This is a genomic window from Ruegeria sp. CH2 (assembly GCF_056537065.1).
Map to the genome: position 1 here is coordinate 57,672 of NZ_JBQFQV010000007.1, position 115,343 is coordinate 173,014.

Here is a 115,343-nt window from a genome sequence, read left to right on the forward strand (position 1 = left end):
TTGGCGCTCCGATGGATTTGTACCGCGATCCCGACAACCGGTTTGTCGCAGGTTTTATCGGTTCGCCTGCAATGAACTTTCTGGAATGTGAGTATGAGGACGGCCTAGTCTCCCATCCCGCACTTAGCAAGCCCTTGCCCGTTTCTGTGGCTATACCCTCTGGTCGGACCAAGGTGACATTGGGCATGCGGCCCGAGCATATTCAGATTGACCGTTCGGCCGATGCCTGCACCGTGGACCTGACCGAAGCCTTAGGCGGCGTGTCCTATTCCTATTTACGGACGCCAAATGGTGATAAGCTGATCATTGAGGAACGGGACGATCAACGAAGCAGAACCGGGGATCGGATCGGCATCGCCATACAGCCAGATCGTGTGATGTTTTTTGATCCAGAGACCGGGCAACGGTATCGTTAGTCACGACCTTCCAGCCCACGGGCAGTCTTACCCGTCCCAAGAGTTACACGACACTTTATCTGACCCGTGGCAAAACGCGCGGGCAGATGCGATTGATTCCAAGTCAAACGTGATTTAAGGGAAGCCCTGTCAAAACAGAGTCACCCAGGGGCTGTATCGTGGTTTAGCCCCTCTCACGCCACGCAATTGTGGTTGCAACTCTTGGATCGCACGCCCCGAAAGGCTTAAAAAAGGTAAAAGAATATGGCAGATAAATCGAACTTCGACATATTGTATACCATTGTAGACGAAGCGCCAGAGCTGGCCAGCGCTTCGTTCCTGCCCATCATCCGCAAGTTCGCATCTGCTGCGGGCGTCCGCGTTGGCACCAAAGATATTTCTCTGGCGGGACGTATTCTGGCAGCATTCCCCGAGAACCTTACCGACGATCAGCGTGTAAGCGACGATCTGGCGGATTTGGGCGATCTGGTGAAGACACCTGATGCCAATGTCATCAAGCTGCCAAATATCTCTGCCTCGGTTCCACAGTTGGTTGCGGCCGTCGAAGAACTGCAATCGCAGGGTTACGACATTCCGACCTACCCTGCAGAACCTGCAACGGATGAGGAAAAGGCGATCCGCGCCCGTTATGACGCGATCAAAGGTTCTGCTGTTAACCCGGTTCTGCGCGAAGGGAACAGCGACCGCCGTGCGGCGCGTGCGGTGAAAAACTATGCTCAGAACAACCCGCATTCGATGGGCGAATGGGCGTCGGACAGCAAGACCAAAGTTTCGTCCATGCCGGCTAATGATTTCTATGCAAACGAGATTTCGGCCACCATCACCGCAGCACAAGCAGGCGATGCAAAAATCGAGTTTGTAGGTAAAGATGGTGACGTCACCGTTCTGAAAGACGGCTGGTCGCTGGAAGAAGGAACCATAGCCGACGCGACTTTCATGTCGGTCAATGCACTGTCTGCGTTCCTTTCAGATGCCATTGAGGACACCAAAAAAGACGGGACCATGTTCTCGCTGCATATGAAAGCCACGATGATGAAGGTTTCAGACCCGATCATCTTTGGATATGCGGTCAAAGCCTGGCTGGCCCCCGTGTTCGAAAAGTTCGGCGCGGAACTGGATGCGTTGGGTGTGAACCCAAATTCAGGTCTGGGCGCTCTGTTGGAGCGCGTACAGGGTCATGCTGACATCATGGCGGCTATCGACACGCTCAAGGCGGACCGTCCATCCATGTATATGGTGGATTCGGACCGCGGAATCACGAACCTGCATGTCCCATCGGATGTAATCATTGATGCCTCAATGCCTGCTGTGATCCGTGCCGGAGGCAAGGGCTGGGACCAGACGGGTGCCAAAGGTGACACCAACTGTGTGATCCCTGATCGCTGCTACGCGACCGTCTATGATGAGGCCATCAAGTTCTTCAAGGCCAACGGCGCGTTGAACCCGTCCACGGCCGGAGCCGTGGCGAATGTGGGCCTGATGGCTCAGAAAGCCGAGGAATACGGTTCGCACCCGACAACTTTCGAGGCACCGGCCGATGGTACAATCCGCATCGTTCTGGCCAATGGCGAAACGTTGCACAGCCACAGTGTCGAGGCCGGCGATATCTGGCGCGCCTGCACTGTCAAAAAAGCGCCGATCGAGAACTGGATTCAGCTGGCCATGGACCGTCAGCGTCTGACCGGCTCCGAGGCGATTTTCTGGTTGGACGCAAACCGGGCCCATGACGCGGAGCTTATCAAATATGTCAAACCGGCGCTTGAGGCTGCTGGCGTGGCCGACAAGTTTCTGATCATGGCCCCGCGTGAAGCGACCCGTCAGTCGTTGGAGACGATCACCGCTGGTAACGACTCGATTGCCATCACAGGCAACGTGCTGCGGGACTATCTGACTGACCTGTTCCCGATCCTGGAACTTGGTACTTCGGCCAAGATGCTCTCCATCGTCAAACTGATGAACGGTGGCGGATTGTTCGAAACCGGTGCCGGTGGTTCGGCGCCCAAACACGTGCAGCAGTTGGTCGAGGAAAACCATCTGCGCTGGGACTCGATGGGTGAGTTCTGTGCGTTGGGTGAATCGCTGAACTTCCTTGCTGATACCAAAGGCAACGAAAAAGCGGGCATTCTGGGTACAGCGGCCGAAGCAGCGACGCAGGGTATTCTGGACAACAACCGCTCACCCAGCCGAAAAGTTGGTCAGCCTGACAACCGCGACAGCCACTATTGGTTTGCACGCTATTGGGCAGAGGCTTTAGCCACCCAATCCAAAGATGCGGAACTGGCTGCCGAGTTTGCGTCACTGGCCAAGGAGCTGGCCGCCAACGAAGTGCAGATCCTGTCAGAGTTGGCCGCAGCTCAAGGTCAAGCTGCGGATTTGGGCGGCTACTATCACACGGACCCAGCCAAAACGGCGGCGGTTATGCGGCCCAGCACAACGTTGAACACAATCATCGGCTAATCGCTAACGGCAAAACAGGTGATCCTTTGCCTGTTCAAAAAGCAGAAAGGGACCGGCACAATTGTGCGGTCCCTTTTTTGTATCGCGGGCAATGTAAAAGAAAGTAGGGTAGAGAAAAGTATTAAGCATTTACAATGCTTTACAATGAATTTGTTTGCACTTACGGGATTCCCCTAATAGCACGGCAGCGCTGACTGCTTTAAACCTTGGATAACAGAGAATTTCACTGGTGATGCCTCAGGGCCTTATCACTCACTCAGAGAATGACCAGCATTTGGGGTGCTGGTCATTTGCATTTTGGTTCTCAGGATTTTCTGGACGGCCAAACAGTTCAACCCTGGTTGAACACGAACACAATCTTGTGTTTACGCAAAGAGGAAGCCTGGAGACTGGGTTTTAGCCAACGCGCCGGGGTTCTGGGTTGGCAATCGGCGCCTTTGTTCTGTTCGTTCCGTACATCGCAACACCTTTGTGTCGCAGATAAGACAGGCGACGCGCCTCTCGCCGGGCAAGCGCCAGAGACTCAAGGATCAGCGCGCACACGATTGACAGCATGGTTCCGACAAAACCGGATACTGCGACAACCAAAGACGGAATTCGGTCAACCAACCCTGTTTCCAAAAACTCGCGGAAAACCGATGCGAATACGAGAAGCGAAGGTAAGAATATCAACAATGCCAAAGACAAGAAGAACGCGATTGGCTTTTCGTCTTTGATCAAAAGGCCAATCATCTTGAGAATTCGCCACCCATCTGAATAGGTGGCCAGTTTTGAGTTCGAATCCGGAAGCCGTGAGACGTATTTTGTCTCAACTTCTCCAATCGGCATGCGCATCTGCATCGCGTGCACTGTAAGTTCAGTTTCAATCTCGAACCCGTTGGAAACCGCCGGAAAGCTTTTGACAAAGCGTCTGCTGAAAACACGATAACCGGACAGCAGGTCGTTGATTTTGCTGTTAAAGAAGAATTTCACCAGCCCGCTGAACAAGGCGTTTCCAAACTTATGACCCCGTCGATAGGCTTGAATGTCGTTGTTCACCCGTGCGCCATTGACCATATCAAGGTTTTGCGAGACCAGCAGATTGATCATTTCAGGTGCTGCCATACTGTCGTAGGTCGCATCCCCGTCTGCCATGACGTAGACATCCGCAACCACGTCAGCAAACATCCTGCGGACAACGTTACCTTTGCCCTGATATGTTTCAGAGTAGACCAGCGCGCCAGCTTCTTGCGCCACTCTCGCCGAGCCGTCCGTGGAATTGTTGTCGAATACGTAAATTACCGCCTCCGGCAGGGCGGCGCGGAACTGCTTGACTGTTTCACCAATGGCAACGGCTTCATTGTAACAGGGCAAGATAACAGCAATTTCCAAACCCGGCCACGACGCCCGTGTCAGAGATCCACTTCGGATATTCAAGGCACCCTGTATCATATGTCACTCTTGCTCGCTCGGACGTGTCACTTGAAGGATGATTGCACTTTGTTCTCAAGATGCTGCGCGTATGAGGTATTTCTGAAGCAGATAAATGGCCGAATTTTGGCATCCGATTGAATCGCGCCGATAATTCAGCAAAAGGGGGCCGGTTCAAGAACCGGCCCCAAAGTTTCAGCTGAACCGAGGGATCAGTTCGAAGCTGCGTTCAACTTTGCGTTTTGCTCACGCAGCGTATCCGAGATGATCGCGTACCATTCACCGGATTGACGCATTTCGATCAGACCCTTGTTCATCATAGCGATGTATTCGCGCGCGAACGGGTTGGTGCGATGCGCAAGGAAGCTCATCGACGACAGTGTGGACACATAGGGGTTCTCAACGATGTCAGCCGAAGTCAAACCCATGTCTTTCATTGTCGATGCGAACAGATCAACTTCGAATGCCGCAACATCTGCGGTTCCGGTCAATACAGCGTCAAGGCAATCACGGGCCGAGCTGGGCTGAACCACAGTCGTGTTCTCGCGGTTCAGTCCCTGCTCTTCCAGAACAACCATGCTCCAGCCTGCCATACGGCAAATGGTCGAGCCTTCCAGGTCCTTGAAGCTGGTCGCGCTTGCGTATTCGCTTTCCGGCAGTGTGAAGAAGCCGCCGACGATATCGTAAACCGGGACCGAAGCTACAAATTGAGTGCAGCGAGCTTCGGTTTCAGGGGACCATTCGTATGTACGGTTGGTACAATCAGGAACGGTCCATGCAATTGAAATATCAAAGGCACCAAGCGGCAACAGTGTATCCAGATGCGAACTCCAGTCGTCGACAAAGCTGACTGAATACTCACGGCTGTTTCCTGCCCGCTGAAGGCTGGTCGTTGCCAGACGAGTCATGATGCCCCCGCCATTCAGTGTTTCGGTTGTGAACGGTTCCCAGCCGTTACCAGCCACCATTTTGATCGGCGGCGCATAGACATTCGACCGCTTTACGCTGGCCGCGCGCTGTTCTTCAGCAGCGATGATTTCCTGCGCGCTTTGGCCGTTCGGCAGGCTACCGTCTTCACAGGGCAGGGCCAGCACCAGCCCAGGATTAAGAGCCCCCGGGTTTGTGATCGCGTTCCTGTTCGCGTTGAAGATCGGCTGGTAGTTCGAAGTGCCATAGGCGGCGATGGCGATGGTTGCCAATGTGTCACCATCTTGCACTGTATAGTTCGTGCACGCTTCCTGTGCAGCGGCGGCTCCCGCGCTCAGAGCTGTGATGGCAGTTGCCGACAGCGCCAGTTCCTTAATTTTCTCGTTAAACATTTCCACTTCCTCCAGACTTTTGTTTGTCAGGCCAGACGGGGCCTTATCCATTTTCCATTTGGTGACGCAGGGCGGTCGACACGATATCGCGCCATTCGCCTGACTGCTGCATGATTGCCAGACCCTGATTCAGCGTCTCTAAGATCGCTTCCCCATCAGGATTATCTTTATGGGTCATGACATTAAGCGACTTGATCGCCGCCAGGTTGGGGTTTTCGATAATCCGGTGTTTATAGCCAAGCCGAGCGATGGCTTCCTCTGCCAGATGCGCTTCGATTGCCACGATATCGGCAGTTCCGTCCATCACAGCATGAAAGCAATCATCAGGCGATGTTGGCCGCATCAGCTTGATGACGGGTTCGTAAAGACTTACCGCGTCCATATGTGAAAGCGACCAGCCTTCCGGGCGGCAAATTGTTGTCCCGGCAAAGTCGGCATAGGTCAGCGTCTGCTCGTACCCCGATCCATCGCGCGCAAAGAATGTATCCACGACTTCATAGAACGGGTTTGAGAAATTGTAGGTCTCACAACGATTGCGGTCACTTTCCGACAACGCTGCTGCATCTTCGCAATTTGGGCGTGACCAGGGGAAGGTGCCGTCAAATGCAAGTGTTGGCATCAAGAGATCCAGATGCGACGACCAATCGTTCACAAACTGAATTTTATACGCTTGTTCCGGAGCGGCACGCAGCATCGCTGTCTCAACCAGATGCGTGTAAAGCCCCCGGTTGGGCAACGCTTCGTCCGTAAACGGAGCGTAGTTCCCACCGGTAATCAACAGCAACTGACGATCACGAATTTCCGGGCGCGTTTCAGCGTTAGCATTTCTGATCAGTGCGGCGGCTTCCGAGCGGGCTGCCTCAATCTCTTCTTTGGCAGCGGCCCGTGCAGCGACGACTGCATCTTCACTTGCCTTCTTTGCCTCAGCTTCCGCTGCCGCGACACGGGCTTCCGCTTCGGCCACGGCTTTCTCCGCGCGTTCTTCTGCCGCTTTTACCAGTTCTGAGGCCATTTCAGCCGCGAGGCGTCCTGCTTCGGTGTCGGGCAACTCGGGCGCGCGCCCGACATCTTCCAGGCAAGGCAATTTCAAAACATCGCCGACACGAATGATATTGGGATTTGTGCCGATAACATCCCTGTTCGCATCGTAGATTGGCCGATAATCTTCGGTTGCGTAAACTCGGATTGCCAATTCCCGCAGACTATCGCCACGCTGAATCTCGTAGTTTGAACATGCCTCTTGCGCTGACGCCGCGCCTGTGGCGGCGGCTAGGGCAAGGCTTGATATGAATAGGTGTTTTCTCATGGGTCCTGTTGCTTTGCCTGGTTATTTTCTCGTAAGTTTTGCGACTGCGATCGACAGATTGTCCTGATCGGGATCGCCCTTGGCCTGCACTGCCAATTGCAAGGCTTCGGCGATTTCCTGTGCTAGCTCCTGCTGATGCAGGCGCAGAACATCCTGAATCTCAGCGTCGCTAAGATATTGAAGCCCGTCGCTGCCAAGGATCAGAATATCAGCCGGAGACACGATCAGCGGGTCTTCAGGGCAATCCACTTTTGGAATAGCACCCCCCATGATCACCGACGTCAGTTGGTTCCTGTCCAATCCCCGTGCTTCAGCTTCCGAAAGCTCACCAGCGGCCAGTTTTGCGTCGATCACGGGGGCCATCGAGTGGTCTTCGTTCACCTGTGTCAACTTGCCTTCGCGGAACAGGTAAAGGGGGCTGTCTCCGATCGAAATCCTGAACACACGCTGACCCAGAAAGAGGACACCCAACAAAGTGGAGCCCATGTTGAAACCCTGGCCTTGTGCCTCGTTATGGTCTGATATTGCTGCATTGGCTTGCATGGCAGCCAATGGCAGCGCGTCAATTGCGGCGCCTTCATTCAAGGTATCGGCTTCTAGCTCGGTATCCAGCGCGTTCCGCCAAGCGGCAATCACCATTTCCGAAGCCACTTCGCCCGCCTCGTGGCCACCCATACCGTCAGCGATCGCAATATAGCCCGCGTCCGATGCGTCGAACATGCGCGCAGCAATCGCGTCTTCCTGCGTTTCCCGCTGACCCTGGTTCAGGATCAGCGCAACATCATATGCCGGAGTAGCCAGCATCTATCAGGAATCCCGCCAATCAAAACCTTCATCGCAGAAGGCCATAAATCGGATTGATGTTTCACTGATGCGGATCAGATCACCGCTGGAGAGTGCGATCGTGCTCAGAACGGGTTTACCATTCAGGCGAACAAGGTTGGCCTTTCCGCCATGCCCTAGATAGCATTTCCGATCTTCCGGGTCATAAGCAATAACAGCGTGGTTCGAACGTGAAATGCCTGTGTCGCCGAAATCCAGTTGGATCGCCTGGTCATCGTTTCGACCGATTTGCATCAGGCCTTCGGTCAGGGTGATGCTGGCGCCCCGCCCGGGACCTGCCGTCACCACCAGCCAGCCAACCGGGAATGTTTCCTGAGCAGCTTCGGTTTTTGAGACGGGTTCTGATGTTTCGATCAATTCCTGAACATGCGTGTCCGCACGCTCAAACCCAAGGAACGTTGTTTTGACCCGCGAGCGACGGTCCTCGGCTGGGGCGGCAGGCGTGGGTTGAGCCTGTACGGCACCCTCTTCCACCACTGCCGGTTCTTGCACGGACGGGGCTGCAACCTCAGCTTCCACCGTTTCCGGCGCGCTCATTTCAGCTACATCCAGAGGCGGCGCAACTTCATCCGGTGTTTCGGCAAGCTCGTCTGCTACATGCAAAGTGATGATTTGATCGTCCGAGATATCCTCGTCATCGTCGGGGTCGGCCATCAAGTTCTTGGTATCTTGGTCGTCCTCGTCAGTTGCATCTTCAACGAAGATGGACACTTCAACCGGCTCTTCCGTGTTCTCCGCCGCAACTTCGTCGAATTCCGGCATTTTCTCTTCAGGGATAAGCTCGTCTGTTTCCTCATAGGATTCAGACGTCATGTTTCCACCGGCCAGTGCGGCACGCAGCGCGTTGAAGTCTGCGATAGGCTCCTGCTTTTCGGTTTCAGGTGCCGCGCTGTCAGCTGCATGAGCGTTTTCAGCAACATCATCTTCTTTGGATTTGCCGGCACCTTCGAGAAGCCGGCTCAGAGGGCTTTTGTATTTGAACATGGTGTCGACACCTTCGAATTGTTGGCACGGACCTTTTGTGCCATGGGGCTGCTACCTAACCCTGCGTGGAACAACGCAGAGACACTCAATTGAAAACATGGAAACTGGTACTCTCTGCGGCGGGCCGGTTCCCGCCGGGCGGCAAACTTAAAGCCACCCTCAGTAAACACACACTGGCAGATCAAAATTGAACCGGTCAGATCACTCCTGCGCTAACTGCATGGTCGCAGCTACCTCAGCACCGTTGCGCAATACGGTCAGCTTTGCCTCTGGCTGACTGTCGGAAACCAGCGCAGCCAGCATGCCATCAAGGCTTTCGGACGTATTCAATGTCATGTTGGTCTGGCTTTCGCTCAACAGAACATCGCCTTTTTGCAAGCTGCCTGTCGCCTCGGCTGGAACCGAGCTTACTTTTGTTTGCCACCCTTCACCTCCCGAGCTGCTGACTGTGAACGAGTAACCGTTCTCCAATCCGACCGAGCGCAGCACAGGCAGTGCCAGCAGGCCATTCTGCGCGCGGGTCTTTCCAAGCGGCCGGTAGCGGGCTGCAACCCGTGTAAAGCCGTCTGGGTCGACGCTTAGCTTGTCCAGGACTTGCGCCGCGAAAGAGACGTCCTGACGAACCGGGTTGCCGTTCAGAGTAAAGATCACAACTCCGGGTTCCACCCATTCGCCGATAACGCTCATGTCCTGATTGGCGTCCACACCGGTTACCGCAATTGTTGCACCTGTTGCGGTCCGGCGGCGGGACGTCTGGAAGGGGATTTCAACATCCCAATGGTGGAAAGATACCTGTTGTTCGACCGGAGTGCCGGAAGCGGCATCGGTTTTGGGTTCGTCCACAACAGCCGCAACCTCTTGTTCTGCAGGTTGTTCCTGGGCACCGGCAGTCTCGGTAGCTTCGGACGCTGTTTCTGTAGCGGTTGGTTCCGCAGGTTCAACTTGCGCCTGCTCGACAGGCTCTTCTGGTTCAGGTTGTTGCTCTGAAGCGACCGTGACGTCGGGTTCAGGTGTTTCGGCCACGGGTTCTTCCACCGCGGGCGGGTCTGCTTCGGCAGTTTGTGTGGTTGCTTCAGGCAGCGTCGTCGTAACCTCAGCTTGTTCTTCACCTTTGTCGCCGGACATCACGAAGAAACCGCCTGCAGCCAACGCTGCCACAAGCACTGCTGCACCAGCGATCATCTTGCCGCTGCCACCGGATCCGCTCTGAACCACGGTATCAACTGCGACCGGTGTTTCCGCTTTTGCAGAAATCTTTGCCATCTCGGGTTCATTCTTTTTTTCGGTTTCGCGAACAATGTCCGAGTTCCCGGCGAGCAGAGCCGTCACAACCGCTTCGGCATTTTCACTTTCGGCCTTGATCCGCGCCTTTTCTTCTTCCTTGTCCTTGCGATCCATGCCGACAATCACGGAAACCGGGCGATAGGCGAAGGTATCAAACATCACGCCAGGGCCGCGGAACATGCGCAGCCAATCCAGGGCTGTCTGCAACCGGTCCGTTGCGTGTACTTCCATTGCCTTGTCGATTGCTTCGAGGAATCCATCGGGGTATCCGTCAAAGCGGCCTGCCAATGGGGTATAAGGGTCGTCCTGCCCGTTGTTGAAGGCATTCAGGCGGCTCTGGCCGTCTACCGGGCGTTCGCCACTGATTGCGTGATACAGAGTCGCGGCCAAGACATAGAGGTCACTGCTGGGCCCTTGTTCGGCACCACGGACGTAAAACTCGTGCGGCGAATATCCGTCTTTTATAACGCGCAGGGTCAACAATGCGGCCGACTTGTTTGCGGCTTGCTCACGCGCGGCACCGAAGTCGATCAGGACCGGGTTTCCGTTTTCGTCAATCAGGATGTTATCGGGTGAAATGTCACGGTGCAGCATCCCGCTTTGGTGGATGAACGACACCGCGGACAGCATCTTTTCCGTGACTTGCACGATAAAGTCAGGACCACCGTCGTTTTCCGGATTCTCAACATAGTCCAGCAGGTCGCAACCTCGGATCAGATCCATAGCGATATAGGCGGTATCGTTGTCTTCGAACACCTGATGAACGTCGACGATGTTCGGATGCACCAGACGCGCATGATTGCGGGCTTCCTGAATAAACAGGTCGATAATGGCGCGCAAATCATCCTTGTAGGACGGGTCGTTCGGCTCAACCAAGTCCCCGTTGCGACGGCACAACGCACCGGGGAAACATTCCTTGATCACGACATCACGCTCCAGGCTGTCGCGTGCTAAATAGGTGATCCCAAATCCGCCGTTGCTGAGATATCGGAGGATCTCATACTGCCCGCGCAACAGCTTTGCGCCCGGTTGCAGTCCTTCAATTTTTGGTTCGTCGTGCGTTGCACCGACAGCCTGGTTGTGGCTCATTTTAATCCGCCCGTTCTACTCATTTTGCGGCTTAATTAAACAGGGCCGGCAGCCCACGAACTCACAACCAAAAACAACCGCAGGACACTTGAGAACGGTTAGACGTTTCAAATTTGACTTTAATGGGGCCGCCTGATGGCTTCACTAAGGATCGTTTTTTCGAATATGGCATATACGGTGCTAGTGCGAAGCAATAGCACAATATATTGATTAACGGGGTGGAATAAATGAAAACTGACGACCCCAAATCGGTCTCTTGGTCTACGAATTCGAAACAATAAAGGGCCGATTCTTCGGCCCTTCGAATCGCTGAACAGCGCTTCAATCCTGATGGAAAGTGCTAGGTACCGGTTTTGGATTGTGCCGCGGCGACGGTACTGCCAGCCCATGCAAGGTTGTCACCAAGCTGTACAAGTATGCTGATTGCGTCTTTCAAAGGCGCATCTCCGCTTTCAAACTGAAGCAACAACAACAAGTCAGTCGCTTTTTCGAATTCGGCCGGAATCCAGTCAGCATCCGGATCGATCTCGCCACCTTGGTCCAGCCGTTCCGCGAAATCTTCGACGATTTCCTGGCAGCTTTGCAAAAAAGCTGCGGGTTCAATGGCAGTGGTGTCACGCAGATCTTCATAAATGCTGGCAATGGCAGCCAACCAGTCTTCAAGAATGGGGTTGTTCAGTGGCGGAAGGGCAGACCCGAGCGTTGACTGCATTGACGCAGCATCGTTGACGGAAGGTTCCGGCTCTGGCCCATTCAATGTTTCCAGGAATGGCAGAAACTCGTGCTTCAGATCCTTCCGGGCAGCGTCAAGGTCACTGCGCCGCCGGTCAGACGCCGCATCAAGGACCTTTTCCGCGAGTTCTTGGCCGCCACAGTTTTCCCAAAGATCAAAATCTGGTTCCGGCTCTTGTGCCATGGCGCGCACCGCGACGGGCGTGCCAATTGGGACCACAGCGCGAAACAGTCCTTCTTTTTCTTTGTTCAATCGAGCCAGTACCCGATCCAGAGCTGCCTGCACCGGGGGCAAATCAGCATGTGTAACTGCCAGCAGGCTGTTGGCTCTTAGCTCGGGCGGCACCTGCGCCCACAAATGCCGTTCTGTTTCACGCCATGCGCTTGTGCCGTTGGTACACCAGATGGCACAGTCGACGAATTTCAGCAGGTCCAGTGTCTGTTTGTATGTATCATCCAATGCGCCAGAGCCGGGAAGATCGAACAGTGATATCTCTTTGAGAGCAGGTGTGTTCAATCCAACCGAAATAAAGTCAGGCTCATCCGCAGCGGCCTTTTCCAGTGCTATGCCAGAATATGTCTTTGGCTCCTTGTTCCACCAGCCGACTGTCGTCTCTGGCGTATCCGCGTAGGCAACGATGACAAGTGGCAGCTTCAGGTGCTGCGGACCGGTTGGAAGGATATCCGCCCCTGCCAGCATGTTCGCAAGGCATGACTTGCCCGCCCCGAACTCTCCGGCGAAACCGATGTTGACCGCGTTGGACAGGCGCTCGGCGTGGGCCAGGGCCCGTGCGCGCATATCTTCCAATTTCGGGTCCGACGACAGTTTTTCTGTCGTTGTCAGAAAACGCTCCAGCTGGCGCACTTCCTGTTCGGTTCCGGGAAACTCAATCATTCCGCAGCCTCTGCTTGTCGTTCGTCCACGTTGCTTGTTCCAAAGACACCATCCAACTCGTCAGCAATACGGCGCGCCCGTTCGAACGCAGCTTGTGCTTCCGCCTGAGCATTCAACTCACCCGCTCCGGAACGGTGCTCAAGATGGCCTGCCAACAGGGCCAAGTAATGATCCAGAACAGTTTTCAACCGTTCCAGAAGGTTTTCACGCGTTGTGTCGATCAGGTCATCACCAATTAACTCGAATTCCTGCACGATCATGCGCTCGGCCCGCGTCACAACACTGTTGCGCGATATCAGGCGCGACAACCAGTTTACACGCAGCTCAACGGTAATGCCACGGGTCAGGGCGGTGGTGTCCGGGCGGAACCAACGCACTGCACTTGTGTTCATGCGATTGTCGACTGGTTCCTGCCACCCTGGCAGTGCCCGCAAAGCGGCGTTGCATTGCATGTCGATCGCGTAAAGCTCGCTCAACATGCGTTGCCGCACCACTTGCGACGCGCCTTGCACCAGCTCGCGCATGTGTTCGCGTAAAGGGGTGAAATTCAACTCGGTAGCGCCGCCTTTGGCAAGCAATGGGGATTGTCCTTCAGGTCCGCGCACCACAACAAAGACGGATTCAGAGACCGTGTCGTCCATGACCCCACGCAGGTTTGAAAGAACGTCGTCCATGTCCTTGACAATGTCTTGCGATTTATCCGCAATCAGTTTGCGCAGATCGCTCAGCGTCTTGTCGCTGTCCTCAGCGGTGTGTGCACCCGCGCTGCCTTCATCTTTCAGGGCACGAAGATGTACCTGGGACCGCTCCAAATCGCCACGCGCGAAGCTGTCGAGATGCTGCCACGCCATCCGCAGCTGTTCGTTTATCGGCCCCTCCGTCAAAGCCTGAGTGACATGGCGGCGCAAGTCCGGCAAGCCTGACGCGATCATAGCAGCAAACCGCAAGACAGCCTCACGGCTGATGGGCCCCGGCCCTCGTTTGATCTCGGCCACACCGTTCAGGTATTGTTGCATCTGTTCCGGGTGCGCCCGCAACCACGCCAGAATATGATCGTGGTTCACACCGGTTTCATCGCCGGTCAGCGCATAGTGCGCCCATTGTGCGCTGCCCATCAGGACATCGATATTCGAAGTACCCAAAGCTTTTTCCAGCCCGTCTACAACATCCAGACGCACTTTTGCCGCATCTTCGGCCCCGCCGCCCAATTCATCGACACGGTTGATGAAGACAACGATCTGTCCAAGTTCCAGTGCCTGCATCAGCCGGAACAGTTTCAGGTCCGCACGCGACAACGCCTGATGCGCTGACAGAACCACCACAAAGAAATCGGATTCTTTGAGATACTGGCGGGAAATCTCCTCACGGATCAGCAGGGGGTCATTTACTCCGGGCGTATCGGTGACGGTCAGAGGGAATGGGAAATGTCCGATGTCAAAATAGACCTCGGCCTTGCGCGTGATGTCGCTGTAAAGTCCGCGATCACTGCCGGGGTCAATTGTCCCATCTTCTGCGGGGTCGTCCCCAGCGCACACGTAACGCGCCAGATCATCGGATGTCAGTTGATCCAGATCGTGATGTTGACCCAACAGCTGTTCATAACTGTCCCCCAGTCGCCGACGCGCCCGGGTCTTCATGGCTTCGACCTGCTCTTCGATCATCTCGCGCTTGTAGCTGTCCTCGTCATCCGGGAACATGTTGCGCAACTCTTCGCCTTCGGCGATCAGTGATTGCCACTGATAGTTGTCGAAGAAATGGAACTCGGCTCCTTCGGTTCGACCGTTCGGGTGCCCGAAATGCATGTCGGTGATCACGGTCGTCCAGGGGTTCACGTCCGACGGCAGGTATTCTGCCTGACCGGTGAAGCCGTTGATCAAGCGCGACTTTCCTGCCTTGATCTGCCCGACAAAGGCAACTGACGGTTTCAGTTTTCCCAGATCACCAATGATGCGCGATATGAACTGACGTGTTTCGTCATTGCTTGTCCCGTTCATGTCTTCTGCGATGCGAATAAGCTCGCGGCGATGTGTTTCACTCATTACTCTTTACCCTGACTACAAAAAAACAACGCATTGAATTAGTCGAAAATTTGAATGCTTTGGGGGCGGTCATTCCTCAGCCTCCTCCAAAGATTTCCAAAGATTGATTACCGCACCAAGTTTGCGGGCATCATGAATGGCCACAGCAATCTGTTCGTTGTCGCTCAGAACAGCCATGCCCGCACCCTTACCACCCGATGGCCGCATGACGATCAGATGTGGGCCTTCGAATTCGCCCCGGGTGTCATTGTTCCAACCAGCAAGATCCGAAACAAAACGTGTCAAAATCTCTTGATTGGGGTGCATCCCCTCGGAAGGGTTGCAGGTTCCTTCGCAAGCCAGTGCAGTGTTTTCCATACTGTCCACAAGAACACGACCTGTGGCAAAGCGTGCAGCTCCGTCAAAAAACTGTTGCGCCAACGAATTGCCCGACCCTGCTGTCGGGGCAGGGCTGTTGTCTGAAGGTTTTTCAACGTCCGGAACAACAGACACGATGGGCTCAGAGGAAAGCTCAATTCCGGCGCAGGCGTTCTCGATCTCACTCAGCGTAATACCAACATCATCAGCCTCCAGCGTCGAGGCTGGCTTTCCAGGCATCAGTTCCAGTGGGGCAGGGGCGGCTGAAATATCAGAAATCAGTTGGGCCAGTTTGCCGACCAGCGCGGTACGTGATTCCGTTTCGAAATCTGGGATCTGCCCGGACGGCACCTGAAACACATCCGTGATCCGGGAACTGTTTACTTCGATTTTCAGGCAGCTCCCGTTGGCCGCGGTCAGCTCGAGTCGTCTGGGCAATATCGTTCCGCGAATGAAACGCAATACAGCCGCCCGACGGGCTGCAGCAGTTTCACCGGGGACAATCACCGTCGGAGACAGGCGGGCAACCGAAGACCGCCCGATATCTTCGAGCATGTCGAGAATGTCTGTGTCCATCATACCGTGACCCCCTCTGGTCCCGTTCAGACTGCGGCCGCAACCGGCTTGAGGCTGAGATGCGATTTCGTGAGTGCCAGTCCCACATTCGCGCTGTTGCGGCAGATATAGCAGACCACATGATCAGGATATTCCTGGGTCCGCAAAAAGATGTTCAATCGGTCTTTTGAAAACACCGCGATTTCCCCGAACCCGGCGTTTTCCTCATCAGTGTTTCCGGCCTCGTGCAAGAGCGCTTCAAATGCAGCGACACCCCGCCCCTGAAACAGATTGGCCACTGCGATTGCCAAAGTGTCCAGCGCTTCAGCGCAATCGGAATCAGAGACACTGCTGCCCAAAAGCATGCCGGTCTCCATGTCGATATACCCGGCTGCGATGCAGTCGGGTATCGTTTCAATCGCGGTGTTCAATGCATCCTGAATGGACATTTAACTCTTTATCGTCCTTCTTTTCAGCGCCTTGATTAAGGCATCCTTACAAAACATGCCATTCTGCACTGCTGTTTTCTTTCGTTTTTGGAATGGCTTGCGGGGCGTGTCTGGACTGTTTCGCACTATATTCAACTGCGATCTGGTCAAATTCGGCAAGAAAGGCTTTGAATACATTCTGAAGCCCGACTGCGTCCTTTGGCAGGTCCTCCTTGTTTGTAATTTCCCGCCACATATCCGACGCGCTAAGCGGCGACCCGGCTGCGGATTCTGGAAGATCGATGTGCGCATCGTGGCGGATATCGCGGGCGTCTTCCTCGACTGAGGCTACGACTTCTATCAAGCCGTTTGTCTCAGGCTCAGGTTCGTAATCCTCGGCGTTGTTCTCGGGCTGAGCCGCCATCAGAGCCGCAATGGAGGATACCGAGACTTCGATACCCCGATCATCACGCGATTCAACTTCCGGCGTGAAAACTTCGACTTCATCCGCTTCGGCCGAGGCTTCCCGCAACGTCGTGTTCAACGAGGTCAGCACGTCATCAACGGACTTGTCGCCCGTTTCAGCATCTGGAGCGTCACCCAGCAGGTCGTCAGTATTATCGGCAGCACCGAATTCACCGGACAGGTCGAACTCGTCCACGTCTTCTTCCAGACCGGCGACATTCTTCAACTCAAGAGGATCGCTTGAGGTGTCCTTGAAGAAGGCACGCAACTCGTCGCTGGTATCGGTTTCCTCAGGCATCTGCTCGGTGTCTGATACCATTTCTGCCCGCAGCCGTTCAGCGTCTTCCGGGTTGATCCGAACCCGTTCGCCTTCGTCAACGCGTCGCTCTACACGGGCTGGCCGGATGGGGAAGCTTGTTACGACATTATGATCGTCGGCTTCTGGCTGCTGTTCGTTTTCCAGCGGATTGACCAGCCGCAAAGGAGTAGCTTCGATGCCGTCCGCCAGTGCCTCTCGGTCGTCTGGTTTGCGGGCGGGGCGCAGTGGTTGAACCTTGAATGCGCCGGACTGGCTTTTGTCGATCTGGTACCGCGCCAGCTGATCGGCGCGATTGTCCATGATCTGTTCTGTGATTTCCAGAAAACTGTCGATCATCTTGCCGCCACCGCTGCGCGACCACATTTCGGCGTCGCCAGTCTTGTCGCGGGCATTGATCGCATCCCGGGCGGAAAACAAAATGGACCGGTTGAACAGATGTCCGGCTTCGCGATTGACACGTCGCAGAACCTTTTGACGGTCTTTAAGGTTTAGTGCATCCGCCCGCGTCACCAACAGCAGCGAGTTGTGTTGCAAGCGGTCCGGCAGCGAAACCCACGTTGCACGTTCGGTTTCGCGCCAGGCTTGCGTCGCATGGGTGCACCAAATGACGCCGTTTGCCTGCCCGACTGCGCGCTGCCAGACATCTGTCGAGATTTTGGGGTCCGAGATGCCGGGGGTGTCGATCAGATCGACGGCTTCCAAAATGTCTGCCTCAAGGAAGATACGAATGAACTGCGCGTCGTTGACGCCAACAGTCTCAAGCTGATCCAGTTCGATTGGCTCAACGCTTCCGTCATGTCGCTTGATATATGGTTTTTCACTGCCCCAGCTAAACCAGACCGGTGGTAACTGGGTTGCAGTAACCTGCGTTGGCAAGGTTTGCGTTCGCAGTAAAAAGTTCATCAGTGTGGATTTGCCAGCGCTGAATTCACCCATCAAAGCGAAAACCGGTTTGCGGCGGGACCACTGCTCGATACGTTCCCATGCTTTCGGTGAAACAAAGCGTGTTTGTGAATCTTTTGCCATTTTTCTACTTATGCCGCTTCGTTGCTTAGGTCTTTCAGGATGTCACCCAGAATCTCGTCTCGCGATTTCTGAGGTTGCAGGCCCGCCATCGCTGCCGAGGTCTGGCCGGAGTTTTTGTCTGCTGATGATGAGATGCTCAGCAACGTTTCCTTCTGTTCCCGCATGAAATCCGCCAGAATAGCGCGGACGTTTTCCAACACGGCCGCAATCTGGTTTTCCTCGATATCCTTGGTGATCGAATTCGCCTCGGACGCGATCAGGCGTGTGTAATCGGCAGCGTATGCTTCAAAGCCTTTGCGCTTTTGCCACCAGCGTCGCCACCAGGTACTTTGCAGGTCCAGAGCGATCGTCCGGCCAATCCCCAATGGTGGTGGAACGCGCGGCACGATAGGTGCTTCGATGCTGAATTCGCCCAGGTGGTTGCCAAGAATTTTGTGATACAACGCTTCGACATCTGCAGCCGCAGTTGAGTAGAGCGCGCCAGCATCCTTACGCATTGCGCGGGCAAAACTGAAATAAGCGGCTTTTTGCAAAGTCCTCAATCCAGCAGGGTCGTATTGCCAAGTGCCTTGCTCGCCATTCTTTTCAAGGTGCGCGATCAGAGAATCCGTGGCGCGCTTCACAAAATTCGCCTCGGCTGAGTTCAGGCGCTCCAATACTTTGTCACGTAATGCATTGGTCAGTTCGGCTGCTTTCTTTTCATATTCAGCAGAAACTTTCGCAATTGCATCTTCCGGAGAAACACCGTCAAGATCACGCGCAACGCCTTCACCCTCTGACAGAGTCTTTGCCACGGCGGTGGCACGAATCTGGCTGGCGATGTTGCGGGCGCGATGGCGAACCCGATCCATCAGCCGCGCTCCGGCACCTTCTGCAATACGCTCGTTTATCGCCAGCAGCAGGTCAGGCAAACCGGACAATGCCCAGATTTTATCCAGCGAGGGGGCCTGATCACCGAACCCGGCAGCGAGGTAAAATGTATTGAGTGCTTCGCGGGATTCCTCGTTCAGAATCTCTGGGTTCCCGGTCAGTGCTGCCTCGGCCCACAAGGCACTGCCGAACACGACACTTGTCTTTGCGTCGATGTTGTTCTGTTTCAGAGTGTCCAGAATCCGGTCGCGGATTTCGGGGACTTGATTGACCGGGTCTGACAACTCGTCAATCCGGTTCACAAACAGGACAATCTGGCGGTTCTCAAATTGGGCGATGATCCGCATCAAGGCCATGTCCATGGTGGTCAGGGCCTGGCTTGCGGCAAGCACCACAACACAGACTTCGGACCCGCGCAGGCTGCGCAGGGTAATCTGTTCACGCACCATGAAGGTATCGTTGACACCCGGCGTATCACAAAGCTTCAGCGCAATCGGGTACTGAGGGATATCCATGTACAACTCGGCCGACTTGGTCACATCTGCGAACCGGCCTGTTTTTGGATTGATATCCGGGTCGTCCTCATCGCCCAGGCAGACATACCTTTGGATCAGTTCTTCATCGAAGTGATCGTATTGGTGGCTTTGGCCAAGTATCAGATCGAAGTGCTTTCCAAGACGCTCTTCCGACTTTGCTTTCATCTCGCCGATCTGACGGCGAATGTCCTCTATCTCGTCATCTGCACCGGCACGGTTGGCCAATTCGCCCAACCGGCCACCCCCGACCATCAGATTGTCCCATTCTTCCTGCTCAAAGAAGGTGAACTTGGCCTTGGTATCGCCCGGTGGACGCGTGTTGATGTTCAGGGTTGTGACGACCGACGTCCACGGGTTCACATCCGACGGAAGCAAAGATGGGCGCCCCGCAAGAATGTTTACAATCGATGATTTGCCCGCTTTTACCTGACCGACCATGGTGATGCTGGCGGTGAAGTTTTCCATCCGGGTCTTGAGTGTTGCCAGACGTGCCGAGGAGCGCGCATCAGCCACCTCAGTCAATTGATCAATCTGCGCCGTCAGTGATGACATTGCCGAAGTCATTGGCGCCAGAGCTTCGTTGCCTACAGACAACAGGTGATCATTGCGCGCCATGCTTAACCTCCGGTTCCCGTAGCTGCGATGCGGGGTTCATGCGAAGGACGGCCCGTTGGAATTCCTGTCAGCGTGTCGATACGTGCGATCAGGTCCAAAGCGTTGCCCAGAATGTCAGCCTCGGCGCGCGGGCTGATGGTTTCGTAAGCCTTGGCGTCAGCCAGCACTTCGATCGAGCTGAAGCGATCGCCGTTTTCAAGGCACGCAACGCGGCGTCCGGTCGGGAAACCTTCGGATTTGACCGCGGGCAATGGCATACGCGCATTGGCCAGCAGGTAGTGGTCTCCGGAATGGGTTCGGAGCGATATCCCAAAGCCCGTGTTCGGGTGGTCCCGGTTCAGGATCTTGAGTTCGCCAAGAAAGCTTTCGCGAGCAAAGAAGACAGCCTCTTGCTCGGCAGTAGCGGAGGGATTCAGATCGGTCACAGCAGTAAACCTTGTACTGGAGTTGAGCAGGAAACTCGTACCGGCGCCAAAGTGGCAAAAAAGACTCATTAACTCCTGCTAAACAACAAGACCCTTCAAGGCGGTCTTATTTTGACGTGAATAAGATTTTTTGGCGTTTGAAATGTGGCAGCTTTGTGGTGGAGTTCTCTTGAGAATGCCTCAACCTGCGCGGGAATGCATATGACGCAAGAGCCATTCCGCACCTACTGTATGAAACCGAGCGGAGACCGGCGGAACACAATTGCCTGAACCTGACGGTGCGGGACATTCAAAAATCTGTGTGGCCCTGAAGGGCACTTTAGTCGGATAAGTTATCCTTGTTGTTTCAGAAACCTGAAGTTGCTCTCTGAGTTGGAAAGGGTCGCAGATGCGTTTTCTGGGGTGTCGTGGCGAGTAATCCCGCGCCTCCTCCCATGGGTTCAACTATGAACGCGCAAGGGCAATGAAGTAGGATTTCCATGTTCGCCAGTGGTGATCTGACAACAAGCTGTCGGCTTTTTCTAGGACTTTGGTCAACGTAAGAGCGATATTTCGCAGGCTAGCTGGGTCAAATTTTAACTTCGGCACGAATGAAGAGCTCTTCCAAAATAGCGTGGACATTGTCCCGCAGGATATCGGGTTTCACGGCCACTGATGTTCCCATCAACTTTCCACTGACAAGCCTCTTGGGGCTATACATCTTCATAAGATAGCGTGGTTGCCCCATATCTCATCAGAGGATCTACAAACTTGGCGATACATGTATTTTACCCCTCGCGCTCGGAAGCAAGCTTTGTTATTGACCGCTTCATTCCAGCGCTGCGGCGCTGAGTTGCGGGTGTGGCGAAATTGGTAGACGCACCAGATTTAGGTTCTGGCGCCGCAAGGCGTGGGGGTTCAAGTCCCTCCACCCGCACCACTTTGATCAACTAAAGTTTTGAAGATATTAGCATCTATTGTTCAGTTAGGTTTTGCCCGCAATTGTTCCCCAAGTTCAATCGCTGCTGGTTTCCCTGTCTTCGATCCAATCGCACATCTCTAGCGCACTCAACGGTGCTAATCTTTTCCACTGATGAATAGGGCTTTCCTTATCGGCCCATAAGTCCGGAAGAGGTTAAGAAGGCCGCTGGGATCAATGATAGGAAGATACGAGATATTGCTGCCGTGGATTATGGATGAAGATTGAGATCGAAGTAAGCACATCCAGTGCCAGAAATGCTGTGGATACTGTTTCGGGCGAGCTGCTGCAAACAACAAAGGCGCCCTTGGGCGCCTTGATTTACTGGTCGGAGTGAGAGGATTCGAACCTCCGGCCCCTGCCTCCCGAAGACAGTGCTCTACCAGGCTGAGCTACACTCCGACCGTGGCGGGTGATCTATACGCGGCTTTGCCGATGCGCAAGAGGATTTTGAGAAGCGATCATCCTAATCTTCCGTCTTTGGATCGACAACGGACGGGCTAAACAGGTCACGCGACTCTCATGGCAGCGGATCCGTTTTGTACAGACGGATCTTGGTGCCTCCGTGGTCTACGACCGGACCGGGCGCCAGCAAAGGCAGGCGGGTCGCCCGAGCCAAAGCCGGAGCGCTGGTCACAATCCCAACACGCCATCCTCGAAACCGGCTCATCAAAGATTTACCCAAGGCTCCGTAGACAGAGCGCAGACGCTTTTCATCTCCAATTCGCGCCCCGTAGGGAGGGTTCACAATGACCAGCCCGGCGGGTCCCGCAGGGGGTTTGATGTCACTGACGGAAAGCTGTTGAAAACTCGTGTTGGCGTTAACCTGCGCTCTATGGGCGTTGGCTGTTGCGGCTTCGATAGCTCCGGCGTTGCGGTCAGAGCCACAGAAGGTGAGAAAACACTCAGCGACCTCTGACTCGCTGCGCATGTCTTGCCAGCGGTCAGGGTCGAAGCCCGCAAGGTTTTCAAACGCAAAACTGCGGGACCGACCAGGGCGCAGCCCCAGGGCAATCTCGGCGGCTTCGATCACGAAAGTACCCGAACCGCACATCGGGTCCAACACCGGTTCATTGCCGCTAAATCCGCAGTCACGCAGAAACATGGCTGCCATCGTTTCGCGCATTGGCGCTTTGGCAATTGCTTCTTTATGACCACGCTTGTGCAAAAGCTCTCCAGAACTGTCGACGGAAAATGTACAGATGTCCTTTTCGATTCTCAGCAAGATCCTGACATCGGCGTCGGAAGATATCGGAGCGCCCAGAGTTTCGGATATCGCTTGTTCAACTCTCTGCCGTGCGGCACCGGCATGATATATTCTGGATTTGCGGCTGGTGGCCTCGACTTTGACCGGAACACCGGAGCGCAGGAACTCGCCCCACGGGAATTTGCGCGCACGTTTGTCCAATTGGGCTAAATGCACGGCAGGAAAACTGCCCAGACGAACCAGAACCTTGTTTGCACCGCGTAAGGTCAGGTTGGCGCGCCAGACCTCGGACCACGAACCACGGCAAATGACACCCCCTGGAATCGTCTTGACCTGAGCGAACCCGTTGGACTGCGCCTCGGCACAGAGGGGGGCTTCAAGGCCCGGGGTGGCAATCAGAAAGATTTCGAAGTCTGTGTCTTTTTTCATTCCGGTTGCTTACACTGGAAGTTCAGCGGGCGCGACACGCAATTTTGACCCGAATTTTTGGCCATCTTGAGGGAAAACTCCAAGATTTTGCAGTTTGATCTTAACTTTCGGCGGTAACAGGTTTGCGTTTGCGGGCATCCGCGCGTAAAGGGTCCGTGATCAGAAATACGCCTGCGGAATTTGGACCCGTTTCGACGCTTTTGCGATGGGCACCGGAAAAAACCGCGTTATTGCATGACCCCTAAAGGGTGTCGGCAGGGCTGGCGCAGGAAAGAGGCTTGGAAGAACGTAGCGGTATGCAAACTTTCAAACTTAAAAAAGGGTTGGACCTGCCAGTGGAAGGCGCTCCCGACCAAACCATTCATCCGGGTCCGGAATACTCGACCGTTGGCGTTCTGGGTGGGGACTACATTGGCCTGAAGCCAAAGATGCTGGTGCAGGAAGGTGATAGTGTCGAGCGGGGTACGCCGCTCTTTTGTCACAAAGATGCGCCTGACGCGATGATGGTCGCACCGGTGACTGGCAAGATTGTTGCCATCAACCGGGGTGCCCGCAGGGTGTTGCAGAGCGTCGTCATCGAAGTGTCCGACGCCAATGACACGGGCTTGGATTTTTCGAGCGTGGGCGATGCGCACAGCGCCGAAGGCGTGACTGCAAAACTGTGCGCCGCTGGTCTATGGACCTCATTCCGCACGCGACCTTATTCGAAAACGCCTGAACCCGGTACCAAGCCGAACGCGATTTTCGTGACCGCCATGGACAGTGACCCTTTGGCGGCTGATGCCGCCACGATCATTGCCGAAGCGCCCGAGGCCTTTGCCGCTGGGTTGGCGGCAGTCAGCAAGCTAACCGAAGGCAAGACTTATATTTGCCAGAAACAAGGTGACACGATCCCCGGCGCGGATGTCGCCGGTGTCGAGGCCGTGGCGTTTTCCGGTCCACATCCATCGGGCCTGGCAGGAACGCATATTCACTTCCTCGAACCGATTTCGGGGGAAAAGCAAGTCTGGACTATCGGTTATCAGGACACCATCGCGATTGGCCGCCTGATGCAGACCGGGCGTCTGGATCCGAGTGTTGTGATCGCCTTGACCGGGCCCGGTGCGCGTCAGCCGCGTTTGATCCGCACCGTGATGGGCGCGTCCACGGACGACTTGACACGAGGTGAGGTAAGTGTGGACGGAACGCCCCGCATTATCTCGGGTTCGATCCTGTCGGGTCAACATGCCGACGGACCGACCGCATATCTGGGGCGGTTTGCCCGTCAAATCTGTATCATCCAAGAGGATCACGATCAGATTCCGATGGGTTGGATCCGACCAATGCCTTCCAAGTATTCCGTCCAGCCAGTATTGGGCTCGGCCTTTTCCAGAAAACTCTATGCTTTCACGTCCAACCTGAACGGTGGCCGCCGCGCGATGGTGCCGACAGGCGTGTTCGAAGAGCTGATGCCGCAGGATTACCTGCCCACACAATTGCTTCGGGCGTTGCTGGTGATGGATACGGATACGGCTCAGGCACTGGGAGCGCTTGAGCTGGACGAAGAGGATCTGGGCCTTGTGGGCTTTGCCTGTCCGGCGAAATATGAATACGGGCTGGCGCTGCGCGACTGCCTGAAAAAGATTGAAAAGGAGGGCTGATCCGAATGGGATTGCGTAACTTCTTTGACCGGATCGAGCCGAACTTTACCAAGGGCGGCAAGTACGAGAAGCTTTTTCCGATCTACGAGATGGTGGAAAGCTTCATCTACACTCCGAAAACCGTAACCACCGTTGCTCCTCATGCGCGGTCTTACGTGGATATGAAGCGCATCATGACATATGTCGTGATTGCCACTATTCCTTGCATCCTGTGGGGAATGTGGAACACCGGTTATCAGGCAAATTCGGCCATTGCCGCGCTTGGCCCAGAGTCTGCAACTGGTTGGCGGATTGCAATTCTTCAGGTTCTTGGCATCTCGTTGAATCCGGACAGTATTTTTGCCAATGTCATGCACGGGCTTATGTACTTCCTGCCGATCTATATTGTCACGTTGGTGGCAGGCGGTATTTTCGAAGTCATTTTCGCAACCGTCCGCGGGCATGAGGTGAATGAAGGCTTTCTTGTCACTTCGATGCTTTACGCCCTGATCATGCCTGCAACCACGCCTCTGTGGCAGGTTGCCCTGGGTATTATCTTTGGTGTTGTCATCGGCAAAGAGGTATTCGGCGGCACTGGTAAGAACTTCCTCAACCCTGCCTTGGTGGGGCGGGCGTTTTTGTATTTCGCCTATCCCGCGCAGATGTCGGGCGATGCAGTCTGGACCCCGGTTGACGGGTTTTCCGGGGCGACGGCTCTGGCTGTGTCGGCTGCCGAAGGCTACCAGGCACTGGCCGCTGACGGTATCACCTGGTGGAGCGCGTTTTACGGCACCATTCAGGGCAGTATCGGGGAAACCTCGACTCTGGCCTGCCTGATCGGTCTGGCCTTCCTGCTGATCACCAAGATTGCCAACTATCGGCTGATTTTGGGATGTCTGGCGGGCACAATTGCGTTCACCTGGCTGTTGAACCTGATCGGGTCCGAGACGAACCCGATGTTCGCAATGCCATGGTACTGGCATGTCGTGTTGGGCGGTTACGCCTTTGGTCTGGCTTTCATGGTGACCGAGCCGGTCTCGGCAAGCCACACCAATGTCGGGCGCTATATCTATGGTGCACTGATTGGTGTCATGGTTGTGTTAATTCGTGTGATCAACCCAGCCTTCCCCGAAGGTATGATGCTGGCCATTCTGTTCGGCAACGTCTTTGCACCGCTGATCGACTATTTTGTCGTTCAGGCCAACATCAAACGGAGGGCGCGTCGCCATGTCTGATACGCAATCCCCTGAACGCAAGGGCGCGATTGCCCGGTTTCTGGCGGCCTCGCCGGATTCGGTTGGCAAAACGATCTTCATCGCTGTTGCGGTTTGTCTCGTTGCCTCGATGATCGTGTCGGCCGCGGCAGTCAGCCTGCGCCCGGTGCAGGAGGCCAACAAGCTGAAGGACAAGCAGGTCAACATTCTGCAGGTGGCGGGGGTGTATGAACCCGGCATTGATGTCAGCCAGGCCTTTGCCGCGTTCGAGCCGCATGTTCTGGATCTGGCGACGGGCGAATTTGCGGACGATCAGTTCGACCCAGCCACCTTTGACGATCTGGCCGCTGCCGGTGATCCGGAATTAAGTGTTGCCCTTGACGATGACCCCGCAGGCATTGGTCGCAAGGCAAAGTATCGGGTCATCTATCTGCTGCGCGACGACAGCGGAGCGTTGGACAAGGTGATCCTGCCGCTGCATGGCTATGGGTTGTGGTCCACGCTTTATGGCTTCATCGCGCTGGAAAAGAACGGCAACGACATTTTCGGCCTGCAATTCTATCAGCATGGTGAAACGCCTGGTCTGGGTGCCGAGGTGGACAACCCGCGTTGGAAGGCGTTGTGGAACGGCAAGAAACTGCATGATGACGCGGGCGCCTTGCAGATCACCGTCGCCAAGTCACAACCAGCGGCCGGGCCCGAGTTTTTCGTAGATGCGCTGGCGGGCGCGACCCTGACATCGCGCGGGGTCGACAACCTTGTGAAATTCTGGATGGGCGATGCGGGTTACGCGCCGTTCCTGGCCAAGTTGCAAGCAGGAGAGATCTGATGTCGCAGACCAAGAAAGAGCTGCTGGTCGACCCCCTTGTCGACAACAACCCGATCACCTTGCAGGTGCTGGGAATCTGTTCGGCACTGGCTGTAACCTCATCACTGCAAGTGGCCTTTGTCATGGCCATAGCGGTGACGTCGGTGACGGCGTTTTCGTCGATGTTCATCTCGATGCTGCGCAACCAGATCCCGGGCTCGATCCGGATCATCGTGCAGATGGTGATCATCGCCTCGCTCGTGATTCTGGTGGATCAGATACTCAAGGCTTATGCCTTTCAGATTTCCAAGACGCTGTCGGTGTTTGTCGGCCTGATCATCACCAACTGCATCGTAATGGGCCGTGCCGAAGCATTCGCCATGAAGAACCCCCCGGTGGCCTCGTTCATCGACGGTTTGGGTAACGGCATGGGTTATGGCCTGATCCTGATGCTGGTGGGCATCATCCGGGAGTTGTTTGGATCGGGCAGCCTGTTCGGCGTGACAATCCTGCAAACGGTCAACAATGGCGGTTGGTACGTGCCCAACGGCCTGTTGCTGCTGCCACCTTCGGCGTTCTTCGTGATCGGCCTGCTGATCTGGGCTTTCCGCACGTGGAAGCCGAACCAGGTTGAAGAACGTGAATACAAAATCCAGCAGGTAGAGGCGCACTGATGGAAGGGCTTATCTCTCTGGCCGTGAAGGCCGTCTTTATCGAAAACCTTGCGCTCAGCTTTTTCCTTGGCATGTGTACCTTCATCGCCGTGTCGAAAAAGATTTCGACTGCCATCGGGCTGGGAATATCAGTCATGGTGGTGCAGGCCATCACCGTGCCCGCCAACAACCTGTTGTTGTCCTTCCTGCTGAAACCGGGCGCATTGGCATGGGCCGGGTTCCCGGATGTGGATCTGACCTTTCTCGGGCTGATTTCCTATATCGGCGTGATCGCAGCGATGGTTCAGATCCTCGAAATGATTCTCGATAAGTATTTCCCGCCGCTCTACAACGCGCTGGGGATCTTCCTGCCTTTGATCACTGTGAACTGTGCCATTCTGGGTGGTTCGCTGTTCATGGTCGAACGCGACTATAATTTTGCCGAGGCGACCACCTATGGCATCTCATCCGGTTTCGGCTGGGCGCTGGCAATCACTGCGATGGCAGGCGTGCGCGAAAAGCTGAAATACTCGGATGTGCCGGACGGGCTTCAGGGGCTGGGCATCACCTTTATCACCGCCGGACTGATGGCGATGGCCTTTATGTCCTTCTCGGGCGTGAAACTGTAAGGGGGGCGTGAGAATGGAAACCTTTTCGCTCGGCGTTGTCCTATTCACCCTGATCGTTCTGGCGCTGGTGGCCATCATTATGGCTGCACGTTCCAAGCTGGTGTCGACCGGCAACGTCAACATCACCATCAACGGTGAAAAGACAATCTCGGTTCCGGCGGGTGGCAAACTGCTGCAAACATTGGCGGCCGAAAAACTGTTTGTTCCGTCAGCCTGCGGTGGTGGTGGTACCTGTGCCCAGTGTCGCGTGAAAGTGCATTCGGGTGGCGGTTCGATCCTGCCGACCGAAGAAAGCCATATAACAAAGCGCGAAGCCTCCTGTGGCGACCGTCTGTCCTGTCAGGTGGCGGTCAAGCAGGACATGGAAATCGAAGTTCCAGAAGAGGTCTTCGGCGTCAAGAAATGGGAATGCACCGTTCGCTCGAACGAGAATGTCGCGACCTTTATCAAGGCCCTTACCCTAGACCTGCCCGAAGGTGAGGACGTGAATTTCCGCGCCGGTGGCTACATCCAGATCGAAGCGCCTGCTCATCAGTTGAAATACACTGATTTCGACGTGCAGGAAGAATATCGCGAGGATTGGGATCGCTTCAATCTGTGGCAATACGAGTCGGTTGTGAACGAACCTATCGAGCGCGCCTATTCGATGGCCAACTATCCGGATGAAAAGGGCATGATCATGCTTAACGTCCGGGTTGCTTCACCGCCTCCGGGCTCAGAAGGAATTCCGGCGGGACAGATGTCGTCCTACATCTTTAACCTGAAGCCGGGCGACAAAGTCACAATCTCGGGTCCATTTGGCGAGTTTTTCGCACGTGAAACCAAGAAGGAAATGGTCTTCATCGGTGGTGGCGCCGGTATGGCACCGATGCGCAGCCACATCTTTGACCAGCTCAAACGCCTTGAGAACCGCGACCGCAAGATCAGTTTCTGGTACGGTGCGCGGTCCAAGAAAGAGATGTTCTTTGTCGAGGATTTCGACCAACTGGCGGAAGAGTTCGACAATTTTGAATGGCATGTCGCTCTGTCGGATGCCCAGCCCGAGGATGAGTGGAAAGGCTATACCGGCTTCATCCACAACGTTCTGTTCGACGAATACCTCAAGAACCACCCGGCACCCGAGGATTGTGAATACTACATGTGTGGGCCGCCAATCATGAACCAGTCGGTTATCAACATGCTGCTGGATCTGGGCGTGGATCGCGAAGACATCATGCTCGACGATTTTGGCGGGTAACTAAAGTAACCGGCGCTGTGTGCGCCGGTTTTTTTTCATTCCGGCGCCAGATCGACCTATTTTCCGTAGTAGTCCCGATACCAGGCGACGAACTGCGCGATACCGTCCTTCAGGTCGGTATGCGGGCGATAATTCGTCAGCCGCTGCAGCAGCCGATTGTCAGCCCAGGTGGCATGAACATCGCCCATCTGCATTGGCATGAAGTTTTTGACCGCTTTCTGGCCAACAGCCTTTTCGATGGCTTCTATGAAATCCATCAGACGCACCTTGTCTCCGTTGCCAATGTTGACGATGCGGTACGGTGCAACGGGCGACAAGCTGTCACCATCTTCGATATCCGCGCGGCTGGTCGGGCGGACCGGCGGAACATCGATCAGCAACCTGATCCCACGCACAAGGTCTTCTACATGCGTGAAGTCGCGATACATGTCGCCATGATTGTAGATGTCGATTGGTCTGCCATCCAGTATCGCAGCGACGAATTTGAAATAGGCCAGATCGGGGCGCCCCCAAGTGCCGTAAACGGTAAAAAACCGAAACATGGTGGTCGGCAAATCCCACAGATGGGCATAGGAATGCCCCATCGCCTCATTCGCCTTTTTGGTGGCGGAGTAGATCGTCAGTTGGGTGTCGGCTTTTTCTGTTTCGATGAACGGCATGTCCTCGTTTGCACCGTAGATTGATGAGGTCGACGCCATCAAAAGGTGTTCCACTTTGTGCTGACGCGCGATTTCCATCACATTGAACGTGCCCACAACGTTCGACTCGATATAGCTGCGAGGATATTCAAGGCTGTGCCGCACGCCTGCCTGCGCGGCCAGATGGACGATGACATCGGGCTGAAACTCCTCAGCGACCTGCACAAGACGGTCAAAGTTTTCCAAACGGTCTTCAGTTGCCGTAAATCCCGGGGTTTGAAGCAGTATCTGATGTCGACGCTGTTTCAGGGTCACATCATAATAGTCGGTAATCCCGTCATAGCCATGTACCTGAAACCCTTCTGCCAGAAGCAATTTGGCCAGATGGAATCCGATGAACCCGGCAGAACCTGTAATCAAAACTCGTTTCATAAAACCCTCAGAACTCACTGCAAATTCATCGCTGATCGAAAGGCGTTGATCCTATCATCAGATCAACTGCTTGCGAACATCCTGCGGGCCATATCGGACAATCTAAGGCTCGTGGTCAACACTTTGCCTACTCAAACAGTTGTTGATTGCGACCACTACGCAGGGCAGGTAGGGATCAAATGCCATGATAAAAGACTGGATCAGACGGCGGTTCCAATCCGCGGCGAAGGAAAGCACCAATGCGATGCTATGCGACGTGGCACCCGCGGAAAAGGTGACAGCTGTCGGTGATATTCACGGCCGTCTTGATTTGCTTCAGGCGGTTTTGCCACGACTCGACGATCAAAGCCCGCTGGTCTTTCTGGGCGATTACATCGATCGGGGGGCATACAGCGCGCAGGTACTACGGCATTTGCATCACCTGAGTGAGGCGTCAGACGGGCGGGTTCAATGCCTGCTTGGCAATCACGAAGAGATGCTGCTGCAGTTTGTAAACGACCCGGAACGATACGCCAGGCTTTGGTTTCATAACGGCGGAGCGGAAACTTTGGCATCTTTCGGTCTCGAATGTCCCGACGAGTTGGACAGTGGCAAGCATCTGCCTGAACTGGCAGAGCGTCTGCGGCACAAGATGGGCGACAGCTTGCTGGACTGGCTTGAAAATCTGCCGCTGACCTGGACCAGCGGCAACGTCACCTTTGTCCACGCGGCACTTGATCCGCGGCAATCCATTCAATCCCAGGATCGCCAGATCTGTCTTTGGGGTCATCCGATGTTTCCACGGCTTGCACGCAGCGACGCGCAATGGGTTGTTCACGGTCATACTATTGTAAGCCACCCCCAGATTAGAAACCGGGTTGTGTCGATCGATACAGGTGCCTTTGCCTCAGGCAGATTAACTGCCGCTGAAATAAACGGCGGCAGTGTCAGGTTTTTTTCAACCGGTTGAAACTATCCTACGATCATCTGCTTCATGCGAAGCGCTTCATACTCCAATTCCCTCAGACGGAAATGCACCACGTCACCGATAGTGATGACACCGCACAAATTGCCATCACGCAGAACCGGCATATGGCGGAAACGCCCTTCGGTCATGGTTTTCAGCACGTCATTCAGCGTATCCTCGGGCGTACAGGCCTTTACATCCCTGGTCATCAGGTCTTCGACCGACTGTGGCAGGGTCTGTCCGGGCGTATCGGCCATGCGACGCACGATGTCGCGTTCCGACAAGATCCCTTGCAATGCCCCGTTCTGATCTGTCACCAGAACAGCGCCAATCCGCTTTTCCTTGAGCGTGTTCACCACCGAATGGATGGTATCATTAGGCCGCACCGAAAACACCGCATCCCCTTTACCCTCAAGCAACTTGGCCACGGTCGTCTGCGAATGCGACAGGTTTGATTCCGCTGATTGGCTGTAGGTTGTCTTGTCAGCCTTGTCACCGCGCGACGGCGACTGGTAAGAGGTTGGAGCCATGGGCAATCTCCTTTTGGTTCTTGCAAAGTCTTTCCCTTTCACCTTAGCGCAGCTAAACGACCTGTATAGGGTACAATTGCACGAGTTGGCCAAACGCCGGTCAGCAAAGGGAGCTTAAGCCTTTGAATGAACTCTATCTTACGCCCCCGGTTGCCGCGCTGATCTTCTTTGCGGCTGTCGTGTGCGGTCACAACTTTCGTATGGCATGGAAGCAACAGCAGCCCGGGTGGCGCAAACGCGCGTGGTTGTTTGGTATTCCGGCCGGAACTGGTCTTTTGCTGTTGGGTTTCCTTCCGCTGAAACTGTAATGCCAATTTGACTCTGGCAAGGACCGCTGTCATATGCCGGGCACAGAATGTCCCGGAGAACGCCCAATGCGTCTTTTGCCCATACTGGCCTTTTTCACCCTTCTTTCAGGCTGTCTTTTTGACAAGGAACCCGAAGTGGTCCGTCTGTCCGGTGAAACAATGGGCACGACCTACAATATCACCGCAATTGGCGAAGACCTTGACGAAGACGCACTGGCTGCGGCCGTCAGTGATAAGTTGGCAGCTGTGAATGCCAAGATGTCCAATTGGGATCCGAACTCCGAGGTTTCCGTTTTTTCCGCGTCGTCCAGCACAGATCCAATGCCTGTTTCCGACGAATTTGCGCTGGTTCTTTCGGCGGCGAACGAAGTGCACGCGAAATCCGGTGGCATTTTCGACGTAACCCTCGGCCCTTTGATCGAACTTTGGGGTTTTGGCCCACGCAAACCCGAGGACCCGGTGCCATCTGATGCCGATATCAACGCAGCGCTGAGCGGTGTAGGTCAGGGCCGCTTGCTGAAGCTCGATACACATGCTGGTACGCTTGCCAAGTCAAACGCCAGTGTGGGCATTAACCTGTCCGCGATTGCAAAGGGCTATGGAATTGACGCTGTTGCGGAAACCTTGCAGGCCGCTGGCATCGAAAACTATCTGGTCGAAATTGGCGGCGATCTTGTGGCCAAAGGTAAGAATGACGAGGGCGAAGCGTGGCTCATTGGCATCGAGAAACCTGAAACGGGTTCGCAAACCATCCAACTGGTTGTTTCACTGAATGATAAGGGCATGGCCAGCTCGGGCGATTACAGGAATTTCTTTGAACAGGATGGTGTGCGCTATTCGCATATCATCGATCCGACAACAGGCCACCCGATCACGCATCGCACCACCTCGGTTACCGTGCTGGCCGAAAACGCGATGATGGCCGATGCCTGGGCAACAGCCATGCTGGCTTTGGGTCAGGATAAGGGTCTTGCTTTGGCGGAGGAGCATAAACTTGCCGTGTATTTCATCTCGCGGGATGTGACAGGCGGCGAAGATGCCTATATCACTGCCCACAGTGCGGCGTTCAAAGACGCGCTGGGATCGAACTGACTGTTGGAGCTGAGATGAGTACCTTTATTCTGGCCTTCATTCTTCTCGCTCTCGTCATGGTGGGCATGTCATTGGGTGTCATGCTGATGGGAAAGACCATCAAAGGCAGCTGCGGTGGTCTAAACGCGATCTCGGGCGCTGACAAATGCGTTGTCTGCCAAAAAGACATCGACCCCGACAGCCCACTGCGCGACAAGCTGCAATGTAAACGCGCCAAGAAGATGCTGGAACAAATGGACCGTCAGGCCTGACGCAGGTTTTGCTTCGTTGTGCGGATAGAAGGGGCTAACTAGGCCCTCGTGACTTTTGGGGAAGGGCGTCAACTTGGCTAAGGCAAAAAACATCCTGTTCATCATGTTCGACCAGCTGCGCTGGGATTACCTGAGCTGTTACGGTCATCCTCATCTGCATACGCCAAATATCGATCGTCTGGCTGCCAAAGGCGTGCGCTTCAACCGCGCCTATATCCAATCGCCGATCTGCGGCAGCTCCCGCATGTCCACCTACACAGGGCGCTATGTGCATTCTCACGGCGCGTCGTGGAACGGAATTCCCTTGAAAGTCGGCGAGATTACGATGGGCGATCACCTGCGTAAGGCGGGGATGGATTGCTGGCTGGTCGGCAAAACCCATATGCGTGCAGACGCCGAAGGGATGGCGAGGTTGGGTTTGGAGCCCGACAGCCTAATCGGGGCCCGCGTCGCCGAATGCGGATTTGACGTGTACGAACGGGACGACGGTATGCTGCCCGAAGGTCCGGATGGGTTTTACGACCCCGACGGGGCAAAGGAATACAACAAGTTCCTGAAAGCCAAGGGGTATGAGAGTGACAATCCCTGGCATGACTTTGCCAATTCCGGGTTGGATGCGGATGGCAACGTTTTGTCTGGCTGGTTTCTGAAGAATTCACCCGAAGCCGCGAATATTGCCGAGGAAGACAGTGAAACACCCTATCTGACCGGTCGCGGGATCGAGTTCATGGAAACGCATGATGGCCCGTGGTGCTGTCATCTGAGCTTTATCAAGCCGCATTGGCCGTACATCGTACCGGACCCATACGCCTCGATGTATGGGCCGGAACATGTGTTGCCTGTGGTGCGATCCGAGGCGGAACGTCAGAATGCGCATCCCGTGCTCAAAGCCTTCATGGACACAAAGATCGGCCAGACCTTCTCGCGGCAGGATGTGCGTGAGGCGGTTATCCCGGCCTATATGGGGCTGATCAAGCAAGCCGATGATCAGATGGGCCGCCTGTTGGACTGGATGGAGAGAACCGGGCGGATGGAAAACACGATGATCGTGTTGACATCAGACCACGGTGATTTTCTGGGCGATCACTGGATGGGGGAAAAGACCTTTTTCCACGATGCCTCAACCAGAGTGCCGTTGATCATTTATGACCCGTCGCCCGAGGCGGATGCGATACGTGGCACTGTCAGCGATGCGCTTGTAGAATCCATCGACCTTGCACCGACCTTTGTTGACGCGGCTGGTGGGGAAGTGGCGACGCATATTCTGGAAGGTCACTCACTGCTGCCCATCCTTTATGGGGAGGTGGACGCGTTGCCACGCGATGTGGTGATCTGCGAATATGACTACTCGGCTTCGCCAATCGCAAATGTTTTGGACATGTCGGTCCGCGATGCGGTGATGTTCATGGTCGCAAGTAAGAAATGGAAACTGATCCATTGTGAAGGTGGGTACCGGCCAATCCTGTTCGATCTGGAAAACGACCCCGATGAGTTGAACGATCTGGGTGACAGCGCCGAACATGCCGGTGTAATCGCCGAAATGTACGAGCACCTGTTCGCCTGGACGCGGCGGGCGTCACAGCGCACGACCCGGTCCGAGCAGCAATTGATTGAAATGCGCACCAAAAGCCGGGGCAGGGGTGTTGTTCTGGGCGTTTATGATGAAAACGATGCACCACTGGATCTGACAGTCAAATACCGCAATCGCAAGGCGCGCCCTTTCCAAAGCTATCTGAAGGACTAACACCTCTGTGTTGGTTATAATTGTACATCATTGCAAAAGGCGGTTCACCCGTCGAAGTCCAAAGGATAGAAGGTGACCCAAGAGCAGCAAATGGAGTACATCAATGGCCACCCCCAAACCTGTAGTCCTGTGTATTCTTGATGGTTGGGGCCTGTCCGAGGACACAAAAGCCAACGCACCCTATCTGGCAAACACGCCGACGTTTGACGCGATCATGTCTGAGTGCCCGCATTCAACCCTGATCACCCACGGCCCCGATGTGGGTCTGCCTAGCGGGCAGATGGGCAACTCAGAGGTCGGGCACACCAATATCGGGGCAGGGCGTGTGGTCGCCATGGACCTGGGCCAGATCGACCTTTCCATTGAAGACGGGACATTCTTTGAAAACGAAGCTCTGCAAGCTTTCATCGCCAGTGTTAAGTCCGTTGGCGGTACTGCACATCTGATGGGGTTGATCTCGGATGGTGGGGTGCATGGTCATCTGAACCATATCCTTGCCGCAGCCACTGCCATAACGGATGCCGGTGTCCCGGTTGCACTGCACGCAGTGACGGACGGGCGTGATGTCGCGCCAAGGTCTGCTCTGACTTACATCGCTGAGCTGGAAGAACGCCTGCCCGAAAACGTACGCATCGTCACCGTGAGCGGGCGGTACTTTGCCATGGATCGCGACAATCGCTGGGGGCGTGTCAGTGAAGCATATGGTGCAATGGTCAACGGGCAGGGCCGAACAGCCAGCAGCGCCCATGGCGCGGTTGATCACGCCTATAACCAGTCCGAATCTGACGAGTTTGTCACACCAACCGTATTGACGGGATATGACGGTATTCACGATGGCGACGGTTTCTTTTGCCTGAACTTCCGCGCTGACCGTGCACGTGAAATCCTGCGTGCTATCGGAGAGCCCGGATTTTCCGAGTTCGCGACAGGACCGCGCCCGAAGCTTTCAGCACTGCTGGGCATGGTCGAGTACTCTGACGGGCATAATGCTTACATGACCACGGTTTTTCCAAAGCGCGCGATTGTAAATACGCTGGGCGAATGGGTCGCCAAGCAAGGGCTCCGTCAGTTTCGACTGGCGGAAACCGAGAAGTACCCGCATGTTACGTTCTTTTTGAATGGCGGTAAGGAGACGCCCGAACTAGGTGAGGACCGCTTTATGCCGAGCTCGCCGAAAGTGGCGACCTACGATCTACAGCCCGAAATGTCATCCGCAGAGGTTACGGCGAAGTTTATCGAAGCCATCGAAGGCGGGTATGACCTGATTGTTACAAATTATGCCAACCCCGATATGGTTGGTCATACAGGTGATCTGAATGCCGCAATCAAAGCATGTGAAGCTGTCGATCAGGGGTTGGCGCAAGTCATTGCGGCTCTTGAAAAGGTCAAGGGGGCGATGATTATCACGGCCGATCATGGTAATTGCGAAGTCATGGTCGATCCTGTGACCGGCGGCCCGCATACGGCCCATACGCTCAATCCTGTTCCCGTAGCGCTGGTTGGCGGGCCAGGAGGTGCGAAATTGCGCCAAGGACGTTTGTCCGATCTCGCCCCGACCCTGCTTGAACTGATGGGTTTGCCTAAACCCCCGGAAATGACCGGGGAAAGCCTGCTGTCATGAAACCGGCTGCTCTGGCAGTGTGTCTGTTTTTGGCCTTGCCGGCGCTGGCCCAGCCAGACGCTTCCAAGGCTGCTTTGGATGCAGCGCAGATGCTCGAACAGGCGTCCATGGCGTTGTCCGAGGCCGAAGGCGCCCGGGATCGGGTCAATGCTCTTACGGAGACGATCCATGCCTATGAGGCCGGGTTGGGTGCGATGCGGGTGGGATTGCGCCAAGCGGCTACCCGTGAGGCGCAACTGAGTGCCGAGTTGCGGACGCGCGAAAAAGAAATCCGGCGATTGCTCGGTGTTCTGCAAACCATTGAAACGACCGAACCACCCGTTTTGATGTTACATCCCGCCGGCCCGTTGGGGGCTGCCCGCGCCGGTATTATGCTGTCCGAGGTCACCCCCGGCCTGAACGCCAGCGCGCAGGAACTGGCGCAGGACCTGAATGAAGTGCAGACATTGCGTGTCTTGCAGCAAAAGGCCTCGGAAACTTTGACAGAGGGTCTGATGGGTGTTCAGGCGGCCCGCACCCGTCTGAGCGAGGCAATCGCCGACCGCACGGATCTGCCCCGCCGTTTCGTGGAAGACCCGGTACGTACGGCCATTCTGATCTCATCGACCGAAACACTGGATGGTTTTGCCAGTGGTCTGTCCGAGATCTCGGAGGGAGAGATCCTCGACAGCAATGCCAGCGTCTTGGACAGGAAAGGCCGGATATCAATGCCGGTACAGGGCATCTTGCTGCACAAGGCCGGTGAAACGGACGCCGCTGGTGTCATGCGCCCCGGCCTGATCATGGGGACACGTCCGCGCGCCTTGGTCACATCGCCAACCTCTGCGACAATTCGCTATCGCGGGCCGCTGCTGGACCTGGGGAACCTGATAATACTTGAACCTCAATCGGGTCTTTTGTTCGTATTTTCCGGTTTGCAGGAGGTCTATGGCCAGACCGGTCAGGTGATCCCAGAGGGCACACCAGTTGGTCTGATGCCCGGTGAAATGCCGGAAATCGGCGCAATTTTGTCAACAAGCAGTGATGGCACTGGAACTGACCGCTCAGAAACGCTCTATATAGAGGTAAGAGAAGACAATCGCCCCGTGGACCCGGAATCGTGGTTTCGGACCGACAAGGATGGATAAACGCGTATGAAGAAATTTGTGGTGGCCGGTCTGGCTGGAACTGTGGCAGGTATTCTTGCAACAACTCAGATTGCAGGACCCCTGCTGGCGCAGGAGGCCGAGAACAAGGCAAGCGTCTATGAACAGCTGGATTTGTTCGGCGACATTTTCGAACGTATCCGCGCCCAGTATGTCGAAGAGGTTGAGCCCGAAGAACTGATCGAGGCGGCCATTGATGGCATGTTGACTTCGCTTGATCCGCATTCGAGTTATCTTTCTCCTGACGACGCTGAACAGATGCGCGTGCAGACCCGGGGTGAGTTTGGTGGGTTGGGTATCGAAGTTACGCAGGAAGAAGGCTTTGTCAAAGTCGTCTCACCTATTGACGATACCCCCGCCGACGCAGCCGGAATCGAAGCCGGGGATTTCATTACCCATGTGGACGGTGAAAGTATTCTGGGCCTGACGCTGGACAAAGCGGTTGACCTGATGCGCGGCCCGGTCGGATCCGAAATTATCATCACCGTCGTACGCGAGGGTGAGCCTGATCCGTTCGATGTCACTATTATCCGTGATACAATCAAGTTGACCGCTGTGCGCGCACGGACCGAAGGCACCAGTGTCGTGCTGCGTGTAACCACGTTCAACGACCAGACCTTCCCGAACCTGCAGGAAGGATTGCAGGAACAGATTGCCGAAGCGGGTGGCATCGACAAGGTGAACGGTTTTGTTCTGGACCTGCGCAACAACCCAGGCGGCCTTTTGACTCAGGCGATCAAAGTCTCGGACGCGTTCCTGAACGAAGGCGAAATTGTTTCCACGCGCGGCCGCGACCCGAATGAGGGTGAGCGGTTCAACGCCACCCCCGGGGATCTGGCTGAAGGCAAGCCAATTGTGGTGCTGATCAATGGCGGCTCGGCCTCGGCATCCGAGATTGTGGCCGGTGCATTGCAGGATCATCGCCGCGCTATCGTTGTGGGCACCAAGAGCTTTGGCAAAGGATCCGTGCAGACGGTCATGCCGCTGCGCGGCGACGGCGCTATGCGCCTGACCACATCGCGCTATTACACGCCATCAGGACGATCAATCCAGGCCCTTGGCGTCAGCCCGGACATCATTGTTGAACAGCCTCGCCCTGCACCTGCAGAAGAAGAAGAAGAGAGCAACGGGCGTACCCGGTCCGAAGCTGACCTGCGCGGCAGTCTGAACAATGACAGCCTGAGCGAGGATGAAATCCGCCAGATCGAGGAAGATCGTGCAAGGGCCGAAGCAACCGCTGAGCTGAGGAAAGAGGATTATCAACTGGCATATGCCATAGACATCCTCAAAGGCTTGTCAGCGTTCACCCCGCACGGGCCGTCCCAATAACCAAACCAATGGGTCGCGTACAACGCGGTCCTTTTCTTTCTGTCTCGCGAGATTTCATTTCATCATCCAGCAGCGCAATCCGAAGGCGCCGCGCAGAGTGCGCATAACCGAATGGATGATCCGATTTCGCAAGCGTTTCAGCCGTCTCCGCGGCTTACCCGTCGGAACGCGCGTTTCAGCATATCCAGCTCCGCGCGCAAAAGGTCCACTTCCGCCCTGAGATCATCGGCGGCGGGCTCTCCTGCTATTATGGAGAAACTCCCAATTTTATCGACACTGCCTGCGTCGACTATGACGAAGCTGTGCACGCCTTCGGACAGGGCTGTGACGGGTACCTGCACATACAGATTCCATCCGTTGTCTGTAGGTGAAAGCTCAACACTCTCCAGAGCTTTGCCCAGATATCGAACCTCCAACTCTGGTTGCCGTTCGGCCTCAACATGGCCGTGCCAAATACCGTTTTCGAACTGAATGAAAGTCAGGGATGGTTGTGTCATCTTTGATCGTCTCACAAGTCCGCGCGATGGAAGCGGCAAAACGTAAGGTCTCGCACACTCATACGGTTCATCTGCGGTTTCTCAAAAATAAGATCCAGCCAGATCTTTTCGATCCGACGTTCATTCAGGGGCAGGTGAGCCAGGTCGAAATCAACTGCGTTCACGGTTTCAGAAGGGTCTAGCTGCCGCAAAACCTGCTCCATGTTGGGCCCGTGCTGAACATTGAGACGTGCAAACGCGCCAGACGGTTTCTCGCAGTCAATCAGAGTTTCCAACCGGATCAGATGCTCGCGTGTCAAGTCGCGGGCGACCTCACGCGGCAAATCGATTGATACCGACAGGAACGACCCCTCGAAGCCAAAGACCTCGACCTCCAGACTGAACGGGGCCAGATCACTTGCCCCCCGGTTGCGGATTTGCCGCACAGCGATTTCGGTCAACGGGCAGTCGTGAAATAAGCTGACCTGATCGTCCATTACCGTTTTACGGGGAACAGAGGCCATGCCGGATTGCAACAACGGCGCGCGCCACAGGTCGGGTCGCCAGCTCCAGTCGGTGCCGACAGGCCGGTGAAACTGAGTTGATCCTATTTTCGGGCGGAGCAAGCGCGCATCCGCCAGTTGGATCAGGCGATCCAGTTGTCCACGCAGACTGCGCGCCTGATCGCGTTTCATCCGCAACTCGGCCTGCGCTGAATCTGGCGCCTGCTGCACGGCCCGGCGCCAGCGGCCGAGCGTCCGGCGATGAATATAGCGATCCAGAATCCTGCGCATGGTCTCTTCGTCCGATAATGTCCTTCTTTAGTCAAAGAAATGAGTAGGAATAAACCCGCAATCACAAAAACACTACTTGAGCGCTACGTTTTCCGGTTGGTGGCTAAGCGTAAAAAAGATAGGTGCCGGATTAGGAGCCTGACCCCGTCAATTCTTGCAATACGTCGGGTCAATGCTTACCGTCTGTTTCCTAAAAATGGGTTACCCCTGAACAGCCAAACATCAGTTCAGCTATCGATAAGGCCAGGCTATGGAGCCCACATTATTTTCTTTTATTTGGAAGCATTCAAAAAAACAGCAACTTGTCCTGCTGCTGTTAACGGTCCTGTCTTTCCCGTTTCTGTATGCGTCGCTGGAGCTGCCTAAACAAATAATCAACGATGCCATCGGTGCGCCAGGCGATACGGTGACAATCTGGGGCATCACAGTGTCTCAGGTTCAGTACCTGATGATATTATGCTTTGCATTTCTGGCTACTGTAATTGCCAGCGGGTTGATGAAGATGCGCATCAATACGATGAAAGGCATCTTGTCCGAACGCATGCTGCGCCGTCTTCGCTATACCCTGATTCAACGCACGATGCGGTTCCCGAGATCCTATTTTGCTACCACCAGCCAAGGAGAGCTGGTCTCGATGATCACATCCGAGGCCGAGCCGATGGGCGGCCTTATGGGGGATGCGATCGCGCAACCGGTGTTTCAGTTTGGTCAGATGATGACAATCGTCACCTTTCTGTTCATGCAAAGCATCTGGTTCGGTCTGGCAAGCATCGCGCTGATCCCGCTTCAGGCCTGGTTAATTCCCAAGCTACAACGTCAGATCAACTTGCTGAACAAGGATCGTATTCAGGAGGTTCGGCGTCTGAGCTCGGAAATCGGGGAAAGTGCGGCGGGCATCAGTGACCTGCGCACGAATGGCGGTTGGCGGTATCGTCTGGCGCAGTTCAGTCACAGGCTGGGGACCTTGTTCGAGATCCGGTTCAAGATCTACAACAAGAAATTCTTTATGAAGTTCCTGAACAATTTGATCACTCAGATGACGCCATTCCTGTTTTATTCGGTGGGCGGATACCTGGCGATCACGGGCGAGGTGACAGTAGGTGCACTGGTTGCCGCGTTGGGCGCGTACAAAGACCTAAGCGGGCCCTGGAAAGACCTTCTGACCTACTACAACCAGGTACAGGACATGTCCCTGCGGTGGGAGGTGGTCACCGAAAGATTTGCCCCGGACAACATGATCCCCGAAGAGCTGTTCATCGGCGAGCCGGAAACCATCCCACATCTGACCGGTGATATCGAATTGCGCAATGTGACCGTTCGCGATGGCGATGGCAAAACCATTCTGGAAGACATTGATCTGACCATCCCGCGGGGCGCGCGTGTGGCAATTCAATCCACCCATGCGTCGGAACGTAGTGCGTTGGGCCAGTTGCTGACCCGCGAGGTTCTGCCTGTTCAGGGGGATGTGGTCATAGCTGGCCACAAGCTGGACGAATTGCACCAATCAGTTATCGCGGCCCGGATCGGGTATGCCTATTCACGCCCCTATCTGTTTGATGGGACTTTGGGCGATAACCTCATGATGCCGTTGCGCACCCATCCGCAGCACGAGGCAGATGCCATAAGAACCCCGTCCCGTCGTCAGATCGAGTCTGTTCGGGCGGGTAACCCACCGGATTCGCTGGAAGATGAGTGGATCGATCCGGGGCTTGCCGGTCTGGACGATATTGATGGAATACGTGACTGGTGGTTCCAGCTGGTGGAAGCCATGGGGATTGACGAGTTCATGTTCCGGCGCACTCTGCGCTCCCAGTTTGATCCAGAAATACACCCTGTACTGGCACAGGAAATAGTCAGGCTGAGAGAAACCATCGCAGAACGGCTGAAAGAAAAAGGATTGGATCGTTATGTCTATAGGTTCGATCCAAACCAGTTTAACCCGGCCGTCCCGCTTGGGGGCAACCTGTTGTTCGCGGCACCGTCGCGAGACATATCTCCAGACATTCTGGCCGGAGACGCGCGGTTCGTGCAATTGCTCAGCACCCATGATCTGGCAGATGACGCGATCAGCATATCGAATGCTGTCATGGATACTCTTGGCAAGACATTTGGGCGAGACGGGGCTGACCATCCTTTGTTTCTGCGACTTGGCATGTCAAAGGACATGTATCATCGGCTGCTCGACATCCAGGACCGGCGCAAAGCCAAAGGGAATGCCGCGCTGAGCGATCAGGAGCGCGCCTTGCTACTGACAGTGCCTTTCCTTCTGACCGCGGAACAGATCGGCCCGGATTTCCCAGAGGAATACAAGGAAAAAATTCTTGCTATCCGCAAGACCCAGGCTGAACGGTTGCGTGGTGCCATGGACGGTTTGTTCATGTCTGTAGCGCCTGACATCTATGTGCCGCGCTTGACCGTGATGGAGAACGCGATCTATGGCCGGATATCGTTGATGGCGGGTGCCCATGCCGAAGATATCGAAGACATCGTTGCAGAGGCCATGAACGAAGCCGGTCTGCGCCGTCGGGCAGCGGCCATTATTTATGACCTTCCGTCCGGGCTGGGCGGCAACAACCTTCCAACCGTGTTTCAGGAGCGTGCCGCTTTTTCGCGCGCAGGCATCAAACGCCCCGACATCCTGATCCTGGACAAGGCACTAGCCAGCCACGACTCGGAAAGCCGGTTGCGCACGCGCCTGAAACTGCGGGAACTGCTGCCCGATTCCATCATGATATTCATGGAGGATCATTTTGCACATCCCGAAGCCTATGACTTGTTTGTGGAAATCAAGGATGGACGGATCGACGGCGTCTCGCGAAGCAGACCAGCGCATGAGGACAGCACGTCGGACGATCTGAGCCGGAAACTCGAGATCCTGTCAGCAACGCAGTTGTTTTCAGGCCTGGATGGCAGAAACCAGAGGCTGCTGGCGTTTTCGGCGCAATGGTACGAAGCCAGCGCCGGGCAAGTCATCTTTTCCCGCGGTCAGGCGCCGGATGCGGCCTATTTGTGCATTTCAGGACAGGCCAAACTGGATTGGTCCAACGAGGATGGAACGAAACGTACAATCTCGATCATAGAACCCGGTCGGCTTATCGGAGACCTGTCCATCATTACAGGGGAACCAAGGCAGCTGGATCTGGTCGCGACGGAAGATAGCAGCTTTTTGCGTATTGGCGCGGAAGAGCTGCGTGCCGTTGTTGAAAGCGATGCTTCGGTCGCTTTGCAGTTGCTGCAGACAGTTGCAGGGTATCTGACGACGCTTTCGAACAGAATCAGCGTGGCCCAGAACGCCGAAGACATGTTTCCGCCCGTGACAGATGAAACGGCGCAGGAAGGTATTGGTAAGAATGCCTAGTGCGTATTCAGCTCATGCGCGTTTGGTCGAAACAGCCCGCGCCAAACCCGAACTCTGGCGTCTATTGCTGGGGCTGGCATTGATCGCCGTTTTGGTCAGTGTTTTGAACCTGGTGTTTTTCACCGTGGTTGCGGGGTTGGGCTCAGCGAAGTGGGCTCAGGAACTTTTGCAAGGCAGCACACCTTTGGCGCTGCTTTTGTTGCTGGCCAGTTTCGGGTTCATCATTCTTGGCGTGGCAGTGGCCGCGCGTCAGCTGCAGCACCGATCCTTGGGATCAATTTTCGGCCAGCGGGGTCTGGTTGCGGCCCAATTTCTGAAAGTGCTGAAAGCCCTGCTTATCTTGGGCGCTGTCGGTGTCTTGCTACCGCCCTACGGTTTGGGGGGAGCTCTGTCAAAGAATCTGCCATTTTCAACATGGCTCTTGTTGCTTCCGGTTTCGGTATTGGTTGTCCTGATTCAGACCAGCGCCGAAGAAGTTCTGTTTCGAGGGTACATTCAGCAAGCCCTTGCCGCCAGGTTTCAATCGCCCGTCATTTGGATGGGGATACCGTCTGTTTTGTTTGCCGCTGGCCATTACACACCGGAACTGGCAGGAGAAAATGCAATTCTGTTTGTGCTGTGGGCATTAATATTTGGGATGCTTGCATCCGATCTCACAGCGCGATCAGGTACATTGGGGCCAGCTATCGCATTGCATTTCTTCAATAACATCATCGCATTATTGTTCGTTTCCTTGCCGGATAATCTGAGCGGGCTGGCGCTTTTCTCGCTTCCGTTCGATGCATCTGACGCCGAACAGCTTCGTCCTTGGCTGTTGGTGGATTTGGCGGTGATGTTCGTATGCTGGCTGGCGGCGCGGCTTGCGATCAGGCGTTGATTGCATTTCTTCCCGTGGCGTCTTATTTGACGTCAACACCGCACAAGCCAAGGTTCCGACATGAACTGGATCACAAACTACGTCCGCCCCCGGATCAACTCGATCTTCTCTCGCCGCGAAGTGCCCGAAAACCTCTGGCAGAAATGTGACGAGTGCGGAACGATGCTGTTTCATCGTGAACTAGCGGAAAATCAGAACGTCTGTACCCAATGTGACCATCACATGGCGATTACCCCACGCGAGCGGTTCAATCACCTGTTCGACGGCGGTATTTTCACTGAGGTTGCAGTGCCAGCGCCAAAAGAAGATCCCTTGCATTTCCGCGACCAGAAGAAATACCCCGAGCGTATGCGAGCGGCGCAGAAAAAGACCGGCGAAAAAGAGGCGATGCTGGTTGCCAAAGGCGAAATCGGACGCACGCCAATCGTTGCAGCAGCGCAGGATTTCTCCTTCATGGGCGGATCAATGGGCATGTATGTGGGCAACGCGATCATCGCGGCCGCTCAAGAAGCGGTTAAGCTAAAGCGCCCACTGATCCTGTTCTCGGCAGCGGGTGGAGCGCGGATGCAGGAAGGCATTCTCAGCCTGATGCAAATGCCGCGCACAACCGTGGCCGTCGAAATGCTGAAAGAAGCAAATCTGCCCTATATCGTTGTGCTGACCCATCCCACCACCGGTGGTGTGACGGCGTCATATGCGATGTTGGGCGATGTCCACATCTCTGAACCGAACGCGCTGATCTGCTTTGCCGGTCCCCGAGTTATCGAGCAGACGATTCGCGAAAAGCTGCCCGACGGCTTCCAGCGGGCCGAGTACCTGCTGGATCACGGGATGCTGGACCGTGTCACCAAACGTACCGAGATGCGTGACGAACTGATCACCATCACCCGGATGCTGATGAACCAACCGCCGGCGATCAAAGGTGACCTGCCAGCACCGGCACCGGATGAAACGGCCAAGGTCGCGCAGGCCGAAGAGACCGGGAAAAAATGAACACCAAGACATCTGACGCCATCCTCGACCGGATGATGGCGCTACACCCCAAGATCATTGATTTGACCTTGGATCGCGTCTGGCGATTGCTGGCCGCCTTGGACAATCCGCAGCTCAAGCTGCCACCGGTTATCCATATTGCCGGGACCAATGGCAAAGGCTCGACCCAGGCAATGATCCGGGCGGGCTTGGAAGGGGCAGGGCGTTCCGTTCATGCCTACACTTCGCCCCATCTAGCGCGATTTCACGAACGTATCCGGTTGGCGGGCGAACTGATTTCGGAACCCGGCCTGACCGCGGTTCTGGATGAGTGCTACGCGGCGAACGGCGGCGAAAACATCACGTATTTCGAGATCACAACCTGCGCTGCCTTGCTGGCCTTCTCTCGCTGCAAAGCGGATTACACTCTGCTCGAGGTCGGTTTGGGCGGACGGCTGGATGCAACAAATGTGATTGATGAACCGGCGGTGACAGTCATTACGCCTGTTTCAATCGATCATGAACAGTATCTGGGCGACACCCTGGGAAAGATTGCCGCCGAAAAGGCGGGCATTATCAAACCCGGTGTGCCATGCATCGTCGGCCCGCAGGAAGACGAGGCACTGGAGGTGATCGAGTACACAGCCGCCCGGTTGGGCGCACCGCTACTTGTACATGGCCAGCATTGGCACGTTCATGAAGAAAACGGGCGCTTGATCTATCAGGACGAAACCGGGTTGCGTGATCTGCCGCTCCCCAACCTGCTGGGTGCACATCAGTTCCAGAATGCCGGTGCTGCCTTGGCGGTTCTGCGTCATCTTTCAATGGGTGACACTGCCTACGAGGCTGCCGTGTCCAATGCCAATTGGCCCGCGCGTATGCAACGTCTCAAAACCGGCCCGCTGACCGAGCAAGCCCCCCAGGTCGAACTGTGGCTGGATGGAGGGCATAACGCGGCCGCAGGTATCGCGCTGGCCGATGTGCTGGCGAAAATGCCGCAACGTCCCACGCATTTAATCTGCGGTATGCTCAACACGAAAGACGTGACTGGGTATCTCGCGCCACTGTCCAGACAGGTTGCAAGTCTGACTGCCGTCACCATACCGGGCGAGGCGGCCACGCTCAGCGCCGATGAAACCGCCGCCGCCGCCGCCAAAGTTGGCTTGCCCTCTTTGGTCGCTGCAAGCGTTTCGGATGCGTTGAAGGCAATCACGGATCAAGACCCACAGGCGCGTGTCCTGATCTGCGGCTCCCTTTATCTTGCCGGAAACATCCTGCGCGAAAACGGTTAAGCTTCATCTTTTCGCAAATACTCCGGGGGAGGCGCGCGCAGCGCGACGGGGGCAGAGCCCCTACTTCCCCCAGTTCTGGTCCTGCATTTCCCGCAGGCGCGATGCAGTACGCTCAAACTCAAAGGTGCCTTCTCCTTCGACATACAACATCTCGGGTTCCGCCGCAGCCGAGCAGATCAACCGAACTTTTGCCTCGTAGAGCGCATCTATCAGGATGACAAAGCGCTTGGCTTCATTGAAGTTATTTCTCGATAAACGGGGGATATCCTCAAGCACCAACACTTTAATTGCTTCTGCGATAGCCAGATAGTCCGCCGGTCCCAGCATCCGGCCACACAGGTCATAAAACGAAGCCCGTGCAACCCCGTTGCGAAATGCGGGCAGTTCGACAGCGCGGCCTTTGACCTGTAATATCAACGGATCGGCAGGTCCGCCTGCAAGATCGTTCCAGACATCCCGTAATTTCTGCCGCGCTTCTGGTCCGATGGGTGTAAAATAGACCGGAGCCCCCTCTAATCTGTTCTGACGGTAATCCGTGGGCGATACCAGTTCCCATACTTGCAACTGGTCTTTGATATGGGCAATAAAAGGCAGGAACAATTGCCGGTTCAACCCATCCTTATACAGCGCGTCCGGATGCCTGTTCGACGTGGTCACGACAACAACGCCACCTTCGTGCAGCAGGTCAAACAAACGGCCGACGATCATCGCATCCGTAATGTCAGTGATCTGCATCTCGTCGAAGGCCAGCAGGCGGACGGATTTCACCACCTCCTTTGCCACGGGTGCCAGAGCATCTTCGACGTTCTCTTTCCGGGCCTTGTGCATTCCGGCATGGATTTCCTGCATGAAGGCATGAAAGTGAACGCGCCGTGCGGGGATTTCACCCAGCGTGTCGACGAACATGTCCATCAGCATCGATTTACCACGTCCGACGCCACCCCACAGGTACAGGCCTTTAGGCGAAGGCGGAGCCTTGCGGAAAAACCCTCGTTTAACCGGCTCGGCCAGTGCCGCACGGATGCGCTCAAACTGGGGCAACACGGCTTCTTGAGCGTCGTCACGCGTCAGAGTTCCATCCTCGACGCGGGCTTCGTAGTGCGAAATCAGATCCGTCATGACCCAGAGCCTTACCCATGACCCAGCCCGTTGAAAAGAAGCCTTTTCCCTGACGTATCAAATTTGCTTATCCGTGACCTCAAATCTGTTGAATTGACGCAACCCGTAAATCCAGTACGGTCCGTCGGACCAAGCTACCCGAGGTCTCTATGCCGCAATCCACCCGCATGTTGAACCCGATCCTGATCGTTGGATGCATCATCATCACGGTCAGCTTTGCCGTGCGCGCGTCTTTCGGCGTGTTTCAGATTCCGATCGCCAGTGAATTTGGCTGGCTGCGCACGGATTTCTCATTGGCGATTGCAATCCAGAATCTGGCTTGGGGCATCGGTCAACCGATCTTTGCAGCTATCGCTGAGAAAGTAGGGGACCGAAAGGCCATTATCCTTGGCGCTTTGACCTACGCTGCCGGTATGGTGCTTTCAGCCTGGTCCGTCACACCTCTTGAACACCAAGTCTATGCGTGGCTGGTGGGGTTTGGCATTGCCGGAACCGGGTTCGGCGTGGTTTTGGCTGTGGTCGGTCGCGCGTCCTCTGATGAAAACCGGTCCATGTCGCTGGCCATCGTTACCGCCGCGGGCAGCTTTGGGCAGGTTCTGGGCGCGCCGACGGCTGAGTGGTTGCTGTCATTCCTGCCCTGGCAACAAGTCTTCGTCGTGTTTGCCGCTGCGATTCTTGCGCTTGTATTGACCTTGCCTTTCATGCGGGCGCCTCAATCAGCTTCAAAGGCAGAGTTGCAAGAAAGCATGGGAGAAATTCTGGGGAAGGCGTTCCGAGATCCTTCTTACGCTTTAATATTTATTGGGTTTTTTAGCTGCGGTTACCAACTTGGATTTATCACGGCCCACTTCCCCGCATTCGTGACCGAGATGTGCGGACCGATCCAAGCCGGCAGCGTGCTGCATTCCATCGGCATCACATCCACGTCCGCACTTGGCGCGGTATCGATTTCACTGATTGGTTTGGCCAATATCGCCGGGACCCTTGTGGCAGGTTGGGCGGGTAATCATTTTCCCAAGAAATATCTGCTGGCCTCGGTTTATGCCGGTCGAACGCTTGCTGCGGCGTTGTTCATCATTTTCCCGATAACGCCGCTGTCCGTCATTACATTCTCGCTGGTGATGGGGTCGCTTTGGTTGGCCACCGTTCCGCTCACGTCGGGTCTTGTCGCGCACCTCTATGGTTTGCGTTACATGGGAACACTCTATGGCATAATCTTCTTCAGCCATCAGGTTGGCAGCTTCCTGGGCGTCTGGCTGGGTGGGCGCATGTATGACCAGTATGGTGACTATGCCCTGGTCTGGTGGATCGGTGTGGCAATTGGGGCCTTCAGCGCAATCGTTCATCTACCGATCCGAGAGAACCGTCTGGCAGTCCCCGCCTGAGGTAACGTTTCGCGCTCGATCTACGTGCGCGCGCCAGCGTTAATGCCGTGTGGGGTGTTAATCTAGCCGACTCGGTCCGGAAACAATCCGGCAAGGCCTTCGGCCGAGGCGGCACAGACGCCGCGTTCGGTGATAAGCCCCGTCACCAGCCGGTTGGGTGTGACATCAAAGGCAGGATTGCCACCTTCCGTCCCGTTCGGGGTGACGCGAACATCGGCAATATCCCCCTGTCCATCCACGCCCATGACATGGGTCACTTCTTTTGTATCGCGTTCTTCGATCGGGATTTCCGACACTCCATCCCGAACCGTCCAGTCAATCGTGGGCGAGGGCAGGGCGACATAAAACGGAACCCCGTTGTCCCGCGCCGCCAAGGCTTTCAGGTAGGTGCCGATTTTATTGCAGACGTCGCCTTGTGCCGTGGTCCGGTCTGTACCGGTGATGACGGCGTCAACCAAACCATGTTGCATCAGGTGACCGCCTGCATTGTCCACGATGTAACGATGGGGAACGCCGTGTTCGCCAAGTTCCCAGGATGTCAGCGCCCCCTGATTTCGTGGCCGGGTCTCATCCACCCAGACATGAAGCGGAATGCCCGCGTCATGCGCGTGATACATCGGGCTTGTCGCCGTTCCCCAATCCACCGTCGCCAGCCAACCGGCGTTGCAATGCGTCAATAGCCGGACCGGTTCACCTGCGGGCTTTCGGGCTGCAATTTCTTTGATCAGTTGCAGCCCATGGCGACCTATCGAGGCATTGATCTCAACATCTTCGTCTGCAACCTCCTGTGCGAGTGCCCAGGCCCGTTCAGCACGATCACTTGGGGCAAGTGGCATCAGCGAGTCGCGGCATCTGTCCAAGGCCCATCGCAGGTTTATTGCCGTTGGGCGGGTCGCGTGCAATACGTCATACGCGGCGTCGAACGAAGCGTTAGAGCTGTCACGGGACATCTGTTCGGCAATTCCAAACGCGGCTGTTGCACCAATCAGTGGCGCACCCCTGACCCACATGTCGCGGATCGCTGTCGCAAATTCATCCAGCGTTTTCAGGGCAACCACCCGAAAGTCATGGGGCAGCCAACGCTGGTCGATAATCCGAACCTCACCTGCCGATTTGTCCCACCAAATCGACCGGTAATGGGCACCCTGTACTTTCATAATTCGGTCTCCGTTTGCGAATAGCCTGATCAGAAGTCTTTCGCAGCCTGCGTTCTTTCGGCGGGCTTGTAAACGGGGGTTTCTGGTTACCGTCTGGCATTTTAGCTTGCCGGTGACTGCACTTACCCTCGGGTCGCTGCGCGAAGTTCCCGCTCTAACGCATCCAGAAACCTCGAACGATCTGCTTTGCTGAACGGTCGGCCGCCGCCTCCGGCCCCCAATGGATTGGCGGCCCGCAGGTCAGCCATCAAATCACGTATCGCCAATTGCTGGCCAATGTTGGCTGCCGTAAAGGCCTCGCCGTTGGGGCGCAAAACTCGGGCACCCGCTTCGACGCATTTTGCGGCCAGAGGGATATCGGAGGTCACAACTACATCCCCTGCGCCGCAGCGTTCTGCAATCCATTTGTCCGCTTCATCAGCACCTTCCGAAACCACGATGACCTGTACAAGCGGGTTTGCTGACGGTCGAAGACCGCCATTCGACACCAGTGCCATAGGCACCTTGTGTCGTGTTGCAACCCGTTCGGCCTCGGCCTTTACAGGGCAGGCATCGCCATCGACATACAGCGTTGTCACGCCTTTTTGGCCTCTTTTTTCTCTGGTTGAGCAGGTTTCTTCCGCACCTTGAATTCGTCCGGGATCGGCATCCGGTTGAAAGCATCCAGCCCGGCGATCTTGTAAGCCTCGGCCAGAGTTGGATAGTTGAACGTGTTTTGAACGAAGTAATCGACAGTGCCCTTCAGGTTCAGCACCGCCTGAGCGATGTGGATCAGTTCGGTCGCACCTTCGCCCACAATCTGCACGCCCAAGACACGGCGGGTTTTAAGCGAAAACAGCATCTTCAGCATACCGTGTTCCAGACCCATGATATGCCCGCGCGAGGTTTCGCGGAATCGGGCCACGCCAACCTCATAGGGAATGCCACGCTCCTGAAGTTCTTCCTCGGACATGCCGCAGGTGGAAATTTCGGGAACCGAGTAGATGCCATAGGGGTACCACGGGCTTTCCGGCAGTGTAGGTGTCTCGAGCGCATGGCAGGCAGCCACACGCCCTTGCTGTAATGAAGTCGAGGCCAGCGAAGGGTGACCGATCACATCCCCGGTCGCATAGATATGCGGAACCGCGGTCTGATATGTCTTGCGGTCTACCTTGATCCGATTGCGGTGATCGGTTTCCAGTCCAACTGAATCCAGATTGAGTTTCGATGTTGCGCCCATGCGCCCGGCTGCAAACAGCAGCATTTCCGCCCGCACGTGGCGCCCGTTTTCAAGGGTCACTTCCACATGCTCGCCCGCATCTTCAATCTTTTCGACAGCCGATCCCAACCTCAGATCAACACCGTTTTCGCGGATCTGATGGGTGAAATCATGAATCAAGCGGCTATCGATGAAGTCCAGAAACGTATCCCGCGGCTCGATCAGCGTCACCCGAACGTCCAGTGCCGAGAACATCGTGGCGTATTCGACCCCAATGACCCCGGCACCGATAACAACCAGTGAACGCGGGATTTCCGCCATTTCCAGAAACTCGTCGCCATCGACCACGGTCTTGCCGTTAAACGGAACATAATCGGGGCGGTAGGTCTTGGTTCCTGTCGCAATCAAAAACTTGGCGGCCGTTACACGTGTGGTCTCTCCGGCATCGGTGGCGACTTCCACTTCATGTGGCCCGACGAACTTGGCTAAACCGTCCAGAGTATCGACGTGGTTCCGGTTGAACTGATGTTCCAACACATCGACCTCGTGATCGAGGGTCATGTGCAGGCGGGCTTTCAGATCTTCGGCGCGGATCTGGTCCTTGACCCGATAGGAACGGCCATAAAAGCTGCGCTCGCGCCAGCCCGACAGGTTCAGAACCGTTTCGCGCAATGTCTTGGATGGGATAGTTCCGGTGTGAACGGACACCCCACCAAAACGGTCTTTTCGGTCAATCACCAGAACCCGTCGCTTGAGCTTGCCAGCCTGAATGGCCGCAGAACGCCCCGAAGGCCCGGACCCGATGATGACCAGATCATAGTCGTATTTGCTCATATCTCAGTCTCCGTACAGCGCTTCGGCGTGGAAAACGATGTGATCTTCCATGAAGGTAGATACGAAGAAATACGAATGGTCATACCCCGGCTGGAGGCGGAAGGTTGCTTGCTGGCGACGCTCAGCGATGGCTTGGGCAAGCGCTTCTGGGCGCAGCAGGTCCATGAACTGATCATTGGTGCCCGTATCGATCAGGATGGGGCCGTCGAAACCGGTTTCTTTCATCAACAGGGAAGCATCGTGTTTGGCCCAAAGGGATTCATCATCCCCCAGATACGCGCCCAGCTGTTTGCGCCCCCAGTCAGCGCCCGTCGGGTTCGCGATGGGTGCGAAGGCCGAAACCGAGCGGTACCGTCCTGGAAGGTTCATGGCCATCGTCAATGCACCATGCCCGCCCATGGAATGACCCGTAATGGCCTGACGTTCGCTATCGATGGCAAAGCTTTCGAACAGCAGGGTAGGCAATTCGTCGGCAATGTAGTCCCACATCCGGAAATGCGGTGCCCAGGGCTCCTGCGTGGCGTTCACGTAGAACCCAGCGCCCTGACCCAAATCGTAGTCGTCATGATCCGCGACACTTTTACCGCGTGGCGAAGTGTCGGGAAATACCACTGCAATGCCTTGTTCCGCAGCCCAAGCTTGTGCGCCGGCTTTTGTCATCGCGTTTTCATGGGTGCAGGTCAGACCAGACAGATACCACAAGATCGGAACCGGGCCATCTTTCGCCTCGGCCGGAAGAAAAAGGCCAAACGTCATGTCGCATTGGCATGTCGACGAAGCATGGCGATACACGCCTTGCACTCCGCCGAAACAGGCATTTTCCGAAAGGGTTTCCATTAGGCATCGTCCTTATTCTAGAGTCGCAACATGGCTAACGATCCACGGACCCGGCGTAAAGTCCGAGTGCCTTTGGAGTGAGTATTTTTGAAAGGGTGAAGGTCAGGGGGTACCTAGAGCCGCAATAACAAGTGGTATGGTGACAATGCTGACGAGCGTCGACAGTAAAATAGCAGCCGAGGCGCGCTGTGGGGCAATGCCGTAATGCGCGGCCAGCATATAGACATTTCCTGCTACGGGCAGAGCTGCTGCTGCAATTGCAACGCTTGCCGGGAATGTTTCGATCGGGATCAGCCAGATCAGGGCGATTGCTACGAAAAGCGGGTGGAGCACTAGTTTGCAGAAACTCAACCAGGCTGCGATCTGAAATCTTTCCGCGGATTTGCCAGCAAGGGACGCACCGATTGCAAAAAGCGCTCCGGGGGTTGCGGCACCACCGAGGATGGTCAGAAAGTTGTTCAGCGGATCGGGAACCGGGATTTGCAGGGATGACCAGACGAGCCCGGCAGAGATCGAGACAATCATCGGGTTCTTGAGCAGACCCATTCCAATCAGTTTGAATGTGGCTGGGGTCAGCCTTCCGTCGCGACCACCGTTGATCAGGATCACGATCAGAGACGAGAATACCACCAGATCTACGGTCAGGACCAGCATGACCGGACCAATAGCGGCTTCGGTGAACAGCAGCGCGAGCATCGGCAGGCCAAGAAAGCCAACGTTCCCAATAGCAGCGCATTGTGCCTCAACCGCCGAAGTAGGCACGTCCAGGCCGCGTATCCACGCAACGCAAGTTGCTATGCCATAAACAGCAGCGGTTCCAATGAGATAACCGAAGATCAGTCTTGCGTTGAAAATCTCTGCAAAGGGTAGGGTCGCCGCAAATCGAAAAAGCATTGCCGACAGCGCGAAGAAGAAGACGAACTTGGTCAGGTATGCGGTTGCTTCGGCCGTAAAGAACCGTGTGCGCCCAGCCCAAAAGCCAAGGCCGATGATTGCAAAAAAGGGAAGTGTACGCAAAAAGATATCGGCCATGGGCCAAGTCCTAGCACGGTTTAGAACCGTCGCAAGAGCTCAACACCCCAAATTGGGCGAGGTCAGAGTTAAAGGGAATACGAGAATCCTTGTACCTGAACCGAACGGTTTATAAACTGTGACAGGTATTGATCGAGGAGATGACATGACCCAGACCGCCACCATCCTGCGCACAGGCCGAAAGTTTGATCAGGTTTTGCGCGGGGCCCGAGAGGTTTTCATGGCGGACGGATTCGAGGGCGCAAGCGTGGATGACATTGCCCGCGCGGCTGGAGTGTCAAAAGCAACCTTGTACAGCTATTTTCCGGACAAGCGCCTTTTGTTCATGGAAGTTGCACAAACGGAATGCTGTCTTATGGCCGAACGGGTCGTCGCGATGATCGACGAGACCAAACCCGCACGAGAAGTTTTGATGATCGCGGCCACACAGTTGACGGCGTTTCTGGTTTCAGATTTCGCGCAGCAGGTTTTCCGCATTTGTGTTGCCGAACGAGACCGGTTTCCGGAACTTGGCCGCGCATTTTACGAAGCGGGGCCGCAAAACGGCCAGCGTCAAATGGCAGAATACCTTGAAAAAGCCGTGGCTAAAGGTGAGTTAGCAGTTGAAAATGTCCAAATAGCGGCTGAGCAGTTTTCCGAGCTTTGCAAAGTACGGATCTGGACCCGGGCTGCATTTGGAATTCAGAATTCATTCAGCAATGAAGAAATCGCTGAAGTAGCGACACAAGCCGTGGACATGTTTCTTGCCCGGTATGGGGTCTGATCCAAGAAAGAAATGGCCCATATCCGGATCAGGGATACAGGCCATTGCTCACACACCAGAACACTCGATGCAGTTCAGCTTACTGAGATAAGTCTTTTCAAACTCTTTATTTGTCGAACTATTGGCGTGGCTTGGGACCCAACATTGGCCGGAAAGAAAAGCAGGTCAGCGTTCAAACTTGTTGCCCAGCTTTTTACGCTTCAACGCGTTAGCAACAGGCCAAGCCAGAAAGAAAACCAGCACAGAGCAAGGCTGATCAGAATATTGCCTGCTGCCAAAAGCAATGTGCGCTCGCGGTGAAGTTCGAGCGATTGGTAGGCAAAGCTGGAGAATGTTGTAAAACCACCGCAAAACCCGAAAACAAGGCGTTTTTGGTCCTCTGGAATGTCTACTGGACCTCCTAAAAACCCAACCCAGATCCCCAGCAGCAAGCTACCCAACACATTTACGAGCAAGGTTGCTAGTGGCAAGTCGTGCCGAATCTTCAGCGCCAGCCAATGGCGCATCACAGCCCCCAGACCTCCGCCCAACGCGAACATGGAATGAAGATACACTTCGCTCATGACGGCGTCTTTTCGGAATGAAAATGCCGTCCAAGTCTTTCACCAAACAGCGCGGCAGCAAGGCCAAATGAAACTTCAAGCCCGATTGCCAGGGACGTTACCCATAGGCCGCCGTCGGCTATTCGTTCAAGATCTGCAACAAAAGACGAAAAGGTCGACAATCCACCGCAAAACCCGACGGCGCCAAGATGCAGAACATGCGCGTGCACCTTATGGCGCACGGAATATAGCGAGCCCAGAACAAAACAGGCGACTACGTTGATGCCAAAAGTCGAGGTGAGAAAGCTTAGGCCTGGGATCTCTAGTGCAAACGCCTCACGCAACAACGACCCAAGCGCACCGCCTGCGAAGACGGACAGAAACATCACGCTTTTTCGGTCACGCCAGAGGTGGGATTGTGTGTTTGCCAAGGATCGGCCCTTTGTCGTCCGTTAAGCGTGATTTATCCGCCGGTTGCACCGGGTTCAACAGTTGGGAGGTTCGTAACATGATTTCACGTTTGCGTCCCTCAGCAGACATTTTTCCGCGGGCACTTGAAATAAAATTTCAATCTGTTTCACGTTGAGTTCTGACAGCATGGCTCATCAGCCCGATAATAACACAAGGAGTATGGAACATGATTGTACGCAGAATTTTCTTTTTTCTGAGCTGTGTCTGTCTGCCGGTGGTTCTGATCCTTGGGTTCTTCTGGTCGCCTGCGCTTTGGCTTCTGATCATTTTGGTGCCGTACGCGATCATCGGTCTTTATGATGTTCTGACGACCAGGCATAACGTCCTGAACAATTACCCGGTTCTTGGGCATTTCCGGTACATGCTGGAATTTGTAAGCCCGGAAATTCGCCAATATTTTGTGGAAACCAACGAAAGCGGACGGCCTTTCAACAGGATTGTCCGAGGGCTGGTTTATTCTCGGGCCAAGGGGCAGGTGGACACACAGGCGTTCGGCACGCAATACGACATTACGGAAACCGGGTATCATCGCGCCAACCACTCACTAGCCCCCAAACATGTAGACAAAAGTGAAGAACGCATAGTGCTGGGGGGTCCGCAATGTACGCAACCCTACAGCGCCTCACGCCTTAATGTGTCTGCCATGAGCTTTGGCGCGCTCAGCGCCAATGCCATCCGCGCGCTGAACGGAGGAGCCAAGGATGGGGGGTTCGCGCATAACACCGGAGAGGGTGGGCTGTCACCGCATCATCTGGCCGAAGGCGGGGACATCATCTGGCAAATCGGGACGGGTTACTTCGGGTGCCGGACCCCTGCTGGTGGATTTGACAAGGACAAGTTTGCCGAAAAGGCAGGAAGGGACGTGGTCAAGGCTATTGAGATCAAGCTGTCTCAAGGTGCAAAGCCCGCCCATGGCGGTGTTCTGCCTGCTGCCAAAGTCGATGCCGAGATTGCCGAGATACGGGGAGTGCCCGAACATCAGGATGTGATTTCTCCGCCCACCCACAGTGCCTTCGATGGGCCCACAGGTTTGATGCATTTTGTCCAGCACCTGCGAGAAATGTCAGGCGGCAAACCTGTCGGGTTCAAGCTGTGCATCGGCAGGCCGTCCGAATTCATGGCGATCTGTAAAGCAATGCTTGAAACGGGTATCTTGCCGGATTTCATCACAATTGACGGGGCAGAAGGGGGCACGGGCGCAGCCCCGGTGGAATTCACCAACCGGTTGGGTATGCCCCTGAACGAAGCCTTGATCTTTGTCAGCAACTGTTTGCGCGGTGTCGGAGTGCGTGACAAGATCCGGATCATCTGTTCCGGAAAAGTGGCGACCGGTTATGACATGGTCGAGAAGTTGGCGCTTGGTGCCGACATGTGCAACTCGGCGCGCGCGATGATGTTTGCGGTGGGTTGCATCCAGGCATTGCATTGCAACACAAACCGTTGTCCGTCAGGGGTGGCTACACAAGATCCCATCCGCGGGCGCGCTGTGAACGTGCCGCAGAAACGCCGCCGTGTTCATCGCTATCACGATGCCACACTGGAAAGTTTCCGCGAGCTTTTGGGCGCGATGGGCAAGGAAAAAGCGTCCGAGTTACATCCCCGTGATATCCTGCGCCGAACCGCGGACGAGCATGAGCGTACCTATGCCGAGCTTTATATTTATCTGGAGGACGGTGCCTTGTTAAAGGACGACATTCCCGAAGAATTTGCAGATGATTGGAACCGAGCTTCGGCCGCACAATTCTGAAAACCACATTGGGTAGCGCGATGATTGGTCATGTGAAAGCGCGGCCGTAGTTGCCCGCTTTTTCCGCCGTCTTATGCAACTTTCGTTATCTGGGAATGGATCGCGGGTTGTTTGCCACGTGGGTATTGATCTTGCGAATGCTCCATTCAACAGAGTCTCTCATCGCGCGCCCCAACGCCAGGTCAAACGCGTTGATCAGATCCGGCGTCTGATCGCTTGCCGCCACGACGTTTTCCTGGAACGAGCTGGATGCAACGATTTTATCTTCGTATTCGTCGATCACCTTGATGTTAATACGAACTTCGACGCGAATATTGGCTCCGTTCTCGGTATTTTCGATCACGACCCCCTGAAACTCTCGAAGGTCCGGGGCTATTACATAATCGGCCCGCAGGCCAACGGTTGAGCGTCCAACAGCTGCGACTTTGCCCGAGTTCTCAAAGCTTTCAACCAACAAGGTTTGAACGATCAAGGGCGCGCGATCCACCCAGCGGGCGCGGGGCAAATATTGAACCTGCAACGAGGTGGGCTGAATGGCAATCTGGTCCGTGTTTACTGCGGCAGTTGCCGTGGGTTCCTGAACGACGATCTGCTTTTCAATCCTGGGCAGCGCCGAGGAAAACGTGCTTTTTGGGGTCAGCAGATACAAATCATTCGGTTTCGCCGCTTGTTGCAACGTGCCCAGACCAGCGCAGCCGCCAAACAACGCGACCATCAACATTGCAAGTGCAGGCTTGATCATTGACGGAACTCCGATGCTTGGGTGCCCAGAAGGAAACGTGCCGGATCGCGTTCAACTTTGTCTACGAGGCGATCCAGACTGATAACAAGACGCTGGGATTCTTCGATGAAACGAACAAACTGAGGCAACCCGACCCGCAGGAAGTCTGACACTTGTCGGCGGTTGCTCTGAACAATGTCGTCGATGGTTCCCAGCAATTCGGACGCGGAATTTGACGCGCTCAGGACGTTGTCCGAGATCTGGTCGATCTTTTCCGTTATGCCCGCGACGGTTTCGGTCACCTGATTGGCCGCCTTCCGGACATCTTCCGCAACAGGTGCCACGTCTTCCTCCATGACACGATTTGCAGAGTCAAAAGCGGATTCTGCCGAAGCCAGCGCCCCCTTGGCGGACTCCATCGCCGTAGTAATCGAGCCAAGCGTCGTGTTGGCGTTCATCACGGTTTCGTTCACAATTCCAAGGGTAACGCTGCCTTCATCAGACAAAACGGTCAATCGTTCAGCCAGTTGCGAGCCTCGTTCGATGAAAGGCTTCACGTCCTGCTGCAAAATGCGGTCCGCCGTCTGAATGGTTGTATTAGCTTCATCCAGCGCTGTCTTGGCGGACTCGGATGCCGTTTTGACAGCTTCCAGTGTTTCAGAGCCGGTCTTGAGCGTTGTTTGAGCGGTTTCGATCAGAGGGTCCAGCCGCTTTGAAAACGCGCCAATATCCTGCGCAGCGCTGCCGATGTCATTTGCGACGGATTCAAAACTTGTCAGTGTCTTGTCCAGTTTACCTGTAGCCGAAGCAAGATTGTCCAGAATACCGCTCACAGCTTCCCGGTTTTTATCATCGACGACTTTGTTCAGGTTTTCCAAAAGCGTCACGGCTTCATCCAGAGCTTTTGGCGCGCCTTCGAACAGGGATTGAATTGCGCTGCGTTTGCTCTTGATAATGCTCTTTTGTGGCAATCGTTCAGCGTTAGCCGATCCACCGGTCAGTTCAACATAGCCGACACCGGTTACGCCAAGGGACTGAAGCTGTGCGATTGTCTCATCGGTTATCGGAATGTCTGCGTCCACTTCAATCCGCACCCGAACCTTTGACGGATCATTTTCGTCCAGCTGCAAGGAAACAACCTGCCCGACGGGCAGGCCGTTGAAGTTTACGCCGCCTGCCGCCGACAGACCCGCGACATTGTCGAAAAGAACATCGTAGTAAGCGTATTGGCGCGTGATCTCAAACTTGGCGAGCCACAGGAAAAAGCCGAATGCGCCCAGCAACCCCGCAAGGGTAAACGCGCCAATGAGGATATAGTTCGCCCGGGTTTCCATTGCCTTTACCTGTTTTGCCCCTTCTGCTGCGCCGCGCGGGCGCGGGGGCCTGTGAAGTATTCCTGTACCCAAGGATGGTCGACCTTGGTCATGTCCTCAATCGGACCTTCAACCAACACGCGCTTTTCTGCAAGCACTGCAACGCGGTCACAGATGGCGTAAAGGCTGTCCAGATCATGGGTGACCATAAAAACTGTCAACCCAAGTGCCTGCTGTAACTCGCCGATCAGTTCATCATATGCCGCTGCGCCGATAGGGTCCAATCCTGCGGTCGGTTCGTCCAGAAAAACGATCTCAGGGTCAAGGGCCAGCGCCCGGGCCAGCGCGGCGCGTTTGCGCATACCGCCCGATAATTCCGAGGGAAACTTACCGCAACTCAGCTGTGGCAGGCCCACAAGGCTGATCTTCAATGCACCCAGAGACTCCATCAGTTTTTCGCTGAGACCTGTGTGTTCCCGCAACGGAGCCATCACATTTTGGAGCACGGTCAGCGACGAAAACAGTGCCCCGTCCTGAAAGGCAACGCCCCAGTGGCGTTCGATTCTGCGACGATCATCTTCCGGACCATTCAGAACATCGACGCCCAGAACTTCGATTTCTCCGGCGGCGGGTTTGTTCAGCCCTACGATAGTTCTGAGTAATACGGATTTACCGGTGCCCGACCCGCCGACGATTCCCAGAACCTCTCCCCGCCAGACGTCAAGATTTAGGCCTTCATGTACCACTTGCGTACCGAACTGAGTTCGGAGCCCGTGCACACGAATGACCGCCTCGCGGTCTGTGGTCGCGGCCAACGATGCCTGTTGTGTGTCATTGTTCATGTCATATTCCGATCTCTGAGAAGAAGATCGAAAACAAAGCATCGATTGCGATCACCATGAAAATGGATTGAACAACTGATGCTGTCGTACGTTGACCGACACTTTGGGCGGACCCTTTGACCTGCATTGCCTGCCAGCAGGCAATAACGCCAATAACGAGCGCAAAGAACGGAGCTTTGATAAGACCGACTGCCAATTGCCAGACGTCGGTGTTTTCCTTCAAACGGGTAAGAAACATTCCGGGGCTTACACCCAGGTCGATCCAGCTCATCAAGGCGCCGCCAAACAGGCCTGCCATATCGGCGACAAAACCCAATATGGGTAGCATGATCAACAAGGCCAAAACGCGCGGAATGACCAGAACTTCGATCGGGTCCAGACCCAGCGTTCGCATTGCGTCGATTTCTTCCTGCACTTTCATCGAGCCGATAGATGCGGTGAATGCTGAACCCGAGCGCCCGGCAACGATTATAGCCGTCAGCAATATGCCCAATTCACGCAGAACCGAGATCGAGATCAGCTCGACCACGAATATCTCAGCTCCAAATTGCTTCAGTTGGGTCGCCCCCTGAAATGCTAGTACGACACCGATCAGAAATCCCATAAGGGCCACGATTGGCAGTGCTTTGAACCCGGTCTCTTCCATGTGTGTGACCAGCGCTGCCTTGCGCAGTCGCCATGGCATGACAATGGTACGAAACAGCCGATGCAGTGTCAGACCCAGAAATTCGAGGATGGAAAGCGTATCCCGCCAGGCACCTACGGTGATGTGACCCATCTGTGCGATCAAATCCAACAGACTTCGCGGTTTATCAAGTTCACCGGGTTCGTCGGGTATGCTGCGGGTTACAGTATCTATCAGAGTGGCATGTGCCGGTTTCACCCCTTGAAATTCAAGTGTTGCACCTTGCGACGTGAAGCGTTTGCCAAGGTCCGCGATCAGCCAGGCACCGCCGGTATCCAGAGCTTCGACCTCGGACAGATCGAGAACAAGCCTGTCTCCGGTTGGGCGGACAGAGGCAAAACCTTGTTCAACGGTTTGAAGCGATTGCGTGAGCAGCTCTCCGGATATGCGTACACGAGTACCGCTGGAATCGTGTTCTGAGATAATCGAAGGTTGCGTCATGAGGTCATGTGAATTGAAACATTCAATGACCGCAATGGCTTTGTGCCATTGGACTTCTTTTTGCCGCGCTGGATGGCCTTGACGTCACGCCGACCGTCGCATTGGAGCTATGCAGAACAGGTGCATGCCAGAGGTTGTCGCACAACAACTTTGTCGGGATAGCACGTCTTTGCCTGACCGACAAATTGGTTGCGCTGTGGCGGGAAGCAATACACATTCCGCGTTGGTTATTACGGCGCGGAATCGGAGAAGTCGGTATGCATCAGACCAAGAACGTCTTGTTTGTCATCATCGACCAACTTAGAGCGGATTGCCTGTCCGGGGCCTTGGCAGACCATGTGAACCTTCCGAATTTGCGGGCTTTTATGGATGAGGCCGTGACCTTTACCCGACATTTTTCGGTCACCAATCCCTGTGGTCCCTCGCGCGCATCGATTCTGACCGGCCAATATGCGATGAATCATCGGTCGGTAAGAAACGGAACGCCGTTACGGCACGATACCCCAAACATCGCCACGGAGATGCGCAAAGCTGGTTACTTGCCAATGTTGTTTGGGTACACAGATACCTCCGCCGACCCGCGCGTCCATGATCCCAATGACCCTGACCTCAAGTCTTACGAACAGTCGATGACTGGGTTTGTTGAAGTTGTCGAAATGCGCCTTGAAGAATCATATCCTTGGCAAGCGCATCTGATGAAAAAGGGGTACCAGTTCGAAAAGTACTGGGATGTCTACAAGCCCGTTTCGCCCGACGGTGGACACCCGCGGCTGAATGATCCCGCGCTGTATCGGGCGGAAGACAGCGATACAGCTTTTCTGACAGATGCCTTTCTTGATGGGATCGCGCCGCATCGTGGAAACGGTTGGTTCGCCCATTTGACCTATATCCGCCCGCATCCGCCCTTGGTCGCACCGGCCCCGTACAATGACATGTATGACCCGGCGGATATCCCTCTGCCGCACTGCTTGCCGAGCGCAGCAGCAGAAAAAGCACTGCACCCGTTCTTCGGACCAAAGCTGGATACCTTTAGCGCGAAAAAGTTTGTTCATGGTTTCGATGACGTTGAACCTACGGACGAAAACATTCGCACCTTGCGTGCTATATATCTGGGCCTGGCGACCGAGGTTGATCACCACATCGGTCGTGTTGTCCAGTACCTGAAGGACAGCGGGCAATACGACGATACATTGCTGGTTATCACCGCCGATCATGGTGAAATGCTGGGGGATCGACACAGCTGGGGCAAAATGACGGTCTACGACGCAGCGTATCACACACCGCTGATGATCCGTTTGCCCGGGAACGAAGCTGTAGCTGGAAGCAAGATCACCGTTCCAACCGAGTCCGTGGATGTCACTCCGACCATACTGGACTGGATTGGACAGGCTGCTCCGAACGCTATGGATGGTCGGTCCTTGCTGCCATTGTTGCGCGGTAATATCCCAGACGATTGGCGCGACTATTCTTTCAGTGAACTTGATTTTTCAGAACCTGAAAACCCGACGCTGTGGCAGCAAGACTTGGGGACCGGTAACAGCGACTCGTGTTTGGGAATATTGCGGGATGAACGGTTCACACTGGTCGAGTTCGCTGCCGACCTGCCCCCGATCCTGTTCGACCACCAAGGTAAGGGCGAATTCGAGAACGTCGCGGAGAATCCAGATTTTGCAACGGACCTCGCACGGTTAAGCCGACAGATGTTGCGCCACCGGATGAGAAATATGGACCACACATTGTCCTTGCATTCGATCACATCTGAGGGTGCAAAATCCCGCCCCAGATACACATCTTAGAACGCGGTTTTTTGTCAACGTTCATCTGTTCTAACTATACCGGGCACTCGGTCACGGGCAGGTGTGTCGACGTATTTCTCTTTGCGCATTCGCGGATTGGCAAAAGCACTTGAACGAAGGCAGAGTCCGAAACGCCTCCCCTCAATTCCACTACCCGTGCATGATTTCTGATGCTAGGCATGAGCCGTGGAGAAAACGAAGTTGGACATAACGGAAAAGCGTATCAAGGCGATGACGACCGCTGGGCTGAACCTGATCGGTCAGGCGCTTTCCATTTATGACAACAAGTTGCAACTGGTGCTCAGCAATCGCCGCTTCCAGGAAATGTTCGGTTTGCCGGATGAGCTGGTTCAAAGGGGCGCTCTGTTTCGCGACACGATCCACTTTCTTGCCAGCCGCGGTGAGTATGGCGACGATGAAAGTGTCGAGGAAATGGTCAATTTACGTGTCCAGCAAGCCTTGGCGTTTGAGCCCCACTACATGGAGCGTGTACGCCCCAATGGGCAGGTTGTTTCAATTGAAGGCGCGCCGCTGCCCCAAGGCGGGTGGGTCGCGGTCTACACGGATATCACCGGCACGCGGCGGGCGGAAAACCTGTTGCGGGCGCGGTCAGAGGAACTGTCGGAACAGTTGCTGAGCCACGCGGAAGAACTGTCCGCAACCAACCGCAAACTTGCGGCCACGATCGCGGCGCTGGAAGAGGCCAAGCGGGAACTGACCGAAATCGAAGCGCGTACTCGTATGGTGACCGAGATGATGCCGGCTCATATCGCACATTTGGACAGCGACGGCCGTTACGATTACTCGAACCGCCGCCTGAGCGCCGTCATGCCCGGGCGTCCGTCCGATATTCTGGGGCTTCACATTTCTGAAGCGCTGGGTGCGGCCGCCTTTGAACGGGTTCAGGCCCATTTGCTTAAGGCCTATAGCGGAGAGCCGTCGGTTTTCGAGTTCACAGAAGATCAGGATTCCCGCCGTATTCGGGTTTCGTTTACGCCAGATGGGGCAGGGGGTGTGTACGTGATGTCGGTGGACATCACCGAAGAGACACAGGCACGCGTTGCATTACAACAAACCCGCCGCCGGGCGATGGCAGCCCAGATGACCAGCGGGCTTGCCCATGACTTCTCCAATCTGCTCACTATCATCCTTGGGATGCAGTCCCGCCTCGACAAGATGGATTTGCCGGATGGCGCGCAGGAACTTGTGGCCGCAACTCAACAAACGGCGCGCCGGGGCGGGCAGCTGTTGAACCGGATCGCCGACATGACTGGAAACCGAACGCCGCAACCGCAGGCCACTGACATCGGGGGATTGTTGGAAGACCTGAGGATCCTGGCGACGCCCTCGCTGCCTCGCGGTGTGGGCCTGTCCGTCGTAAACACCTTGCCAAAACAGACATTGATGCTTGATCCGGGTATGGTTCAGGATGCGCTTTTGAATTTGGTTCTGAATGCCAGGGATGCCTGCGGGAGCACGGGCCAGATCACAATCAGTGCACATGCCATTGGTGAGATCTGGATCGAAGTCACGGTTTCCGACACTGGGCCGGGGTTTTCACCCGAGGCGCTTGAAAAGGCGCTGAACCCGTTTTTCACAACAAAAGGGAGCGACGGTTCGGGTCTGGGGCTGCCGATGGTTTATGATACGGTCAAGCTTGCTGGTGGCGATCTGAATCTAAGAAATACGCCATCTGGGGCCTCAGTTGTCATGCGTTTGCCTTTTCGGCCCGCTCCTCCGGCGCAGGACGGATTGGTACTGTTGGTTGAAGACAGCGAAGACCTGCGCGGGCAGTTTCGGGACATGCTGGTGGATTTGGGCTTTACTGTCATTGAAGCAAATTCAGTTGATGAAGCACTGGCCTTGATATCAAGTGTGAAGGACATTTCGCTGGTCTTGTCCGATATCCGTTTGGAAGGACACGGTACAGGCTTGGATATCCTTGAACAGTTGAAACCGGGGTTGCCGCTTATCCTTATGACATCTCTGCCAAATTCAGATCCGCTGCATCAACGGGCCCTTGCTTTGGCACCTGTTTTGCGTAAACCGTTCTCACAGGCCCAATTGTCCGCTCTCATCCAAGCCGAGGCCGCCTGATGTCGCAACCAATGGTGACCATTCTCGACGACGAACCCGAAATTCGGCGCATTCTGACGGATGCGCTGGAGGATGCCGGTTTCAGAACGCAGAGTTTTTCGCGTGCCAGAGAGTTTGAAGCATCCCTTAATCGAGTAACCCCTGATGTCTGCCTTGTGGACCTTTCCTTACCAGATACCGATGGGCTGGCGCTTGTTCATCGCTTGGCGCTAGAACAGGGTGCAGCAGTGATCATAATTTCTGGCCGGGCGCAGGTTCAGGACCGTGTGACAGGACTGGAGCTTGGCGCAGATGACTATATTACCAAGCCGTTTGACCCTACCGAGGTCGTAGCCCGGGTACGGGCCAGGTTGCGCGCGCCGCGCGGTCGGACATCACAATCGGACAGGGCGGAATTCAACGGCTGGATTGCGCATTTTGATCGGTATGTTCTGGAAGACGGGTCAGGGGCTGAAACACCTTTCAGCCATGCAGAAGGCGAGGTTCTGCGTTTGTTTCTGGAAAGCCCCAAGCGGCTGATCAGCAGGGGGCAGATGCAGGAATCCTTGGGCGGTGCAGCGGGCGACAGCTTTGATCGTGCTATGGATGTCAGAATCTCCAGGTTGCGTACGAAACTTGGTGAAGACCCGAAGAATCCGCGCCTGATCAAAACGATTTACGGTGCTGGGTATATTTTTTTAGGGGATGTCGACTGGAAATAGCGACGCTCTGTTGGCCAGAGTGTGAACCAGAATTTCTTTCGATCCCCTCTGCGTCAGGCAGTGTAGATAGAAAACACAGTAAGCGTCGCAAGAACGAATATTTTGGTCTTTGCGCTCACTCACGCAAAGCTTGATCTTTTATCTTCACGACAGGTTCCAGTAGATACTCCAATACGGATTTTCGACCTGACAAAATGTCAACCTCTGCGATCATGCCGGGTATGATTTCCACTGCGACACCATTTCCATCGAGCATGGTGTTGCTCGTGCGGATTTCCACAACGAACACCTCTTCATCGTTCCGCTCTGATCGTGTGACGGTATCGGCGCCAATCCGTACGATTTCACCATCCAGCGCCCCGTATCGCGCAAAATCATAAGCCGTGATCTTTACCTTTACGGGCTGTCCAGCACGCAAGAATGCAATATCTTCGGGCTTTACGTAAGCTTCGACCAATAGTGTGTCGTCCAGGGGAACAATCTCGACAAGATCTTCGCCACTCCGCGCCAAACCTCCAATGGTGGTTCGGTGGATGCGGTTGACGATCCCGCGAACCGGAGAGCGAACCTGCGCTCGTGCAGCGCGGTCGCGTAGGGCAGGCAAGGCGGGTTGCAAGGCCGCCAGTTCCGCAGTTGCAATGGCCAATTCAGTAAGCGCTGCACTTCGAAATCGGCTGTGAGCAGCTTGAATCCGATCATCTATTTCATTTAAACCGGTTTGCAACCTGCTGGTCACGGCTTCGGCACGGACTTTGCGGCCGCGCCACTCGGCTTCGCTGCGCCGTAACGCCAGCAATGTCGTTGCCGGTTCCATTTGCCGCTCAACAAGCGGAGCTATGATCGCACGCTCTTCACCAAGCACTTTTAAGGTTTCGTCTGCTGTTACCTGATCCACGAGACCTTCTTCGTGTTCTCGCTGCTTTTGCTCACGTTGTCGTTCTAAGATGGCGATTTCTGCCGCCAGCTCTGCTTGCCGACCCTGATACAGAGCAGTTTCCGAACGCACGACACTGGGCGCACCTTCGATCAGCTGAGCACCGAAATTCAATTGCGTACCATCTATTTCTGCCTGCAGTCGTTGTGCACGGGCTTGCAGCCCGAAAGCGCGCTGTTGTTCCTGGCTAAGTTGGCTGTCGATTTGTGTGGCGTCCAATTCCATCAACAATGCCCCTTTGTCGACCAACTGGCCTTCGCGCACATGAAGCGACCGCAGCACGCCAGGCTCGGCGGCGTCGATCACCTGTATGTCTCCCGAAGGCACGATCCGCCCATCGACCCTCGTTACGTCATCCAATTCGGTCAAATGCGCCCACAACCCGGCCGAGGCAATACACGACAGGATCAACAGCAAGAGCAATGAACCACGAACGGGGGACCGCCCCTGCATTTCGCGCGCCAACTTCGCCAGATCAGGATGCTGCGACATTCAGGTGCCTCCCTTTCTGGCGCATGTGCTGCGTCAGCAGGCTCTTGGGTCCATCAACAGCGATTTTTCCGTTTTCCAGAACGATAACCCTGTCCACAAGCTCCAGCAGACTGGTTCTGTGCGTTACAATGACCAAGGTTGACCCGGAGGTTGACGCACTCAGGCGTTGAACCAGTTGGGCTTCGGTTTTGACGTCCATCGCACTGGTTGGCTCATCAAAAAGTAAAACCGGAGGTCGCCCGACAAGTGCCCGTGCCAGGGCGATTGCCTGCCGTTGCCCACCGGAAAGCCCCTCACCGCGTTCAGCGAGTTGAAGGTCATAGCCCGAAGGATGGCTGTTCACGAATTCTTCGACACCGGCAATACGGCCGGCTTCGACGATGTCGCAATCTCTGGGCCGGACTGCGCCACTTGCGATATTGTCCCTGACAGACCCCGAAAAAAGCCAGACATCCTGCAGAACGGATCCGATATTGCGTCGCAAGTCACCCGGGTCGATCTGACGTATGTCTAATCCATCAATCATGACCGAGCCCACTCGCGGCGTGTAAAGCCCCAATAGCAGGCGCGCAATCGTGCTTTTCCCGCACCCGATTTGACCGAGAATTGCGACTTTCTCGCCAGGCTTGATTGTGAATGAGACACCATGCAGGGTATCTTCGCTTTGGTCAGAATACGAGAAATGCACGTTATTGAAGGCAATTGCCCCTTTGAAATCAGAGCGGGTCAGCCATGTGCGCCCCTCCGGGCGTTCGCTTTCTGCATGCATTAGCGCGTTGAGGTTGCGATAGGCGCACCTGGCCTGATTTATGCGGGTCAAAGTCTGTGCCAGTTGACCCAGAGGGGCCAGAGCCCGGCCGGTCAACATTACCGAAGCCACCAGCGCACCCATGCTGGCTTGCCCGTTTGTGATCAGAAAAACACCAAGAAATACGACAAGCACTTGTGCGGCCTGTTGGGTGAATCCGGTCAGGTTCAGGGCAAATTGCGTGACGGTTCGGCTTCGTGCACCATGCGCTGACTGCTGTTCGATGGCCTGTTCCCATCGTGCGCGCATTTTTCTGCCTGCTGCCGTTGTTTTAATGGTTTCAAGTCCCGAGACAGCCTCAACCAGAACTGATTGCTTGGACTGTCCATCGGACAAGCTTCGTTCCGCCATCCTTGATAAAACTGGCTGCACCGCCAAACCTGTCAGGAGCACCACCGGTACGGCCAGTGCAGGGATCAAAGCCAGTTGTCCCCCAACCAGATAGATCACCAGGATGAACAACCCAATGAAAGGCAGGTCAACAACGGCCACCAGCGTCGCGGATGTAAAGAATTCTCGCAGAGTTTCAAACTCGCGAATGGTGCTGGTCATGGCACCGGTAGACCCAGTGCGCGATTTCATCTGGATGTTCAGCAACTGGTCGAAAATGCGCCGGCCCATCAACAAGTCGGCTTTCTGCCCGGCCTTGTCGATAAATCCCGCCCGCAGCAACTTGAGGGCAAAGTCAAAACACAGTGCCAACGCCACACCCAGGGTCAAAGCGATCAGAGACTCTGTTGCTTCGTTGGGCAATACCCGGTCATAGACCACCATGATGAAAACGGACGTAGACAAACCAAGGAGGTTTGCCAACGCCGCAGCGAGTGCGACTTGAACGTATGACCACCGGCTGGCGGACAGGGCGTTCCAGAACCAGTGACCGCCGTGTGAATCGGGCCCGTCCAATGTTTCGCCGTCGTGATGGCGACGGAACAGGATTGCGTAACCGGTATGACAGGCTGCCAGCCTGTCTTCGGAAACTTCACCGATACCTTCGCCAAGCTCTGGGTCGAAGACCAAAAAGGCGCCAGCTTGCGTCCGTCCGTGAAAGACAACGGCTTTACCCTTTGCCAACAGCAACAGGGTGGGTGTCAGATTGTCATCCAAGTCGGAAAGGCGCATTGCCCCATACCCCGCCTGCATGCCCGCCTTTGGCGCGAGGGCGAGAATGTCCCGTACTGTCAAATCCCCATCTGCGCCAGTTTGCGCCGCGTGCAGCGCCGCGAGACTCAATGGCCGTTCAAGTGCCGACGAGATATTCAACAGACAGGCTTCAAACGGTGTAAGTAACGAGGCATCGGTGGCAGGGTGGGATGCGTTCATTGTGTAGTGCCCCAGTCGCCCAATGAAACCCCAAGCAGGTCGAGTATGTCTCCGGTCAGGCTTAGGGCTGCATAATTGGTTAGAAAGTAGCTCTGTTCCGCAAGGATCAAACGTTCCTGAGCATTTACGTAGTCGCGCTGAGCATCCAGAATTTCAATGAGGCTACGGCGGCCGATTGAAAATTGTTCACGGGATGCAGCGACACTTTCCGCGTTAGCCTCTACGGCAATCCGGGCTTCGCGTAACCGATCGGCACCCGCTTTTTGATCCGAACGGATAAAACCCAACTCTCGCGTAATTTCTCGGATAAGCTGCTCGCGCGCAAACTCTGTCTCTTTGACCAACGATTCCGCCGCTGCTATTGCGGCGCGGCGTTGGCCGGTGCTGTCCAACTCGTAATTGAAAGAAAGATCCACTCCAAAATTCGCGTCACGATTGTTATCCTGGTTTGCGAATGCGGCGACCCTGACATCAGGGCTGCGGCGCGCTTGCGCTGCGGACCATTCCGCCTTGGCGGCCAGAAGGCTTGCATCGGACCGCCGAACCTGAGGACTGTTCATTATGATCTGCATGTCACTTCTTTCCAGCCCAGGTGCCGGAACTGGTGCAGAAAGAGTGCCAGGTTCATCCCCAAATACTTCGCGGAATCGCGCTTCGGCGCGGTCTGTGCGCGCATACGCATCAGCCAGCTTTGTGCGCGCATCGGACATGCGTGACCGGGCTGCCAGGACGTCGGCACTTGAACCGACGCCGTTTTCTGTTCGGTCGGTTATCTGGCGAACAAGCTCTTCATGGGTCAAAACATTCTGTGCTGCGATGCTTTGAATCTTTCGTTGATCGAGGACAAGTACATAGGTCTCGATAGCTGCGAGCGCAGTGGATGAGGCCGTTTGAATCTGATCGCCTCTGCTTTCCAAGACACGTGCCCGCGCAGCGGTCAGATCCCCTGAAGCCGCCCCGCCGTCGTAGACCAATTGTGAGACCCTCAGATACGGCGATACATCCGCAATATCTGATGCAATCCTTTCAGATCGCGCGTTTAGCCCCAGCGAAATCTCCGGGAGAAAAGCGCCTTCAGCCGCGTTTTGTTTGGCCTTCGCGATTCCCATTCTGGATTTGACTTGCGCCAGGTTTGGGCTGTTCTCAACCGCCTTTTTTACCCGCTGCCCGAAGGCGCTGTGACTGAGTGTTTTTGATGGTTTAGTTGCCCCAGCACCGGCTGTTTGGGCTGCGAAGGACATCGTCACAGGCGTCAAATCGGGTGGACGCGTGCAGGCGGAAACCGAAGCCAGAAGCAGACTGAGCGCGACAAAATACTGCGAATACTTACTAAATGGCATACTGACCCTCCTGCCACCGATGGTCGAGCAAGCTTTCCTTTCGTTGGGCGGCTGCCAGCGCCTCCATAAATTCTGAAGCACCCGACCTAACGCCGGTCGACGACTTTTTCTCCAATTGCTCGACGCGCATTTGAGCTGGCAAGAGCCACGCGCAATGAGTCAAGGAAACTTGGTGGGCATGTATGAGGCGCAGGCCTCCGTTCATGGCGAGCAATGACAGATGCGCTGAAGGAACTTGCCGCAAGGCACCCAGCTTGACACCAAAGTAACCATCGAGGCATTCGTCCATTTGTGCGCAGGCGAGTGGGGAAAAAAGCCCCATATCGCCTATCGTACGGCACAACTGATATGTGTTCTCCAGTGATGCTGTAAGAGTGCGAAAGAACGCCTGGACATTTCGCAGTTCAGCCCCCAGCGCTCCGGTTCGGTCAAAGAATGGCTCATCGTCAGGGTTGTCGGTAACCAGCTCCAGGCTTTCGTTGACAAGCAAGTCAAACTCCCCCTCTCCGGTTTTGTCCTGAAGCTCAGGTGGTCGGGATTGAAAGGGCACACACCGTAGTGCCGAGGGAACATAGCTTGCGCGCCATTCCCCTTTTGCTGACACGTATGGCGTCGGTTTGTCTGGTGTCATCGATAAGATTGCCACGGGGTAAAATCCCCGTTTGGATTTCCGGAACGCGATCGGAAAATTGGCCGCTGCCTGTAGGATCTCTGCCTCAGCCACCGGGCAGTCGACCATATCGCGCGCGAATTCGAACGACGTGTAACGTTTCCAGAACCGATGACCATGTCGTACTCGTGTGACCGGGGTTAAGCCATTCTGTGCCATAACTGCCTCGTGTTTCTGATGAACGCCAATTTGTTCCTGAGCTGGCTCAGGCCGTCGCACCGGTTGGGTCGGTGTGTATGATGTTGTCGGCTGTCAAGCCGCTGAGATCGGCGAGTCCATGGAAAGTGGCGAGGGTCTCGACGTTGGCATCGCCAGGTGTCACGAAATCAACTTTGATCAGGACACTGTCCGTTCCGTCCGTTGCCATCACATAGAGCGCGTCACCTGCAATTGCTCCGGCAAGGCTCTCTACAGCCGTTTCGAGTGTAACGGCATTGAGGTCTGCAAGAACGGTATCGAGGCCTACAAATCCAGTGTCTGTGCCCAATGTGTCACCGACAGTAAGAAGCTCAAAACCCGTGCCATCACCTCGGAGCGTAGCGACATTCAGTCCGCTGAACATCAGAGCGTCGGTTACATCTGCTGCGGGCCCAATTGTGAAACCGGTTATGCTGTCTACGCCATTGTTGTTCGGGTCGGCTTCAAAGACAACGACGTCACGCCCGGCTTCGGTGATGTCAATGCTGTCATCGCCACCACCGCCACGAATGATTGTATCCGTGTTTGCCGCGGTTAGGATGTCATTGCCATTGGTGCCAAACTGAACTGCAACAGGTCCACCTTCAGGTGTTTTGATCGTTAACTCAATGGGCTGAGCAGCGTCCTGTACTGTCATCGTGAAGGTGACAAGAGGCTGAGACAAATCGGAAAAAACAGTCGCCGCGCCAGCGAAGTTGATGATGTCACCTGTGCCTGGGTTTGCCAGGAACAAATCAAACGCGCTGTGTTCCGTGTCTGATCCGATGTCGAAAGTGGCGACAGATGAGTCAAACTCAAGCTCCGCTGTAAAAGCCAAGCCACCAGAGATGTCACGATTAGCATCAGCATAAATGGCAAATGTAACGGTTGATCCACTGCGCCCGACCTCTGAGACCACGTAGGCAGCTGGTTCATGAGCAACCGCCTGATCCGATACAGGTAAGGGATCTGGTCCCCCTGCAACGGTTGCCTGGGCTGATATAGTCAGGGCATCCCCAGCTTCTATGGCGGTGAAATCTGACGACGCAACAGCCAGTGTCCAGGATCCGTCCGCGGTTACTGTCGCGCTGCCGACGGAACTGCCGTTCAGCAAAACATCTACAATCTGGCCGTTTGAAAGCCCGGCAGAGGAACCGCTGACAGTAATGCCTGACGCCTTGGCATCAGCAAGGGCCACTGCGTTGTTCACGCCGACATCGTCCAGCATCAGAACTGGCCGAAAGTCCGTTGTTACCGAACTGCTTGCCGCTACTGCGCTGTTGCCAGCGATATCGTCAACTGTTGCGGTGACGGTGTAGTTTGTTCCATCGGAAAGCGCACCCAGGTCGCTGGCTGGCACAGTTATCGCCCAGGTTCCACCCGATGCAACACCTGTATAGGTTTGCCCGCCAAACGTGACAGAGACTATTTGACCATCTTCCGAGGTCGTCGTGCCTGAAATTGTCAGGTCTGTAGCTTGTTCCATTACATCCAATACGGAGCCAACCGGCAAACTGTCGATCGTGATTGCTGGTGCTGTAAAATCGGTTGTGAAACTCGTCGAGATTTGGTTGCCATTCCCAGCAGTGTCTGAAACAGAAGCCGTGACATTATAGGTACTTGCGTCCTGGAGGCCTGAAAGTTCGGCAACTGTTGCGGTGTAGGTCCAGAAACCACCGGTTACAGTTGCTGTACCGCTCACATCTACAGTTCCGTCTGCGCGCGCGATCTCCACAGTAATGACCGTTCCATCCTGGGCGTCAGAGGTTCCCGAGACAATCAGGTCGGTACCTTGCTCAGCAGCATTCATGACAGTGCCGTCAGAAATACTGGTTATTCCCAGGGTAGGGGGTGTGAAATCGGTCGTGAAACTGTTGCTGGCCTGTGACGCCGGATTTCCTGCGGCGTCGGAGACATCCGCCGTTACCGCCACGGTGGCAGCATCAGAGAGGGCCGCAAGGTCGGCAGCGGGGACAACTGTGCTCCAAGACCCTCCGGTGGCTGTAGCAGTGTAAATTTGACCGCTCAAAGTGACGGTCACGACTTGGCCATCTTCGGCCGACGTTGCGCCCGATATTGTCAGGTCCACCGCTTGTTCGGCAGCATTCATGAATGCGCCGGTCGAGAACGTGTCGATGCTGAGGGTCGGTCCTGTGACGTCTTTCGAAAGTGTCACATCAGCCTGAGGGGCTGCCAGCCCGTTTGCGTCGCTGACATCTGCGGTGATCTGAAAGCTGCCTCCGTTGGCCAAAGATGCGAGATCACCGGCTGGGACAGTTACAGTCCATGTTCCGCCCGTCACTGTCGAGGTATATGTTTGACCATCCAGTGTGACGGTGACTTGCTGGCCATCTTCGACATTGGCGGTTGTGCCGCTTATAGCCAAGCTTGCCGCGGCTTCAGCGGCGTTGAGAACTGCGCCGACGGAAAGCGGAGATATCGAAATTGAGGGGCCGGTCAGGTCTACTGGTACAGTAACTAGAATCGGCACGGCCGGGTTGCCTGCGATATCCTCGACCGCCACAACAATTGCAGCAGGTGTTCCGGTGGACAGACCGCTGAGGTCAGAATTGGGGATCGTGACAGTCCAGTTTCCGCCTGTCGCAGTGCCGGTGTACACCTGCCCGTCGAACGTGACGATGATGGTTTGCCCGTCCTCGGCCGTGGTGGAACCCGTTAAGGTTAAGTCACCAGCCACATCAATCAGGTCAATTGATCCACCCGCAACAGGATCCAGAGAAACACTTGGCGCGGTGAAATCCGTATCAAAGCTTCCGCTGGCCTGTGCGGCCGGGTTTCCAGCCGCGTCAGTCACGTCTGCGGTGACATTTACGATTGCGCCGTCAGGCAAGGCGCTAAGGTCAGCCGCCGGGACGGTTACGCTCCACTGTCCTCCGGAAACCGTACCGGAATAGCTTTGCCCGTTCAGTGAAACCGTTACGATTTGCCCGTCTTCAGCATCAGTTACACCGGTGACCGTCAGATCGGTGGCCTGCTCTCCCAGGTTGAGTACCGGCCCGTCAGAAAACCCGGTGATCGACAGGCTTGGCGGGACAGTATCGATGTCAAACTGAACGGATTGTGTCGACAGCTCGGCCCCCGACCCATCCAGGTTCCTGATGGTCACCGTCGACACACCCTGTGGAAGCCCGCTGGCTTCGGCTGCTGTCAGAGAGATGCTCCAGCTGCCATCGGGGTTGGGTGTCACGGTTTTCACCAGTGACCCTATTGTGACTTCGATGGTCGCAGTCCCTTCGGGAGCGATGGCGTTGGTGCTGACGTTGTTCAGTGCTGTGGATTGCAGCTCGGCGAGGTTGAGGCTTGTGTAAGTCGGGGTGGGTTCGGATACGACGGGGCTGTCTTCACCGCCACCGCCGCCACCTCCTGCGGCCGCAGCCGCCCCTGCCAGGCCCAATCCGCCCAACGCCGCGCCGGCACCACTGATGCCGCCTGCGGACGCACCCGCGGAAACACCTGCTTCCACGGCGCTGAACTGGGCAATCTCCTGAACCGCATTCTCAGCGATCATGATGGCACCGCTGTCCAGGATCTGGACGTTTTCAGCTGCCACGATCATTGTCCGGCCATCGGCCATTTTTAGAAGAACATCGCCATTCTTCATCAACTTGACCGAGCGAACGCCTGGAATGGTTTCCGCGAACTGGAAAGCATACAGTTCTTCGATTGTGGCTTGTGATAACGCGGGCAAGGCCATCAAAGTTGAAATCAACCCGCCGGCCGCGCCGCGCCCTGCCCAGCGGCCAAGTTTTCCATCGATCCACTGGCGAATGTGTTGCTTGCGGTCCGTTTCCGAAGGTTCAGCCGCCGGACGGTTGTTGAACTCTGGTGCTTTGGTCATCTTACCCTCACATGTGGTTTCCGCGATCACCGAAATGGAAGACAGATCGCGCTGATAACGGCTGGCTCATCTGTCTTTCCCACTGGTTACTGTTGCGATCGAAAGTGAAAAATTGAGTTAATCTGAAACCGAACTTCTCGTTTTCACCACAATTCCGCTTTTGTTTCGGTCCGTGCATCAGGTCATCTTTTGGTCAAGGCCAGGGGTGGCGATGGAGGTGTGGCTGTGATGCTTCAATTCGAAGGTGTGGTGGCAACGGGGAGCGCGGCGCTCGATTCAGGTATCGGCGATACGGCTTTAAAAACGTTTAACGGAACCACGTATCTTTATACCGTCACCGGACCGGGTGGCGGCGTCGCGGTCTGGAGGCTGGTCGAGGGCGCGTTACCGCAACTGGTCGACACGGAATATTACAGCGGCACAATCACGTTTCACGTTGGTCGCAGTGGCACACCGATAACGCTGGCGGGATCCGAACAACTTGTACTGGATGTGAATATGGCGGTCGGGTTGGTCGGATATGACCTGAACGTGGATGGCACCCTGGACAGCCTTACGGAAACCGGATCTCTGGCAGGAGGAGGAGATATCTCGGCGATTGTTCAAGTGTCGATCGGACCCATGGATGTTCTGGCAATGGCTCATGAAGAAACGGGTCAAATCGGGACATATCTTGTTAATCCAGATGGAACGCTGAGCCTTGCTGGTCTTGTTGCTGGCTCTGGAGACGCGATGCAGACGCTGCGCGCAGGAACAGACCATTTCCTGATCTCAAGTGATGCGGCCAGCAATACAGTCTCAACTTATCGGATCGACAGCATTTCCGGTCAGTTGACCGAGATTGACAACAGTTCAGCCATGGGAACCCTTGGAATCTCGACTCCGACAGCCGTCGAAACGATCGATGCCTACGGCAAGCCCTGGGTGATCGTGGCGGGCGCAGGCAGCGACTCGCTCAGTGTGCTTCAATTGAAAGCTGACGGCAGCCTGAGCGCCACAGACCATATTCTGGATTCGCACACGACCCGCTTTGAATCCGTGCAGGACCTTGAAGTCGTGGACATCAACGGGCGCGTATTCGTCGTGGCGGGTGGCGGCGACGATGGGCTTACATTGTTCACGCTGACACCGGAAGGCCAGTTGGTCTATCTGGACAGTTTCGCCGACACTTTGAGTAGTGGATTGCAGAATGTCGAATCGCTGAGCCTTGCTCACGTCGGCAATGAGTTGCAGATTCTGGTTACGTCGCAACAAGACGCTGGAGTCACTGTCATTTCGGTTCCTGTCGATGATCTTGGGGTCGTGAACAAAGGGTTTGGAACAGTATCGGGGACGGCCTTTGACGACATGCTGAGTGGCAGTATTCTGGATACCACCCTGATGGGTGGCGATGGCGATGACATACTGATAGCAGGAACAGGTGCTACGACCATGTCAGGTGGGGCAGGGGCCGACATTTTCGTGATGCAGTCGGGCAGCGGTCTGACCACGATCACGGATTTTCAACCGGGTGTGGACCGTCTGGACATGTTCGACTACCTGCTGTTGCGGTCCCCTCAGCAACTGACATTCACCAGCACCACCCAAGGGGCGCGGATAGAGTATCGGGGCGAGGTGGTGCAGGTTCAGTCCGCTTCGGGCGGAACGCTGACCAGTACCGATATTTTCGGGGCCGGGTTTGAAGGCCCCGATCACATTCCGGTTGAATTCGGTGATTTCGGCGGTTTGAAGCCGGACAGTTCGGATGGCGTGCTTGGGCCAATCACAGTGGACAGCCGATCTGTAAATCCCGGATTGTCGGATGCGGAGATTAGATTCACTCCGATCGGCGGTGGCACGGTATCTGTCACGGCTGACGATCAGGGACAATTTGACTTGGACCTTCCGGATGGCACGTTCCCCGGAAGACTGGACATCATCAAGCACTATTCGACGGCAAGCAAAGAGATCGACGCAATGGACGCTTTACAAGTGTTGCGCATTTCGGTTGGCCTCGATCCGACATGGGGGCCCGCCGATGCGGAAAACCTAATCGCAGCGGATATCAATCAAGATGGAACCATCAATGCCCTGGATGCACTGGCGATTTTGCAGGTGGCTGTTGGGAAAACCACTGCGCATGAACCTCAATGGGTCTTCTTGGATTCAGATGCGGATTTGTCGGGAGTTACAAAAAGCAACGTTGATTATCAGACTGGAATGGATGTTGTAGCCATAGACGGGGTGATAACCGCCGATATGACGTCCATTTTGCTCGGCAACCTCGAGGCGGCATGAATTGAATTGAACGGTGCTGCAACTCAGTCATTGCAAGCCTTCCGCTTGGACCGCAATGTTGGCCTTAGATACACAAACACAAAAGGACAGGCCATGAATCGTCTTTCGGAACGCAGAGATTTTGCCATCGCGGTCTGTGAAGAAGCTGGGGTGATAGCCGAGAAATACTTCTTGGACAGGAGTAATCTGGTTATCGATCAAAAAGGTGCTCAGGACTGGGTGAGCGACGCGGACAAAAACGTCGAAGCCTTCATTCGTCAAAAGATCATGGATGCTTGGCCGCAGGATGGGATATTTGGCGAAGAACACGGCGCTGCCACAGGCAAGAGCGGTTTTGACTGGGTGATTGATCCAATTGATGGAACTACGAATTTCGTCAATGGCATACCCGTATGGACGATTGTTCTGGCCGGTGTCACCGAAGGGCACACTGCGGTGGGTGTGATCCGGGATCCGAGTATGGATGAAACCTTTGTGGCAACACGCGGAGAGGGCGCGACACTGAACGGTTCACCGATACACGTGGCCTCTGGGGTTGCTCTTCGGGATGGGACGGTTTCTGTGGGGTATTCGAACCGGATCGAAACTCGCCACGTCGTGCCGGTGGTTGCAGAACTGATCGAGCGCGGTTCCATGTTTCACAGAAACGCCAGCGGTGCATTGTCATTGGCCTATGTCGCAGCCGGGCGACTTCTGGGTTATGTGGAAGAACACATGAACGCCTGGGATTGTCTGGCTGGGCAATTGTTGGTTGCAGAAGCGGGCGGTGTTGTCGAAGATCAAGACGCCGACGCGATGATCCGCGACGGTGGGCGCGTGATCGTCGGTACACCAGATGTATTTGAAAGTTTGTTGGAAATCGCAGAGAACGCTTGGGGGGCTTAACGTCTAGGCCATTGGCAACCAAGTGGAATTAGGTTGCAAAGTTGTCAGACTTGTCTGCCAATAATGGCCTTGTGACGGTTGATCGTACTGGCGGTCAATCGGAATCCCGGAAAGCTCACACCACAACAATGTCCCGACCGCACCATGTGTAACGATGGCGAGGTCTCCGGTGCCATGGGCACGAGTGATTTCCAAGACTGCCCGGTGAATGCGCCTCTGCGCGTCGGCCGCAGTTTCCCAACCGCGAAAGCTAATATCCGGCTGGGCAAAGAATGCGTCCGCGGCCGCCTCGAACTTTTCCCGTGGAAGGAAACCAGTGGTACTCCGATCATTCTCGCCAAGTTCCGGGTGGATACTTAGAGGCAACCCCAAGGGCGTGGCCAGAATCTCACCAGTGTCACGAGCCTTTCGTTCGCCGCTGGCCCAGATATGGCTGACATTGGCCATAGCTTCACTGGCGGCAAAGGATGCGGCGCGCCGGCGACCTGTCGCGTTCAGACCCCATTCCGTAATGGGGGTATCCGGATCAATAACGACCTCGGGGTGAGTGATGATCAGTAAATTCGGCATCTAGTTGGGCAGAAGTACCGGCCCTTTGCCCGCAAACCCCATCCTGATTTCGGTACCCGGTGCAAGCGGTGCATCAACATCATCGTGGACCGCAAAAACCTGACCAAATGCGCCGGTCAGTGTGTATTCCATCCGCACGCCAACATAGGTTGCCTTGGCCACTGTAGCGGCGATGCCGTCATCAGAACCAATCACAAGGCGCGAGGGTCGTACAGCGATGGTCGCGGGCCCATTGGTCAAACCCCGACGCGGCAGAGTGTGACGGTAACCTTCGATCTCGATTGTTGCAGTATCACCGTCGGTTGCAACGATCTGACAGTTGAGCAGGTTTGCCTCGCCTATGAAATCGGCAACAAACCGGTCATTCGGGGCATCATAAAGCTCGCGAGGTGTACCCATCTGAGCGATCGCGGCGTTCCGCATCACAACGATCTCGTCCGAGACGGCCAGGGCCTCTTCCTGATCGTGGGTGACATAGACAACCGTCAATCCAAGGTCTTGCTGAATGGCCCGGATATCCTCGCGCACCTGGCGTCGCAGCTTGGCATCAAGGTTGGATAGCGGCTCGTCAAACAGCAGAACCTGTGGTTCTAGAACCAGCGCTCGCGCGACGGCGACACGTTGTTGCTGACCACCCGAGAGTTCGGAGGGAAGGCGATTGTCGAACCCCTTGAGCCCTACCAATTGCAAGCCATGCAAGGCGCGGCTGCGAGCCTCATCCTTGGCAAAGCCCGAGAATGTGAGGCCGTACATCACGTTCTCCAGCACGCTCATGTGGGGAAACAGCGCGTATGATTGAAACACCATTGATACGTCGCGGTCTGTTGCGGGCAGTTTGGTGACGTCCCGGTTGCCAATCATAATCTTGCCAGAGCTTGCCATCTCTAACCCGGCGATCATGCGCAACGTCGTTGTTTTCCCACAGCCTGACGGACCAAGCAGCGTGACCAGTTTTCCCGCTTCGACATGAAGGTTAATGTTATCAACAGCCACAACGTTTTTGCCGAACACTTTCGACACTTTCTCAAATAATACCGGGGCGGCCTTGGAACCGATTTTGTTGTCGGTCATGAGGGTGTCTCCGTTGTGTTCTGTGTGCGCCGACCGATCTGGACCCGACCGACGAGAATTTGCAATAAACCGACCGCTGCCAGCATCACGAAGATCAGCGTCGTCGAATACGCAATGGCGAGACCATAGTCGTTATTCTCGACCCGCCCGATGATATAGCTGGTTGCCATGTCGTATTCGGCACTGACCAGAAAAATCACAGCCGAGATCGCCGTCATCGCGCGGACAAAACTGTAAACAAGCGCGGCAAGTATCGCGGGACGTAGCAGCGGCAGAATGACACGACGAAATGTCTGCCACGAGTTTGCACCAAGGGTCAGCGAGGATTCATCGAGACTGCGGTCAAGTTGCGACATGCTGGCGATGCCCGCACGGACCCCAACCGGCATGTTGCGGAATATGAAGCTGATAACAAGGATAACGCCTGTGCCGGTTATCTCGATGGGCGGAACGTTGAAGGCAAGAATATAGCTGACACCAATCACCGTACCGGGGATTGCAAAGGACAGCATGGTCCCAAACTCGAAAGCGTTCTTTCCCGCAAAGCTTTGCCGGGTCAATAGGTAAGCCGTGACCAACCCAACCGCTGCCGTCAGAGGCGCAGCAATCGCCGCAATGGTTATGGTAGTCCAGAAGCTGTCCCACGCGGCGCCGGTCCAACGAATGCCCTCTTCTTCAAATCGAACAGAGAATGCCGTGACGTAGTGTTTTAGGGTCAGGGAGTTATTGACCCCCCAAAGCTCGACCACACTGCCGTAGATGATCATTGCATAGACAATGATCGTGAACACCGCCCAGCCAAGAGCGATTACCAGCACTGGAACAGAAAGACCCGTAGGCATCAAAGGGTGCACGCCTGCGTCGCCTTTGCCTGTTACGGTGGTATAGCTTTTCTTGCCCAGCCAAACACGCTGTGCGTAAAAGGCCGAAAGAGTAAAAAACAGCAATACCATGGCCAGAACGGCGGCCCGTCCTTGGTCATATTGCGCCCCGACGATGGCAAAGAAAATCTCGGTCGATAGAACGTCGAAATTCCCACCCAGAACAAGCGGGTTTCCGAAGTCGGCCATGCTTTCGATGAAGCCCAAAAGAAATGCATTGGCAAGACCGGGGCGCATCAGGGGCAGGGACACTGTCCTGAACGTTTGCCATCTGCTGGCGCGGAGAGTCTGGGCCGCTTCCTCCATAGATGGCGAGACGCCTTCCACCACGCCGATAAGAACGAGGAATGCAATGGGCGTGAATGCAAGGGCCTGTGCGATGAATATGCCTGGCATTCCGTACAGCCAGCGCGTTGGCTGCGTGCCGAACAGCTCGGCGACGAACCGTGTGACCGAGCCTGACAGACCAAAAAGCAGGATCAGCGCGAGGCCAATCACAAATGGCGGGGTAATGATCGGAAGAACAGTCAAAGCCCGCAGCACGCGTTTGTAGCGAAAGCCCGAGCGGGTCACGACCAGTGCAAAGCACAAACCCAGGGCAGTCGTGACGAAGCCAACTAGGATGGCAAGAAACAGCGAGTTCCATGCCGCGCCACACCTGGCACCATAAAAACACCCCAACCCCCAAAGCCGGGCATCAAAGAACTTTGAAAAGAAGACAGCAATGGAATATGCGCCATCTTCAGTGACGAAGGCAGCGAACAGCATCTTGGCGATCGGAAAAAAAACAAAGACGGTGACGATGGTAATCACACCGCCAATCGCACTAACAACAAAAACGTCACCGTTGATGGCACCTCTTGCCGCAATGCCTTGGGTCAACAGGAACAGAAAGCTTGAAGCGCAAATCATTGCGCCATAGCCCATACCGAATTGGCGATCACCAAGTTCGCCAAAATAGGCTTCCAACCAATTGAAATTGAAACCCCTGATGCCAATCCCGAATCCCTGTGCGATCAACCAGCCGAAGCCGAGCGCACCGGAAAGGATCAGAACCCGGGCATAGAGCGGGTCAGACTTGGCTCGCTTCAGCACCAGAAGGGGTAAGGTCAGAGCGATCAATAGTGGGGCAAGCCAAAGCTTCTCACCCTGTGCGATCAGGAATGCAGCGGGGGCATAATCTTCGTCAAACGGGTAACCGTCAAAAAGCCATTCGAATGACCACAGGCCGCCGTCGACCATATACCACGGCAGCAGGCAAAACCCGACCCACCCGGCGATGACCCAAAAGATCAGAACCGGACGGGTCTTTTTTGTAATATGGTTGGCCATTTACTGCGGCAGAACCGAAACCTCTTCGTCCCATTTCTGCAACAGACGCTTTCGTTCGTCTGAGGAACCATACTTTTTGAAGTCATAGTCGATCAGCTTGATCTGACTCATGTCAGGCGCGCTTTCCGACGTTTCTGCGCTCTTATTTGATGGCACCTGAAACGCGCTGACCTGAAGAGCAAGGTTCTGCGCCTCGGGCGACAGCGCCCAGTCATAGAATTTCTTCGCCTCTTCCTCGTTGCGGGCGCCTTCAATAATGGACATCGAGCCAATTTCGTATCCCGTACCCTCACAAGGCGCGACTACCTTGATCGGGAAACCCGAAACAGCCTGCTTTACCGCATCATGCATGAAGACGATGCCAATCGTGTTCTCGCCTCGACCGGCTGCTTTGATTGGTGCAGATCCGGATTTTGTATACTGGTTGATATTCGAATGCAGGCCTTTCATGAACTCAAAACCTTCATCCTCGCCAAAGATCTGCACCATCGAGGCCAGCGTTGTGTAGGCCGTACCAGACGAGTTCGGGTTGGCCATCTGAACGTGACCCTTGTATTCAGGCTTTAGCAGGTCTTTCCAACAGGCGGGTTCGGGTAGGTTATTGGCCGCCAGCAGGTCTGCGTTATAGCCATACCCAAGTGCGCCGGAATAAATGCCGATCGTTCTGTTTCCGGCACTTTCGGCTTGGGAAATTGCCCAATCATGAAGCTGGTCGCGCATTGGCGACATGTATTCCATTGTCAGGTCCTCTTCGGCGGCCTGCAAATGCGGATCACCCGTGCCGCCCCACCAAACGTCTCCTTTCGGGTTCGAGCTTTCGGCACGAATCTGGGCAAAGGTTTCGCCTGACGACTTACGCGTCATGTTGACGTCGATGCCCGTTGCATCTTCGAAACTGCGCGCCATGAGTTGGCACCAGTCTTCCTGCGCCGAGCAATAGAGTGTCAGCTTGTCTGCCTGCGCTGCCGACACAGATGCGGCTATTGCAATCAGCGACCCGACGGCCGTGGATGTAAGTTTTTTCATTATCATTCCTCCCTTTGGTTATCGTGCACCAGTATCTTTTGTTTTGTCAGGCGCTTTCTCATCCAGCTTTTCGTAGCTTGTTAATGACAGACTGGGCGTTCTGATTGCCCGTCAGATTTCTCAGAAAACTTGACAGATCTCTTTCTTCCACCAGCTTTGCCGCTTTCCCCGGTGAAAACCAGTGACGCGTCCGTTCTTCCCGTTCTTTCCAACGCCGCTTCAGTTTTTCAACGACCATGGGATAGAGGGTAACGCGGCAGCGAACGCTATTCGCGCCCTCAAAGCGCTTGTCGTAGAAAAATTGGCCAATCGGCTGTTTCGAGATTGCCCCGACTGCACCTGCTTCTTCCAGAGCTTCAATTTCGGCGGCATGCCAAGGTTTCTTTCCTTCCATCAACCAACCTTTTGGGATGACCCACCGCCCAGTATCGCGCGAAGTCACCATCAGAACGCGTAGTTTTCCATCCCTGTCCCAGCGCATCGGAAGTGCTGCAATCTGGTCTGTTATGTTGCCGTCGCTCATGCTGCCCTCAATGACACGGTATCAATAGCGCACCCAGAATAACCTTCAGTCGTTAACGGTGGTTCTTGGGTTTTCACTATGAAACGGTTCAATTCACACATTCTTGCCTTGCGCTTTGGACTCTTCCGAATTGTCACAACCTACTGAGGGTTATGCAACAAAAATTATTGCATTATGCCCGAAATCCCACAAAAGTGGGGTTTGAAACCTGATTGGGTTGTTGGATGTCCAAAACGAAAATACGTGCCAAAACGATTGAAAAGGGACGGGGTAGGGTAAAGAAATCCGACCGGCGCCAGCAAATACTGCTGGAGTTGAAGCTTCGCCCGCACGTTCGCATCAATGAATTGGCCCAGCGTTTCAACGTCTCTAACGAGACGGTGCGCAGGGATTTTGACGCCCTGTCGAATGACGGCCTGATCGCACGCGCGCACGGAGGGGCATCTGCCCCGGCGCAAGGGCATTATCCAGGTCTGGACGAGCGAGCCAACGCGCGGATTGAGGAGCGCGAACGCATAGGTATCAGCGCGGCGGGACTGGTTCGTGACGGTGAAACGGTCATGATCGATTCCGGTTCGACTACAATCGAAATGGCCCGTGCATTGGCGTATCTCGGCACTCCTTGCACAGTGATTACGAATTCAATCCCGGTGGCAATGACCCTCGGCCATGGGGCTGCCGAGGTTCTGCTTTGTCCAGGAGAATATCTGGCAACCGAATCTGCGACGATCGGAACCGAGACGCTGGAATTCCTGTCTCGGTTCAATGTCGACAGATGCATGATCGGCTCGTCAGGTTTTTCGGTCGAAGGCCCTTCAGAAACCGTGCGCGGCTTTGCGGCTGTCAAAAGAATGATGCTGACGCGCGCAGCAAATCGACATCTTTTAATCGATTCAGGGAAATTTGGCCGTAAAGGCCTGTCTCAGGTCGGAGACCTGACCAACCTGGATTCCATAGTTTCCGACACGAAACCAACAGGAGAGTTGCTTAACGCGATCAACGGTGCCGAGGTTGATATTCTTGTCGCCCCGTAAACACTGAAATGAATGACGAACAGCGGACTGCAAAAAGACCGCGCATGACTGGGAGGAAAACATGAAGATAGACATCAGATTATTGGTTGGGGCATCGGCAATTGCGCTCATGTCGCTTTCCGGGACAGCTTCGGCGCAAGATTGCCCGAGGGGTGATCTGGACGAGCGGTTTTGCGACGTCGATGGGGATTTGATTGCGGATATCCCCACAGATTCTTCCCAGCTAATTGATCCTGACACCCTGATTTTTGCCTATACACCGGTCGAAGACCCAGCCGTATACAAAACCGCGTGGTCTGACTTTCTAGAGCATCTGAAGGCTGAGACAGGCAAGGACGTGGTCTTTTTTCCGGTCCAAAACAACGCCGCCCAGATCGAGGCGATGCGGTCGGGACGCCTGCATATTGCGGGCTTCAACACCGGGTCCAACCCACTGGCAGTAAACTGTGCCGGGTTCCGACCGTTTACGATTATGGCCTCAAAAGACGGTAACTTCGGTTATGAAATGGAGATCATCACCTACCCAGGCTCGGGCATCGAAAAGGTTGAGGATATCAAAGGTAAGCAACTTGCCTTCACGTCACCCACGTCCAACTCGGGCTTCAAAGCACCGTCGGCGATCCTGAAAAGTGACTTTGATCTTCTGCCCGATCGCGACTTCGAACCCGTCTATTCGGGAAAGCACGACAACTCGATCCTTGGTGTGGCGAACAAGGACTATCCAGCGGCATCGATTGCAAATTCGGTAAAGGCACGGATGATTTTGCGGGATGTGATCAAGGAGGAAGATGTTGTTACGATTTACAAATCGCAGACCTTCCCAACCACCGGATTTGGCACTGTCTACAACCTGACGCCCGAATTGCAGGAGAAAATCCGCAATGCTTTCTTCAACTTCGAGTGGGAAGGGACGACGCTTGAAGCGGAGTTTTCCAAGTCGAACGAAGGCCAATTTCTTGAGATGACTTACCAGGAATTCTGGGACGTCATTCGCAAAATTGACGCGGCAAACGGCGTCTCCTACGCCTGCCAATAAGTCTTGCTTAATCCAGCGGGCCTGAAAAGGCCCGCTAATCACCCTAATCGGGGGCAATTTATGCTGCGTCTTCAAAAGCTGACGAAAACCTACAAGACCGGAGATCAGGCACTGAAGGCCATCGATCTTGAGGTACCCAAAGGGCAGGTGCTTGCACTGATTGGACCCTCGGGCGCGGGAAAATCGACCATGATCCGTTGCATCAACCGCTTGGTTGAACCCACAAGCGGCGGTGTTCTTCTGGATGACATGGACCTGACCAAACTCGGGTCGGGTGCGTTGCGGAAAGCACGCCGCGAAATGGGTATGATCTTTCAGGAATATGCCCTGGTCGAACGCCTCACCGTGATGGAAAACGTATTGTCCGGTAGGTTGGGGTATGTGGGATTCTGGCGCAGCTTTCTGCGGCGGTATCCGCAGTCGGATGTGGACGAGGCTTTCCGCCTGCTGGACCGGGTGGGGCTGTTGCATATGGCTGACAAACGCGCGGACGAGTTGTCGGGTGGTCAACGCCAAAGGGTCGGTATCTGCCGCGCTCTGATCCAGGACCCAAAGTTGTTGCTGGTCGATGAACCGACCGCGTCGCTGGATCCGAAGACCAGTCGACAGATCATGCGGCTGATCACCGAGCTGTGTCAGGAGCGCGGGCTGGCGGCCATCATCAACATCCATGACGTGGCTCTAGCCCAGATGTTCGTTCCGCGTGTCGTGGGCCTCCGCTTTGGCGAAATCGTGTTTGATGGTCTTCCAACAGGGCTCACCCCGGAAAAGCTGACCGAGATTTACGGCGAGGAAGACTGGGAAGCGACCATCGAAAAAGTGGATGAGGATGAAGATGTCGAGGCCGCAGAATGAGCCATCGAGAACTTGACGACATGCTGGGAAAAGGCTGGCGCAAACCGGCCTTTATCAAAAACACGTTGCTGCGCAGGGCATTGATACTTGGGTTCTTCGCCTACCTGATTGCGGCTTTCATGACCATCGATGTTGATTGGGGCAGGGTCTATGAGGGACTGGACAGGGGATGGGCGTTCGTCCTTGCCTTTACCAGCCCGGATTTCATTTCACGGTGGTCGGATATCTGGGCCGGTCTTCTGGAAAGCATTGTGATGACCGTGGCCGCTTCGGTTGTCGGTATCCTGATTTCGATCCCGATAGGATTGGGGGCTGCACGTAATATCGCCCCGTTGCCAATTTACATAATGTGCCGCGGCATTGTCGCGTTAAGCCGGGCATTGCAGGAAATTATCGTTGCCATTTTGCTTGTGGCCATCTTTGGCTTTGGCCCGCTGGCAGGATTTTTGACGCTGTCTTTCGCAACCATTGGGTTTCTTTCCAAGCTTTTGGCCGAAGATATCGAGGCGATGGACAAAGTTCAGGCTGAGGCGATTCAGGCCTCTGGTGCACGATGGCTGCAATGGATCAACTACGGGGTTCAGCCTCAGATCATGCCTAGGCTTGTGGGTCTTTCCATGTACCGGATCGACATCAATTTCCGGGAAAGCGCTATTCTCGGGCTGGTGGGGGCAGGCGGCATTGGCGCGACACTTAACACCGCGTTTGATCGATATGAATATGATACGGCTGCCGCCATTCTGATCCTTATCATCGGGATCGTCATGGCCCTTGAATACCTTTCGGGAATTATCCGCGCGAGGGTTCAGTAATGCCGGTTCTTGAACGCGACGATACACAAATCTGGCGCAGGCGGACGACGCGCCAAAGCCTGGTTCGCTGGTTTGGCTGGCTTCTGGGAGTAGCGGTTTTTGTCTACTGTTGGCAGCTCATTTCGGAATCGACAACCTGGTTTTTCGTCTGGGACGCACCCCGTATCGCCAACGATATCTGGACCCGCGCAACACCTCCGAAATGGGATTATATTACCCAGCTGGGTCGCCCGATCTGGGATACACTGAACATCGCTACACTGGGCACGATCATCGCTCTGTGCATGGCCGTGCCGGTTGCCTTTTTGGCGGCCCGCAATACTACCCCGTCGGCGTTGTTCATCCGCCCCATTGCCTTGTTGGTCATTGTCTCGACCCGCTCAATCAACTCGCTGATCTGGGCGCTTCTATTGATCGCTATCATCGGACCGGGCGTGTTCGCCGGTGTCATAGCAATCGCCATTCGTTCAATCGGGTTTTGCGCCAAACTTCTTTATGAAGCGATTGAAGAGATTGATCACGGTCAGGTCGAGGCGATCACAGCCACCGGTGCTTCGCGGTGGCAAGTCATGGCATATGGGATCGTTCCGCAAATCCTGCCAGCTTTTGCCGGAATTGCGGTCTTTCGTTGGGATATCAATATTCGCGAGTCTACAGTGCTTGGTCTGGTTGGTGCCGGTGGCGTCGGGTTGCAGCTCTCGGCCTCGCTTAATGTTCTGGCGTGGCCGCAAGTCAGCCTCATCCTGATTGTAATTCTTTTTGCGGTCATGATCAGCGAATGGGTTTCGGCAAAAGTACGAGGAGCGATCATTTGACCGGATTCTCAGCGCAGGAGGCTTTTAAGGCATACGAAGCCGTCCGGCACCGCCTTCCAGATATTGAACCGAACGACGTGAGCTATCGTCGTATCGAGACCCTTTCCGAAATTATTGATGAGTTTGACGTATTTCTTCTGGATGCGTTCGGGGTTCTCAATATCGGAGAAACAGCAATCCCCGAAACGCCTGAACGGATCAAGTCACTGACGGATGCGGGCAAACGTGTCCTGGTGGTTTCGAATGCCGCAGGGTTTCCTCATGCCACGCTGTTGGAGAAATACACCAGGCTGGGATATGACTTCGCGCCGCAGGATGTGATTACCAGTCGGGCTACGTTGCTGTCCGGGCTGAATGGCCGACGTGGGCTGCACTGGGGTTTGATGGCGACACCCAGCGCCGGTCTTCGCGACTTGGAACGTTTGAAATTAACCTATCTGGAAGATGACCCGCAGCCCTACGAAACCGTTGATGGTTTTCTGATGATCGGGTCAGCCGCCTGGACTGAAGCCCGACAAGCGATGTTGGAGGCGGCATTGTTAAGCCGACCCCGTCCAGTATTGGTGGGCAACCCGGACATCGTTGCCCCACGCGAGTACGGCTTTTCCAAAGAGCCCGGTCTTTTCGCGCACCGTTTGGCCGACCGAACGGGTGTAGCCCCGCAGTTTTATGGAAAGCCTTTCGGCAATATCTATGATCTTGCCTTTCAGCGACTTGGGCCCGTCGACAAATCCCGCGTTCTGATGGTAGGTGACAGTCTGCATACTGACATTCTGGGCGCGCGTCATGCCGGAGTGGCTTCCGCACTTGTCTCGGATTTTGGGTTCTTCGCCGGGCATGATGTCGAGGAAGCGATCAAACAAGCAGCGATCGTGCCGGACTTTGTCGTGACCCGACCTTAGGATTTTGAAGTAAAGCGTATTTTTAGCAGAGCGAACGGGCAGCGTTGACTTGCAGAAGGCGCGCGTAACAATGATTATGTTGTTTTTTACGGGGATGTATCCAGTTGGCAATTTTCGCTAAACGGCAAATTCTCATAGTCTCGGAACCTCGAATCCGGTTCTTCCGCATCCTAACAATCTCGAACTCAATATTAAGGGTCACTTTCGAGAATTTAAACTTTCTCAGGCTGGAAAAACCGATGTTTTCTTGACTGTTCCATAAACAAAGCTGGTGTCGATCGAAGCTATTCCGCCGATCGGGTGAATTCGGTTTCGAATAAAGTCTTCGTATGCTTCGAGGTCCGATACCAATACCCGCAACTGGTAATCCATTGCGCCGGTCAGCACATGGCATTCTAAAACTTCATCGATCGTTCGAACGCGTTTTTCGAATTTCTGCACATCTGTTTCATTGTGCCGCTCAAGCCGGATGCGGACAAAGACAGTTATCGCCATCCCGTATGCAGCAGCGTCCACATCGGCACTGTATCCCTTGATGACACCGCTGGCCTCAAGGTTTTTGACCCGTCGCAGACACGGCGAAGGAGACAGATTGACCTCATCAGCAAGATTCTGGTTCGTCATACGCCCGTCCCGCTGCAATGCTCGAATGATCTGCCTGTCTTTGGCGTCCATTTTCTCTCCTGTTTTAGCATAATATGCCAATATTCACCATTAACGTGGCATTATTTGCAACCCATTGCTCAAAGTAAAGGCGCAAAGTGGTAACAACTTAGATCAGGAGCTCACCGTGACCCACACAACCGGATTTGCCACTCGCGCCATTCATCATGCCTACAACCCATCTGAAAACGATGGTGCGCTGACCCCGCCCCTCCACTTGACCTCAACCTTCTCCTTCGAAACCGCAGAGGCCGGCGGTGAAATGTTTTCTGGCGAGCGCGCAGGTCATATCTATAGTCGGATATCGAACCCTACTTGTGACCTTCTTGAAAAGCGTATTGCCGTGCTGGAAGGTGCCGAGGCTGGACTTGCACTGTCCAGCGGGATGGGTGCAATTACCGCCGTACTTTGGACCCTGCTGTCGCCAGGTGACGAAGTCATTGTCGACAAGACGCTCTACGGCTGCACATTCGCTTTCATGCGCCACGGTCTGGCAAAATGGGGTGTCACTATTACCCATGTCGACATGACGGACCCTGCGAACCTGAAAGCCGCTGTTTCCGAAAAAACCCGCGTCGTCTATTTTGAAACCCCAGCCAATCCAAACATGCGCTTGGTGGATATCGCTGCCAGTTCAGAGATTGCACATTCTGTCGGTGCACAGGTTGTGGTCGACAATACATATGCCAGCCCATATCTGACCCGCCCGATCGAGCACGGCGCGGATATCGTCCTGCACTCCGCCACCAAATATCTGGGCGGGCATGGCGATGTGGTCGCGGGTCTTGTGGTCGGAACCGCCGAGCAGATTTCTGAGATCCGGCTTGTCGGCATGAAGGACATGACAGGCGCAGTGATGGCACCTTTCAACGCAATGCTGATCCTGCGTGGACTGAAGACACTGAACCTGCGACTGGATCGCCACTGTGCGTCCGCCAAGGTTGTCGCCGATTACCTTCAGGCACACCCGGCCGTCAGTGAGGTTTATTTCCCGGGGCTTGAGAGTTTTGGCCAGCACGATGTCGCACAACGCCAGATGTCGCAGCCCGGCGCCATGATCGCCTTTGAAATCAAGTCTGGCCTGTCCGGTGGCATCGAGTTCATGAACCGCCTGAACATGATCCAACGCGCCGTGTCCTTGGGGGATGCAGAAACCCTGATCCAGCACCCGGCATCCATGACTCATTCGACTTATACTGCGGAAGAACGGGCAGAACATGGGATCAGCGACGGTCTGATCCGTCTTTCCGTCGGGCTGGAAGACGTTGATGACATCCTTGCGGATTTGGAGCAAGCTCTGCCCTACCCTGCCCGCAGTGCCGCATGAACCCGGAGACCACCATGCCGAATGATCCCAAGCTGTTGAAAATCGTCGAACAGCGTTTGCTGTGGTTGTCGCATTGGATGATCCACCATGCCAACCATATCCGTCCCAAGGTGGATGGGATCAAGGTTGGTGGTCATCAAGCGTCGTCCGCGTCGATGGTTTCGATCATGACGGCGCTCTACTTCTCGGCTTTGCGTCCCGAAGATCGGGTTGCGGTCAAGCCTCATGCGTCACCGGTTTTCCACGCGATGCAGTACCTTATGGGCAACCAGACCCGCGAGAAGATGGAGAACTTTCGCGGGTTTGGCGGCGTGCAAAGCTATCCCAGCCGGACAAAGGATATCGATGATGTCGACTTTTCGACAGGTTCGGTAGGTTTGGGTGTCGCGATCACCTCGTTTGCTTCGATCATTCAGGACTACGTCAAGGCCAAAAACTGGGGGGCAGATGCCCCGATGGGGCGCATGGTGGCGCTTGTAGGCGACGCTGAACTGGATGAAGGCAACGTATACGAAGCATTGCAGGAAGGCTGGAAAAACGGCCTGCGCAACACGTGGTGGATTATCGACTACAATCGGCAGTCGCTCGACGGCATCGTTCGTGAAGGTTTGTTCGAACGGATCGAGAAAATCTTTGATGCCTTTGGATGGGATGTTGTGCGCGTGAAGCATGGTGTCCTGCAGCGCGCGGCCTTCAAGGAACCTGGCGGTGATCGGCTGCGAGACTGGATTGATGCCTGCTCGAACCAGGAATACTCGGCCCTGACGTTCATGGGTGGCGAGGTTTGGCGAAAGCGCCTCATGGACGATCTTGGGGATCAGGGGGATGTGACGGCGCTGATCGAACGGCGCACAGATGCCGAACTCGCTGCATTGATGGAAAACCTCGGCGGCAACTGCGTCGAGACCATGGCCCAAACCTTTGATGCAATCGAACATGACCGCCCTACCTGTTTCCTGGCCTACACTGTCAAGGGATGGGGCACGCCAATTGCGGGCCACAAGGACAACCACGGCGGACTGATGAACAACAGCCAGTTCGTCGCGTGGCAAGAACATATGGGCGTGCCTGCCGGCAAGGAATGGGAACCTCTCTCGGCAGTGCCGGACCCAGAGGCGTTGAAAGATTTTCTGTCGAAAGTTCCCTTCTTTGCAAAAGGTCCGCGACGCTATTTCGATGGCAAGCTGGATGTTCCATCAATTGACATCGACACAAGCCGCGAAATCTCGACCCAAATGGCTTTCGGCAAGATTTTGGATGACTTGTCGAAGGGCGACAGCCAATTGGCCGAGCGTATCCTGACGACGTCCCCTGATGTCACAGGCACAACAAACCTTGGCCCGTGGGTTAACCGGCGCAAACTGTTTGCCAGATCCGAGCAAGCCGACGCTTTTATTGAACATCGTATCCCCTCGACGGCAAGATGGGAATTTACTCCCGAAGGGCAACATATCGAGCTTGGTATTGCCGAGATGAACCTCTTGTTGCTTTTGGGCGCTGCGGGCCTTTCGCATTCCCTGTTCGGCAAGCGGCTTATCCCGATCGGCACTGTGTATGACCCCTTTGTCAGCCGTGGCCTCGATGCGCTCAATTATGCTTGTTATCAGGATGCGCGCTTTATGCTGGTCGGCACGCCTTCGGGCATAACGCTGGCCCCAGAAGGCGGCGCGCATCAATCCATTGGCACACCTTTGATCGGGATGAGCCAGGACGGGCTGGCGGCCTTTGAGCCAGCCTTTGCTGATGAACTGGCGGTGATAATGGAGTGGGCCTTTGACTACCTGCAGCGTGACGGCGAAGGGCAACCGGACGAACGCACCTGGCTGCGTGACGAAACAGGCGGTTCGGTTTATCTGCGCTTGACGACAAACCCGATTGAACAGCCTGGGAAACGCGTGGACGATGAGTTCCGTCAAGGTGCCATAGATGGTGCATACTGGCTGCGGAAGCCGGGCCCGAATTGCGAGGTCGTAATCGCTTATCAGGGGGCCGTTGCACCCGAAGCGATCAAAGCCGCTGGCGTGATGGGCGAAGGACGCAAAGACATTGGCGTGTTGGCGGTGACTTCGGCAGATAGGCTAAACGCCGGGTGGACGGCAGCGCAACGGGCGCGTTCGCGGGGCAATCAGAAGGCTCGGTCCCACATCGAAGCTTTGATGTCCGGTCTACCGCGGCACTGCAAGCTGGTTACAGTGATCGACGGACACCCCGCGACATTGTCTTGGCTGGGTGCGGTACAGGGACATCAGACCATCCCATTGGGGGTCGAACATTTTGGTCAGACAGGGACAATCGGCGACCTCTATCGGCACCATTGCATTGACGCGGACGCCATCCTGGAGAAGGTGAATGGTCTGACCCATGGCAAGGCTTTGCTTCGCACATGAGCGGCGGTATTGGACGTCACAGCTAAGGCACCTTACGCTCAGGGTATTTGGGCCCTTTGTGCAGGCGCGCGCTTGGGTTCGAAACCCCGAACGAAAGGCACCTTGTTCGAACCAAACTTTTGGGATCTGAGAAGAATTACGACTCGGGACTAAAGAAAAGATCCGCGCGCCTTTGCTTCTGTCACTACAGGTGCTCAAAACTGTCGTTGGTATGGACCGCCAGGAAAATCAATTTTGCGTGTATTAAGTCGGCCTATGCACGCTATCCGACCGGTTTTTTGGAAATATTCTTATTCATGTATGCGCTTAATAAAAATGGGTCTGTTCCTCTAGAATGTAACTCTTGAATAGCCGTTGATAATGTAGTTTGCAGGAGACACTCCAGTACGCGTTTGCCCCAAAAAGAACACTTTGTTCGAGCAGTTTCAGCGCAATCAATAACACCTAATTTCTAAGACAGAAAAATGGCCACCGTTACAACAATCCCCAGACCGTCCGTAAGTTCTCCGCTCAGCTCTATCCAGGGCACCTATGCATATGGTGACGGGAATCCGTCGACCACGACGGTGATTTCCTACAGTTTCGGGCACTTCTCTGATACGCAGGCTTGGTCATCAGAGTATAAGGCGGAGTTCCGTGCGGCGCTGGCCGCAATAGAAGCCGTTGCAAACATTACTTTTGTCGAAGTCACCTCCGGTTCCGCTGACTTGGTTGAGGTTCTCGCGCCTTCTTCATTCTTTGAAAACCCGCGAACTCTCGGATTTCACTATTCGCCATCGAGCGGGACATCCTATGGAGCGTTCAACACGTCATACTGGACTGCTTCTTTCAACGGAAACGGTGATCCGGGCGGGTTTTTCTTTACTACTTTGGTCCATGAATTAGGTCACGCCCTTGGGTTGGGGCATCCTCATGACACCGGATTGGGTACAACCGTGTTGAGCGGTGTAACGTCGCCATTCGACTCGTTTGGGGCGGCGGGCCTCAATCAGGGTGTCTACACTGTGATGTCGTATAACGATGGATGGACTTCACAAAACGGGGGGCTACACTTTAACGCAACGTACGGTGGTTCAACGGGGCTTGGGGCTTTGGATATTGCCGCGTTGCAGGCCATGTATGGGGCGAATACTTCATATAATTCCGGGGGCAATACCTACACACTTCCCTCTGCAAACGTCGCAGGAACTGGGTATCAGGCCATTTGGGATACTGGCGGGATTGACACAATACAACATGTTGGCAGTTCGAACGCACACATAGATCTCCGGGCCGCCACATTGGACTATTCCGTCACCGGAGGTGGGCTGATTTCGCATGCGGCTGGAATAAAAGGTGGTTTCACAATCGCGCATGGCGTTGTGATTGAAAACGCGTCTGGCGGATCGGGTGCTGATACTATTGTCGGCAATACCGCTCAGAACGTCTTGCGCGGGAACGACGGAAACGACACCATTCACTCGCTGTCCAACGGAAGCAATAACAACACCATCTATGGCGGCCAAGGCAACGATATCATTTTTGTGGCCCAAGGTACCGGCGCTGACCAGGTCTTTGGGGACCAGGGCAATGATCTGGCTGTTGTGCAGAGCAACGCAGGCACGTTTTCGGGTGGAACCGGCACAGACACTGTCAGATTTGTCAGCGCGATAAGTAACTATTTATTCTTTGAAAACGGCGTTTTGTACGAGTTTTTGGACGTCGTCACGCGCACAACTTTCACCATTGCAGACGACGTAGAGTTGGTCCAGTTTCTTGACGGGTTACAGCAGTATGCCCGGTCGAATATCAAGTCTGCAATGCAGCTTTCAGATATCGATACTCAGGGAACAACGCTACAACATGCCAGCCAAGGGCTTTATGTGCTGGATGGCGGCAGTGCGAACATTGCTTTGATTTACGGTGGCCAGTCTATTGGGCAAAACTCGCTTGCAGGCTGGCAGGCACTTCAGGCCGAAGCGTCGGGCGGTGGCTACAAGGTTCTGTGGCTGAACACCAACGGGTCATATGCCGAATGGACCACGGATGCTTCGGGGCAATACCAAAGCGGCGTTACCATCGCCAATGTTGTCGATGTCGAAGTTTTCTATGGTGTTGATCTGAACAATGACGGCCACACCGGCCACGTCACAACCAACATCGAGAGCAGCGGATCGGTAATACTCGCGTCGTCAACTCGCGGCGAGTATCTGATCAACGGTACCATCGGCTTGTCGTATAATGGTAATGCAATTGGGCCAGACAGCCTGCCGGGCTGGCAGGCACTTCAGGCCGAAGCGTCGGGCGGTGGCTACAAGGTTCTGTGGCTGAACACCAACGGGTCATATGCCGAATGGACCACGGATGCTTCGGGGCAATACCAAAGCGGCGTTACCATCGCCAATGTTGTCGATGTCGAAGTTTTCTATGGTGTTGATCTGAACAATGACGGCCACACCGGCCACGTCACAACCAACATCGAGAGCAGCGGATCGGTAATACTCGCGTCGTCAACCCGCGGCGAGTATCTGATCAACGGTACCATCGGCTTGTCGTATAATGGTAATGCAATTGGGCCAGACAGCCTGCCGGGCTGGCAGGCGCTTCAGGCCGAAGCGTCGGGTGGTGGCTACAAGGTTCTGTGGCTGAACGCCAACGGGTCATATGCCGAATGGACCACGGATGCTTCGGGGCAATACCAAAGCGGCGTCACCATCGCCAATGTTGTCGATGTCGAAGTTTTCTATGGTGTTGATCTGAACAATGACGGCCACACCGGCCACGTCACAACCAATATCGAGACCAGCGGGTCGATAACACTCGCGTCTTCAACCCGCGGTGAGTACCTGATCAACGGTACCATCAACCTGACGTATAATGGCAATACAATTGGGCCAGACAGCCTGCCGGGCTGGCAGGCGCTTCAGGCCGAAGCCTCGGGCGGTGGCTACAAGGTGCTGTGGCAAAATGCGAACGGGTCATATGCTGAATGGACCACGGATGCCTCGGGGCAATACCAAGGCGGTGTTAGCATCGCCAATGTTGTGGATGTCGAAGCCTTTTATGGTGTTGATCTGAACAATGACGGCCACACCGGCCACGTCACAACCAATATCGAGACCAGCGGGTCGACCACACTCGCGTCTTCAACCCGCGGTGAGTACCTGATCAACGGTACCGTCAACCTGACGTATAACGGCAATGCTATTGGGCCAGACAGCCTGCCGGGCTGGCAGGCGCTTCAGGCCGAAGCGTCGGGCGGTGGCTACAAGGTGCTGTGGCAAAATGCGAACGGGTCATATGCTGAATGGACCACGGATGCTTCGGGGCAATACCAAGGCGGTGTTAGCATCGCCAATGTTGTGGATGTCGAAACCTTCTACAGTCACGATATTGATGGAAATGGGACCATCGGTCCTGCTCAACCAAAACTGAGCGCTTTGTTGGCACCGGAAAACAATACCGTGACGGTGGCCGAGGAGTCCGGTGCCTCCGAATGGGACGAAGATGTCGACTATCTGGAATTCGTGCCAGACTTGCCCACCTTCCAGAATGAGGAAGATATCTATGGATTGGTTGTCTCTTGCGTGAAAAACAACATTTACGGGCCTTCGACAACCATCCTGGAAGCTGTGTGGCATGAAGCCACAGACAATGTGTCAGAAGAGGATGCCAACCTGACAATTGCATCCTTGATGGAGGATGACAGCTTCTTTTGGTAATGTTGACCCCGCTCTGTAGGAGATGCTGATCGCGCTGCGATTGCCTCGGATACATTTCTGGTGCGAAAGAAGTGTATCTATGCCGAAGAAACGATTCAGTGACGTGCAAGTTGCCTTTGCGTTGTAACAGGCTCTGAGAAAGACTTGGGTCAACTGGCCTCAGGGAATCGTATTCAAGATCCAATTGGGGTCAGGTTTATGTGGACGGCTCAAGGCTGACTCTTCGGGGTTGAGATATTTGAATCCATTGGGGCGTATCGCACGTCAACAAACTTTCGTTTCACGTCACGTCAAAGGAGGTATGGCGACAGTTGGCCAACCTTCTGTTGATACAAGAATAAGGGACCTTTCCAAGGTCGCAGAGGAAAACCCCAGGCGCAGCGACCGCATATACATGGCTTGCAATTGGTTCGAAATCCGCCCGGAAATGCGCTGTGCTTTTGACGCAGATCACCGAATAACTCAGAGGGTTTAACCCGATATGTGTGAAATGTGCGCGATCCAGGCATTGGTTTCGTATGCTTGTGACGACAAGGTCGATCTCGGCGTCGTGTCCAACCAAGCGAAGCGCAGCTGTCTTGCCAAGCGTAGCTGTTCCGCCGCCATACATTTCACCGGTATAGCGGCATGTGCCATCACTTAAGGAAAGCACTTCAAACTCTGCCCTGAATGGAACATGTCCGGCCAGGTTCGACTTTGCGCCGATAGCCAAAATGATCCGTGCGCCCTCCCCTGCCGCATGGGCCTGAATGGCACTTTCCGGATCATGGAACAGACCCATCAGAACGTTTTTTACCCCGCCCTCAATCAAAGCGGCCAGCAGCCCCGTTGTATCTGACGTTCCGCCTGCGCCCGGATTGTCCTGAACATCGGCTAGAACGATGGGTTTTTCGCGCCTTTGACGACATGTAGAAACGGCCTCTTCCAAAGACAACATCTTACATTCAAGATTGGCCTCACGGGACAGGAACATGCTGACAATCTCTTTGGCAGCGGCAGCCGCTTTTTCAGCAGTCAAGGCATAAGCAAGGCAGGATGGTCCGGTGTCAGGAAAATCCGCCGCCGTAAAACCAAGAGCGATCTCTGCCAGAATGCCTTGCTGTTCAAACCTGACAGGCAATTGATAGATATCACTGATCGGCGCAGAACCCGTGTGTTGCGCATGCAGGGGGATCAGGTAAGGCACCGGTTGGAACGTTTTGTATAGGGTTTCACCCGCCAGCAGGCGACGCAAGACTGGAACGCATCGTGCACCCGCTTCCGCCATATCCAAATGTGGGTAAGTGCGAAAAATCGACAGGTAATCTGAGTGTTCGACCATTTCGGTGGAAATGTTGGCGTGAAGGTCCAAACTTGCAACCACTGGAACGTCTGGACCCACAGTTTCACGAACGCGACGCAAAAGCTCTCCTTCACCGTCAGCAAGGCTTTCGGAGACCATAGCTCCGTGCAGATCAAGATAGACACCGTCAATCTGGCCTGCGCCCCATATTCCGTCCAACAGCATCCCGCAGATCGTTTCGAATGCATGATCGGTGACATGGGCGGACGGTTCGGCAGAGCACCACAAAACGGGAATGACATCAAATCCCGCTGCCTGTGCCGCGGCGGTGAAACCCGCGATCGGAAGGTTCATGCCTTCGGTTTCCAGAACAACCTGTGAACCATGCAGCATTCCCGGCCAGGAATCCGCCATCTCAAACTCAGGCATCCCAGCTTTCGTTACACCGAAACAGTTGGTTTCATGTTGAAACCCCGCAATCACAATACGCTTGGTCGCCATTATGCGTGCTCAAACTCTTGTTCAGTACACACAGCGGAAAAAACCCTTTCGCCATAGCGGATGGTTTCAAGCACGACAGTGTCTGACAAGCGGTCCGGGTCGTGCAGTGGATTGCGCGAAAGAACAACAAAATCTGCAATTTTACCCGTTTCTATGGATCCGCGTTGATCTTCCTTGAACACCTGCCACGCGGCTTCGATGGTTTGGGCCCGCAGGGCTGAAATAACGCTGATCTTCTGATCCTCGCCAAGCACACGGCCAGAAGCGGATTTTCGGTTCACCGCGCAATGGGCAAGATGGATTGGACGCGTCGGTGTGACCGAGGCGTCGTTGTGGATCGTGTATCGCACGCCATACCGTTCGGCTGACGCCGCTGGCGATATCCGTTCGGCTCGCTCGGGTCCCAGGAAAGTATCGTAATGACGATCCCCCCAAAAGAAGACATGGGCGGGAAAGAAGCTGACGGTCAGACCAAGCCGGGCCATACGCTCCAATTGGTCATCCCTCAGAACCTGGCCATGGATAATGGTGTGTCGATGATCCTGGCGCGGGTGTGCAACAAGCGCCTTTTCCACCGCATCTATGAACATCTCGGCACCGGCATCGCCATTACAGTGGCAGTGAATCTGCAAGCCCTGACTGTGGAGCTTTTCTACATCCGCAACCAGCTGCTCTTGCGAGGTATAGGTCATTCCACAAGGATTATCAGGGCTGGCAGGTTTGAAATATGGAGCAGACAAATACGCGGTCTGTAACTGAAAGGCCCCGTCCGTAAACAGTTTGCGCGGACCCAGCGAAAAATGCGGGTTGCCCGGCCAGCTCGTTCCAATCCAACGCGAAGATAACTCTGGCTCCAGATCTCCGACGGGCAAAAGCTCGATGTCAATTCCCGGATCCTGATCCGCAGGCAGGCTGGCGAAGTGGTCCAGCATGGGCTGCGATGCCCAGGCATTTTGGGCATAGGTCACACCATGGGCCAGGTATTCGCTGCGGCAGGCGTCAAAACCCCGCCAAAACCGGTCGCGGTCAATCAGGAAATCAGTATCGCCCATTTCACCCATGGCCGACAGCCCTTCCATCAATCCGGTCAGTGCTCCGGTTTCCGGATCGCGGCCATAACGGCCCCCCTCTGGATCAGGAGTTTCACGAGTTATCCCGCGTCTTTCCAGCGCGAGAGAATTTGCCACGCCATTATGACCCGACGCGTGAATGACCCAGATTGGATGGCGTTGTGACACGCCGTCCAGTTCGGCCCGTGTGGGCATTCGACCTTCCAGAATGGACGTATTGTCAAAGGACACCCCCATGACCCATTCACCCTCGGGTGTTGCACTCGCCTTTTCGTGAAGCCTGTCCAACGCCTGTGACATGTCTCTGCAATCCCCTAAAGGCGGCGAAGACAGATCGACACGGAACAGCTTAACAAAGCCGGGATCGGGAAAGTGCCCGTGTGGGTCGATAAAGGCGGGCATCAGGGTACGACCCTTCAGATCATGCTCGTGCGCATCCGAAGGCATGCGGGCGCGCAACTCAGCCTCGGCCCCCACTGCCTGAATTCTGTTGCCGTCAGTCAGCACCGCCTCTGGTGAAGAGTTCTGCGCATCCATAGTCAGGATGGTGCCGTTGAAGTAGAGTGTGCTTGGCATTGGATTTCCTAGTTACGACAGCGGGGCCAGACAACGCAGCCCATGGCCGCCCTTTACTTCCCATTCCGGGGTTTGGGTGCAAATGTCTCTGGCAAAGGGGCAACGCTCGCGAAACTCACAGCCAGATGGCCGCTTCAGCAGGCTGGGAGGTTCCCCTTTGAGGGCGATCCGTTCCAGTCGCGCATCCGGGTCCGGCTCGGGGTTGGCGCTCAGAAGGCAGCGGGTGTAGGGATGGCGCGGGTCGTTGAAGATCGTTTCGGTTGTGCCCTCCTCGACCAAACGGCCCAGATACATGATGCCCATTCTGTCGGCCACGTGACGCACGACGCTGAGGTTGTGCGTGATGATGACCATCGCCAGCCCCAGCCTTTCGCGCAGATCGTTGAGCAGGTTCAGCAACTCACCCTGGACCGAGACATCGAGACCGGCAGTCGGCTCGTCCGCAAGGATCAGCTTGGGTTCCAGCGCCAGGGCGCGCGCGACGCCCACGCGCCGGGCCTGACCTCCTGACAGCTGATAGGGATAGCGATCGGCAAAATGCGCGGGCAGGTTCACCATTTCCAATAGGCGCTTGGCCTCGGCATCCAGATCGCGATCTTTCATACCCTGAATGCGATAGGGTTCGGTGATCAGGCTGCGGATTGTCAGGCGGGGCGACAGGCTACCGACCGGGTCCTGAAACATCATCGCCATGTCTTTACGCAGCGGACGCATGACGCTTTCCGGCGCGCCCCGAATTTCCCGACCTTCGAATGTAACCGAACCGTCCTGTGCAGGCGCAAGACCCGCAATCGCGCGGATTACCGTCGTCTTACCCGATCCGCTTTCACCAACCAGAGCGTAAGTTTCGCCAGGTTCTACGGTAAAGCTGACACCCGCCAGAACATTGACCGGTCCATAACTGGTTTTAAGATCCACGACATTCAGCAAGCTCATGTTGCGACCTCCTCGTGGTTCAGCCAGCATGCGGCGTGGTGGCCTTCTTTCAGTTGATCCAGTGGCGGCACATCGGTCGCGCAGCGCGCCATGGCCTGATCGCAACGGTCCCGAAAGATGCACCCCCCGGGCAGGTTGGCCAGATCAGGCACTTCACCGGGGATGGTGGGCAAAACGCGGGCGCGTTCTTTGATGTGGCCGGGATCACATTCGATCAGACGACGTGTATAGGGGTGTTTAGGGTTGTGGAAAATCTCACGCACATCGCCGCTTTCGACAACGGCTCCTGCATACATCACCACCACCCGGTCGCAGAGTTCCGCGATCACGCCCAGATGGTGCGAAATAAACAGAATGGCACAATGAAACTCGCGCTGTAATTCTTGTAGGCGCTCGATGATCTGTACCTCAAGAGTGGCGTCCAATGCAGTGGTTGGCTCATCCGCGATCAGGAGATCCGGCTCGGACATCAACGCCATTGCTATGGCGATCCGCTGGCGCATCCCACCTGAGAACTCATGCGGATACTGCTTCAGGCGCGCTTCGGGATCGGGGATGCCGACAGCACCCAGCATCTTGGCTGCGTGGGTCAATTTATCCGCCTTTGACTGCTTTGAGCGATGCTGAATGTCCAGCATCTGCTGCCCGATGGTCAGAACCGGATTGTGCGTTTGCATCGGATCCTGGAAGACAATGGATATGTCTGCACCGCGCAGGTCGCGCATCTGACGCTCGGAAGCCTTCAACAGGTCCTGCCCTTTGAAACGAACCTCACCTTGACGGAACCGCGTATTGGGGGCGGTCAGGCGCAGGATGGATGAGATCAGGGTGGATTTGCCGCATCCGGATTCCCCGACAATACCAACAATTTCACCCTTGTTGACGTTGAATGTGATGTTCCTCAGGGCCTTAAGGTCGCCACGGCCCGTTTCGTAGTCAACACTCAGGCGGTCGATTTCCAGCAGTGTATCGGTCATCGCTGTTTCCTCAATTTCGGGTCGACCACATCACGTAGGCTTTCGCCCAGGAAAGTGAATCCAAGTGTTGCCAGAATGATCGGCAGGCCCCCGCCCACCACCAGCCACGGTGTTTGGCGGATCAGGGAATAGCCATCCTTGAGCAAGGCTCCCCAACTGGGTGTCGGGGGTTTCACACCCAACCCCAAAAATGACAGCCCGGCCTCCAGCGCGATGACGGTGGGTATATCCATGGCTGCCAAGACAGCCAGAACCCCGATGATATTGGGTAGCATGTGCACACCCAGAATACGCGTCATGCTGGCCCCCATTGATCGCTCTGCCAGAATGAATTCGGAATTGCGAAGCGTCAGGGTCTGGGTTCGCGCCACGCGCCCATATGTCGGGATCGAGGTCGCCATGACCACGAATACAACTGTCTGCAAGCTGGGCCCGACAAGGGCCACAACAGCCAGTGCAAACATCACCGTCGGAAAGGACCGGATGGTATCGAAAAACAGCATCAGCAGGTTGTCGAGCCATTTCGGCCCGTACCCGGCTATCATGCCCAAAGTCAGGCCAATCGCCATCGCGCCGAAAACAGCTGGCAGCGCCACTTTAAGCGCAACCTGCCCCCCAGCAATCACCCGCGAAAACGTATCGCGACCCAGCTGATCCGTGCCCAACAGATGCGCCGCGGACGGCCCTTGCAGGCGGGATTTGATATCCATGGCAATGGGATCGTAAGGCACAATCCAGGCAGCAAATATCGCGCAGAACACGATGGTCCCAACGATTATCAAACCCATTAACCCAAGCGGGTCGCGGGCAACCCCGACTATGATCTGGCCAAGTTCGGAACGAGATTTTACCATCACTCCGCCTCCTTAATGAGCCGTGCGTGCGCGTGGATCGAGTAGCGCGTTGATCAGATCGGCCAAGGCGGTCGACACAACGAACAGTGCCGTTGATACAAGGACCGAACCCATCACAATCGGATAGTTTCGGGTCGTGATGCTGTCGATGACCAGCTTACCCAAGCCTGGTCGGGCAAAAACGATTTCGGCAAAAACGGCTGAGCTGAGCAGAAAGCCCATCCCGACCCCGATCACGGTGACCACGGGTAGAATTGCGATACGCAATGCGTAAACCATGACCACGCGACGTTCCGCGATACCAAAGGCCCGGGCGGTACGCACATGGCTTTCACCCATGACCTCGAGCATCGACGCCCGTACCAGCCGTGCGATATATCCTACCCAGCTGAGCCCTATGGCGAATGCAGGCAAAACCAGATGGTCAAGGCGGTCCCAGAACCCCTCTCCTGCCCCAATGGCGGGAAACCACTGCAAATTAACGGCGAAAACCAACAAAGCCAAAAGCGCAACAACAAAGGCCGGAGCGGCAACAAAACTGACGGAAATTGCGGCGGCGATCCGGTCGATCATCGTGTTTGGATGCGCAGCCGCATAAGCGCCAAGTGCGATACCAAGACTTGCGGACCACAGGATTGATGCAAAAATCAGCTCCAGAGTGAACGGCAATTGCTGAAACACAATCTCAGTCACAGACCGACCCGAGAAGACATCGGTGCCAAGGTCACCCTGCAAAAGGTTCGAGTAAAAGATCAGCAGCTGTTTCCAGATCGGTTGATCAAGACCAAGTGCGGCGGTGAGTTGGGCCTGAAGCTCGGGTGTGGCGCGCGGACCCAGCATGATCTGGACCGGATCGCCTGGTACAGCGCGGATCATCAGGAACATGACGGTGACCGCCACGAAAAGGATGAGCAGCGACAGCCCGAAGCGACGGGTTGCGAAGTTCAGCATGGCCAACTGGCTCCTTGTGGCTGGATGGCGTTGGTTATGGAGCGGCGAGTGTCAGCGCCCGCCGCTCCCTGTCGACCTGGGGAGGTCAGGTCGACTTGCCAAAGTAACGCAGCAGCGACAGCCCATCCGGGCGCAATGCAGGAATGACACCTGCGCTGTGAATGACCGGTGTTGCCTCGTGTGTGATGAAGCGATAGGCACCGCTTTCTTCCATCAAGTCCTGCGCACGCTGGTACATTTCAGCCCGCTTTGCGATATCTGTTTCCCCAGCCGCAGCTTCGTGGATTTCGTTGAACTCTGCGCTGTTAAAGCGTTCCCAATTCCACTTGCCAATTTGCTCGGGCGTAAACCACGACGTCGCATAATACGGGTCCGGCGTCATCGAATAGCGGTTCAGAACAAGTTGCAGGTTTTCGTTGTCGCCAGACGCCCAGAACGCACCGGATTCCAGAACATTCACCTCAACTGTGATACCGATTTGCGCCAGCGTCGCCTGAATGATCTGTGCAGTTGTCGTGAACGTTGTCTTGTTTAGCGTGTCGAGGGTCAGAGTGACGTTGGTTTCACCCGATTCCGCAAGCAGTTGCGCCGCTTTTTCGAAATTTGCCTCAGGTGGCACCAGCGAAGACGGCCGATGCCCAGCCAAACCCGGAGCAATGATCCCGGTTGCCGGTTCGGCTGCACCAAAATAGGCAGCCTCCAGAATGCTGGGGACATCTATGGCATGTTGAATCGCCTGTCGCAGCTTCTGATTTTGCAGCTTTGGATGTTCAACATTCATTCCCATCCAGACATAGTAAAGCGAGGGTTTCTCAACCAGCGATCCTCCATTGGGAACACCAGCGCGATAACGTTCGACTGAACCCAGCGACACGCGAGTTACGTCCAGTTCGCCCGCTTCAAACGCGATCTCGGCGGTGTTTTCGTCGTCGATCGGATAGATCTCGATTGTGTCCCATGTCGGAGCATCGCCCTTCCAGTCGGGGTTGCGCTTAAGAACCGTTTTTTCCTTGGGCGACCAGCTGTCCCGCAGATATGGGCCGGACTCTGCCACCGGATCAGCACCGATCCGGCCACCGGCTGCTTCGACCGCTGCTTTCGAAACAATGTTTCCGGTGATGTAAGGCAGGGCAATTGACCAAATCGGTGCGAAGGGTTTGTTCAACACAATCGTCCCTTCGCGTTCACCGGTCACTTCAACATGGCTGAACGGTCCCAGGTCGGGTTTGTTTGGGCTGTCGGTCGCGTCATCCACGATCCGTTCCATGCTGAACTTGACGTCCTCGGCGGTCATGGCGCCAAAGCCGTTGGTGAAGCCGATATCGTCACGCAATGCAAACTTGATATGGGTGGGGTCAACCTGCTCGATCATCGTTGCCGCGTCGAGCTGCCAGCCCCATTCCTCGCCTGGCTTATACTGGATCAGCTTGTTGTAGATCGAGGCATGTACCTCTTCTTCCACGACACCAACCGAGTGGGCCGGATCCATATTCTGTGCATCGCCGTAGGCCCGTACCCGCAGAACACCGTCGTCTGCTGCAAATACGCGATTTGCCCACCCCATCGGAAGCGCCGTGGTCGCTCCAAGCGCGGTTGCGCCTTTCAGGAACCCGCGACGACCAACATTGGCCTTTGTCCATTCTATCTTCATAGTATCCTCCCTAGGATTAAGTCAGAGAAATCCGCGTGGAATGGTTTCCGACCATTCCTTTGTCAGGACTTCGGTTTCATCGGCACCTTCGGTGGCGCGAAGTTTGCGGTAGAGGTAGAAATTCTGCGTGTCGCAACTCATGCGGCACTCGGTCGAGATGGCGACCTGCCACTCCGCCCGTTCGAATGTGAATTTCCAGGCCGTCTCAAACCGGGCAGTGGCCGGGTCATCCGGGTGAATGCCGTAATGCATGCGCACATCACTGCCGACAATCAGGCCGTGATAGGGATCGCGTGATTTACCATAGTCGTCAAACGTCTCAAGCACGATCCGGCCGTCTTCTGTTTCTTTACGTTCGGAATGCGACGCAGGTGTCCGCAATTGATCGGCTGAAAGAACCGGAAACTTCGGCGCCGGACCGGGTTCGGAAGCTTGGATTTCACGCGATACTTCGCGCACCGGCAAATGCAGGGCGCAATCCTGCAAATGCAATGTTACCTGTGCCTGGTTTGGCGATGGCCAGATGATCGGCCAGTAGGACGTCGACAGGGCCAGCCGCAACACATGACCCTCACGCAGTCGATGCGCACATTCGTTTAGGGCAATCTCGGCCTCATATTCCTCGCCGGGTTGTAAGAATTCAGGTGTCTCGTGATCGCGGAAATGGCATAAGTTCAACGACCGGTAGCTGATGCGCTGTGAAATACCCTCGGGCGATACATCGCATAGGCGCGCAATAAGCTGAGCGACAGGCTTGTCTACTGAAAACCGAAACTTCAGTCTTGCGCGCCCCAACAATTCCAGCGGCGCACGCAATGGCGCGCTGTCAAAGCACAGCGACAATGCATCGTCGCTTGCCTGGTCGTCGGGCAGCTCGTTATCGATCCGCATACCTGCACAAAAATACCCGCTTTGCATGCCTAAATGGCAGGGCGACGAAATGGCTGCGGAACCTTGGGCTGGGCTAGGGGAAAATTTGCCCGGTGCCAGATGCCAGATCTGTTCATGTACGTGCAGCGATGGCCAGCGACCTTCAGCTATCCAGCGACCTTGCCGAGGGCTGTTTTTCGGTGTCGGGTTGAAATGCTCCTGCATGTATGTCCGGTACGCAGGCAAATCTTCGGCACCGTTTTCCTGTTCTTTCAACCAGCGATCAAACCAGCCGATGACTTCGGAATGGAAATCCGCAGGATCAATTTTCGAGATATGCGCGTATCGATGCTCCCATGGCCCGATGACGGCCTTGGTGGGCGATGTCAGGTTGGCTGCCAAAGCAGGCGGGGCATTTACATACGCATCTGCCCAGCCGGTTATGGCCAAAACCGGGGTTTGGATGGCAGACCAATCTTCGCAAACCGAGCCGTGCTTCCAGTATGTGTCCCGTGTCTGATGACGCAGCCAATCGGCGGCTGAAAATGGAACGTTTTGCAGCCGCGTCAGCCAGTCCTCTCGCCAGTCTGCGCGTAAGGCCGGATCTGCGGGCCTGGTCAGATAAGCGAACATCTGACTACCCCAGTTCATGTTGTCGCTCAGCAGGCAACCACCCATGAAATGGATGTCATCTGCATAGCGATCCACGGTCGAGGCGACGCTGACGACAGCCTTCAACGCAGGCGGTCGCCGGAAAGCCAGTTGCAAACCATTAAACCCACCCCAAGATATTCCGATCATCCCAACGTGACCGTCGCACCAATCCTGCGCTGCGATCCATGCGATGACTTCTTCACCATCACTCAGTTCCTGTTCCGAGTATTCATCGTCGAATTGCCCTTCGCTGTCGCCCGTACCCGCTATATCGACCCGAACGCAGGCATAGTCAGCCTCGGCAAATACCTTATGTGTTGTTTCATCCCTGGGCGCTGTGCCGTCGCGTTTGCGGTAAGGCAGGTATTCCAGAATGGCCGGAGCTGGACCGGTTTCGGGTAACCAGAGTCGAGCAGCAAGCCTCCGCCCGTCGGAGAGTGTGATCCATGTGTTTTCGACGGTTTTAACTGGCATCCGAGAGCTTGTTTTTTGCGAGCTGATGCCGAAGAAGAAAACGATTTGCAGAAAAAACAAATTGTGCAACTTTATGCGAAGTGATGCTATTTGCAGCGAAATAGCGTCAAATCGCGAAAGGTTTTCCCATGCCCCAGTATTTTTCTGCCAACCTGAAGTCGCTATGCGCAGAACACGGCAATATTTCAAAGATTTGTCGGGATATTGGCGTCAACCGGCAGCAATTCAATCGGTATCTGAATGGCTCCAGCCTGCCTTCGGCCCACAACATGCGTCGGATCGCGCGCCATTTCGGCCTGACAGAAGCCGAACTGTTCGCTGAAACTGCTCGCTTTGAGCAAATGCTAAAGGACGTCTTACCAATAACCGGAAAAACCCCCGCAGACGCGTTTCTGGATCCGTTTCGGGGCCAACACAAAAACCTCAGGCGCTATGTTGGTTTCTATCACTCGTTTTTCTGCACGCCTTCCTGGGAAGGGAAGATATTTTGTTCGTTAATCCGTATTCAGGAAGTTGATGGGCTTTTCACAATCCGGTCCCGCGAAATCGCCACATCACAAGACAAAAGCATGCACCAGATTTCCCGTTACGTTGGTTTGGTGACAATGCGGGGAAACAGGATATTTATAACCGAACATGAGTTGATGCGCGAAGGCAGCGTTGCCAATACCATCTTATATTCAGCGCACCGCCAGCAACTAAAGTATCTGCGGGGAATGACGATGGGTGTTGCTTGGCGCCCTTACCCGCATCCCTACGCCGCCAAAACAATCTGGAAGCGCCTGCACGAGCGGGTAACCGCGCGTGAGGCCATTGCCGCCTGTGGTATCTACTCAACCCATAGTACCAAGATTGATCCAACTGTCAGGAAACACCTTACCGAGGAGTGAAGTGTCGGAAGGATGTATGTGACGCTCTGTTTTTTCTGGATCACACCCGGCATATCAATTTGGCTTTGCTATTCTGCTTACGCGTGTCCTTTTGGTGGTGCGCGGGTGTAAAGGTACTAGGGACGTTACCGTTTTTTGTACCGTAGCCCATAGATAGTGACCCAACAGTTCATAGTGACACGATCAATTCGAGCGTTCCGCTCCGATAGTCACTGTCTGGTCCAATCAAACCGGAGACGTGTCCATCAGAATGATCGCTTTTCTCGTATTACTCGTCCAGATATGCCAAAGCCGATATCCTTGTTCCTTGCCGTCGCGGTCTAAAGCAATTTCTGCACCGAAGATCAGACTGAACCCGCGTGCGTTTCCAATAACGGCATGTTTCTGCGCCAGCGCTTCCATTCATTTGCGAACATGCAATCCCACATTTTTCGCGCTCTCCAGCAATTGCTGTCTTTGATCTCTTCCAATACCGCCATCGCTGCAGCACAGAAAACGGGGTTGCTATCAAACGTTCTGAAATAGCGATATCCCCTAAGAAAAGTAACAAGGAATTCTGCTCGTGTAACAACACCACCCACCGGATGGCCATTCGTCATTGGTTTCCCCAGTGCCGTGATACCTGGCAGGATACTCCTACACCCCTAACAAAATGGACCGGGTCGCCTTAGAGGGATGATACATTGGGTCCAAGCAGCTTTGTCTTGTCGGCAATAAGCTGATCTTTTTCCTGTTATGGTATGCAACTTTCGCAGGTATCCCTCGAGGCGGCGCCACGGCGTCCGAAGGCAAAATGCATTTGTTGGAATGACGAAGGTCAGCGATTTTTGCTGATCACACCCTGCTCGACCCAGGCATCAAATTGCACGAGGACCGCTTCGCTGAACGTGTGGTCGTTGATATGAGCGTCAAGTTCCGTCATCGGCACACGACCCGGTATAACCTTGCGTGCCTCATCCACCATATCTGCCAGTGCTTCAGGGTCATGCGCCGCCTCGCCTTCTTTGTCCCATGCTTCAACCCCCTGAACAGGCAGGAAAAAGTGGACAGGTCCCGTTGCGGCCTCCATTCGGTTGGCCAGTTCACGGATCCAAGCGCGGCGTTCATCCCCATTGAAGACGGAACTCTTGATCAGTCGGTTATGCACGTGAAACGGACGATCAGAATATTGGTCGGGGATGTCCTGCCAGCCCGCGAAATCCAACAGGTCCAACGCTCCGGGCGCGATCATCTGCGGTGTGCCTACGCGACCTGCACTGGTTACACGCTCCTCGCCGCTGGACACGACAGAGCCCGCCATAAAATTTCCGAATTCCTGCATGCAGAAATCCATCACGCAGGCAAATGCGCCCTCGCCAGCCAGCTTTTCAAATGCCATGCCACCCATGCCGGTAGAGTGGAAAACCGCCACCTCAAAACCGCGTTCCTCCAACGCCGGTTTCAACGTTTTCATGTAGCGCAGACAAGACGAGCCAAGACTGGTCATTCCAATCAATGGCTTGCTGCGGTCCGGTGCAATAGCGGCCTTGGTCGCGCCAACAACTGCCCCGGCTGCCTGGCTGAGTGAAGACTGGCAAATCGAATTCATACCATAGAGCCCGCCGGCCCACAGGATCATCTGAATATCCGGCGCCAGACGATGCGGAGGGATCAGAGGAGAAAAGCTGACCGTAGACACAATGTATTTTGGCACACCCATCGGCAGCGCTTGTGCACAGTCCAGTGCCAGATCGGTGCCCATGGTACCGCCGGTGGCCAGCATCCCGTCAAAGCGGCCATCGGCATAGGCCTGGGCAACCACTTTTGCGGCACCCTCGGACATTACCCGAAAAGCTTTATTTTCATCCCCCTGTGCGATGACTTCATCAATGGTCATGCCACCGGCAGAAGCGACGTCGTGCTTGGAGATGTCGGTTGGCGTCTTGGGATCACCCAGCACTGAGACATCCATTGTCAGTACATCAGCGCCCTGTGCGCGAATTGCGTTTTCAATGAAACGCATCTCGGCTTCTTTCGTGTCATAGGTGCCGATCAGCAGGATCGTTTTCATAGTCATAAGCTCCTCCTTCGTTCCGCCGCCATTCAGAGCTTGATCCAGGCCGTTTTCAGGTCGAAGTATTTCTCAAGCGCGTGCAAAGACTTGTCGTGCCCATTGCCGGACTGGCGCACTCCTCCAAGCGGTACGGTCAGATCAGCACCGCCATAGGTGTTCACATGCACGACGCCTGTGCGGATACCAGCCACCATACGGTGGGCGCGGCCAAGGTTAGATGTCCAGACACCGCCAGCCAGGCCATACACGGTGGCGTTCGCCAACCGGATCGCGTCTTCTTCGTTTTTGAAGGGGGTCACCGCCAGAACGGGGCCAAAGACTTCGTTCTGAAACAAGTGGTCCGTCTCTTTTACCCCGGCCATTACGGTCGGAGACATATAATAGCCGCCACTCTCCATCAGGATGCGATTACCACCGGTGCGCCGCTCTGCCCCTTCCGCCTCGGCTTTGGCAACAAAATCCAGATTGGCCTCAAGTTCCGGCAGGCTGTGAACGGCACCAATCTGGCTGTTCAGGTCCAGCGGATCGCCGACGCGAAAGTTTTCAGCATGGCGCGAGACTTCGGCCACGAAATCCTGGTAGATATCTTCCTGAACAAGAAGGCGAGAGCCAGCAACGCAGACTTGACCGGAGTTGCGGAAGATACCTGCCGCGGACACTTTGGCGGCCTCGGCCAGATCCGGGGCGTCGTTGAAGACGATGTTGGCTGACTTACCGCCCAACTCAAGGTAGCAGCGCTTCAGATTGGAACGAGCTGAATACTCCAGCAACCGACGACCCGTCGCACCTGACCCAGTGAACACCATAATGTCCACATCCATCGACAGTGCCAGCGCCTCGCCCACAACCGAGCCGCGCCCTGTCACGACGTTGAACACGCCATCCGGAACCCCGGCTTCAGCAGCCAGTTCAGCAATCTTCAAAAGGCTGAGCGAAGCGCTTTCTGCGGGTTTCAATACTACGGAATTGCCTGCCGCAAGGGCCGGAGCAATTTTCCAGCTGCCGATCATCAGCGGAAAATTCCACGGTACAATTGCACCCACCACGCCGACCGGGGCATGGTGTACCAGGCCAAGAATATCGTGACTGGTTGGCGCGATCTGGCCATAAATCTTGTCGATTGCTTCGGCATAGTACCGAAATGTCGCCGCCGCCGAAAGCGCCTCGGCTTTATAGGCCATGCTGATCTCGGTGCCGTTGTCGCGCACCCCCAGAACAGAGATTTCCAGCGCACGCTCTTCGATCAGATCCGCCAGCCTCAGCAACACTTTCTTGCGCCCTGACGGTGCCATTTCGGACCATCGCCCGTCCTCGAATGCAACCCGAGCGGCCAGGACGGCAGCTTCAATGTCCGCCGCGCTGCCATCGGCGATCCTAGTCAGAGGTCGGCCATCGATGGGGCACAACACTTCAACCTGCGTACCCGTTTCACCGTCAGTGAAATTGCCGTTAATGAAGTGGCCGCGCGGGGCGACTTGTTGCATTCGCAGCGCGTCGATTAGGGACTGATCCATAGATATTCTCAACCTTGTTGATTTGGGTGATCTACATCGACGGGTTCGGCATTTGGTTCTGGTCGCAGCTTATTTCTGAACTCGAAGTACAGAGCTCGAAAGTGCAGAATGAGGATCAGAACAATCATACCGAACAAGATGGCGGCAATCGGTCTATCAACAAAATCCAGCGGTGAATTAACCCGAGCCATGGCGCTGCGGAGCTTGACCTCCATAATGCCGCCCAAAACCATGCCGAGGATGATCGGAACAATCGGCAAGTCCAGCCGTTTGAGGATCAGACCGAACACTCCAAATGCCGCGGCCAATGCACAGTCGGTGATCGAGTTGCGCAGGCTGTATACACCAACAAATGCCAGGATCAGGATCATGATGCCCAGAAAACGAGTTGGAATCTGAATGATCTTCAGAAGCACGTTGGTCGAGAACAGCAAAAACACCAGAACGATCACGTTCAGCAGGATCAACGCCATATAGAGGGCCATGACGAAATCCATCTGGTTTTGGAACAGCTGCGGCCCGGGTATCACATTGTGCACGTAAAAGACTGACAACATCATTGCCGTCAGTGCCTCGCCAGGAATACCCAGCGCCAGCAGCGGGATCATCGCCGCTCCGGGAACAGCATTGTTTGCGGATTCAGAAGCCACCAGCCCTTCGGGCGAACCATCGCCAAAGGCTTCTGGATTTTTAGAGGTTTTTTGTGCGTATGTGTATGACAGGAATTGCGAGGTAAACTCGCCGGTGCCCGGCACCATGCCCATGAAAACGCCGATGCTGGATGACACGGTTGCAATACGCTTGAGGCCAAGCAGCTCTTTTAATCCCGCAAAGATGCTTCCGCCAACATGTGCTTCACTCGGTGCATGGTTTTTTTCCAGCAACAGAAGCAATGCCTGACTGATTGCGAACAGCCCCAGCACAACAACAATCAGGTCTACCCCAGAAGCCAGCCAGCTTTGCTCGAACGTGAAACGACGGGTGTATTTGACCGGCTCCAGCCCGACAGTGTTCAAGAACAGACCAAATGCCGCCAGCATGCCCGCTGCAAAGATCTGGCCGCGATGAGCGAGGATTACCAATATGATGCCAAGCAACGCGGCTAGGAAAATCTCACGGCTGCCAAAATGCGGGGCAACGAGTGCTAGGACGGGAGACAAGAGCATAAGGCAAATTATCGAAAAGATGCCTCCAAAAAATGACGCCGAATAGGCCAGTGACAACGCCCGATGACCCTGGCCGCGCTTCGTCATAGGATAGCCGTCATAGGTGGTCAAGGCATTGACTGCTGTGCCCGGTGTATTGATCAGGACGGCAGGGATTGCACCGCCATACATCGAGGACCCATAGATGCCTAGCAGCAGGGTCAGGCCAACGATGGGTTCAAACGCGAAAGTGGCAGGTAACAGAATGGCAATTGCCACCGGCGCTCCAACTCCTGGCAAGGCGCCAATGATCACGCCTCCGATCGACCCGATCAAAAGAGCAGCGATAACCGGCCACTGCGCAAGTATCGAAAAACCTGATAATAGAGCGTCCATCAGCGAAACCTCAGAGATACGTCAGCGCAAACGCGCGAACCGTGTCGGGTAAATACTCATAGAGAGCACCGGCCGGGATTTTCACCTGCAAGAAAGCCCTGAAGATGACCGTGACACAAACGCCGAACAATGCGGCACAACCGATACCCTTAGCATCGCGAAACCCGGTGCGAATTGCCAAAAACACGGCAAAAACTACCGTCGCGGGAAGATACCCAAGCAAGGGAACAGCTTTTACG

At 55.2% G+C, this 115,343-nt stretch carries 93 protein-coding genes and 2 tRNA genes (2 of these 95 cut by a window edge); 39 read left to right on the forward strand and 56 right to left on the reverse strand.

Annotated elements, in window-relative coordinates; genetic code table 11:
* Together ACR0M9_RS11575 and ACR0M9_RS11580 are read left to right on the forward strand one after the other, a co-directional pair.
* Positions 1-416 carry the 3' end of an ABC transporter ATP-binding protein gene (locus ACR0M9_RS11575; protein ID WP_480773648.1) on the forward strand. Its footprint begins 643 nt before the window's first position, so only the last 416 of its 1,059 coding nucleotides appear in the window; the start codon falls outside the window, past its left edge; the stop codon is at positions 414-416.
* Between the two features lie 243 nt (positions 417-659).
* Positions 660-2,873: an NADP-dependent isocitrate dehydrogenase gene (locus ACR0M9_RS11580; RefSeq protein WP_480773649.1), complete on the forward strand. Its 2,214-nt coding sequence runs from the start codon at positions 660-662 to the stop codon at positions 2,871-2,873.
* A gap of 396 nt (positions 2,874-3,269) precedes the next feature.
* Here the strand turns inward: ACR0M9_RS11580 and ACR0M9_RS11585 are convergent, their stop codons facing one another.
* From ACR0M9_RS11585 to ACR0M9_RS11645, 13 genes are all read right to left on the reverse strand, one after another.
* Complete coding sequence (locus ACR0M9_RS11585) at positions 3,270-4,304, reverse strand: glycosyltransferase family 2 protein (protein ID WP_480773650.1); 1,035 nt, start codon at positions 4,302-4,304, stop codon at positions 3,270-3,272.
* Positions 4,305-4,495: 191 nt separating this feature from the next.
* Positions 4,496-5,602: a peptidoglycan-binding protein LysM gene (locus ACR0M9_RS11590; RefSeq protein ID WP_480773651.1), complete on the reverse strand. Its 1,107-nt coding sequence runs from the start codon at positions 5,600-5,602 to the stop codon at positions 4,496-4,498.
* Positions 5,603-5,645: 43 nt separating this feature from the next.
* The gene (locus ACR0M9_RS11595) at positions 5,646-6,908 is read right to left on the reverse strand and encodes a type 2 periplasmic-binding domain-containing protein (RefSeq protein ID WP_480773652.1); all 1,263 of its coding nucleotides are present in this window, start codon (positions 6,906-6,908) and stop codon (positions 5,646-5,648) included.
* A 21-nt stretch (positions 6,909-6,929) separates the two neighbouring features.
* Positions 6,930-7,712 (reverse strand): PP2C family protein-serine/threonine phosphatase, encoded by a 783-nt coding sequence (locus ACR0M9_RS11600; RefSeq protein WP_267366226.1) that lies wholly within the window; start codon positions 7,710-7,712, stop codon positions 6,930-6,932.
* Between the two features lie 3 nt (positions 7,713-7,715).
* A complete protein-coding gene (locus ACR0M9_RS11605; protein ID WP_480483671.1) occupies positions 7,716-8,735 on the reverse strand; it encodes an FHA domain-containing protein in 1,020 nt (339 codons plus the stop codon).
* 201 nt (positions 8,736-8,936) lie between these two features.
* A complete protein-coding gene (locus tag ACR0M9_RS11610; RefSeq protein WP_480487408.1) occupies positions 8,937-11,108 on the reverse strand; it encodes a serine/threonine-protein kinase in 2,172 nt (723 codons plus the stop codon).
* Between the two features lie 340 nt (positions 11,109-11,448).
* The gene (locus tag ACR0M9_RS11615; protein ID WP_480773653.1) at positions 11,449-12,735 is read right to left on the reverse strand and encodes a dynamin family protein; all 1,287 of its coding nucleotides are present in this window, start codon (positions 12,733-12,735) and stop codon (positions 11,449-11,451) included.
* Complete coding sequence (locus tag ACR0M9_RS11620) at positions 12,732-14,774, reverse strand: dynamin family protein (protein WP_480773654.1); 2,043 nt, start codon at positions 14,772-14,774, stop codon at positions 12,732-12,734. Before ACR0M9_RS11620 ends, ACR0M9_RS11615 begins: the two co-directional genes overlap by 4 nt.
* 69 nt (positions 14,775-14,843) lie before the next feature.
* A complete protein-coding gene (locus ACR0M9_RS11625) occupies positions 14,844-15,710 on the reverse strand; it encodes a hypothetical protein (protein WP_480483675.1) in 867 nt (288 codons plus the stop codon).
* Positions 15,711-15,733: 23 nt separating this feature from the next.
* Positions 15,734-16,135, reverse strand: a complete 402-nt coding sequence (locus tag ACR0M9_RS11630; RefSeq protein ID WP_480483676.1) for a hypothetical protein — start codon at positions 16,133-16,135, stop codon at positions 15,734-15,736.
* A gap of 46 nt (positions 16,136-16,181) precedes the next feature.
* Complete coding sequence (locus ACR0M9_RS11635; RefSeq protein ID WP_480773655.1) at positions 16,182-17,924, reverse strand: dynamin family protein; 1,743 nt, start codon at positions 17,922-17,924, stop codon at positions 16,182-16,184.
* 8 nt (positions 17,925-17,932) lie between these two features.
* Positions 17,933-19,945, reverse strand: coding sequence for a dynamin family protein (locus ACR0M9_RS11640; RefSeq protein WP_480773656.1), 2,013 nt, complete (start codon positions 19,943-19,945; stop codon positions 17,933-17,935).
* Between the two features lie 2 nt (positions 19,946-19,947).
* The gene (locus ACR0M9_RS11645) at positions 19,948-20,370 is read right to left on the reverse strand and encodes a hypothetical protein (RefSeq protein WP_209507691.1); all 423 of its coding nucleotides are present in this window, start codon (positions 20,368-20,370) and stop codon (positions 19,948-19,950) included.
* An 834-nt stretch (positions 20,371-21,204) separates the two neighbouring features.
* Here ACR0M9_RS11645 and ACR0M9_RS11650 point away from each other — a divergent pair.
* A tRNA-Leu gene (locus ACR0M9_RS11650) sits at positions 21,205-21,289 on the forward strand.
* Positions 21,290-21,653: 364 nt separating this feature from the next.
* Here ACR0M9_RS11650 and ACR0M9_RS11655 read toward each other — a convergent pair.
* Positions 21,654-21,730: transfer RNA gene (locus ACR0M9_RS11655), tRNA-Pro, on the reverse strand.
* 118 nt (positions 21,731-21,848) lie between these two features.
* Positions 21,849-22,964, reverse strand: a complete 1,116-nt coding sequence (locus ACR0M9_RS11660; RefSeq protein WP_480773657.1) for a THUMP domain-containing class I SAM-dependent RNA methyltransferase — start codon at positions 22,962-22,964, stop codon at positions 21,849-21,851.
* Between the two features lie 296 nt (positions 22,965-23,260).
* Here ACR0M9_RS11660 and ACR0M9_RS11665 point away from each other — a divergent pair, with 296 nt between their 5' ends.
* The 6 genes from ACR0M9_RS11665 to nqrF are packed head-to-tail and all read left to right on the forward strand — an operon-like array spanning position 23,261 to position 29,124.
* Complete coding sequence (locus ACR0M9_RS11665) at positions 23,261-24,604, forward strand: Na(+)-translocating NADH-quinone reductase subunit A (RefSeq protein WP_480773658.1); 1,344 nt, start codon at positions 23,261-23,263, stop codon at positions 24,602-24,604.
* Positions 24,605-24,609: 5 nt separating this feature from the next.
* A complete protein-coding gene (locus tag ACR0M9_RS11670) occupies positions 24,610-25,818 on the forward strand; it encodes an NADH:ubiquinone reductase (Na(+)-transporting) subunit B (RefSeq protein ID WP_480483685.1) in 1,209 nt (402 codons plus the stop codon).
* Entirely contained in the window at positions 25,811-26,626 is an 816-nt protein-coding gene (locus ACR0M9_RS11675; RefSeq protein WP_267365756.1) for a Na(+)-translocating NADH-quinone reductase subunit C, read from the forward strand. Before ACR0M9_RS11670 ends, ACR0M9_RS11675 begins: the two co-directional genes overlap by 8 nt.
* Positions 26,626-27,279, forward strand: coding sequence for an NADH:ubiquinone reductase (Na(+)-transporting) subunit D (locus ACR0M9_RS11680; protein WP_267365754.1), 654 nt, complete (start codon positions 26,626-26,628; stop codon positions 27,277-27,279). The genes ACR0M9_RS11675 and ACR0M9_RS11680 overlap by 1 nt, the downstream gene beginning before the upstream one ends.
* Entirely contained in the window at positions 27,279-27,887 is a 609-nt protein-coding gene (nqrE, locus tag ACR0M9_RS11685) for an NADH:ubiquinone reductase (Na(+)-transporting) subunit E (RefSeq protein WP_209507136.1), read from the forward strand. Before ACR0M9_RS11680 ends, nqrE begins: the two co-directional genes overlap by 1 nt.
* A gap of 13 nt (positions 27,888-27,900) precedes the next feature.
* On the forward strand, positions 27,901-29,124 hold the full coding sequence (gene nqrF / locus ACR0M9_RS11690; RefSeq protein ID WP_480483686.1) for an NADH:ubiquinone reductase (Na(+)-transporting) subunit F: 1,224 nt from the start codon (positions 27,901-27,903) through the stop codon (positions 29,122-29,124).
* Between the two features lie 56 nt (positions 29,125-29,180).
* Here nqrF and ACR0M9_RS11695 read toward each other — a convergent pair whose 3' ends face one another.
* Entirely contained in the window at positions 29,181-30,194 is a 1,014-nt protein-coding gene (locus ACR0M9_RS11695; RefSeq protein WP_480483687.1) for an NAD-dependent epimerase/dehydratase family protein, read from the reverse strand.
* A 184-nt stretch (positions 30,195-30,378) separates the two neighbouring features.
* Between ACR0M9_RS11695 and ACR0M9_RS11700 the strand changes: the two genes are divergently transcribed.
* Complete coding sequence (locus tag ACR0M9_RS11700; protein WP_480483688.1) at positions 30,379-31,143, forward strand: metallophosphoesterase family protein; 765 nt, start codon at positions 30,379-30,381, stop codon at positions 31,141-31,143.
* Positions 31,144-31,145: 2 nt separating this feature from the next.
* Here the strand turns inward: ACR0M9_RS11700 and ACR0M9_RS11705 are convergent, their stop codons facing one another.
* Positions 31,146-31,670, reverse strand: a complete 525-nt coding sequence (locus tag ACR0M9_RS11705; protein ID WP_480483689.1) for a CBS domain-containing protein — start codon at positions 31,668-31,670, stop codon at positions 31,146-31,148.
* A 122-nt stretch (positions 31,671-31,792) separates the two neighbouring features.
* Between ACR0M9_RS11705 and ACR0M9_RS11710 the strand changes: the two genes are divergently transcribed.
* The 7 genes from ACR0M9_RS11710 (at position 31,793) to ACR0M9_RS11740 (ending at position 39,160) form a co-directional block, all read left to right on the forward strand.
* On the forward strand, positions 31,793-31,978 hold the full coding sequence (locus ACR0M9_RS11710; RefSeq protein WP_480483690.1) for a hypothetical protein: 186 nt from the start codon (positions 31,793-31,795) through the stop codon (positions 31,976-31,978).
* Between the two features lie 66 nt (positions 31,979-32,044).
* Positions 32,045-33,070, forward strand: a complete 1,026-nt coding sequence (locus ACR0M9_RS11715; protein WP_480773659.1) for an FAD:protein FMN transferase — start codon at positions 32,045-32,047, stop codon at positions 33,068-33,070.
* A gap of 14 nt (positions 33,071-33,084) precedes the next feature.
* Entirely contained in the window at positions 33,085-33,321 is a 237-nt protein-coding gene (nqrM, locus tag ACR0M9_RS11720) for a (Na+)-NQR maturation NqrM (RefSeq protein ID WP_267366293.1), read from the forward strand.
* 73 nt (positions 33,322-33,394) lie between these two features.
* Positions 33,395-35,065: a sulfatase-like hydrolase/transferase gene (locus ACR0M9_RS11725; protein ID WP_480773660.1), complete on the forward strand. Its 1,671-nt coding sequence runs from the start codon at positions 33,395-33,397 to the stop codon at positions 35,063-35,065.
* Positions 35,066-35,168: 103 nt separating this feature from the next.
* Positions 35,169-36,686, forward strand: a complete 1,518-nt coding sequence (gpmI, locus tag ACR0M9_RS11730; protein ID WP_480773661.1) for a 2,3-bisphosphoglycerate-independent phosphoglycerate mutase — start codon at positions 35,169-35,171, stop codon at positions 36,684-36,686.
* Positions 36,683-37,813 carry a murein hydrolase activator EnvC family protein gene (locus ACR0M9_RS11735; RefSeq protein WP_480773662.1) on the forward strand — a complete coding sequence of 377 codons (1,131 nt, stop codon included), beginning with the start codon at positions 36,683-36,685 and terminating at the stop codon, positions 37,811-37,813. The genes gpmI and ACR0M9_RS11735 overlap by 4 nt, the downstream gene beginning before the upstream one ends.
* 6 nt (positions 37,814-37,819) lie before the next feature.
* Positions 37,820-39,160: a S41 family peptidase gene (locus tag ACR0M9_RS11740; RefSeq protein WP_209507125.1), complete on the forward strand. Its 1,341-nt coding sequence runs from the start codon at positions 37,820-37,822 to the stop codon at positions 39,158-39,160.
* A gap of 137 nt (positions 39,161-39,297) precedes the next feature.
* On the opposite strand, the gene ACR0M9_RS11745 is transcribed toward ACR0M9_RS11740, so the two are convergent.
* Both ACR0M9_RS11745 and ACR0M9_RS11750 read right to left on the reverse strand, forming a co-directional pair.
* Entirely contained in the window at positions 39,298-39,657 is a 360-nt protein-coding gene (locus ACR0M9_RS11745; protein WP_480773663.1) for a hypothetical protein, read from the reverse strand.
* Positions 39,658-39,668: 11 nt separating this feature from the next.
* Entirely contained in the window at positions 39,669-40,430 is a 762-nt protein-coding gene (locus ACR0M9_RS11750) for a DUF6478 family protein (protein ID WP_480773664.1), read from the reverse strand.
* Between the two features lie 250 nt (positions 40,431-40,680).
* Here ACR0M9_RS11750 and ACR0M9_RS11755 point away from each other — a divergent pair, with 250 nt between their 5' ends.
* The 4 genes from ACR0M9_RS11755 to ACR0M9_RS11770 are packed head-to-tail and all read left to right on the forward strand — an operon-like array spanning position 40,681 to position 46,929.
* Positions 40,681-43,788 carry an ABC transporter transmembrane domain-containing protein gene (locus ACR0M9_RS11755; protein ID WP_480773665.1) on the forward strand — a complete coding sequence of 1,036 codons (3,108 nt, stop codon included), beginning with the start codon at positions 40,681-40,683 and terminating at the stop codon, positions 43,786-43,788.
* Positions 43,781-44,665, forward strand: a complete 885-nt coding sequence (locus tag ACR0M9_RS11760; protein ID WP_480773666.1) for a CPBP family intramembrane glutamic endopeptidase — start codon at positions 43,781-43,783, stop codon at positions 44,663-44,665. The genes ACR0M9_RS11755 and ACR0M9_RS11760 overlap by 8 nt, the downstream gene beginning before the upstream one ends.
* Before the next feature lie 60 nt (positions 44,666-44,725).
* Positions 44,726-45,658 carry an acetyl-CoA carboxylase, carboxyltransferase subunit beta gene (gene accD / locus ACR0M9_RS11765; RefSeq protein WP_480559863.1) on the forward strand — a complete coding sequence of 311 codons (933 nt, stop codon included), beginning with the start codon at positions 44,726-44,728 and terminating at the stop codon, positions 45,656-45,658.
* Positions 45,655-46,929 carry a bifunctional folylpolyglutamate synthase/dihydrofolate synthase gene (locus tag ACR0M9_RS11770; protein WP_480773667.1) on the forward strand — a complete coding sequence of 425 codons (1,275 nt, stop codon included), beginning with the start codon at positions 45,655-45,657 and terminating at the stop codon, positions 46,927-46,929. Before accD ends, ACR0M9_RS11770 begins: the two co-directional genes overlap by 4 nt.
* Before the next feature lie 60 nt (positions 46,930-46,989).
* Here the strand turns inward: ACR0M9_RS11770 and zapE are convergent, their stop codons facing one another.
* On the reverse strand, positions 46,990-48,048 hold the full coding sequence (gene zapE / locus ACR0M9_RS11775) for a cell division protein ZapE (protein ID WP_480773668.1): 1,059 nt from the start codon (positions 48,046-48,048) through the stop codon (positions 46,990-46,992).
* A gap of 149 nt (positions 48,049-48,197) precedes the next feature.
* On the opposite strand from zapE, the gene ACR0M9_RS11780 reads away from it, so the two are divergent.
* Positions 48,198-49,433: an MFS transporter gene (locus ACR0M9_RS11780; RefSeq protein ID WP_480773669.1), complete on the forward strand. Its 1,236-nt coding sequence runs from the start codon at positions 48,198-48,200 to the stop codon at positions 49,431-49,433.
* A gap of 62 nt (positions 49,434-49,495) precedes the next feature.
* Here the strand turns inward: ACR0M9_RS11780 and mtnA are convergent, their stop codons facing one another.
* The 5 genes from mtnA to ACR0M9_RS11805 all read right to left on the reverse strand — a co-directional run bounded on the left by mtnA (position 49,496) and on the right by ACR0M9_RS11805 (position 54,491).
* On the reverse strand, positions 49,496-50,590 hold the full coding sequence (gene mtnA / locus ACR0M9_RS11785) for an S-methyl-5-thioribose-1-phosphate isomerase (protein WP_480773670.1): 1,095 nt from the start codon (positions 50,588-50,590) through the stop codon (positions 49,496-49,498).
* Positions 50,591-50,712: 122 nt separating this feature from the next.
* Positions 50,713-51,168 (reverse strand): YaiI/YqxD family protein, encoded by a 456-nt coding sequence (locus ACR0M9_RS11790; RefSeq protein ID WP_480483703.1) that lies wholly within the window; start codon positions 51,166-51,168, stop codon positions 50,713-50,715.
* Positions 51,165-52,622 (reverse strand): Si-specific NAD(P)(+) transhydrogenase, encoded by a 1,458-nt coding sequence (gene sthA / locus ACR0M9_RS11795; protein ID WP_480483704.1) that lies wholly within the window; start codon positions 52,620-52,622, stop codon positions 51,165-51,167. Before sthA ends, ACR0M9_RS11790 begins: the two co-directional genes overlap by 4 nt.
* Positions 52,623-52,625: 3 nt before the next feature.
* Entirely contained in the window at positions 52,626-53,459 is an 834-nt protein-coding gene (fghA, locus tag ACR0M9_RS11800) for an S-formylglutathione hydrolase (RefSeq protein WP_480773671.1), read from the reverse strand.
* A 102-nt stretch (positions 53,460-53,561) separates the two neighbouring features.
* A complete protein-coding gene (locus ACR0M9_RS11805; protein ID WP_480773672.1) occupies positions 53,562-54,491 on the reverse strand; it encodes an AEC family transporter in 930 nt (309 codons plus the stop codon).
* Positions 54,492-54,636: 145 nt separating this feature from the next.
* Between ACR0M9_RS11805 and ACR0M9_RS11810 the strand changes: the two genes are divergently transcribed.
* Entirely contained in the window at positions 54,637-55,254 is a 618-nt protein-coding gene (locus ACR0M9_RS11810) for a TetR/AcrR family transcriptional regulator (RefSeq protein WP_480773673.1), read from the forward strand.
* 200 nt (positions 55,255-55,454) lie between these two features.
* Here ACR0M9_RS11810 and crcB read toward each other — a convergent pair whose 3' ends face one another.
* Together crcB and ACR0M9_RS11820 are read right to left on the reverse strand one after the other, a co-directional pair.
* Positions 55,455-55,817, reverse strand: a complete 363-nt coding sequence (gene crcB / locus ACR0M9_RS11815; RefSeq protein ID WP_480773674.1) for a fluoride efflux transporter CrcB — start codon at positions 55,815-55,817, stop codon at positions 55,455-55,457.
* A complete protein-coding gene (locus ACR0M9_RS11820) occupies positions 55,814-56,182 on the reverse strand; it encodes a fluoride efflux transporter FluC (protein ID WP_480483709.1) in 369 nt (122 codons plus the stop codon). Before ACR0M9_RS11820 ends, crcB begins: the two co-directional genes overlap by 4 nt.
* Positions 56,183-56,433: 251 nt before the next feature.
* Here ACR0M9_RS11820 and ACR0M9_RS11825 point away from each other — a divergent pair, with 251 nt between their 5' ends.
* Entirely contained in the window at positions 56,434-58,014 is a 1,581-nt protein-coding gene (locus tag ACR0M9_RS11825; RefSeq protein ID WP_480773675.1) for an FMN-binding glutamate synthase family protein, read from the forward strand.
* Positions 58,015-58,099: 85 nt separating this feature from the next.
* Here the strand turns inward: ACR0M9_RS11825 and ACR0M9_RS11830 are convergent, their stop codons facing one another.
* Genes ACR0M9_RS11830 through ACR0M9_RS11845 form a run of 4 tightly spaced genes read right to left on the reverse strand, consistent with a single transcriptional unit; the run spans position 58,100 to position 62,016 of the window.
* Positions 58,100-58,756, reverse strand: a complete 657-nt coding sequence (locus tag ACR0M9_RS11830) for an ABC-type transport auxiliary lipoprotein family protein (protein WP_480483711.1) — start codon at positions 58,754-58,756, stop codon at positions 58,100-58,102.
* Positions 58,753-60,069 carry an MlaD family protein gene (locus ACR0M9_RS11835; RefSeq protein WP_480773676.1) on the reverse strand — a complete coding sequence of 439 codons (1,317 nt, stop codon included), beginning with the start codon at positions 60,067-60,069 and terminating at the stop codon, positions 58,753-58,755. Before ACR0M9_RS11835 ends, ACR0M9_RS11830 begins: the two co-directional genes overlap by 4 nt.
* A gap of 5 nt (positions 60,070-60,074) precedes the next feature.
* Positions 60,075-60,890: an ABC transporter ATP-binding protein gene (locus tag ACR0M9_RS11840; RefSeq protein ID WP_480773677.1), complete on the reverse strand. Its 816-nt coding sequence runs from the start codon at positions 60,888-60,890 to the stop codon at positions 60,075-60,077.
* A 1-nt stretch (position 60,891) separates the two neighbouring features.
* Positions 60,892-62,016, reverse strand: a complete 1,125-nt coding sequence (locus tag ACR0M9_RS11845) for an ABC transporter permease (RefSeq protein WP_480483714.1) — start codon at positions 62,014-62,016, stop codon at positions 60,892-60,894.
* Positions 62,017-62,273: 257 nt separating this feature from the next.
* Between ACR0M9_RS11845 and ACR0M9_RS11850 the strand changes: the two genes are divergently transcribed.
* The 3 genes from ACR0M9_RS11850 (at position 62,274) to ACR0M9_RS11860 (ending at position 66,610) form a co-directional block, all read left to right on the forward strand.
* Entirely contained in the window at positions 62,274-63,812 is a 1,539-nt protein-coding gene (locus ACR0M9_RS11850) for an alkaline phosphatase family protein (protein WP_480773678.1), read from the forward strand.
* Positions 63,813-64,013: 201 nt separating this feature from the next.
* Complete coding sequence (locus ACR0M9_RS11855) at positions 64,014-65,909, forward strand: PAS-domain containing protein (RefSeq protein ID WP_480773699.1); 1,896 nt, start codon at positions 64,014-64,016, stop codon at positions 65,907-65,909.
* Positions 65,909-66,610: a response regulator transcription factor gene (locus ACR0M9_RS11860; RefSeq protein ID WP_480483716.1), complete on the forward strand. Its 702-nt coding sequence runs from the start codon at positions 65,909-65,911 to the stop codon at positions 66,608-66,610. The genes ACR0M9_RS11855 and ACR0M9_RS11860 overlap by 1 nt, the downstream gene beginning before the upstream one ends.
* Before the next feature lie 115 nt (positions 66,611-66,725).
* Here ACR0M9_RS11860 and ACR0M9_RS11865 read toward each other — a convergent pair whose 3' ends face one another.
* Genes ACR0M9_RS11865 through ACR0M9_RS11885 form a run of 5 tightly spaced genes read right to left on the reverse strand, consistent with a single transcriptional unit; the run spans position 66,726 to position 76,213 of the window.
* Entirely contained in the window at positions 66,726-68,036 is a 1,311-nt protein-coding gene (locus ACR0M9_RS11865; protein ID WP_480773679.1) for an HlyD family type I secretion periplasmic adaptor subunit, read from the reverse strand.
* Positions 68,020-70,167 (reverse strand): type I secretion system permease/ATPase, encoded by a 2,148-nt coding sequence (locus ACR0M9_RS11870; protein ID WP_480773680.1) that lies wholly within the window; start codon positions 70,165-70,167, stop codon positions 68,020-68,022. Before ACR0M9_RS11870 ends, ACR0M9_RS11865 begins: the two co-directional genes overlap by 17 nt.
* Entirely contained in the window at positions 70,164-71,588 is a 1,425-nt protein-coding gene (locus tag ACR0M9_RS11875; protein ID WP_480773681.1) for a TolC family protein, read from the reverse strand. Before ACR0M9_RS11875 ends, ACR0M9_RS11870 begins: the two co-directional genes overlap by 4 nt.
* Positions 71,497-72,336, reverse strand: a complete 840-nt coding sequence (locus ACR0M9_RS11880; RefSeq protein ID WP_480773682.1) for a SapC family protein — start codon at positions 72,334-72,336, stop codon at positions 71,497-71,499. Before ACR0M9_RS11880 ends, ACR0M9_RS11875 begins: the two co-directional genes overlap by 92 nt.
* Positions 72,337-72,382: 46 nt before the next feature.
* A complete protein-coding gene (locus ACR0M9_RS11885) occupies positions 72,383-76,213 on the reverse strand; it encodes a beta strand repeat-containing protein (protein WP_480773683.1) in 3,831 nt (1,276 codons plus the stop codon).
* A 228-nt stretch (positions 76,214-76,441) separates the two neighbouring features.
* Between ACR0M9_RS11885 and ACR0M9_RS11890 the strand changes: the two genes are divergently transcribed.
* On the forward strand, positions 76,442-78,490 hold the full coding sequence (locus ACR0M9_RS11890; RefSeq protein ID WP_480483722.1) for a dockerin type I domain-containing protein: 2,049 nt from the start codon (positions 76,442-76,444) through the stop codon (positions 78,488-78,490).
* A gap of 93 nt (positions 78,491-78,583) precedes the next feature.
* Entirely contained in the window at positions 78,584-79,375 is a 792-nt protein-coding gene (locus tag ACR0M9_RS11895; RefSeq protein WP_480483723.1) for an inositol monophosphatase family protein, read from the forward strand.
* 3 nt (positions 79,376-79,378) lie between these two features.
* Here the strand turns inward: ACR0M9_RS11895 and ACR0M9_RS11900 are convergent, their stop codons facing one another.
* Genes ACR0M9_RS11900 through ACR0M9_RS11920 form a run of 5 tightly spaced genes read right to left on the reverse strand, consistent with a single transcriptional unit; the run spans position 79,379 to position 84,778 of the window.
* The gene (locus tag ACR0M9_RS11900; protein ID WP_480559896.1) at positions 79,379-79,945 is read right to left on the reverse strand and encodes a histidine phosphatase family protein; all 567 of its coding nucleotides are present in this window, start codon (positions 79,943-79,945) and stop codon (positions 79,379-79,381) included.
* Positions 79,946-81,016: an ABC transporter ATP-binding protein gene (locus ACR0M9_RS11905; RefSeq protein WP_480559898.1), complete on the reverse strand. Its 1,071-nt coding sequence runs from the start codon at positions 81,014-81,016 to the stop codon at positions 79,946-79,948.
* Positions 81,013-83,229: an ABC transporter permease gene (locus tag ACR0M9_RS11910; protein WP_480547007.1), complete on the reverse strand. Its 2,217-nt coding sequence runs from the start codon at positions 83,227-83,229 to the stop codon at positions 81,013-81,015. Before ACR0M9_RS11910 ends, ACR0M9_RS11905 begins: the two co-directional genes overlap by 4 nt.
* The gene (locus ACR0M9_RS11915; protein ID WP_480539136.1) at positions 83,230-84,255 is read right to left on the reverse strand and encodes an ABC transporter substrate-binding protein; all 1,026 of its coding nucleotides are present in this window, start codon (positions 84,253-84,255) and stop codon (positions 83,230-83,232) included. It abuts the gene before it with no gap.
* 58 nt (positions 84,256-84,313) lie between these two features.
* Positions 84,314-84,778, reverse strand: a complete 465-nt coding sequence (locus ACR0M9_RS11920) for an NUDIX hydrolase (RefSeq protein WP_480483728.1) — start codon at positions 84,776-84,778, stop codon at positions 84,314-84,316.
* A 224-nt stretch (positions 84,779-85,002) separates the two neighbouring features.
* Between ACR0M9_RS11920 and ACR0M9_RS11925 the strand changes: the two genes are divergently transcribed.
* The 6 genes from ACR0M9_RS11925 to ACR0M9_RS11950 all read left to right on the forward strand — a co-directional run bounded on the left by ACR0M9_RS11925 (position 85,003) and on the right by ACR0M9_RS11950 (position 90,232).
* Entirely contained in the window at positions 85,003-85,812 is an 810-nt protein-coding gene (locus tag ACR0M9_RS11925; protein WP_480483729.1) for a DeoR/GlpR family DNA-binding transcription regulator, read from the forward strand.
* Between the two features lie 61 nt (positions 85,813-85,873).
* Positions 85,874-86,848: a phosphate/phosphite/phosphonate ABC transporter substrate-binding protein gene (gene phnD, locus ACR0M9_RS11930; RefSeq protein ID WP_480483730.1), complete on the forward strand. Its 975-nt coding sequence runs from the start codon at positions 85,874-85,876 to the stop codon at positions 86,846-86,848.
* A gap of 60 nt (positions 86,849-86,908) precedes the next feature.
* On the forward strand, positions 86,909-87,703 hold the full coding sequence (phnC, locus tag ACR0M9_RS11935) for a phosphonate ABC transporter ATP-binding protein (protein WP_480487503.1): 795 nt from the start codon (positions 86,909-86,911) through the stop codon (positions 87,701-87,703).
* Positions 87,700-88,515, forward strand: a complete 816-nt coding sequence (phnE, locus tag ACR0M9_RS11940) for a phosphonate ABC transporter, permease protein PhnE (RefSeq protein ID WP_209507091.1) — start codon at positions 87,700-87,702, stop codon at positions 88,513-88,515. The genes phnC and phnE (ACR0M9_RS11940) overlap by 4 nt, the downstream gene beginning before the upstream one ends.
* Positions 88,515-89,330 carry a phosphonate ABC transporter, permease protein PhnE gene (gene phnE / locus ACR0M9_RS11945; RefSeq protein ID WP_480773684.1) on the forward strand — a complete coding sequence of 272 codons (816 nt, stop codon included), beginning with the start codon at positions 88,515-88,517 and terminating at the stop codon, positions 89,328-89,330. Before phnE (ACR0M9_RS11940) ends, phnE (ACR0M9_RS11945) begins: the two co-directional genes overlap by 1 nt.
* On the forward strand, positions 89,294-90,232 hold the full coding sequence (locus ACR0M9_RS11950; protein ID WP_480773685.1) for an HAD-IIA family hydrolase: 939 nt from the start codon (positions 89,294-89,296) through the stop codon (positions 90,230-90,232). Before phnE (ACR0M9_RS11945) ends, ACR0M9_RS11950 begins: the two co-directional genes overlap by 37 nt.
* Before the next feature lie 222 nt (positions 90,233-90,454).
* Here ACR0M9_RS11950 and ACR0M9_RS11955 read toward each other — a convergent pair whose 3' ends face one another.
* Entirely contained in the window at positions 90,455-90,907 is a 453-nt protein-coding gene (locus ACR0M9_RS11955) for an Lrp/AsnC family transcriptional regulator (RefSeq protein ID WP_480773686.1), read from the reverse strand.
* Positions 90,908-91,022: 115 nt separating this feature from the next.
* On the opposite strand from ACR0M9_RS11955, the gene ACR0M9_RS11960 reads away from it, so the two are divergent.
* From ACR0M9_RS11960 to ACR0M9_RS11970, 3 genes are all read left to right on the forward strand, one after another.
* A complete protein-coding gene (locus ACR0M9_RS11960) occupies positions 91,023-92,222 on the forward strand; it encodes a methionine gamma-lyase (protein WP_480773687.1) in 1,200 nt (399 codons plus the stop codon).
* A gap of 14 nt (positions 92,223-92,236) precedes the next feature.
* Positions 92,237-94,609, forward strand: coding sequence for a 1-deoxy-D-xylulose-5-phosphate synthase N-terminal domain-containing protein (locus ACR0M9_RS11965; RefSeq protein WP_480773688.1), 2,373 nt, complete (start codon positions 92,237-92,239; stop codon positions 94,607-94,609).
* Between the two features lie 464 nt (positions 94,610-95,073).
* Complete coding sequence (locus ACR0M9_RS11970; protein WP_480773689.1) at positions 95,074-98,310, forward strand: M10 family metallopeptidase C-terminal domain-containing protein; 3,237 nt, start codon at positions 95,074-95,076, stop codon at positions 98,308-98,310.
* 280 nt (positions 98,311-98,590) lie between these two features.
* Here ACR0M9_RS11970 and ACR0M9_RS11975 read toward each other — a convergent pair whose 3' ends face one another.
* The 8 genes from ACR0M9_RS11975 to ACR0M9_RS12010 form a co-directional block, all read right to left on the reverse strand.
* Positions 98,591-100,093 (reverse strand): M81 family metallopeptidase, encoded by a 1,503-nt coding sequence (locus tag ACR0M9_RS11975; protein ID WP_480773690.1) that lies wholly within the window; start codon positions 100,091-100,093, stop codon positions 98,591-98,593.
* Positions 100,093-101,739, reverse strand: coding sequence for an amidohydrolase (locus ACR0M9_RS11980; protein WP_480489326.1), 1,647 nt, complete (start codon positions 101,737-101,739; stop codon positions 100,093-100,095). The genes ACR0M9_RS11975 and ACR0M9_RS11980 overlap by 1 nt, the downstream gene beginning before the upstream one ends.
* 12 nt (positions 101,740-101,751) lie before the next feature.
* Positions 101,752-102,675, reverse strand: coding sequence for an oligopeptide/dipeptide ABC transporter ATP-binding protein (locus tag ACR0M9_RS11985; RefSeq protein WP_480589127.1), 924 nt, complete (start codon positions 102,673-102,675; stop codon positions 101,752-101,754).
* Positions 102,672-103,652: an ABC transporter ATP-binding protein gene (locus tag ACR0M9_RS11990; RefSeq protein WP_480484899.1), complete on the reverse strand. Its 981-nt coding sequence runs from the start codon at positions 103,650-103,652 to the stop codon at positions 102,672-102,674. The genes ACR0M9_RS11985 and ACR0M9_RS11990 overlap by 4 nt, the downstream gene beginning before the upstream one ends.
* Positions 103,649-104,506 (reverse strand): ABC transporter permease, encoded by an 858-nt coding sequence (locus tag ACR0M9_RS11995; RefSeq protein WP_480484900.1) that lies wholly within the window; start codon positions 104,504-104,506, stop codon positions 103,649-103,651. The genes ACR0M9_RS11990 and ACR0M9_RS11995 overlap by 4 nt, the downstream gene beginning before the upstream one ends.
* 12 nt (positions 104,507-104,518) lie before the next feature.
* On the reverse strand, positions 104,519-105,457 hold the full coding sequence (locus ACR0M9_RS12000; protein WP_480484901.1) for an ABC transporter permease: 939 nt from the start codon (positions 105,455-105,457) through the stop codon (positions 104,519-104,521).
* A gap of 85 nt (positions 105,458-105,542) precedes the next feature.
* Positions 105,543-107,108 carry an ABC transporter substrate-binding protein gene (locus ACR0M9_RS12005; RefSeq protein WP_480484902.1) on the reverse strand — a complete coding sequence of 522 codons (1,566 nt, stop codon included), beginning with the start codon at positions 107,106-107,108 and terminating at the stop codon, positions 105,543-105,545.
* A gap of 21 nt (positions 107,109-107,129) precedes the next feature.
* Entirely contained in the window at positions 107,130-109,106 is a 1,977-nt protein-coding gene (locus ACR0M9_RS12010) for a CocE/NonD family hydrolase (RefSeq protein WP_480773691.1), read from the reverse strand.
* A gap of 128 nt (positions 109,107-109,234) precedes the next feature.
* Between ACR0M9_RS12010 and ACR0M9_RS12015 the strand changes: the two genes are divergently transcribed.
* Complete coding sequence (locus ACR0M9_RS12015) at positions 109,235-109,996, forward strand: helix-turn-helix transcriptional regulator (protein ID WP_480773692.1); 762 nt, start codon at positions 109,235-109,237, stop codon at positions 109,994-109,996.
* A gap of 225 nt (positions 109,997-110,221) precedes the next feature.
* Here the strand turns inward: ACR0M9_RS12015 and ACR0M9_RS12020 are convergent, their stop codons facing one another.
* The 6 genes from ACR0M9_RS12020 to ACR0M9_RS12045 all read right to left on the reverse strand — a co-directional run.
* The gene (locus tag ACR0M9_RS12020) at positions 110,222-110,398 is read right to left on the reverse strand and encodes a hypothetical protein (RefSeq protein WP_480773700.1); all 177 of its coding nucleotides are present in this window, start codon (positions 110,396-110,398) and stop codon (positions 110,222-110,224) included.
* Positions 110,341-110,595, reverse strand: coding sequence for a hypothetical protein (locus ACR0M9_RS12025; RefSeq protein WP_480773693.1), 255 nt, complete (start codon positions 110,593-110,595; stop codon positions 110,341-110,343). Before ACR0M9_RS12025 ends, ACR0M9_RS12020 begins: the two co-directional genes overlap by 58 nt.
* Before the next feature lie 218 nt (positions 110,596-110,813).
* Positions 110,814-112,052, reverse strand: a complete 1,239-nt coding sequence (locus tag ACR0M9_RS12030) for a Tm-1-like ATP-binding domain-containing protein (RefSeq protein WP_480773694.1) — start codon at positions 112,050-112,052, stop codon at positions 110,814-110,816.
* A gap of 26 nt (positions 112,053-112,078) precedes the next feature.
* Positions 112,079-113,563 (reverse strand): aldehyde dehydrogenase, encoded by a 1,485-nt coding sequence (locus tag ACR0M9_RS12035; protein WP_480773695.1) that lies wholly within the window; start codon positions 113,561-113,563, stop codon positions 112,079-112,081.
* A gap of 8 nt (positions 113,564-113,571) precedes the next feature.
* On the reverse strand, positions 113,572-115,104 hold the full coding sequence (locus tag ACR0M9_RS12040) for a tripartite tricarboxylate transporter permease (protein WP_480773696.1): 1,533 nt from the start codon (positions 115,102-115,104) through the stop codon (positions 113,572-113,574).
* Between the two features lie 10 nt (positions 115,105-115,114).
* A protein-coding gene (locus ACR0M9_RS12045; protein WP_480773697.1) for a tripartite tricarboxylate transporter TctB family protein crosses the window boundary here: on the reverse strand, positions 115,115-115,343 show its final stretch. It continues 308 nt past the right edge of the window; only the last 229 of its 537 coding nucleotides appear in the window; its start codon lies off the right edge, out of view; the stop codon is at positions 115,115-115,117.

What these genes read in the sequence shown, in the direction of transcription:
- ACR0M9_RS11920 (WP_480483728.1), bottom strand. Translation starts at nt 84,778, where the DNA reads ATGAGCGACGGCAACATAACAGACCAGATTGCAGCACTTCCGATGCGC.
- ACR0M9_RS12040 (WP_480773696.1), bottom strand. Translation starts at nt 115,104, where the DNA reads ATGGACGCTCTATTATCAGGTTTTTCGATACTTGCGCAGTGGCCGGTT.
- ACR0M9_RS11750 (WP_480773664.1), bottom strand. Translation starts at nt 40,430, where the DNA reads ATGCGCAGGATTCTGGATCGCTATATTCATCGCCGGACGCTCGGCCGC.
- ACR0M9_RS12035 (WP_480773695.1), bottom strand. Translation starts at nt 113,563, where the DNA reads ATGGATCAGTCCCTAATCGACGCGCTGCGAATGCAACAAGTCGCCCCG.
- ACR0M9_RS11600 (WP_267366226.1), bottom strand. Translation starts at nt 7,712, where the DNA reads ATGCTGGCTACTCCGGCATATGATGTTGCGCTGATCCTGAACCAGGGT.
- ACR0M9_RS11985 (WP_480589127.1), bottom strand. Translation starts at nt 102,675, where the DNA reads ATGAGCTTGCTGAATGTCGTGGATCTTAAAACCAGTTATGGACCGGTC.
- ACR0M9_RS11715 (WP_480773659.1), top strand. Translation starts at nt 32,045, where the DNA reads ATGCGTCTTTTGCCCATACTGGCCTTTTTCACCCTTCTTTCAGGCTGT.
- ACR0M9_RS12025 (WP_480773693.1), bottom strand. Translation starts at nt 110,595, where the DNA reads ATGACGAATGGCCATCCGGTGGGTGGTGTTGTTACACGAGCAGAATTC.
- ACR0M9_RS11975 (WP_480773690.1), bottom strand. Translation starts at nt 100,093, where the DNA reads ATGGCGACCAAGCGTATTGTGATTGCGGGGTTTCAACATGAAACCAAC.
- ACR0M9_RS11845 (WP_480483714.1), bottom strand. Translation starts at nt 62,016, where the DNA reads ATGACGCAACCTTCGATTATCTCAGAACACGATTCCAGCGGTACTCGT.
- ACR0M9_RS11980 (WP_480489326.1), bottom strand. Translation starts at nt 101,739, where the DNA reads ATGCCAAGCACACTCTACTTCAACGGCACCATCCTGACTATGGATGCG.
- ACR0M9_RS11755 (WP_480773665.1), top strand. Translation starts at nt 40,681, where the DNA reads ATGGAGCCCACATTATTTTCTTTTATTTGGAAGCATTCAAAAAAACAG.
- nqrM (WP_267366293.1), top strand. Translation starts at nt 33,085, where the DNA reads ATGAGTACCTTTATTCTGGCCTTCATTCTTCTCGCTCTCGTCATGGTG.
- ACR0M9_RS11840 (WP_480773677.1), bottom strand. Translation starts at nt 60,890, where the DNA reads ATGAACAATGACACACAACAGGCATCGTTGGCCGCGACCACAGACCGC.
- ACR0M9_RS11630 (WP_480483676.1), bottom strand. Translation starts at nt 16,135, where the DNA reads ATGTCCATTCAGGATGCATTGAACACCGCGATTGAAACGATACCCGAC.
- ACR0M9_RS11680 (WP_267365754.1), top strand. Translation starts at nt 26,626, where the DNA reads ATGTCGCAGACCAAGAAAGAGCTGCTGGTCGACCCCCTTGTCGACAAC.
- ACR0M9_RS11700 (WP_480483688.1), top strand. Translation starts at nt 30,379, where the DNA reads ATGATAAAAGACTGGATCAGACGGCGGTTCCAATCCGCGGCGAAGGAA.
- ACR0M9_RS11900 (WP_480559896.1), bottom strand. Translation starts at nt 79,945, where the DNA reads ATGCCGAATTTACTGATCATCACTCACCCCGAGGTCGTTATTGATCCG.
- ACR0M9_RS11605 (WP_480483671.1), bottom strand. Translation starts at nt 8,735, where the DNA reads ATGTTCAAATACAAAAGCCCTCTGAGCCGGCTTCTCGAAGGTGCCGGC.
- ACR0M9_RS11835 (WP_480773676.1), bottom strand. Translation starts at nt 60,069, where the DNA reads ATGGAAACCCGGGCGAACTATATCCTCATTGGCGCGTTTACCCTTGCG.
- phnE (WP_209507091.1), top strand. Translation starts at nt 87,700, where the DNA reads ATGAGCCATCGAGAACTTGACGACATGCTGGGAAAAGGCTGGCGCAAA.
- ACR0M9_RS11695 (WP_480483687.1), bottom strand. Translation starts at nt 30,194, where the DNA reads ATGAAACGAGTTTTGATTACAGGTTCTGCCGGGTTCATCGGATTCCAT.
- ACR0M9_RS11635 (WP_480773655.1), bottom strand. Translation starts at nt 17,924, where the DNA reads ATGGCAAAAGATTCACAAACACGCTTTGTTTCACCGAAAGCATGGGAA.
- ACR0M9_RS11780 (WP_480773669.1), top strand. Translation starts at nt 48,198, where the DNA reads ATGCCGCAATCCACCCGCATGTTGAACCCGATCCTGATCGTTGGATGC.
- ACR0M9_RS11820 (WP_480483709.1), bottom strand. Translation starts at nt 56,182, where the DNA reads ATGTTTCTGTCCGTCTTCGCAGGCGGTGCGCTTGGGTCGTTGTTGCGT.
- ACR0M9_RS11760 (WP_480773666.1), top strand. Translation starts at nt 43,781, where the DNA reads ATGCCTAGTGCGTATTCAGCTCATGCGCGTTTGGTCGAAACAGCCCGC.
- ACR0M9_RS11955 (WP_480773686.1), bottom strand. Translation starts at nt 90,907, where the DNA reads ATGGACGCCAAAGACAGGCAGATCATTCGAGCATTGCAGCGGGACGGG.
- ACR0M9_RS11705 (WP_480483689.1), bottom strand. Translation starts at nt 31,670, where the DNA reads ATGGCTCCAACCTCTTACCAGTCGCCGTCGCGCGGTGACAAGGCTGAC.
- ACR0M9_RS11660 (WP_480773657.1), bottom strand. Translation starts at nt 22,964, where the DNA reads ATGAAAAAAGACACAGACTTCGAAATCTTTCTGATTGCCACCCCGGGC.
- ACR0M9_RS11670 (WP_480483685.1), top strand. Translation starts at nt 24,610, where the DNA reads ATGGGATTGCGTAACTTCTTTGACCGGATCGAGCCGAACTTTACCAAG.
- accD (WP_480559863.1), top strand. Translation starts at nt 44,726, where the DNA reads ATGAACTGGATCACAAACTACGTCCGCCCCCGGATCAACTCGATCTTC.
- ACR0M9_RS11890 (WP_480483722.1), top strand. Translation starts at nt 76,442, where the DNA reads ATGCTTCAATTCGAAGGTGTGGTGGCAACGGGGAGCGCGGCGCTCGAT.
- phnD (WP_480483730.1), top strand. Translation starts at nt 85,874, where the DNA reads ATGAAGATAGACATCAGATTATTGGTTGGGGCATCGGCAATTGCGCTC.
- ACR0M9_RS11910 (WP_480547007.1), bottom strand. Translation starts at nt 83,229, where the DNA reads ATGGCCAACCATATTACAAAAAAGACCCGTCCGGTTCTGATCTTTTGG.
- sthA (WP_480483704.1), bottom strand. Translation starts at nt 52,622, where the DNA reads ATGAGCAAATACGACTATGATCTGGTCATCATCGGGTCCGGGCCTTCG.
- ACR0M9_RS11995 (WP_480484900.1), bottom strand. Translation starts at nt 104,506, where the DNA reads ATGGTAAAATCTCGTTCCGAACTTGGCCAGATCATAGTCGGGGTTGCC.
- nqrF (WP_480483686.1), top strand. Translation starts at nt 27,901, where the DNA reads ATGGAAACCTTTTCGCTCGGCGTTGTCCTATTCACCCTGATCGTTCTG.
- ACR0M9_RS12015 (WP_480773692.1), top strand. Translation starts at nt 109,235, where the DNA reads ATGCCCCAGTATTTTTCTGCCAACCTGAAGTCGCTATGCGCAGAACAC.
- ACR0M9_RS11675 (WP_267365756.1), top strand. Translation starts at nt 25,811, where the DNA reads ATGTCTGATACGCAATCCCCTGAACGCAAGGGCGCGATTGCCCGGTTT.
- ACR0M9_RS11620 (WP_480773654.1), bottom strand. Translation starts at nt 14,774, where the DNA reads ATGAGTGAAACACATCGCCGCGAGCTTATTCGCATCGCAGAAGACATG.
- ACR0M9_RS11590 (WP_480773651.1), bottom strand. Translation starts at nt 5,602, where the DNA reads ATGTTTAACGAGAAAATTAAGGAACTGGCGCTGTCGGCAACTGCCATC.
- ACR0M9_RS11745 (WP_480773663.1), bottom strand. Translation starts at nt 39,657, where the DNA reads ATGACACAACCATCCCTGACTTTCATTCAGTTCGAAAACGGTATTTGG.
- ACR0M9_RS11615 (WP_480773653.1), bottom strand. Translation starts at nt 12,735, where the DNA reads ATGATTGAGTTTCCCGGAACCGAACAGGAAGTGCGCCAGCTGGAGCGT.
- ACR0M9_RS11610 (WP_480487408.1), bottom strand. Translation starts at nt 11,108, where the DNA reads ATGAGCCACAACCAGGCTGTCGGTGCAACGCACGACGAACCAAAAATT.
- ACR0M9_RS11885 (WP_480773683.1), bottom strand. Translation starts at nt 76,213, where the DNA reads ATGACCAAAGCACCAGAGTTCAACAACCGTCCGGCGGCTGAACCTTCG.
- ACR0M9_RS11925 (WP_480483729.1), top strand. Translation starts at nt 85,003, where the DNA reads ATGTCCAAAACGAAAATACGTGCCAAAACGATTGAAAAGGGACGGGGT.
- ACR0M9_RS11850 (WP_480773678.1), top strand. Translation starts at nt 62,274, where the DNA reads ATGCATCAGACCAAGAACGTCTTGTTTGTCATCATCGACCAACTTAGA.
- ACR0M9_RS11810 (WP_480773673.1), top strand. Translation starts at nt 54,637, where the DNA reads ATGACCCAGACCGCCACCATCCTGCGCACAGGCCGAAAGTTTGATCAG.
- ACR0M9_RS12005 (WP_480484902.1), bottom strand. Translation starts at nt 107,108, where the DNA reads ATGAAGATAGAATGGACAAAGGCCAATGTTGGTCGTCGCGGGTTCCTG.
- gpmI (WP_480773661.1), top strand. Translation starts at nt 35,169, where the DNA reads ATGGCCACCCCCAAACCTGTAGTCCTGTGTATTCTTGATGGTTGGGGC.
- ACR0M9_RS11915 (WP_480539136.1), bottom strand. Translation starts at nt 84,255, where the DNA reads ATGAAAAAACTTACATCCACGGCCGTCGGGTCGCTGATTGCAATAGCC.
- fghA (WP_480773671.1), bottom strand. Translation starts at nt 53,459, where the DNA reads ATGGAAACCCTTTCGGAAAATGCCTGTTTCGGCGGAGTGCAAGGCGTG.
- ACR0M9_RS11905 (WP_480559898.1), bottom strand. Translation starts at nt 81,016, where the DNA reads ATGACCGACAACAAAATCGGTTCCAAGGCCGCCCCGGTATTATTTGAG.
- ACR0M9_RS11585 (WP_480773650.1), bottom strand. Translation starts at nt 4,304, where the DNA reads ATGATACAGGGTGCCTTGAATATCCGAAGTGGATCTCTGACACGGGCG.
- ACR0M9_RS11735 (WP_480773662.1), top strand. Translation starts at nt 36,683, where the DNA reads ATGAAACCGGCTGCTCTGGCAGTGTGTCTGTTTTTGGCCTTGCCGGCG.
- ACR0M9_RS11830 (WP_480483711.1), bottom strand. Translation starts at nt 58,756, where the DNA reads ATGATCAAGCCTGCACTTGCAATGTTGATGGTCGCGTTGTTTGGCGGC.
- ACR0M9_RS11895 (WP_480483723.1), top strand. Translation starts at nt 78,584, where the DNA reads ATGAATCGTCTTTCGGAACGCAGAGATTTTGCCATCGCGGTCTGTGAA.
- ACR0M9_RS11990 (WP_480484899.1), bottom strand. Translation starts at nt 103,652, where the DNA reads ATGACCGATACACTGCTGGAAATCGACCGCCTGAGTGTTGACTACGAA.
- ACR0M9_RS11770 (WP_480773667.1), top strand. Translation starts at nt 45,655, where the DNA reads ATGAACACCAAGACATCTGACGCCATCCTCGACCGGATGATGGCGCTA.
- phnC (WP_480487503.1), top strand. Translation starts at nt 86,909, where the DNA reads ATGCTGCGTCTTCAAAAGCTGACGAAAACCTACAAGACCGGAGATCAG.
- ACR0M9_RS11580 (WP_480773649.1), top strand. Translation starts at nt 660, where the DNA reads ATGGCAGATAAATCGAACTTCGACATATTGTATACCATTGTAGACGAA.
- ACR0M9_RS11950 (WP_480773685.1), top strand. Translation starts at nt 89,294, where the DNA reads ATGGGTTTCGGCAAAAGTACGAGGAGCGATCATTTGACCGGATTCTCA.
- ACR0M9_RS11740 (WP_209507125.1), top strand. Translation starts at nt 37,820, where the DNA reads ATGAAGAAATTTGTGGTGGCCGGTCTGGCTGGAACTGTGGCAGGTATT.
- ACR0M9_RS12000 (WP_480484901.1), bottom strand. Translation starts at nt 105,457, where the DNA reads ATGCTGAACTTCGCAACCCGTCGCTTCGGGCTGTCGCTGCTCATCCTT.
- ACR0M9_RS11640 (WP_480773656.1), bottom strand. Translation starts at nt 19,945, where the DNA reads ATGGCGCGCAATGATCACCTGTTGTCTGTAGGCAACGAAGCTCTGGCG.
- ACR0M9_RS11665 (WP_480773658.1), top strand. Translation starts at nt 23,261, where the DNA reads ATGCAAACTTTCAAACTTAAAAAAGGGTTGGACCTGCCAGTGGAAGGC.
- mtnA (WP_480773670.1), bottom strand. Translation starts at nt 50,590, where the DNA reads ATGAAAGTACAGGGTGCCCATTACCGGTCGATTTGGTGGGACAAATCG.
- ACR0M9_RS11805 (WP_480773672.1), bottom strand. Translation starts at nt 54,491, where the DNA reads ATGGCCGATATCTTTTTGCGTACACTTCCCTTTTTTGCAATCATCGGC.
- ACR0M9_RS11880 (WP_480773682.1), bottom strand. Translation starts at nt 72,336, where the DNA reads ATGGCACAGAATGGCTTAACCCCGGTCACACGAGTACGACATGGTCAT.
- nqrE (WP_209507136.1), top strand. Translation starts at nt 27,279, where the DNA reads ATGGAAGGGCTTATCTCTCTGGCCGTGAAGGCCGTCTTTATCGAAAAC.
- phnE (WP_480773684.1), top strand. Translation starts at nt 88,515, where the DNA reads ATGCCGGTTCTTGAACGCGACGATACACAAATCTGGCGCAGGCGGACG.
- ACR0M9_RS11625 (WP_480483675.1), bottom strand. Translation starts at nt 15,710, where the DNA reads ATGATGGACACAGACATTCTCGACATGCTCGAAGATATCGGGCGGTCT.
- ACR0M9_RS11825 (WP_480773675.1), top strand. Translation starts at nt 56,434, where the DNA reads ATGATTGTACGCAGAATTTTCTTTTTTCTGAGCTGTGTCTGTCTGCCG.
- ACR0M9_RS11865 (WP_480773679.1), bottom strand. Translation starts at nt 68,036, where the DNA reads ATGTCGCAGCATCCTGATCTGGCGAAGTTGGCGCGCGAAATGCAGGGG.
- ACR0M9_RS11870 (WP_480773680.1), bottom strand. Translation starts at nt 70,167, where the DNA reads ATGAACGCATCCCACCCTGCCACCGATGCCTCGTTACTTACACCGTTT.
- ACR0M9_RS11860 (WP_480483716.1), top strand. Translation starts at nt 65,909, where the DNA reads ATGTCGCAACCAATGGTGACCATTCTCGACGACGAACCCGAAATTCGG.
- ACR0M9_RS12030 (WP_480773694.1), bottom strand. Translation starts at nt 112,052, where the DNA reads ATGACTATGAAAACGATCCTGCTGATCGGCACCTATGACACGAAAGAA.
- zapE (WP_480773668.1), bottom strand. Translation starts at nt 48,048, where the DNA reads ATGACGGATCTGATTTCGCACTACGAAGCCCGCGTCGAGGATGGAACT.
- ACR0M9_RS12010 (WP_480773691.1), bottom strand. Translation starts at nt 109,106, where the DNA reads ATGCCAGTTAAAACCGTCGAAAACACATGGATCACACTCTCCGACGGG.
- crcB (WP_480773674.1), bottom strand. Translation starts at nt 55,817, where the DNA reads ATGAGCGAAGTGTATCTTCATTCCATGTTCGCGTTGGGCGGAGGTCTG.
- ACR0M9_RS11595 (WP_480773652.1), bottom strand. Translation starts at nt 6,908, where the DNA reads ATGAGAAAACACCTATTCATATCAAGCCTTGCCCTAGCCGCCGCCACA.
- ACR0M9_RS12020 (WP_480773700.1), bottom strand. Translation starts at nt 110,398, where the DNA reads ATGGAAGCGCTGGCGCAGAAACATGCCGTTATTGGAAACGCACGCGGG.
- ACR0M9_RS11970 (WP_480773689.1), top strand. Translation starts at nt 95,074, where the DNA reads ATGGCCACCGTTACAACAATCCCCAGACCGTCCGTAAGTTCTCCGCTC.
- ACR0M9_RS11965 (WP_480773688.1), top strand. Translation starts at nt 92,237, where the DNA reads ATGCCGAATGATCCCAAGCTGTTGAAAATCGTCGAACAGCGTTTGCTG.